Raw genomic sequence first — 112,286 nt, forward strand, 5'->3', positions numbered from 1 at the left:
TGGCTGTTTTACGGCATGTAATTCCTGCAATGGCTTCCGGAATACGATGAGCGCGCTCTGGTCCATTCAGGTGGCAGGCCGCAGCCGGACGCAGCATTGTCCGGGGCGGGGTTCCAGGCAGGCCTCGATTCCTGGCTCGCCCAAGCCGTCTGCAACGCCGCATCGACGGCATATCGGGGGCCGTGCCGGTGCGGTGGAGCGTTCAGCCTCGCTTCGGCTACGGCACCCGCACCACGCGGTTGGCCCGGCGCGCGGGAGTCCCGGTGGCGACAGCCGGCAGTGACGCGCTCGCCGTATGTGCATGGGAGGCCGGCGAACCCCGGTGCGAGAAGGATGCGATCAACGGCAGCTTCCTCACGGCGCCGGGCGGGAGTGCCCTGATCGCCATGCCGTTCGCTCACCAGGAACCGCTGGTCCTGCCGGCCCGCGCCGAATGCGACGTACGACTGGACCGCACGTGCGCGGCCTGGCGCCGCTGGGCGGACGACCGGCTCTACACCGGCAGGTGGCACCAGGCCGTGATGCGCAGCCTGCTGACCTTGAAACTACTGGTCTTCGCCCCGTCGGGAGCGATAGCGGCCGCGGTGACGACCTCACTGCCCGAACACATCGGCGGCGAGCGCAACTGGGACTACCGCTTCTCGTGGGTCCGCGACTCCGCCTTCACGCTGGCAGCCTTCCTCCAGCTCGGCTGCCCCGCGGAAGCACGTGCCTACTTCTGGTGGCTGATGCACGCCTCACAGCTCACCCACCCCCGCCTGCAGGTCCTCTACCAGCTGAACGGGGGCGCCCACGCCCCGGAACGGGTCCTCCCGTGGGAGGGCTACCGTGGCTCGTCGCCTGTCCGCATCGGCAACGCGGCGGCCGGCCAGGTCCAGCTCGACACCTACGGCGAGCTGATGCAGACCGCCTGGCTGTACGCACGGGCCGCCGGACGGCTGGACGCGGACGTCGCCCGGCGCCTCGCGGAACTCGCCGACGTGGTCTGCACCGTGTGGCAGCATCCCGACTCCGGCATCTGGGAGGTCGGCAGCGCCCCCCGCCACTTCACCCAGTCGAAGATGATGTGCTGGGTGGCGCTCGACCGTGCGGCACACCTCGCCGAGCGCCACTTGATTCCGGATCGGCACCTGGCCCGTTGGCGCTCCGCCCGCGAGGAGATCGCCACGTTCATCGAGACCCGGTGCGTGTCACCACGCCGCAACTGCTACGTGCGCTCCGCCGGCAGCGAGGACCTGGACGCCGCCGTCCTCCTCGGCCACCTCTACGGCTACGACGGCGACGTCCGGCGCATGGAAGCGACGATCACGGCCGTGGGGCTGGAACTGCGGCACGGGCCGTTCGTCGACCGCTACTCCGGCGAAGACGGCCTGAGCGGACCCGAGGGCGCGTTCCTCGCCTGCTCCTTCTGGCTCGCCGAATCCTTCGCCCGCACCGGACAGCGCGCCCTGGCAACCGAACTGATGGACGACCTGGTCCGTCTGGCCAACGACGTGGGCCTCTACAGCGAGGAGATCGACCCGGTCACCGGTGACTTCCTGGGAAACGTGCCCCAGGGGCTGAGCCACCTGGCGCTCATCAGCGCCGCCTGCGCCCTCAACGCAGCCGGCAAGGAGGCGGGCGGGTGAGCGCCTGGGGAACGGCCGCCGGCGCCTTCGCCGGCACGCTTGTGCTGACCACCGCATTGCGCGCCGCCGGCGAAATGCGCCTGACGCGGATGGACCTGCCCTTCCTCCTCGGCACGGTGGTGACCGTCGACCGTACACGCGCCAAGGTGGTCGGCTATCTGATGCACTTCGTCAACGGCGAGGTCTTCGCGTTCGTCTACTACGCCGTGTTCGTCGCGATCGGCACGGCCGGCTGGTGGCTCGGCGCCCTCTTCGGCCTTCTGCACGGCCTGTTCGCCGGCACTGCGCTGGTCGGCGTTCTGCTGCCGCTCGTCCACCCCCGGATGGGCAGCACGCTCACCAGCGCCCCCGAGGTGGCTCTTCTGGAACCACCCGGGTTCCTCATGCTCAACTACGGACCGAGTACTCCCGTCGTCACCGTCCTCGCCCCCATCGGGTACGGAGCCATCGTCGGAGGCTTCACCCAGCTCGGTGCCTGAGACGGTCGGGGATCCCGTCACCGTTGTTGGGGCGGATCGGCGTCGGCTGCCCGACCAGGGACAGCGATCCGTAAACGCAGCGCCGGAGGCCCGATCCTGTGTCACCGTTCGCAGCGGACTCAACTACGCACTCGATAGCGCAGGTGAAGCACCCGGTTGCCCTGAATCACCACGTCAGGATCCTCCAATAGGTGCTGCGCGTGGACCGACCCGAAGTAGCGCTTGCCGGACCCGAACACGACGGGTACGACGTCCATGCGCACCTCGTCGATCAGGCCTGCGGCAAGCACCTGGCCACCGACGTCGCCGGCGGCGACTTCGACCAGGCGGTCACCCGCAAGCTCCTGCGCCTTGGCCACGGCTGCCTCCACGCCGTCGACGAAGTGAAACGGCGCCTCGGGATCCCAGCCCTCGGGCATCGGCCGGTGCGACACGACGACCACGTGGTCGATCCCACCCGGAGGCTTCCCGCCCCAGCCGTCCGTCAGGTCGAAGACGTGGCGGCCGACGATCGTGACTCCGATCTGGTCCCAGTACGGCCGGGTGTAGTCGTAGGACGTCTGCGACACCTTCAGTTCGCCGTTCTCGTCCAACGGGACGTCACCGCTGGACAACCAGTCGAACAGTGGTCCGGGCTGGTCGTTGTCGTCCGCGACGAAGCCGTCCACCGACACCGAGCTGTACATGACCACCTTGCCCACGGGGCTCTCCTCTGCTTCGGGACGGCCCAAATTAGCGTGTCGTGAGCGGTCGGTCTTGTCCACGGGTCGCTGGGCCTTCTACGCCCGCCCGCCTCGCTCGTGGCGGTAACAGACCGCTCGAACAGGAGCAAGGCCGACCAGGATCCTGCGGAGTGGCTGCCGCTGTCCGCGGACGCGCTGTGCCGGTACGGGGCGGAGCGGGCGCCGTGGGTTTCGCCCGGTGGTAGCCGTCTCCCTGACGACCGTGGACGCGGTGGCGTACGTGATCACAGAGCGTTGTCGACGACCACACCCGCCTCGGCGGCCGGGGGCCGGATGAAGGTCCAGATGGGCGCGCGTGCCCGCAGGGGGCCGCCGGGCGCCCTCCGCGGGCGGGTCCACCCCCTCGGAGCGCCCGCGGTACGACCACCGCAGCCGGGCACCGCGTCCGGCGGTGGCGGCCACCGGACACGGCGGGGTGCCTCCCACTCACGAGGCGGTCGCCTACAGCCCCAGGGGTCGGGCCTCTGTGATGCTCGCCCAATCGTTCTCCGGATTCGCCCAGAACGAGATCTTCACGTAGCGCGCGTCCAGGGACCCCTGGCCGAAGAGAACGGTCTCGGGTGACAGGGTCGTCCCGGAGCTGCGGCCTTCCCAGGCCTTGGTGTACGAGACGCCATCCGGCGAGACGTGCACCGTGTAGTCGTTCCACCTGAGGTCCCCGCGGTGCCAGGCCGTGGTCGTGCCGCACAGCTGTCGGACCGCGCCGGTGTCGATGACGAGCGCTGCCCCGAAGCCCTGGCCGGACCAACGTGTCCCCAGGTCGCCGTCGACCGCGTGGGTCGGCGGGTTGGCGGGCTCGTGGGTGGAGGCGGAGGCGGCTACAGGGGTGACCGGCCGTGTGCAGGTCCGCTGCGGCGACACGTCCCGGTGGGCGGCTCGTTCGTCACCCAGACGCACGGCGTCGTAGTACATGACGCGCTCGGTGGTGTTGGAGGGGGCGCCGGTGTTCCAATCCCATTTGTAGATGCCGAACTTGAAATACGGCGAGCGCGGACCCCCACCGTGCGTCGCCCCTGTCCGGTGTAGGACCCGCTCACCATTCCTCCATACCTGGAGCAGGCCTGTGCTGTCCGTACGCCAGGTCACGTGAAAGACCCAGTCGACCCAGACTCCCGTGGTGTACGGGCCCAGGTCGATCATCTCGCCCCGGAAGTCGATCTTCCAGCGGCCCTCGTCGGTGAGCAGGGCCAGAGGAGGGGAACCGCCGGGGCAGCCCGAGTCGCACTGGTGCCACTGGCTGACGATCTCAGCGGAGGTGTCGGCCACCCAAGTCGACGGCAGGTTGATGCTGAAGCCGTACCAGCGCTCGGCGCCGGCGGGTTGATCGTCACGCTGGGACACTTCAGCGCGTTTGCTGCTGGAGACGACGGGATCGGATTTGCGGAGTTCGAATCGGGCGGCGTGGGAGCCGTCCCGAACGGGGGACGTCACGTTGGTCGCGCCGTACGCCGTCGCCCAGTGCTTGTTGAGGTTCGGGGGCGCCGCGGCGGGGAGGGTGCGGTCTGCGGACTGCTCCCAGTCGAGGGTGCGCAGTACACCGGCGGGGTCAGCCTGCGCCGTTTGCACGGGCGCAAACGCCACCCCAACGGCGGCCACGGCTGACACAAGAGCCGACAACCAGGCCCTGGCATGCGATCGGTTCATATGCGAGCTCCTCCGGAGACGCTTCGCGGATCGGTCCGACGCTCTCGGTGTTGGGCACGGACTCTTCCCCCTGCGGTGGGGCCGTGCAAGGGTCGACGGCCCGGCGCACGGTGGTGTTGGGAAGCGTCGAACGCGCCACCGCGGGACCGCCGGTGCCATTCCCCGAGGCCAGGTGCCCGAGCGGCCCGGCGCCATCAGCGCGCCGGTCAGGCGGGGCGTCCCCGCTTCTTCCCCGCGCTCCACACGCAGCACGACCTGGACCGGCCGAGCAGTCCGTCACCACGGCCACCGACACCGCCTGCCGGCGTGTGGGCGGCTGGGCGCAGGTCATGGCTGTGCCCCCTCGTCTTGGCACGGGAGGGGGCACAGGGCCTTCCGGATGGGAAGGGTTCGACGCTGGTGGGCGCCGGTGTTCCCCATTGACCGCTTCGCGGGGTAGTGACGCAAGCCGGTTGCGGGAACTGGCCCGTGAATGCTGCGAATGCTGGAGAATTCACGCCCGCGTGCGGTATCTGGCCCGGCGCTGCGGGCGTGCGCCCGGTGGAGGGCATTGTTCCGTGATCTCTTGATCGTGTCGCGTTGGCGCTCGTCTCCGCATCAAGCTGTCGTCCCGGCAACCCGTCGTGTGGCACGCGTGGCGGTCAACTGCCTTCCGGATGAACGCATTTGTCTACTTTGGAGACAGGTTCGATGCTGCTTCAGCATGTGCGCGCCGGCGCTGCCTCAGCGCCGGTCCTGGTGGTCGGGGCGGTGAGGCCCTCGCGCAGCCCGGCCGCTGCGCCCGCTTCGGCCGACCGCGCGTCAGCCCTCCCGGCTTCGGGCGGCCCCGCCTCGTTCCGCCTCGCCTCGGTTTCGGCTTCCGTCCGAGCCCGGCTGTGGTTGGGGGCGCCGATACACCCAGGGCCGGACGTGGAGGCGCGGCGATGACGCCGATGTCACCGACCGCGGGAACGGGGGGCGCGGAGCCTCCCAGTCGCCCCGGTCGCAAACTCGGGCCGATCGTGGACGGCACGGGCCCGCAGCATCGGGCATGGCTCGAGCCGATGCGTGCACGTCTGGATGCCAGCGGGATGACCGCCAGCCACCTTGCCGAACGCGCCGGGTTCTCGAAGTCGAAGGTCACCGAGCTGCTGCGCGGTGTCGGCCTCTACCCCCACTGGGAGATAACCTACGCGCTGGTCAGGGTACTGGGGATGCCGGTCACGCCGATGTGCCGCCTGTGGGCGGCCGCCGCTCGTGAGGCGCAGAAGAAGAGGGGCTGGATCCAGGGGAGCATAGCCAAGATCGTCGTTTCCACCGGGCCGTCCGCCCCGCCGCTGGAACACCACGCCTTCGCGAAGACCAATGGCGCACGCTACGAGAGCTACGCCAACGTCTTCCTCAGGGACTCAGGGGAAACCAGCCGCGTCGTCACCGAGACCTTCGACATCCTCTGGCTGTGCTGGCACGAGGCTCTGGCCAGCTCCCACGTCCAGCACTATGCCTGGCAGGTTCTCCGCCGCGGGGTCATGGCCCGCGCCCCTCACACCGACGGCTACCCCGATCTGGCCGGCGCGGCCTTCAGCACCGTCGCCCTCGACAACGCCACCGTACTTGCGGCCTTCACCCAGGCCGAACGGGCCCTGGCTCTCTTCCGCGCCGTGAGCCGGCTGCCCGAGGTCCAACTCGACGTCATCGTCCTGCGCCACCTGCGCGGCATGGACACCACCCCCGTCGCCGACCTCCTGGGCGTCACGCCCGCCTTCGTCATCTCCACCGAACGTCACGCCAGGCGCTCCCTGACCACCCGCCTCAACCTCCCCGCCCATCCGGAAGGCCCTCATGCATCCGATCGATGAGTTCCTGGCCGCCGCTCTGTTGCGCGACGACCTCGACATGCCACGCGACGTGGTCCCCCGCCACGCGGAGGACCACATGGTGCTCCCGATGGAATGGGGACCGCACGGTTCTGACGCCGATGAGTACACTGCCGCGCGGTACCTACTGACCTTGTGCGAGACCGTCGTCGCCCGCACCGCCGCGGAAGCGCTGCAGGACTTCCTCACCGACAAGATCCCCGGCCCGCCCGGCGCCCGGGTCCTGGGCTGCATCCTCCAACTCGCCGACGCCGCCGACAGCGCCCGCTTCTGGTGGCAGTACGCCGCCGGAGCCGGCGATGACGCCGCCTCCTACTGCCTCTACCTCCACCACCTCGCCCTCGGCGAAACCGACGCGGCCGCCTGGTGGCGCCACCAGACCCAGGTCGACACCGACCCCGCCCCCGAAACCACACCGCTGTCCAGCGACCGCGGCCGCATCAGGAACCTCGACTCCAGCACCACCACCGTCCTACGCGTCCTGGGCAAACTCCACCACGAGGCTGCGCACCCCCGAACCGAGCTCACCGACGCCATGATCGACTACGTTCCCGCAGCCGTCGCCGTAGGCCAGCTGGGGAACCCCGACATCGACATCCCCGTGCCCGCCGACGACTTCGCCGGCAACATCACCATCATCCTGGCCGTCACCTCCAGCCTCCTTGGTGCCCGTACCCCCGCCCAAGGCGAACCCTGCACCACACCCCGCCTCTCACGCCGCATACGCCCCACCAAGCCCACAGCCAACGCCTCCCGCCCCGAACGCCCCCCGGTCAAGTACCTCCAGCCCCGGTGACTTCGGAGGAAGGGCTGGCCCCGGGTGGCGGGGACCGGCGTCGCACACACGCATTGAGCGACTCCCATCCCCATGGACGCCGGCCGCGGCCGTGGACTGCCGGGCACGGCCGGCGTCGCCAAAGCCCCCCCTGGGGCCCGTCGTGTCCGGAGCAGCGACGGCTACCGGGCCCATGGCAGTTCACGGCTGCCCTCGGTGCCGGGTACGGAGGCGACTCCGTCGGAGGGCATCGAGACATGGGCTTGGACCTGCTCGTGCGCGTGGATCCGGCGGGTCCGGTCCGCCGGAAGGATCAGGGTCTGGCCGGCCGAAACCTGCTGGCCACGACCGTCGCACGTCACCTCGAGGACGCCCGCGGTGACCGTCCAGACCTGTTCGCGACTGATGGAGTGTTCGGGGCCGGTCGCACCGGCCTCCATCGTGACCGTCCAGGTGCTGAGTTCCGCGCTGCCACGACTGGGGGACGCCAGGCCGGTCATGGTGGCGTTCGGGGAGACGGTGACGTTCTCGGCCGAGGGAGTGATCACACGTGCGCCCAGATCCTGGTCCCGGTCCTCGGGGTGGTCGGGGGAGGCCCATTCGACGAGCTGGACGACGACGCCGTTGGGGTCGGTCATCTGGAACAGGCGCTCGCCCCAGGGCTCTTCGCGCAGCGGCATGGTGATGGGCGCGTCCGCCGCGCGTAGACGGGTCTCCTCGGCATGGAGATCGGTGACGGTGAACGCGAGGATGAGGCCGCCCGCCTCCCGGTCCCGCTGCTCAGCCGGGAGGACTTCGGTCCCCTTGCGGAGCAGGACGAGGTCGACGCCGGCATCCTTGCGGGTCAGCGAGCAGAAGCCGTCGTCAGCCATGGCCACCTCGTAGCCGAGGTGGGTGACGAAGAAGTCGCGGGAGGCGTGGACGTCGGAGACGGTCAGGGAAACGGTGGACGCGGACACATGCATGGCAGCTCCTCATAAGTTGTCTGGGGTGGTGGGTGAAGGCGGAGACGTCGGCACGATGCGGTGAAGCAGGGGTTCTGCGCGTGTCAGGGCCAGGTTCGTCCGGCCGGCACGCACCGCCGAAGGACGCCGCGTGACGCGCGCGTCCAGCTGGAGCGGATCAACCGTCGAGGCCACATCAAGGGCTCCGTCGGCCCACGAGGACTTCGCCTTCGCCGGTCCGTAGGTGCGTGTGGCCGTTGCGATCAGGCCGAGTTCAGGCTGAACCGGCGGTCAGGTCAGCACCCGGGTCGCGTCCTCTCAACGGCGTCCATCCGGCAGCGAAGGACAGGCACCCGCCGCGCAGAAGCGCGGCACGCGTGCGCCACGCCGGCCGGCTGACGGTACCGAAGCAAGGTTGTCCAGGGGTGCGTGCATGGCTTAACGATCCGGGGGTTCGGACATATGATCAAGGCAGACTTCCACGCGGTTCGATAACCCGTGGGTTATCGACGGGGGCGGGGGGCCGGTGGAGCTGCGGGACATCGAGATCTTCCTGACACTGGCGGAAGAGCTGCATTTCGGCCGGACAGCGCAGCGCCTGCACGTTTCCCAGGCTCGCGTCAGCCAGGCCATCAAAAAACAGGAACGGCGCATCGGCGCCGAGCTGTTCACCCGTACCAGCCGCACGGTGAGCCTGACCGAAGTCGGCCGCCAGTTCCGTGAGGACCTGCGACCGGTCTACGCGGGCCTCCACGACTCCCTCGAACGCGCTCAGCTTGCGGCCCGGGGCATCACCGCCCAGCTCCGCGTCAGCCTGATGCCCTTCAACGTCGCCGACCTGCACCCTTACTGGAAGGCGTTTCGAGCCCGGTATCCGCACTGGGGACTCCAGGTCCGTCAGGCGACCTACACCGATGTGTTCGGCCAGCTTCGCAGCGGTGTCATGGACGTCCTCGTCGCCTGGCTACCGGTGGAGGAACCGGACTTCACCGTCGGACCGGTCCTGTGCACGGACTCGCGGATCCTCGCCGTGGCCGCCGACCACAGGCTCGCGGAACGGGACACCGTACCGCTGGAGCTGTTCGCCGACTTCCCGCACGGCACAGTCCACGGCCTGCCGGACTACTGGGAGGACGGCTACCTGCCCTTCTACACCCCTCGGGGCCGCACGATCGAACGCATCGAGTCCGCAGTCTCGGACACCGGCGACGACCTGATCAATTACGTCGGCATGGGCGAGATCATCCATGCATGGCCTGGCCACGTCACCAGGCACTGGGGCATGCGCCACATCCGCTGGCTCCCTGTCCCGGACTTGCCTCCCATGCACTTCGTCCTGGTCTGGAGGACCGAAGCCGAGAACGACCTCATCCGCGCTCTCGCCGAGACGGTACGAGATCTCGGGGCGTACCGGTTCTGACGTGCGCGAAATCCGTGACCGTTTCACCGACCCGCGGAGGTAGGCCAGGTCGCGGGAGTCGGTGAAGTCGGCCACCCGCACGGGGATGCCGGGGGCGGCGGCGTCGTACCGGGGGAGGCTCGGCCAGGGGCAGCAGCCCGTCGCTGCCGGCGACGTCGAGCTCCATCACCGTCACACCCGGTGTCCAACATCTCGCCCTTCCAAGGTGGTTGACGCGTTCGACAGAGGGACACAGTCATACCGTGCCCGGAGCCGGCGGCCGCGTTGCAGGGCCGCGAAACAGATGACGGGGGAGGAGTGCGGGGGCTGCCAGCCCGTAGGCAGCGCAGCCCCAGTCTTCCGCCGGCCGGACCACGCCTTACCGGCCCGGCGGAAACCGGCGCTTTCCGTGTGCGGGCAGGTCCCGACGGCCGTGCTCAGCCGTTACCCGGTCCGTCCGATGACAGTCGGCGATCTGACCCGTCACGACGCTCACGCAGCATCTCCTGGGCTTCCTGGCTGGCCTCGGTCGGCTCGCGCTTTCCGGTACCCAGGGCCTCCCGCGCCGCGTCCTTGACCTTCTCCGCCATGTCCTGGAGCCGGCCTTTCTCGTCGGACGAAGCCGCGTTACGCTGCCGCTCCTCCTCGGGGGACACATCGTTCTCGCCGGTCACGCGCTCCAGCGGCGACCTGTCGTCCTTCTTCTCCTGTCGGTCGGGCATGACGGCGCTCCCTTCGTTCGTTCGTGCCTGGACATGGCACCTTTCCCTTCCCCACCGCTTCAACCGCTCCACGGCAGTCCCGTCCGGCACGTACTCCGAGGCGAGGAGCGATCATGACCCTTGCCGCGCTCGTGACCATGAGCCAGCGCCGGGCCCGGCGTACCTGAGGTCGTCGCCGGACGGGACACGCTCGTCGTCAGGCCGACAGGCGCTGGCAGCGGGATGGTGCTGACGCGCGGGCTGTAGCCCTGGCCGTGCCGCCCGCCCGGGCCCTGCCGCGCGGACACCCCTTACCGTCGTGATCAGGGACGTGTCTGGCCGAATCGGCGGATATCGTCCGTGCGGGTGAAGCGGAAGGTGAAAATCGGTTGTGGGGCGGGGGGCTCGGCCAGGCTGATGACTGCCCTGCACGTAGCGGTGTCGGGCGGTCCCGTCGGCGTCCTGCCTGTCGGGCCCCTTGTGAGCGAAGGCGGGTGGGGTCATGGCGATCGGTACGGTGCTGCTGGCACTGCGGGAGGACCCCCTCGGAGGTGGGGTGAGTGCCGAGCAGCTACGGAGGATCGGCAAGGAGCTGGAGAACCGGGGCTTGGAGCTGCGGCCTGTCGGTGACGCGCGTGACGCCCGGGCGATGCTGCAGACGGAAGCCGGCATCGCGGCCGCGGTGGTGGCTTGGGACCTCCCCTCCCGCGCCGCCCGCCGTGAACCGGCAGGAACGACGCCCGACGGGCTGGAAGTGCCGACGGGCGGGGCGGAGGTCCTGGACAGGATCCGGCACCGTTTCAAGGACCTGCCCGTCTTCCTGCTGATGACCGACAGCTCCGAGCACGACCTCGAACACCTGCCGCTGTGGGTGTCGGAGACGGTCGTCGGCTACATCTGGCCGCTGGAGGACACACCCGCCTTCATCGCCGGCCGCGTCACGGCCGCCGCCCGTACCTACCTGGCAGACGTCCTGCCCCCCTTCTTCCGCGCCCTGAAACGGTTCGAGGACGCTCACGAGTACTCCTGGCACACCCCCGCCCACGCCGGCGGAGTCGCGTTCCTGAAATCGCCGGCCGGCCGAGCGTTCTTCGACTACTACGGCGAGCGCCTCTTCCGCACCGACCTGTCGATCTCCGTCGGGGAGCTCGGCTCGCTCTACGAGCACAGCGGACCGATCGGCGAGGCCGAACGCAACGCCGCCCGTGTCTTCGGCGCCGAGCGCACCTACTTCGTCCTGCACGGCGACTCCACCTGCAACCGCATGGTCGGCCACTTCAGCGTCACGGCCGACGAGATCGCCCTGGTCGACCGCAACTGCCACAAGTCCGTCCTGCACGGGCTGGTCGTCTCCGGCGCCCGCCCCGTCTACCTCGTGCCGACCCGCAACGGATACGGCCTGGCCGGACCACTCCCGTCCGCCACGACCGCCCCGGCCGCGATCGCCGACCGCATCGCCGCCAACCCCCTCACCGCCGGCGCCGTCTCATCCGACGCCCAGTACGCGGTCATCACCAACTCCACGTACGACGGCCTGTGCTACGACACCGTGGCCACCGCCCGAACCCTTGCTCCCAGCACTCCCCGCCTCCACTTCGACGAGGCATGGTTCGCATACGCCCGCTTCCACCCCCTGTATCAGGGGCGCTACGGCATGGCCGTGACCGCGGACACGCTCCCGGCCGACGACCGTCCCACCGTCTTCGCCACCCACTCCACCCACAAACTCCTCGCCGCGCTGTCCCAGTGCGCCATGGTCCACGTCCGCCCCGCGCCGCGCGCCCCGGTGGAACACGACCGCTTCAACGAGGCGTTCATGATGCACGGCACCACCTCCGCCTTCTACCCGGGCATCGCCTCCCTGGACGTGGCCGCCGCGATGATGGACGGCCCACAGGGCCGGTGGCTGATCGACGAGGCCGTCACCGAGGCGATCCGCTTCCGGCAGGCAGTCGTCCGCACCGGCCGCCGCATCACCGCCGCCGCGGACCGCCCGGACTGGTTCTTCGGCGTCTGGCAGCCCGAACACGTCACCGACCCCGCGACCGGCACCCGCATCCCCCTCGCGGACGCACCCGCCACCCTCCTGGCCACCGACCCCGCCTGCTGGCAGCTCGAACCGGGCGCCGCCTGGCACGGCTTCGCCGGTCTCACCGAAGGCCACTGCCTCCTCGATCCCGTCAAGGTCACCCTCACCTGCCCCGGCGTCACCGCCACCGGCCGAACCCAGCCCTGGGGCATCCCCGCCCGCGTCCTGACCGAATACCTCGCCACCCGCGGCATCGTCGTCGAGAAGACCGACAGCTACACCACCCTCATCCTGTTCTCCATGGGCATCACCAAGGGCAAGTGGGGCACGCTCATGGACGCCCTGATGGACTTCAAGGCGCTCTACGACACCGATGCCCCCCTCGACGGGGTCCTGCCCGCCCTCGTGGCACGCCACCGGTCCCGCTATCGCGACACCACCCTGCGCGAACTGTGCACGCAGATGCACGAGCACCTCACCCGCGGCGCCTTCATCACCGCACTCGACGAGGCCTTCCACGACCTGCCCGTCCCTGTCCACCCACCCCGCCACTGCTACCAGCAGCTCATCCGGGGCGGCACCGAACGCGTCCGCCTGGCCGACGCCGCCGACCGGATCGCAGCCGCGATGGTCACCGTCACCCCGCCCGGGATCCCCGTCCTCATGCCCGGCGAATCCCTCGGCGCCCCCGACGGCCCCCTCCTGCGCTACCTCACGGCCCTCGAGGCCTTCGACCGCGCCTTCCCAGGCTTCGGCAGCGAAGCCCACGGCGTCACCACTGACCCCGAAACGGGCTACTACCTCATCGAATGCCTCCGCACCGTTTCCTGAAGGCCACTGACGCGGCCTCGGGGGCCGAGTGTCGCGGGGGAGAACGGTCGGGAACCGGCGGCCTACGCCGCCCCTACGTGTGCCGCGCACGGGACCAGGATCCACTCAGAGGGCCCCTGTGCCGCCGCCTGGTCGGACGACGCGGCTCGAGGTGAGGGCCCCGGAGCTGTTGGTCAGCCGGCTCCGGGGCCTGGGGCTCTGGCTGTCAGCGCTGGTCTTCGGCGGGACTCGCGCTCACCTGTCGACGGCGTCAGTCACGCGCTTCCAGTTGTCCAGGTCTGCGGTGCGGGCCTCCAGGGCGGTGCGCATTCCGGTGGCACTGGAGGTGCCGAGGGCCAGGCGGAGCGGGGGGTTGGGGCTGTCGACCGCGGTTCGGATGCCTTCGGCGATCCGGGCTGCGGAGGAGAACGCGGATGCGGGCAGTTCTCCGATGCCCTTCTGAACCGCGCGGACGGTCTGGTCGTAGTCGTCCAGGCCGACCGCGACATCGAGGTTGGACAGGAAGGGGGTGGCGGTCAGTCCGGGCTGGATGATCGTGACACTGATGCCGAGCGGTGCGACTTCGGCCACCAGCGCCTCCGACAGTCCCTCGACCGCGTACTTGGTCGCGGCCAGTAGTCCCACGCCGGGGTGGGCGGACTGCCCGTAGACCGAGGAGCCCTGGAGGATGTGTCCGGATCGCTGGGAGCGAAGTACTGGCAGCGTCGCGCGGAGCACGTTGAGCACTCCGAAGACGTTGGTGTCGAACACAGCGCGGACCTGCGTGTCGGAGGCTTCCTCGACGGCCCCGAAGAGTCCGTAGCCGGCGTTGTTCGCCACCACGTCGATGCGGCCGAACCGCGAGAGCGTGTGTTCCACCGCTTCCCGGACGGCCTGCTCGTCACGCACGTCTGCCCCGATGAGGAGCAGGCGGTCGCCGTGCGCTTCGGTCAGTTCCTGCAGGGAAACGGTGTTGCGGGCGATCGCCGAGACGACATCGCCGTTCTCCAGCGCCTGGCGGGTCAGTTCGCGGCCGATGCCGGAGGTCGCGCCGGTGATGAGCCATGTGCGGGGGCTGGTCTGCTGACTTGAAGTTCCGTTCATGTTGCGAACGTAGGCTGTTAGCTCGCAACGAGTCAAGCGTGGGGACGCTTTGGGTTGCCCGTTAGGCGGTTTAGGGCCTCGCTCTGCCGGTGTAAGATGGCGTGATGAGTAGTGCTTCAGCCGAATCTGCGAAGCCCGGCCCGCGCACCGTCGTGCCGGTGGTGGAGACCGTGCTCACGTTCGTGAACACGCGCGCGGACGGAGGCGGCCGACGAGAGGTGTTCCGGGACGGGCAGTCGTTCGCGGCATGGCTGGCGGAGCACGACGAGTTCGGCGGCCATACGGTGGCGACCGACGCCGATGCCGCGGCTGCACGCGAGCTGCGTGACGCCCTGGTCACCCTGCTGCTCGCGCACTCGGGCGACGAGGAGAGCCTCGGCGAGCCGCTCCAGCACGCCGAGCAACACTTGCGGCGCGCAGGTGCGCTCTACCCGCTGGCGACGATGGTCACCGCCGATGGCGTCGAACTGGCGTCGCCGCAGGCAGGGGTGCCGCGGGTGTTCGGGACCGTACTGGCCGCAGTGACGACCTTCGCGCAGACCGGCGACTGGGGGCGCGTCAAGGCGTGCCGCAACCCCCCGTGCCATTTCGGCTTCTTCGACCGGACTCGCAACGGGGCAGGGCTTTACTGCAGTACCGGCTGCGGCTCCCAGGTATCCATGCGCAATTACCGCCGGCGGCAGCGCCGGGAGGGTGAGGCCATGCCCGAGGCGTGAGGCCGCGGCTCCACGAGTGACCCCCTCTCGAACCCGCCGGGGTTACGGGCGACTTCGCGCGAACACGCCCTGCCGCGGCCGCGGCCCGGGAGACAGCGCCGCGACATGGATGGACTGGTCCGCGTACACGCCGATGACAGCATCCGGTTAGGCCCTTCAGGGGTTTCACCGAGACCGCTGAAACGGGGAGCCGACGTGGTCACGTGGCCCGGGCCACGGGCTATACGGGCGCTCCCTGGAGCGCCGACTGTGAGTGTTGCTGGGAGAGCCGGCGGGAACGGTCTTCACGACTCCTGATTCCGACGAAGGGACGAGACGTCGATGACCGCGAAGCGTGTAGTGGTGGCGGACGAGGACTTGACGGTCCGAGCCGCTCTCAGGCCGTTGCTGGAGCGGGGTGGCTACGTTGTTGTCGGTGAGGCTGAGGACTGCCGCGATGCCATGGCACTGGTCAGGGCCCACAGCCCCGACGTACTGATCATCGACCTGGCCCTTCCCGGGCTGGACGCCCTGGAATTGGTCAAACGTGTGTCGGGCAAGACGGACACCCGCACGGTCGTGCTCACCGGCCGGCCTGCGGAGAAATACGCGGCCCGGGCCAGGAGTGCGGGGGCCGCGGCGTACGTGACGAAAACCGGGGATCTGGCGAACCTGGGCGACGCCCTGCAGGCGGTAGCCACGGGCGGGACGTTCTTCCCCGAGGAATGACGACCCCTGCGATGGCCGTGCCGGGCCCGGGCCTCTCCGGCCGGGCCCGCCTGCGTGGATCTCGCAGCGCCCTGCCGCCGCGTTGTGCCAGGCAGGTTCCCTCGGCCGGTACATGAGCGCCCGTCCCGGGGTGTAGGCGTGTTTCCCTGGGTCGGCTGCCGTTGTTCGGGAAGTTCCTCTGCCCACCCATTCGGTGTAGGTGCTGTGCCGCAGGAGCCAGGGCGATCACTCCTTGCGCACGTGGTGGGAGGCGTTCATCGACTGGAGGGCATGGGACATGTCTACGGCAATGCGGAGTGGTTCGACCTCGGAAGGGCTTCGGCTCCCTCGGTCAGGAGGGTGGCGTCCCCCGGACGTCTTCGCCCGCTTCTCCGCGATCCACTCCTCAGGCTTCCGCGAGCTCCTGGAGTGCCAGGACGGAGCCGGGGGGAGGCCTTGGCGGCGGAAGCGCTCACTGGGCGGTCTCCTCCGTGGTCGTGTTCGCGGCGAGGTCGGTGTGCAGGGCAATCGGGCAGCGGGCCAGCGGGCGGCCCCAGACCGCGTACCGGATCCGGATCCACGGCTCGGTCTGGGCCGCGACCGCTCCTGCGGCCAATAGGCCGACGACGACCGTGGCCGTCAGCAGCTCGGAGCCGGGCGTACGGGCGGCGGCGGACCCGGCCCGCAGGTCGAGGCAGGGCGGGCCTGTGTCGCGTCAGCTGGCACGGATGTCCTCAGAGCCCTTGACCGAGTTCACAAACGCGTACGCGGCAATCAACATATTCCGGGATGTTCAACCCTATTGTGGCCTGGTGAACGGTCATCAGCGAGTGCGGGACGACGAGGGTAGTGCGACCCGGCTCCTGGCGCTGTCGGACGGTGTTTTCGCCATCGCGATGACGTTGCTGGCGCTGGACATCACGCTGCCCGCCGAGCTCGACCCGGCCGGTTTTGAAGAGGCGCTGGGAGAGGTGATGCCGAACCTGTGGGCGTACGCCCTCAGCTTCGTGGTCATCGCAGCGTTCTGGCGGGGCCACCACCAGGTCTTCCGGTACGTGCGGGAGGTGGACGGGACGGTCCTCAAGCTCGCGCTGCTGAACTTGGGGCTCATCGCCCTGATGCCGTTCCCCACCACGCTGCTGGCCGAGTACGGGGACCGGCCGCAGTCGGTGGCGGTCTACTCCGGCGCCGTCGCGGCCCTCGGGGCCGCACAGCTCGCGCTGGCGGTCGTCCTGTGGAAGCGCCCGTGGCTCAGCAGTACGGCGATGCCCGATCCTGTGGCGCGCAACGATGTGCTCGATCTGGCGTCGATGGTGCTGGTCTTCGCTGTAGCCGTGCCGCTCGCCTTCGTCTCCCCGACGGGCGCGCAGCTGTGGTGGGCGGTGCTGGTCCCGGTGAAAGTGGTGCTGGGCCAGCGGGGCAAGCGCCTGCGCGCGGCCACCCAACCGCCTCCCGCCCCGGGCGGCTGAGGCGTCTAGGGTCTGTTGCGAAAGTGGATCTTGTTCGTTCATGATCACGTCTTGTGGGACGTGGAGATCTGGCGAACGGCCAGTGGGTCCGGCTCGAGCCGCTGCTGCCGCAGGGCATCAAGCCGGGTCGGCCGCAGGTGGTGGATGCGCCGTCAGTTGATAGACGGCATACGGTGGCGGACCCGCACCGGCGCCCCCTGGCGTGACGTGCCGGAACGCCACGGGCCCTGGGACCGGGTCTGTGACCTGTTCCGGCGATGGCAGCGGGACGGCACGTGGGCGAGGATCTTCACCCGGCTCCAGGCCGAGGCGGACGCCAAGGGCCTGATCACCTGGGAGGTCGACGCCGACTCCACCGTCTGCCGGGCCCACCAGCACGCCGCCGGGGCGGCGAAAAGGGGCCATCGACCTGCCGACGGCGGAGCCGCTCTCGTCATCCTTCTCCTGCTCAACAACGACCAGCAGGTGCTGGGCTCCCGCCCGATGGCAGGGCTCAGTGCTCGGCAGCCTCCTCGGTCCAGATCCCAGTCGGGTGCTCGTCGACCGGAAGCCACAAGCTGGGCTGGGCGCGGCAGCCCGGACTTGCCTGCTCGTCCGACGGCCAGCGGTGCTCCCGGTCCGGCCAGACCAGCTGGATGAAGGGGACCGGAGTCCGACGGTAGAAGCCGACGGCCGTACCGAGCAGGGGGCGGTGCCAACTGACATCGACGGGTTGGAGCCGGACCTCGTAGCCCTCGATGACGCCTGGGAGCAGCGTGCCCGGCTCTGTCGCGGGCCCGTTGCGCAGTTCGGCGGCCGCGTCATTGACCCAATGCATCAGCCCCTGAAGCTCCAAACCGAACATGGCGACCTCGGGGATCCGATAGGAATGCCACAGGCCGACGGTGAAGGCCCAGGCCGGTATGTCCTCACCGCCAACACCCACTACGTGCCAGCCGTGCCTGCGGACGTCTGCCATCTGTCGGGCCCAGCGTTTCTTCCGCCGCCGGCGTGTTCGGAAGGTCGCCGCGGCTGCGGGATCGCACAGCACGCAAGGGCACGACGAGGACATGGTCAGGTCAGTCACCCGGGCATCCAAGCAGATCAGGACCGGCTGCCCGCCGTGCGGGGCGCCACGGGGCCACGGCGCTAAGGCAACTGCATTGGGCTGCCGCGCCCCCGTCGGCGGCCGCAGGCGCCCGGCTCGCGCACGCGCGCTGCCCCCAGCCCGCGCGAGCGCCTGATCCTGTCCGACGTCGTGATGTTGAACCGCCTGAAAGGGACGAGGCCTGTTGACACGATTCCCGGCCACCCGCACGGGAGGCACTTCCGGCACTGCTGCGCCTACGAGGGGAGCTTCTGCTCCTGCGGCGGCCGGTACACCGGGGACGACGCCGGCCCCCGCCTGGAGCTGCCCCCCTGCGCCCTTCAACCTCCTCGCACCCCACCGGGTACTGCGCGAGGATCCCCAGTAACGGCCGGGGCCGCTCCACACCGGCCGCTTGACTCGGATCGGGCGCGCTGCGCCGCAGCGGCCTGCGGGCCCCAACTCGTTGTCTTCTCAGGGGTTCGGGATCCGTCCTGGTGCCGTTGCCCGACCGCTTGGTCGCCCTCGGCGCGTCAACCCGACGGGCGGCATGAGCCCCTGCCGGTCCGGCCCGCGGGCCGGACGGCCCAAGAACGTCGCGCCCCGGGCCTGCAGTCGGGAGCGCATCGAACAGGTACGGCGGATGTCAGCCGTTCCTATTCGGTTCGTAGACGTCCTTGTCGGCCGGGACGTCCACGTGTACGGGCTGGTTGATGCCGGTGAAGGCGAGGTCGATCGTGTTGGCGCCGCTGGTGGTCACCCTGAGCAGAAACGGTTCACCCTTGGTGGCCACGAGGAAGACCCCTTCGGGCGTGTTGATCGTGACCGCCTCCTGACCGTCGATCTTGGTCAGTGAGCCCTTTTCCGCGCCCTGGATGCTGTAGAGCTCCTTGAGCAGGCCGTCGCGGTCGCACAGGCTGGTCAGTCCCTTCAGGGCAGGGTCCGAGGCGTCCGTGCGCATCCAGCGGCCCGACATCTCCTTGCGGGCCCGGCCCGCCTGGTCCTCGGGCATGTCCTTGGTCTGGGCGAGCATGTAGGCCTCGTCGCCGCGGAGGAAGGTGTGGTCCCGGGTGCGGACCACTTCGATGTTGCCGCCGCTCTGGGCCGACATGGTGCCCTTGCAGTCGCCGGTGCCGCTGATCGACAGGTTCACCTGCGTGGGTATGCCCTGGCTGGACGTTGTCCCGGCGACGGTGAAGGTGGACGCGCCGCGCAGCGCGGTCACGGAGTCGTTCAGCACGCGGGAGCCTGGCTGGCCGGGGAACGGTTCGGACGACAGGCATCCGGTGAGCCCGAGGGCCGCGGTACCGGTGAGGGCGACGGCGGCGAGCAGGCGGTGAGCGGTGTGCACGGAGACTCTCTTCAGTGGGGAGCGGGTCGGAAGGAGGGTACGGGCGTCAGGACGGCGCCGCGCGGTCGGGTCGGACTGCCGATGCGCCCGCACCGGCCGCCACACGACCGTGCCGAGCGCGTCACGCCCGGCCTGGCGGCCTCAACCCACCGCCGGGTGTTCGGGATCCGTCCCGGCGCCGGCCGTTTCGTGGGTACGCACGGCGGGGGAGCAGGCCGGATTGCAACCGGCGTCCCGCCTCTTGCCAAGAGGGCGCATCTACCTCTGCGCTACAGCCCCGCCTCGGTGTCGACGTAGGCGACAGGGTTCGGGGCAGGTGCCAGACCGAGAGGATCCGGTGAGGTGTAGCGGCCGGTTTCGGGGTCGTAGTGGCGGAAGTAGTTGTAGTGGAGGCCGGTCTCAGGGTCGTAGTAATGGCCGGGGTGCCCCACAGGGTGGCGCGCGAACGCCACGCTATCTCGCCACATTCGTCCATCCGTTCCATTGGAGTGCCGATGACGTCCGTGGCGATGGCGAAGAAGCGGCGGTCGATCTCCCCCTGGCCGCCGTCGGCCGCGAGGGAAGGCGCTCGGTCTGAGCCAGCGAGACGGCCCCGCGGTGATCCCAGGTGAGGGCGACCGTGGTCGGCTGATCCGGTCGGTGGCTGGTCTGCTCACACAGCATCAAGCCGTTCCAGGCGAAACGGACCTCCTCGACCACGCGGTGACCGTCAGCCGTCAGCCGCTGCTTGGCGATGCGGCGGCCGAGCGGGTCATAGCCGTACCTCCACCGCGTCCCAGGCGTATCGCCAGGTGTCCGGCTTCCGGGAGAGCCGAGTCTTCTGCCGCAGTGTGACTCGGCCGAGGGCGTCGTGCTCAAAGCGGACGTCGCCCGCACGGAAAACAGCGGTGCCGGTGTAGGTCCGTGATCCGGTGGCCTCGCTGCCGGGGTGGTCGGCCGGCCAGGACGCCCGTGACCCGGCCCGCTCCGGTCGAGGTCAAAACTGCGGGTGCGTGACTGCCGGTCCGCAACGGATATCAGGTGGCCGTCGGTGCGATATGCGTAGGTGCGGCTGCCGACAGTGCGCTCTGCGGCGGTGATGTGCTGCTCTGAAAGCCGTCCCGCTTTGTCCCAGACAGAGGTCATGGTGACCGTCCCGCCGAAGACGCGCTCAGGCCGTAGCAGCCTTCCTGGATAAGGTGAGGGCCGAGGTGCTTTGAAGCTACTTTGAGATCAAGTGGTCCCGGACAGGCTGACTTGCCTGGCTGGGAACGCGGTGAGCGGTACTCCATCACCTTGGCTGCCCTACAGCCCGGCTGGAGCAACGACGAGAAGGCAACTGACGTCGTCGACCACCCCTACTCGGTTTGGGGCTGCCGCCCAAAGGATGAACGGCGACTGGCGCGGCTCCGGCGATCTGCCTACCCCCGTGTTGCCGCATCGTTGCAGCCCAGGCCCTTGCTGCCCCCACCGCCTTGTTATGCTCCGCTCAAATTTCCGAAAGGGGCGTCGGGCACGTGTGTACGCCCTGCGCTCGTCCGAGGGTGGGGACCCGAATGAAACGATCACGGGTGTTCGGCGTCGCCGGGCTCGCTCTGATCCTGGCTGCCGTTTCACCGGGATTCGTCGCAGGCGCGGTCCGTGCGCCGGGAGGCGAAGCGGTGATCGCCTCAGCACCGAGCGTCAAGGCGCCCAAGCGGCAGCTTGCCGCTGCCGGTACCGGCCTCCAGATGCAGCCGGAAGTCAACGGGGCCCCATACTGGCGGAGCCTGCAGGACAACAAGGAGACCGGCAGCGACTACTGCCACGGGAGCCACTACGCCTGGACCCTGCGGCTGGGCGATATGGAAGCGTGCACACCCCGAGCCGGGTCGGGCTACGGGGACGGCCTGCGCATCCGCGACTTCGCCACCGGAACCGCCGAAGCTCTGCCCGCCCAGCCCAACCGAATCTGGCTCCCCGCCGTCTCAGCCACCCAGGCGCTGACGACCGAGAAGCGCGCAGACGGCACGCTCGCCCTGCACCTGCTGGGCCGCAGCAACGAATCGCGCAAGGACGTTCTCGTGGCGACGTCCGAGCGAATCGACGGACAGGTCTCCGTGAAGGAGGCCGATGCGCGGGGCGCGCTGCTCCGCTACCAAGGCCCCACGGGCATGCGTCTCGGCTTGGTCGACTACGCCTCCGCGACCATGCGCGCCCTCCCGCTGCCGGCCGAAGCCGACGCCCTGGGCGACGTCCCCGCCGGCCTGGGCCGGCAGTGGACGGCAGTGTTCGCGGGGAAGGACAAGATCAGCCTGGTGCCCCGGACGGGTACCGCCGCGCCCAGGACGATCCCCGCAGTCGGCTCCTACGGCTACCTGCACCAGACGGGCGACTGGGTCATCAATGCCCGGGGTGGTTTCTCAAGCGCGGAATTGGTGGCGTATCCGCTCACTGGCGGAACTGCCCGCACTGTCCTGCCCGCGCTCGCGGCTGACCCCGTGGCCGGCACCGACGGCAACCTGTACGCGATCGGCGGGCCGGACCGCTACCACTGGGGCATCCACCGCATCTCGCTGAACGCGCAAGGCATCCCGGTGGCGGAGGAACTCGAGCCCCTACCCTCACAGCCCGTCCAGCGCTACGGGCCCACGCTGACGCACGGCGAGCTGACAGTCCGCCAGATCGACGACTTCGAGCACAGCACCCACGCCTACCGGGCCTCGGTGTCGGGCCCCATGACGGTGTCCGCCACACCCGCGTGGAGCTGCAGCATCATGCACGACCTGATCTGTTCCCACCCCTCGTGGGACGTGGGGTGGGCAACCGGAGACGGGCGGCTCGTCTCAGCCACCCCGGGCATCCAGAGCCACTGCCTCGAAACGGCGTGCAATAGCGACTTCCTCGTCCAGGAGGCGCGCCCCGGCGGAGCCCGCCGCACGTTTCCCCTGACCACGCCCGCTACCGGACCGCTCAAAGTGGCGGAGGTCAAAGCAGTCTCCGGCCGCTATGCCGTGATCTGGGCTATCGCGACCGTGGACCGTCAAGCCCACGGATACGTCGTCGACATCAACGCCGGCAAGGTCCTCGACGTCAACGTGGATGCAACGGGAGTGTTCTCCCTCTGGGGCTCCCTCCTGTGGCGGCCCGACGGCGACACCGGAGCCGTCGCCGCCACGGACCTGCGCACGGGCCAGGTCGTCAAACGGGTGGACCTCCGGACAAACTGCCGTCCCGGGGAACTCCAGGTGGCCGGTGACTGGTTCTACACGTGGTGCTCGCGCAACGCCGCCACCTACACCTACTCGGCCTTCCACGCGCCTACAGGCAAGGCGTTCCCGCTGCCCTTCGCCGACACGGAGCGCAGCGAGGCGCAGCTCGGGGACGGCTACGTCGTAAACCGGACGCGCGATGGTCTGTACCTGTACAACCTGCGCTCCGGCGCGGTCGTGCGCGAGCACGCCGCCTACCTTTCCACCTATTGGAAGCAGTGGACCGTCGACAGGTTCGGCGGCGGCATCGCCTACATCGACGACAAGGACGCCAAGGACGAGATCCACCTCCTCGGAGTCACCGGCAAGGCCTCACCACTGACGGTCATCGACCAGTCGATCCCCGCCACCGTCACGGTCACGAGCACCACCAGCGGCAACACGCGCTGGTGGCTGTCCAAGCCGGTCGCCTCCTGGAAGCTGACGGTACGCAACACGGTCTCCGGGATCAGCTCGGTGGTACGCAGCGGGGGAGAGGCCCGCGGGCTGATCGACGTCGCCTGGAACGGTACGGACCAGAGCGGCAAGCGCCTCTACAGCGGCGTACACGAGTGGACCCTCACGGTCCAGCCGGCCGACGGCGGAGCGGCCCTGAAGTCGACCGGGACCCTGACGCTCGCGAGCGCCGGAAGCGCCGCACGGCCTGCCCTGCAACGTCCATGACCAAGGCCCAAAGCCGGACGCCGCGCCCCGACTCCCTCGCCTGAGGAGCCGGGGCGAGGAGCATCGGATGCATGCCGAGAAGCCGGCCTACCTGTGGCTCTTGGCAGGATCTCACCGGATAACCCACACCCATACGGGACAACCTCTAAACGGCTTGCCCAGGCACCGGCTCCATCGGGGGGTCTCAGCCCCTCCTCTTCTTGTCGATCAGGGCCGGGACGAAGACGAGGACAGGGCCTTCACGAGGTCGTCGCGAGACATGTGTGACCGGCCGGGGAGGTTCGCGGCTGCGGACTTCCTATAGATGTCGGCCTTCGACAAGCCGCTGAGGTCCTTCTTCGGAGTGGAGCGAAGCCTCTTCTTCGCCAGCGGCTGATTCGCTGCCGTTTTCGAGGGCGCGGCTGCCTTCCCGGATGCGGTGGCCTTGCCGCCGGTGGCTTTCGGGCTGCCGGCACGCTCGACACTGGCGCGCAGGGCTTCCATGAGGTCGACGACGCCGGTCGGCTCGGCGGCGGGTTCGGCCTTCTCCACGGTCTCGCCGGCCTTCTTCGCCGCGATCAGCGCGGCGACTTTCTCCTGGAACGTGTCGTGGAACTCGCGGGGGTCCCAGGTCATGCTCATGGCGCCGATGAGCTGCTCGGCCATCTTCAGTTCCTTGTCCGAAGCCTTCGCCTTGCCAGGGAGGGTGTCGATCTCCTTCTTCGGGTCCCGGATCTCGTCCGACCAGTGCAGGATGTGCAGGGTCAGGAGGCCGTTCTCGGCCTTGAGCGCGACGAGGTACTCGTGCTGGCGCATCACGAAGGTGGCGATGCCCGCCTTACCCGCCTTGGCCAGGGCCTGCTCCAACAGGCTGTAGACCTTCCCGAACTCCGCACCGCGCGGGCCGAGGTAGTAGGCCTTGTCGAAGAAGATCGGGTCCACCTCCGTCAGGTCGACGAACCCGACTATCTCCAGCGAGCGAGAGCGTCCGGGGGCGATCTCGTCCAGCTCCCTCGGTTCGACCAGCACGTACTCGTCGCCGGTGTCGTAGCCCTTGACGATGTCGTCGAGCTGGCCCGACACCGACATTTTCGAAACTGCAGAGTTCTCGTTCGACGCACTGGCGGAGCGCTTCCGGGAGCTGGCCTTTCTGAACCGGGCCTTGGACATCTCGCTCATCGACCGGCGCCAGCCGGGCGAGTCCCGGTCGGCCCGATTCCGGTTCCCGGGCGGTGCCCGGGACTTCGTCGCCTTCCTCGACACCGAGACAGCGGCGCCCGTCCTCACGGAGACCATCGCGTTCGAGCTTGAGGACCCGCGGATGGCGGGAACGGTGGAGGTGGCCTTGCGTTGGTGCGGCTCTCATGAGGAGCGGCTCCGTAGCTTCGCCAACAGCCGGCCCACTATCGGAGGCACGCACGAGCTGGGTTTCCGCGACGGGGTGGTGGCCGCGCAATGCGTACGCGCGTAAGTGGCTGCTGCTGACAGAAACGGACCCCGGGCTTGACGCCGATCGGGTCGGCGAGGGCCTGACAGCCGTGGTGTCGGTGAAGCTGGACCATCCCGAGTTCGGGGCTCCACCCACGGCGTGTTGGGCAACCCAACAGCACGGACCTGCGTGGGACAAGCAGTCCAGGAACACCTTGGGACGTGGCTGGAGGAGCACCCGGAACAGGCCTTGGCCCTCGTCGGTCGAATCCAGGGCACCCGCCAGCACTGAGCGAAGCAGACCACCAGCGCCGGTTCCTGGGAACGGTACGTGCAAGACGTGAACTACGCGTGGACGTGATCCCTGGACCACGCCCACGCCGAGGGGGTAGTCGGCCGTGACAGGCCCGCCCCGCTGACCGGCGATGATTGATGCGGGCTGGGCAGAGGCGTCCGGCGGGTTCTCGGGGGTGGGGCAGTGATCGAGGTCAGGCGGCAGGGCGCGTTCAGCGTCCACAGTGTCGGCATGGAGCGCCGGCCGTTCCCCTTGAGCTTCAGCGTCCGCGAGGCCGAGGGGCTGTGGCGGGTGAGGGCGGGTGCAGCCCAGGCGGGCGAGCTGGCCGACCTGCTCGTGTCCGTGGCGAACGACGCGGTGGCGGTGGTGTCGCTGGAGACCAACTCCTATCTGGATGAGGACTGGCATCCTGCGCGGCCCTCGCTGATCGCGGCTGAGCTTGGCGTGCCGTGCACGGTCCACTCCCTCGGATCCTGGGCGGCCGGCACGAACGGACTCGCGGAGGAGTTTTTGGTGATGGACCGCGACCTCCTGCCCCGTCTACTCGACGGCAGCTGGTCGCCGTACGAGCTGACTCTGATCGACGTGCCCGCCGACGTGACCGAGGAGCAGCTCGACGAGCTCGCCCTCGTGCTCGGCACGACCGGCATTGACAATTCGCTCCTGAGTCGCCTGGGAGACTCCCGGGTCTGGTTCTCGGGCCACGACGACTGCTACGTGTTGTTGGAGACCCGCGACCCCGCTCTGCCTGCCGCGGTCCTGGCGCGGCTGCTGGCCCTGCTGGCCGGCTCCGCCCTCGCCGAACTCGCCGAGGAGCCCTTCTCGCGCGTTCCCGAGCCCGGGCCCTGGCTCCCTGAGCAGCTGATCGCCACCGCACCCCACTGGAACGGAGCCCTGGGCAACGTCACCGAGGACCTGGTCACTATCAGGCTGGCCGCCCTGCCAGGCCCGTGGCGGCTGGGCGTCTCGTTCCCGGAGCAGGCCGACCTCACGGTGACGCTCGACGTACGTCACGGCACCTGGCGGATCTCGCCCGCGGAGTAACGCGAGGAGCCACCCCGGCGGGTGCCGGGTGTCAGCAGTGGCAGGTCACGCAGCCTACGGAGCGGCACCCGTAGGTTGAGCCGGGCCGGGGTCCGATCCATGTCTTCCTGACAGGCCACGGGGTGCCATCGGACTTGTCGCACTGCCCTGCGCGCCAACCAAATCGCTCAGCCGGGCCAACTGGAAAACCACACCCGGCACCCCTGGGCGGCCCAACCATATGAAGGGCTCGACCAACCCGTCCCAGGAACGTAAGGCCTCCTACGGCGCTGGTCCAGTTGGACTTAGACCGTGTCCTATGTGGTGAGGCGGACGAGTCGCTTGTAGCAGCAGATGGCAGCCGCGAGACCGAGAAAGGCCAGGTAGCCAGTCAGGGCAGCAATCGGCGGGTAGAGGTCCAGGCCAAGAGTTGATCGCGGGTGCGTCCAGGTGCCAGGTAGCCGAGCAGGGTCTCGAAATGGGCCGTCAGGTTCTTGTGCCACCGGAGCTTGCGGATCTGCTCGATGGTCAGGTCGCGCCATCCGTCGGCGAGGGCGGCAGCCTGTGCGGGCGTGATCGACAGTGCGTCAAGCGTGTCGGCCGCCAGCGCGGCGGGGCTCCAGTCGGGGTCCGTGTCGTCGGGGCCCAGCCTGTCGATCACCCACATCCGGAGCATGAAGTCCTGCTGGGTTACCCGCGTCAGGTGTCCCTCGCCGTCGGCGAGCATGAGCCGATTGGCGAGCAACGACAGCTTCGCCCACTGGCGGCGGGTTTCTTGTGGGTGGGCTGAGTCGTAGGCATGTCCCTGCGCCGCGATGCGTGCTGTCTCAAGCTGCTGACCTCGGGCATTCTGGATGAACGTCTGCAGCCGGTCGAGTGTCCACGTGCTCGGATCGCGCCCGCGGTCTTCTCGGTCCACGTCGCTATTCACGGTCTGTGCTCCTGGTCGTAGGCGTACCGAGGCTGATGGGGGCGGTCTGTGCCCGCCGGTTGATCTGACCGAGCTCGTCCTCGGCGCCGGCCAGGCTAACCCGCACGCCTTCGATCTCGCCGAGCCAGCCCTCGCGCTCTGCTTCCGCGATCCGGTCAAGGAGGTTGCCGCAGATCTCCACGAGCCGACCGCGCTGGGCGGGATCGGGGCGTAGGAGGGAGCAGCGGACGACCAGTTGACTGAACGAACCACGCTGATTGTGCAGTTCAGGGCACAGGTGAGGTTGTCGCCCCAGTACGGTCTGCGGTCGTGATGAACGATCGTGTGCCCGAACGGGATCTGTCGAGATTGGCCGTTCCTCGGTGGGGCCGGCTGGTGGAGACCGGCGACCGGTACGAACCCTACCGGCTCGTTGACGCCGACGGCGCGGCCGTGGTACCGGTCGCGGTGTTCTTCCAGGAGCTGCACGCAGCCGGGAAGGCGGCGGCGACCGTCCGCTCATGGAGGTGTCTAGGCTCCACACCACACACGGAGGTCTTCGTGTCCCACCGTAATGCCCGGCTGACCGTTCACGGCAGGCGGAGCCTGGTCGAACGTGTCCTGGCCGGACGGCCTGTCGCGCACGTGGCGGCGGAGATGAGCATCTCCCGGCCCACGGCCCACAAATGGGTCCGCCGCTGGAAGGTCGAAGGCGATGCGGGCCTGGCCGACCGCTCGAGCCGACCGGGCACGACCCCGCACCGGACGGCGACCGCGGTGGAAGAGCGGGTCTGCGACCTGCGGCGGACCCGTAAGCTCGGGCCTGCCCGGATCGGCCCGTTCGTGGGGCTGCCCTGTCTTGCAGCTCGGCAAGATCGCGGAACCCGTCGGCGATAGCGTCCGCAGCGTGGCTGCAAGGAGTCGGGCGTCCGGGTCGGATTCCTCCGTGGGCCTGCAGTCCTCGATGAGCTGCCAGAAGGCGTCTTCGTTCATGCCGGCGAGCATGCCGCAGCGGTCTGACAGTCCTGGCTCCGGGGCACCAATTCGCTGCGGCTGTGAGAAGGACGCGTTTGCGGAGCAGGGGAGCTTGGCTCGTCCGAATCGTTTGACCATCTTGATGTGATTTGCGCGGCCCTCGACGGGGCCGGAGTTCCAGCGCGTCCTCAGGCCCTGGAGCACGGCATCCCGGTCCTTCTCCAGACCGGTGGCGAAGGCATGCAATCGGGGCAGGTCCGCGGTGCGGACGGCGATAATCCAGTCTTTGAGGTGCTGACCGGAGCGGGTTGAAGGATCTCTGCCAAGCCGCGGACGTGCCCGTGGGCCCTGTCCTCCCGAAGCTGCCAAGAAGTGACAAGTAGCCTTCTGTAACAAAGCCGGGGTGGGCTTGTCCGGGTTTTCGATCTTTCCGGGCTCTTGAGGAGCCGCTCTGCGAAGTTGGTCCGGTCACGAAGACCGGCGGGAGTGCCGAGCGCGGCAGGAGTGGGAGCCGGAGGACTCGATCGAGGTCTGGACGCTGTTTGGAGGAGGACCAGGAGCGGCTTCGGATCAAAGTCGGTGGCGGCGAACCGGCTGGGTTTCGCGCTGTTGCTGAAGTTCTTCGGCTTCCGAAGAACTGCCGAGGAACATGGAACGGACCGGGGCGCCCCATACGTTGGACAGGGCGGGGCCACGCCGTGCGCACCCGACGAGCACCGAACGGGTGGGGGGACGCGTGCCGCAACAGAGCCGCTCCGCGCGCCTGGCCGCGTCCGCGCTGACCCTCGTCGTCACCGTCCTCGCGCTGTTCGTCCCGGTCGCCGGGGCGCAGGGCATGCCCATGCCCGCCGACAGGCCGCTCGCCCACCACACGGTGGCGGGGCACGCCGGACAAGGGGCAGGACCGGACGACGCCCCGGCGCTGTATGTCGCGGTCACGCACCGACCTGATGCCCACATCCCGGGCCCGCAGCCTGCGGGCCCCGCGCGTACGGCCGTCGACACGGCACCGCGCCGCGCCCTGGGCGGGCCCGACACGGGCCCCGCCACCGCACTCGCGCCGCCGCGCAGGCCGGCCGAGTCCGCCGCCCCGCGCGGCCCGCCCCACCGATGAGCACGCGGACCGTCATCGACGCCTGACCCTTCTGACCCGGCGCACACCGCGCGGGCCGGTCACGCGTCCCTCCGTCCTGCCCTCATCGTGGAGTACGCATGTCTCGCGCACCCTTGTCCCGCCCACCCTTGTGGAGGGCGATCGTGGCGCTGGCAGCCGTCGCGCTGTCCCTCTACATCGCCCTCACCCAATCCGTCCGCCTCGGCCTCGATCTGCGCGGCGGCACCCAGATCGTCCTGGAGACCCGGGACTCACCCACCGTCAAGGCCGACGCCGCATCCACCGACCGCGCTCTGGAGGTCCTCAGGCAGCGCGTCGACGCCCTCGGCGTCTCCGAACCAGGCATCGCCCGTTCCGGCGAGAAACGGATCATCGTCGAACTGCCCGGAGTGCAGGACCCACGCAAGGCCGCCGAGGTCATCGGCCGCACCGCACAGCTCACGGTCCACCCGGTGACGGGGGCAACGGCCGACAAGGGCTCCGCGAACCCCGAGGCCGACGGATCGCGCACTCTGCCCGACCCGGACCAGCCGGGCAACCACCTGAAGCTGGGCCCCACCGCCTTCACGGGCGAGGGGGTCAAGGACGCCGAGGCGGTCCTGGACCAGCAGTCGCTCAACGGCTGGACGGTCTCCCTCGACTTCGGCAAGGGCGCGGGCGACACCTGGGCGAAAATCACCTCGGACGCGGCCTGCGCGCCTCAGGGCGCTCCGGAACGCCGCGTCGTCATCACCCTCGACAACAAGATCATCTCGGCGCCCGGCGTCAACGCGAACGTGGTGTGCGGGACCGGTATCATCGGCGGCTCCACGCAGATCAGCGGCGACTTCGGCCGGGCCGAGGCGCGCGACCTGGCGGCGCTCGTGAAGGGCGGCGCGCTGCCGGTGCCCCTCGACGTCGTGGAGCAGCGCACGGTCGGCCCGACGCTCGGCGCCGACGCAATCGAGGCGAGCACCAAGGCCGCGCTCATCGGCATCGCCCTGACCGCACTGTTCATCACCGTCGTCTACCGGCTCCTTGGCGCGCTCGCCGCCTTGGCCCTCGCGCTGTACGGCCTCATCTCGTACGCCGCTCTGGTGGCGCTCGGCGCGACGCTTACACTGCCGGGGCTCGCCGGGTTCGTCCTGGCGATCGGCATGGCGGTGGACGCGAACGTCCTGGTCTTCGAACGGGCCAGGGAGGAGTACCTGGGCGTCCGTTCCAAGGACTTGGCGAAGCCGGTGAGGACCGGCTTCGCGAAGGCATGGAGCGCGGTGATCGACTCGAACGTGACGACGCTGCTCGTCGCGGGATTGCTGTTCTTCTTCGCCACGGGCCCGGCCAAGGGCTTCGGGGTCACCCTGTGCATCGGCGTCCTGGCATCCATGCTCACGGCGCTCGTGATCACCCGCGCGCTCGCGGACTTCGCCGTCGCCCGCAGCTTCGTACGCAAGCGCCCCGGTCTGACGGGCATCGCCTCGACGAGCCGAGTCCGCACATGGCTGTCCCGCCGCAACCCGAACCTGGTCCGCCACCGTCACCGCTGGCTCGGCGCGAGCGCACTCCTGGTGGCGGTGGCCGTCGCAGGAATCTTCATCCGCGGCCTGGACTTCGGCGTGGAATTCACCGGCGGCCGCCTCGTCGAGTACGGCACCAGCAGGTCCGTCGACGCGGACACGGCCCGGAACGCCGTGTCCGACGCGGGGTTCCCGCGCGCGGTGGTGCAGGAGTCCGGCGACGGCGACATCACCGTACGCACGGAGAAGCTCACCGACGACGAACAGCAGCGCGTCAAGGCGGCCTTGGAGAAGCCCGGCGGAACCGTCACGGTGGAGCGTGACGAACAGATCGGCCCGAGCCTCGGCAGCGAACTGCGCCACAAGGCGCTCTTGGCCCTGGGCATCGCGGTGGCCGCCCAACTGATCTACCTCAGCGTGCGGTTCCGCTGGACCCTGGCGGCAGCGGCAGTCTCTGCGATGGTCCACGACGTCCTCCTCGTGGTGGGCCTGTTCGCTTGGCTGGGCAGGCCGGTGGACAGCGTCTTCCTGGCGGCGCTGCTCACGGTGATCGGCTACTCCGTGAACGACACGGTGGTCGTCTTCGACCGCGTCCGCGAAGCACGCCGCCGAGACCCACGAGGCAACCTGGAGAAAACGGCCAACCACGCGGTGGTCCAAACACTCCCGCGCACGGTGAACACGGGCATGGGAGCCCTGTTCATCCTGACCGCACTGGCGGTACTGGGCGGCGACTCGCTGGCGGACTTCTCCGTGGCGCTGATCGCGGGCGTCCTGGTCGGCATCGCCTCGACCATCTTCACCGCGGTCCCGATCGCGATCGCCCTGGAACACCGCAACGCGACACCCCCACCGGCACGGGGCCGCCGCGCCGCGAAGGAAGTCCCTGACGGGTACTACCCGTTGGAGGCGCGGAGGAAGAAGGAGAGGGGGACGGGGGCGGTCGTCTGAGCCCGCGAGGACGGTCCTGAAGCCGAGGGCAGCCTCCATCACACGCCGACCGGGCCTCCACGGAGCTCCGACAACCGCGGCCACGCTCCGTGGAGGCCCGGTCGGTAGAGGGCCTGCTGAGCGCGCGCTCACCCCGTCCGAGCGCGCCGTTCCTGCACCCGCTGCGTCCTCATCTTCGCCGGCGACGACCTTGGGCTGTCGCCGAACGCCGCCGCGGGCCGGTCGGACAACCTGATGGAGACCGTGTCCGCCGCCATCGAGCGCGCGGGTCTGGCAGTGGGAACGGCTCCAGTCAGGGAGAGGTGACCGCGGCCTCCTCGGCGACGTCCTGCGCATCGGGTGCGGCACGAGGACGGGCACCATGGACGCGGCCGGCGCGAGGTTGAGGTGGGAGTTCATGTCCAGCTCGAACCGGCCGTAGGGGTTCACGTGGATCCAGAACAGCGGGGACAGGGCCCGCCGGTCCGCGTCGGTGAGCCGCTTCTGCCATTTCTCCTCGCGCAGGATGTTCTGGACGCACCTGTACACGGTGCTGTTCGGTGGTGTGCAGTCCTTCGACCCGACGGGGGACGTCGGTGCCAGTGACCCGATCCGTCCGCTCCTCGCGGCAATCGATCGCGCCTTGACGGCGTCCGTCTTCACTGGCGACGCAACGGCGATCGCTCTGTCGATCTGGGCGACCATGCACGGGCTCGTGACTCTGGAACTGGCCGGGGCGCTCGACGCCGCTACGGCCGAGGCCGCATTCCGCTCGTCGATTCACGCCACGCTGCGCGGATGGGCGACCGCGGAGGTGTTCCGCAGTCTTCACCAAGCCGAACTCGCTCAGCGACATGATCAGGGCCGGTATCCGGGCTCTCTCACTGACTAGGCCGAGCGGGCTTCTGCTGCCCAAGGCGATCCTCAAAGACCCCGACGACACCGCGATCGTCCAGGAGGCCGGAGACCATATGGGGCCCCACGGGAAAATGCGGAGGCTCTGTGGAGCGGGTGCAGCTCCCTCGCCCACGGAGACCTCTCCGGTGCCCTTGTCTTCCTCGCTCGGGAAGCCATCTCCCAGGACGAGAACGTCATGCTGGCCAGGATTACGGGCAAATTCGGCATGCTCAGGCACTGCACGGCGGTAGCTGTGGCGTTCCTCGGTCGAGGAAGCGCCCTGTACCGCAGCCGCGCCGGCGCGCCAGCGAGCCCGTAGGCGGACCGTGCAGCTCAGGGCCGGTCGACCAACGCCCGGATGCGGTCAAGACGCTCCATGGTTGCCTCCTCCCCGTACGCGGCCGGCAGGGCTCGCATGGCTGAAGGGCATCCCCATGGAGGAGGCCGTCCAGGATGCGGTGCTGGCTCTCGCCGGCGACGGCGCAGCGCCCCGTCTTGTTTTGGATGACGCACGGTTGACCACGGTGTTCGCGCTGTCGGCCGTGGCCCGCTGCGTGGGGACACTTCGGTGGTACGCACGCAAGGTTCGCCTTGTTGGGGCTGTGGGCGCGTGCGCGGACGGGGCAGGGGCCCGGAGGCGTCCTGGGGGTAGGCGACAGGCAGGGCAAGGCCGGCCGCCGTCACGGACCACTCCCCGTACTACGCTCAGCGGGTCTCGTACCGGTCCTGCGCGTCGAGCACGTCGTCGGCGTATCGCGCGGCCCACGCGCCCATCGCCCGCATCGGCGTGAGTAACGCCGTGCCGGCCTCGGTCAGGGCGTAGTCCACGCGCGGCGGGGCCTCGGCGTACGCGTGGCGTTCGACGAGGCCGTTGTACTCCAGCCGTCGCAGCGCCTCGTTCAGAACTTTCGGGCTGATCCCGCCGATCCGCGCCACCAGCGCGCGCGGCCGCATCGGGCCGGTCACCCCGAGCGTAAAGACCACGACGCTGTCCCAGCGGTTTGCCAGCACCTCGAAGGCGACGCGCGCCCGACAGTCCGCCGTGTACGCGAGGTCCGGCAGGTCCGCGGCCGGATCGGTCAGCTTCTCCATGCCGCCCATTCTGCCTCCGCCGATGGACACCGAACGGTGCGCGTCGGCGTCCGTAGCGTCATCCCACAGAACGGAACGAGCAGGACGAGACAGGACGAGAGGGAACACGACGATGCGCATAGGCGTACTGGGTACGGGGGACATGGCGGCGGCACTGGGCGGCGCGTGGGCGCGGGCCGGGCACGAGGTGTTCATCGGCGGGCGGGACGCGGCCGCTGCCGAGGCGCTCGCCGGGCGGATCGGGGCGGCCGGACACGGGACGCCCGCGCAGGCGGTGGGGTATGGGGAGGAGGTGGTACTGCTCGCCGTACCGGCCGGGGCGGCGCCGGCGCTGGCCCGGGAGCACGCCAGGGCACTGGCTGGGCGGACGGTCGTGGACTGCACGAACCCCCTGGCCCCTGGGCCCAGCGGGGTGATGCTGACGACCGGCGCCGGGGAGAGCGTGGCCAGCCTGATCGAGGAGGCGGCGCCAGGCGCACACGTGGTGAAGGCCTTCAACCTGGCCCACGCGAGCATCTGGGAGCACCCGGCGGCCGCCTTTGGCGCGACCCCGCCTGCGGTGCCGTTCTGCGCGGACGACCCGGGGGCTGCCAAGCATGTCACGGAGCTGATCAGCGCCATGGGGTGGAGCCCGATGCCGGCGGGCGGCCTGGACCGGGCGGCATACGTGGAGGCCACGGCCGCGTTCGTGATCGGCGTGTGGTGGGCGGGCGGCTCGCCCGCCGTGGCCTTCCCGGAGCCCCCGAGGGCCGCTGAGGGCCGCTGAGGGCCGCTGAGGGCCGGTGAGGGCCGGCAGGCTCCGCGGAGCCCTGGCCGGGGGCCGGTGAGGGCGGGACAGTCTGCGCGAGCGCGGTTCGCGCATGTTGATGTGTGAGGCCTCTACACATCAACGTCCCCGGCCAAGACCCTCTGACCCCCGCGACGGGCGGCACCAACGGCTGCGAACGACGCTGCCGGCCCCAGGCCAGCCCAGCCCGCTCTCAACCGGAGCAGGGGGCAGCTACATCGTCCCCCAACCGTCACGGAGCTGGGCACCATGTTCGTCACCGACCCGACCCGACTCGACCCGACTCGACATCACCGAAGCCGCAGCCGCAGCCGCCAAGGCCCGCCTCCACAGGAGACCTGGGGTCGACGCCACCACTGACCGGTGTCAAGGTGTCGGCGGCCGCCTGGAGGGGGACGGCCGCCGACACCGCATCCGGAGGGAGCCCGCCGAAGCCAATCGACCTTCATCCCCTGGGCCCGATCGCGCCGGCAACGGTTGGTCGGCTCCCTCAAAGCTGGCTCAGTGACCTGTGAAGGCGTGGGGTGGGGTGTGTGGGGTGCTCCGGGGGCTTGCAAGAGTGATGGGTAAGGCCTGAGAGACTGCGGGGTATGGATATCCAGCGCAGAAACAATGTCACGGTCACTGGCAATCCCCATGGCCCGACGGTCGTCCTGGCGCACGGGTTCGGCTGCGACCAGAACATGTGGCGCCTCACCGTCCCCGCCCTGGTAGAGGACTACCGGGTGGTTTTGTTCGACTACGTGGGCTCGGGCCGCTCCGATCTCTCCGCGTTCTCTGAGACCCGCTATGCATCCCTCGCCGGTTACGCCCAGGACGTGGTGGACGTATGTGACGCGCTCGACCTTCGAGGTGCGGTGTTCGTGGGGCATTCGGTCTCCGCGATGATCGGTGTGCTGGCCGCGGGGATGGCTCCGGAGCGGATCGGGGCGCTGGTGATGGTGGCGCCCTCTCCCCGGTACATCGACGACGGGGCATACCGGGGCGGCTTCTCCGCCGAGGACATCGAGGAGCTGCTCGATTCCCTGGAGTCGAACTACCTGGGCTGGTCCGCGGCGATGGCGCCGGTGATCATGGGGAACGCCGAGCGGCCCGAACTCGGTGAGGAGCTGACCAACAGCTTCTGCGCCACCGACCCGGCGATGGCACGCGTCTTCGCCCGCACCACCTTCCTGTCCGACTCGAGGGACGACCTCAAGAAGGTGAGCGTGCCGACGCTGGTGCTGGACTGCACCCAGGACGCCATCGCCCCGCGCGAGGTCGGCGCCTTCGTGCACCAGGCGATCCCCGGCTCGATACTGATCACCCTGGATGCGACCGGGCACTGCCCGCACATGTCCGCCCCCGAAGCCACCAACCAGGCGATCACCGGCTTCCTGGCCGGCCTGCGGTGATGTGCCGCACCGGTCAGCACCCCGACCCATACGACGCCGACGACGAGAAGACCTCGGATGCGGCCTTCGCCGCGCTGCTGGAGGACAGCGCGGAGGAGCTGTACGAGCGCGCACCGTGCGGCTATCTGTCCACGCTGATGGACGGCACCATCGCGAAAATCAACACGACACTGCTGGACTGGCTGGGTCTGGAACGGGAGGCGGTGGTGGGCCGAATGCGGTTCACCGATCTGTTGACCGTGGGCGGCAGGCTCTACCACGAGACGCACTTCGCGCCCCTGCTGCGCATGCAGGGCGAGATCGGCGGCATCGCCCTGGAGATCAGAAAGGCAGACGGCGTCCGGATACCGGTGCTGGTCTCCTCCGTGGTCAAGCAGGGGGCCACGGGTGAGCCGCTGCTGATCCGCACCACCCTCTTCGACGCCCGCGACCGCCGCGCCTACGAAGAAGAACTCCTGCGGGCCCGCAAAGCCGCCGAGGAAGCACACCGTCAGGCCGAAGCCGACCGGGCCCGTCTCCAGGACGCCCTCGCAGTGCTGCAGTCGTCGCTGCTGCCCGACACCCTGCCGCCCATACCCGGCATGGAGAGCGCCGCGCACTACCGCACCGCCTCGCCCGACCGGCTCGGAGGCGACTTCTACGACATTTTCCCCGTCGACGCGAAGCGTTTCGGCTTTTTCCTGGGCGACGTGTGCGGCAAGGGCCCCCAGGCCGCGGCAGTGACCTCACTAACCCGCTACACCCTGCGGGCCGCGGCCCTGCACGACCCCGACCCCGTCTCCGCCCTCACCACCCTGAACAAAGTCCTGCACGAGCGCTACAGCAGCGGCGACCCCCGCTACTGCACCGCCATCTTCGGCACCCTCGAACCCGACCCGGTGACCGGGAAGGTCACGGTCCACCTGGCCTCGGGCGGCCACCCGCCGGCCCTGGTCCTGCGCGCCGACGGCACAGCCGACTTCCTACCCACCCCCGGCGGCCTCCTCGTCGGCATCCTGCCCACCGCGCCCTTCACCCCTGCCACCGCCACCCTGGGGCGCGGCGACACCCTTCTGCTCTACACCGACGGCCTCACCGAAGCCCGCACCGGGCAAGGACGCACCGACCTGTACGGAGACGAAGCCCTGCGCGCCTTCGCCAGCACTCACGCCGGCCGGTCCCCGCATGCGGTCATGGAGGCACTGACCGGCCTGCTGGACGGCCTCGGCGACGGCCTCGACGACGACACCGCCCTCCTCGCACTCGGCGTCCCCGCCCCTTTGGAGCCGGTATGAGCCCACTGGATCTCACCGTCCGAGACACCCCGAAAGGCCCGGTCGTAGAAGTCATCGGGGAACTCGACTACGACACCTCCGCAGCCCTGCGCGACCTCCTCCAAACCCTCCCCCTGGAGCGGGGCCAGCGCCTCGTCCTGGAGCTGGCACGCATGGAGTTCTGCGACTCCAGCGGCATTTGCGCCCTGATCGCCGCCCGCAACCACGCCCAGTCGGCCGGAGTCGACATCGCACTCGCCGCGGTCCCGGCCAACACGCGGCGCGTCCTGGGCGTCGTCGGACTGGACCAGGTGTTCCCGCTCCATCCCGACACCGAGTCCGCAACCGGGGCCTGACAGTAAGGCAGGCGCCCTTGTGCGCGGCGGGCCGAGCCGGCTGCCGTCCGCGCGGGGTGCCGCCGCGCGGCCGTGGCCGTCGGCCTGCGCGTACCCGTCGCCTTCTGACCTGCGTGGGAGGGGCCGGTAGTCGGGGCGGCGCCCAGACCGGCGGGGGGCCGGGCGGGACGGTCCAGGTGTGGGGGCGGGAGGGGCGGTCGCCTCGCGGCTGAGGGCCCTGGAGGGCTTCAGTCGAACGATCTTCCCCACAGGCGCCCCCGAAGGCCAACTCCCGCCGGCCTTCGCCTCCCATGAGGCGTATTCCTCCCGCGCCATCCGCCAGCACCTTCGCCGTCGTGGCGTCCGCACCGTGATCCCACAACCCGCCGACCAGATCGCCACCCGCAAACGCCGAGGCCGACGGGGCGGCAGGCCACCAGGGTTCGACCGCGACGCCCACCTCTGTCACGGCATTCGAGTTTCACCGCACGAGAGGACTCGCTTCATGCCTGTCGCCGACACGCCGATGTACCTCACGCGAGGCGCCCACGTCGGATCTCGGTCTCCGACCTCGACGCCTCCATTGCGTTCTACTCGGCCCTGACCGGGCGGGAGCCCGTTGCCGAGGGAACCATGAGCAGCGGGCCGTTCGGCCGTTCACAGGGGCTGCCGGTCGCGAAGCTGCGGTACGCGTCGATCAACATCGACGGGCGCGGCATCGACCTGATCCAGTTCACGGACCCGGTGGGCGAGCGCACCGACGGCAAGGCGAACCGGCCCGGCTCCATGCGTCCATGCTTCAAGGTCGACGACTTCGACGCGGGCGCGTATCGAGTCGTGATCATTCGGTGGTCCTGGTGAGGTCTTTGATCCAGATCATCGAGGCGTGCAGGTGGAGACTGGCGACGTAGCTGTCGGGAGTCTTGTCGTATCGGGTGTCTCACCGTTCCAGTTCCGGCCTCCTGGTACGTCTCGCTCTGGGGCGGGTGAGGCACGTGGAGCCGACGTGAGCCGACCGGTGCACCGATGCCCGGGCGGGGATTCGTGGGACATGGCCCGGCACCCGGCTCAGGTTGCGGGGAGGATACGGCGCGTTTCGTAGGCCCACATCGCGATCTCGACCCGGTTGCGGGCGCCGAGTTTGGCCATCAGGCTGGCCAGATGCGTCTTCACCGTGCTGAGGCTGATGTGCAGTGCATCGGCGATCTCGGTGTTGGTCAGCCCGCGAGCGACGGCGAGGAGCACCTGCTCCTCGCGGGCGGTGACGGGGGAGACCGGCTGGGCCACGGGCCGGCCGGCGGGCAGGTCCGCGAATGCCTGGAGCAGACGGACGGTGACGCTGGGCGCGATGAGCGCCTCACCGTCGGACGCCGACCGTACGGCCTGCGCCAGAAGGTCCGGTCCCGTGTCCTTGAGGAGGAATCCGCGGGCGCCGGCACGCAGTGAGCCGTAGACGTACTCGTCGAGGTCGAACGTGGTGATGACGACCACGGCCAGCGGGTCGGCGACGCCCGGGCCGGCGACCAGCCGGGTGGCCTCGAGCCCGTCGAGTACGGGCATACGGATGTCGAACAGGCAGACGTCGGGGCGTAGTTCGCGGGCCAGACGTACCGCTTCCCGCCCGTCGGCGGCCTCGTCGACCACCTCGATGCCGGGCTGGGCGTTCAGCATGATCCGCAACCCGGTGCGGATGATCGTCTGGTCGTCAGCGACGAGGACGCGAATGGACACCGCTCTCGCTCCTCGCTCTCGGCAGTTCGGCTTCGACATGCCAGCCCCGGTCGGTTCCCGGGCCGGCTCGTAGTATGCCGCCGAGCAGGGTCGCGCGCTCGCGCAGTCCGGTAAGTCCGTATCCGTCGCGACCACGGCCGGTGCGCCGGCCGTTGTCGCGCACGCTCACCCGTACCGTGTGCCGTTCCGCGGCGACCCGAACGACGAGCTCGGTCGCGTCGACCGCATGGCGCAGCGCGTTGGTCACCGACTCCTGCACGATCCGGTAGACGGCCGCGTCCACGGCCGGGGGCAGCGCGTCCAGTTCGCCGTCGAGCCCCAGATCGACCCTGAGGCGACCACCCGGGGTGCGCACCAAGCGCTCCAGATCCGCGACTCCGGCAGGGGGCGCCAGCTCGGCGCCGACCCCGCGGGCGCGCAGCGCGGCGACCATGGCGCGCATTTCCTCCAGCGTGCGCGCCCCTTCCTCCTCGACCCCCTCCAGCGCCTCGACGGCGGCGGAAGGGTCGGTGCCCGCGAGCACCCGGCCCGCCTGGGCGATGATCACCATGGCCGACACGTGGTGGGCCACCGTGTCGTGCAGTTCCCGGGCGAGCTGCTCGCGCTCGCGGGAGCGCACCTGCTCCAACTGCCGCTCGCGAGCGGTCACCCGGAACCGCACGGCAGCCCCGACCACGCCGGGCAGCATCAGGAAGACGAGGCCCACGATCTTTTCGACGACCGGGGTCTCGTCCGTGACGACACACAGCGCGCCGGTCGCGAGGATCACCGCGCCGCCCAGCACGATCTCCCGTCCCGATCCCCACCGGGGCAGCGCGTACACCAGCACGAGCACGACCGCGCCGGTGTACAGGCCGACGGGCTCGCGCGGTGCGGCGACGAGCGAGGCCACCGGAAGCAGGATCACCGAGCCGAACGCCAGCGTCACCATCGCCAGCGGGCGGGTCCGGCGCCACAGGGGCAGCAGGCACAGCCATACGGCGAACACCACCGCCACCGGCCGCCACACGACGTCCTCGCGCAGGGTGGCCTCCAGCGCCACACCGGCAAGGCCCGCGGCGAGCAGCGCCCAGTCCCGCCGCACCCGGGTGGGCGCGTCGGGCGGCCGGGGTTCGGTCCACAGGGTTCGCAGGTCGTCTCGGAGCACGGTTCCCAGCCTAGGGACCGCGGCGTGCCGCGCATCGGCCGAAAGGACGGGTCGTCACTCCGCCCCAAGGCCGACGGATCCGCGGCCCGCGGGCCGATGCCGCGGAGCGCCATGGCGACGAGCCTCGGCATCGGCGGCCGTACAAGGACGGCCGACGAGGTGGTTGGAGGACCCGATGCTCTCGAAAGCCCTGTTGCGCCTGGGCGCAAGCGCCGCCCGCCATCCCTGGCGGGTGATCGCGGCATGGCTGATCGCCGCCACGCTCGCCGTCCTCGCCGCAGTCGCCTTCGGCGGGCGGACCGCTGACTCGATGACCGCTCCGGGACTGGACTCCCAGCGGGCCGCGGAACTGATCGAGCGGGCCGGCACCGGCCAGGAGGGGATGACCGCCCAAGTGGTCGTCACCCCCCTCGACGGCGCTGCGACGTTCTTCGACCACGACAGCGCGCGCACCGCTCTCACGCGGCTGCAGACCGAGGTGAAGCGGCTGCCGCACGTGCTCGGCACGAGCGACCCGGCGGGGGCACTCGACGCAGGCGGGGACACCGCCGTGCGCGGCGGCCTCGTCTCGGCCGACGGGCGGATCGCGGTCGTCCGGGTGCAGTACCCCGACCAGAGCCGGCTGTCGGCCGAAGACCTCGACGCCCTCGTCGATCTCGGCGACCGGCTGCGCGCCGAACAGCCCCTGCGCATCGAGATGGGCGGGAACCTCTTCTATGCCTTCTCCGACCCCGACGGCGGCGCGAGCGAGCTGATCGGCCTCCTCGCCGCGGCCGCGATCCTGTTCCTGGCGTTCGGTTCGCTCGTCGCCGCCGCGCTGCCGATCGGCATGGCGGTCTTCGGACTGACCGTCGGGGTCGCCACGATGACGGTACTGGCGGGGGTCACGGACGTCCCCACCTTCGCACCGGTCCTGGGCAGCATGGTCGGACTCGGAGTGGGCATCGACTATGCGCTGTTCGTGCTCGCCAGGCACCGGGAGTACCTCGCGCGCGGGCTCGATCCGCACGAGGCGGCCGGACGAGCGGTGGCCACGGCGGGGCGGCCGGTGGTCTTCGCCGGCGGAACCGTCGTCGTGTCGATCCTCGGCATGGCTGTCGCGAACGTGCCGTTCATGACGGTGGGCGGGCTTGCCGTCTCGATCGTCGTCCTGACCATGGTGCTCGCGTCGGTGACGCTGCTGCCGGCCTTCCTCGGCGCCGCCGGCCCACGCCTGGCCCGGGTCGGCCGGATCGGCCGGGCTCTGCAGACCAGGAAGCTGGGCCGACTCGCACGGCTGCGGGACCAGACGGCAGGTGCCGCCCACGCCGCCGGGTGGCGTCGCTGGATCGGGCACGTCAGCCGGCACCCGGTGCCGTACGCGGTCGGCGCGGCGGGGCTGCTGCTGACCGCGACGCTGCCCGTGCTCGGCCTGCGCGTCGGCCTGCCCGACGACGGCTCACTGCCCCACAGCCGTACCGAGCGCCGGGCCTACGACCTCGTCGCCGAGGGGTTCGGCCCGGGCACGAACGGTCCCCTCGTCATCGCCGCGGACCCCACCGGTGATCCGGGAGTGCTGGACCGACTCGTCGGGGCGGTCGCGGCGGATCCGGGCATCGCATCCGTCGCGCCGACGCACATCGATCGGGCCACCGGCATCGCGACCCTCGTGGTGTTCCCGACCACCAGCCCTCAGGACAAGGCCACGGCCGACACCATCGCCCGGCTGCGCACCGACGTGCTGCCCACGGCGATCGGGCACGGCCCGGCCAGGGCCCACGTCGGCGGCGCCGCCGCGAGCCTGTCCGATGTGGGCCAACGCACCAGCCAACGCCTGCCGGTGTTCGTCGCCGCCGTGCTGGCAATGTCGTTCCTGCTGCTGATGCTGGTCTTCCGCTCGATACTCGTACCGCTCAAGGCGGTACTGCTGAATCTGCTGAGCATCGGCGCGGCCTACGGCATCATGGTCGCGGTCTTCCAGTGGGGCTGGGGAGGCGCACTCATCGGGCTGGAAGCGACGGTTCCGATCGTGTCGTTCATCCCGATGTTCCTCTTCGCCATCCTGTTCGGCCTGTCGATGGACTACGAGGTGTTCCTCCTCTCCCGCATACGCGAGGAGTACCTGCGCACCGGCGACAACGGCACGGCGATCGTTGAGGGCGTCTCGCGCACCGCCCGGATCATCACCTCGGCCGCCCTCATCATGGTGGCGGTCTTCCTGTCCTTCGCCGTCGCCGAGGACCCCTCCACCAAAATGTTCGGGCTCGGCCTGGCCACCGCGATCTTCATCGACGCCACGGTCGTACGCATGGTGCTGGTACCGGCGACCATGACACTCCTCGGCCGGACCAACTGGTGGCTGCCGAAGTGGCTGGACCGGATGCTTCCCCGCGGCCCGGTCGGCACCGACGACCCCGACGCGGAATCCACGGGTGAGGCCCCGCGTCCACGGCTGGTTTGACCATTGACTCAACTCCTGCCCGCTCTCGTCCACCTGGCCGGGCTGCCCTGGAACGTGGACCCCATGGCCGGGTTGAAGCCTGGTGAGCGGCTCTCCCACCGCGGCGACATGCCCGCCAGCCCCGGCTGGAGCGACGAGCAGAAGGAGACGGTGCGCCGCCCTCGCGGCGGTGGCGGAGGCCGGCCACCCCCGCGACGCAGTCCTGGGGGTGGCCGCTGTCCTCGCCGTTCAGGCGGGGGAGGAGGAACTCGGCCCAGTGGTGGATGACGTGCGGCTCGTCGAGGAGCCTGAGGGTGAGCTGTTCCTCTTCCGGATGTACCCGGATCGCAGAGTCCGCCGATCTTGCAGCAGGCGATGACCGGCGCCCTCCGCTGCGCACGACGGCCCTGCACGGCGTGCAGACCACCTGTGCGGTAGCCCCCAACCGGATGCTCGCCGCGATGGCTGCCGCCTCGACCCGGAGGGCGCCAACACCGCGCTCGAAGCCCGAGACGTGCAGGCGTGGCTGCGGCCTCGCCCCGTCGCCGCTCTCCACCAGGTCGGCCCCGCGACCGCGGGCAAACTCCGCTCCTGCGGACTGCGCCGACGCCCCGGTGCCCACCCTCGTCCGTCGCTTCGAGGCTCCTTGGCCACAGCCCGCCGGAAGGCTTCCGCCGACGCGCCCTTCAACCCGTCCGGCTCACCCAAGCCCTTCAGCCCGTTGCCGACCGCCTCGAACGACGTCTTGAAGTCGGTCAGGTGAGAGACTTGCTCGCGGATCTTGGCGACGCTGCCGTACACCAGCTTCTTCGGATCCTCCGGCTGGCCCAGCTCTAGCTCGGCCACCTCAGCACCGAGCTGGTTCGCGACCGAACGGCTTTGGTCGCGGACCCGGCTGCCCGCCTCGTGCAGGCCTGCTCTGTCGGCTGCACCCGCTAGCTACCTTGTTGCCACCCCACTCGACGAGGTCACCGGCATCCTCGGCCCGGTCTTCGACCCAGTCCTCCGCCGAGTCCGGAACAAAGTCCCGCCAGCCCATCAGCCCTGCCCCCCCGCCGTCGGCATCATTCAGCAGGTCCTTCAGAGACCTGACGCGCCCCGTCGACGTCAACTCGCTGGCGTACGGACTGCCGAACAAGGCCGCGTTGGCCGCAATCTTGAACGAGCCCTCGATGCACTGGTCTTCCTCCCACACCGTTCCCGCCGCGACCACAGATTCTCCGCCAGCGTCGACGCATCCTGGATCAGAGCGCGTACACCCCACTCCCAGCACTCACAGAAATCGTCGAAATCAGTCGTCAGCTGGGCGTGACCGGTCTCCATGCCCGTCATCGACAGGTCACTGAACCCGGCACCCTGAGAGGCGCCGGCTGCATCCCCGGACTCACGCAGCTCGGCAATAGCCGCCCGCAGGCCGCTCTGAATTGCCGCGACCGCAGTGGGAGACACCTCAAGATCACCGTCGCCGGCCATCAGCCTCTCCTCACGGCCCACCCTGGTTCCCCGCTCACCGTTCACACCCGATGGATCGGTGGCGCCGCCCCACGGTCTGCCGGACCGCGCGCGTGCGCGAAGAGGACGGGCCGCTGCGCGGGGAACAGCCGGAGAATTCCCGTCGATCAGCAGCGGGAAGCCTAGACTCGGGCCGGTGCTCCGGTACGAGTCAGGGCAGGCAGCAGCGGGGAGGGTGCCTCTGCCGCCGGAGGATCTGCGGGCCGTCCTGGCTCCGGTTGACCTGGTGGAGGCGCGTCTGGACCGTGCGGCCCTCCGCCTCGTGGCGGCTGCCCCCCGCAGCAAGGTGCGGGGGCGGGGCGCGGCGCGGGCAGAATGACGCTGCGGCTGGAGACCCGGAGCGGGCCGGAGCGGGTCCGGGTCTCCTCGGCAGCGGCTGGCGGCTACAGCGCCGAGGAGGAGGCGCTCTCCCAGGGGCTGCTCGGCCGGTTCGCGGCGGGGACGGCAGACCTGCGGGCAATGGAGGCGTGGGGCCGCGAGCATGGCCTGGAAGGCACCCCAAGGCGCGCGTGCGCGAAGAGCTACTGCGGGCCTGGGCACAGGTCTGAGGCCCGGCAGACGGACTGATGACATAAACGTGCTGTTGAGCTGAGTGACTCCGCACTCATCGACATTGATCATGGCGCCCAGGTGCCCAGCGACTCCCGAAGTCGTCGACAAACGACTCCCGTTCTCGGGCTCTGGCACACTTCTGTGGAGTCGTAAGCCAATGCCTGCGCTTGGCTCCTGGACACGGGTCGGGGCGTGGCCCCGCCGCGGCTTCTGGTGGCCAGAAGCCGCGCCCCTTGCCTCCGAACGTACCTGCCGCCTGAAGGCCGGCGGTCAGCCGCTCATGCCGAGTGCGTTCTCGGGGCTGCAGTAGGAACAGGGCTCTACGCCCTTCGCGAGCATCCGGCGGGTTCCTCCTCACGGCCGAGGGGCTTGCCGCCGCTTTAGCATTTCCGCCTTCGCCCGAGCCGCCGAGAGGTTCAGAGTGCCCGCGGCAGGAGGCTCGGGCTTATCGGAAGAGGCGCAGACCGGGCCGGGACAAGCGCTGCGCCCGCTCCACAGGGCACAGCACAGACAGCTCGGCAGAACCGGGCGTCCGGCCATCGGGGGCCCACGCCCAGTCACAGCTACGCCGTAAGTGTTCTACTTGGCCTCTCCAGGCGTGGCCATCACGAAGCGCGGTCAGAGCTACCGGCAGGGCTCAGTCGTGAGCTCGCCGGTCAGCGGACTCCCCGGGCGCGCCAAGGCCTGTAGGCGTTCAGCGCAGCACCCTGCCACTTCCCCGGAATCACCCGATTGGACTAGTCGTGCATGCCACGGACACCCCGCGCAGTCATCCTGGGAAGGCCCAAATGGGCTAACCCCGAGAGGAGCAAGGCATGCGCGTTCGACGACTACTCGGCCTGGCGCTCGCAACCCTGGCCTTCGCAGGAATGAGCGCCACCGGGTCCTTCGCGGCCGAGGCGGCCACACCCCAGGTTTCCTCGGCGGACTGCAAGTACGGCGGCGGAAACCCGGTGAAACACAGCAGCGGCTACTGGTACTGCCAGGGCGGCACGTACTCCGGCCAGCGGATCTACGACAGCAGCGGTTACTGACCACACGCGAGCCCGGGTCGTCGGCCCACTGCCGGCGACCCGAGGCGGCGCTCGTGCTGTCGGCGGCCTGCTCCTCGGTCATGAGCCTGAGCCGCATCCGGATGGCGCCCGCAAACTCTTGTCCAGGAGACCCTTGTCCTGGGAGCAGACCCTTGTCCTGGACAGCCACTCGCTAGTCATCGTCCTTGACCCCGCGATCGGACCGCGGGATAACCGTGTTCTTCCATCACCATCACGATGCGGCGGTCGGACTGCGGGCCCTGGTGTTGTTCAAGTTGGTGACCAAAACTCGCCTTGGGGCCTACCGGGTACCAGGCTTCCGAGCCCCCTGGTCCGGGGGCTTGAAAACAGGTTTGCAGGCAAGCCCCGCCGCGGCGGGGCCTGCTGGACGGGGTTGGGGTCGGGGTCGGCCTTCTAGGTCATGCCGATCAGGTGTGCGATGCCCTGTCCGAGGGTTTTGAGGGGGCCGAGGTGGTCGGTGTGAGTTCTCACTGATGGTGAGGCGGTCTTGTGTCTCTGGCCTGGGGCGCTGCAGATGTACTGAGCGGTGTGGCAGATCAGGAGCAGGCGGCCGGGCCGGCGGGGGTAAAGAGGATCGCGCGGTGGCCGTCGAACTTCTGTTCCGTCGCAAAGCCGCTCGCCAGGACGCCGGAGCCGGGGACGTACTCGGCGGCCTTGTCGGGACTGTACTTCTACGACAACCGGGCGGCGGAGATCGCCCACGGCCTTCGCCCCCAGCGCACCGCAGGCCGACGAGTGTGACGTTCTTGAGGAGGGTTCTGCGAAGGTGCGGTTACCTGTACGAGAGGCGCGCCGCAGGTCAGCGGCGCCCTCGGCCGCGACACCGGCCTGTTCGTGTGGGTGCGGGGAATCAGGTCAGGAGCCGGCGAAGAGGAACAGGGTGCCGATGATCCCCGTCAGGACGACGACCACGACCCCCGCACGCCACCCCGACATCCACCGGAACAACCGGTCCGACCGCTCCGCCCGCGCCGTCTGGCGGGCGATGCGCGACTCCGCCAGCGGGTCCGGCGCCCAGTCGGCCGGGCGCCGCTCTCGCAGGAGGGACCGGAGCCCGGCGACTTCCAGGTCCAGGACCGGCAGCTCCCTGTCGTCCATGCACGACAGGAGGACGCGCCGGCCGTCGGATCGGTAGGCGTAGGCGACGGTCCTGGGTACGACCGGCTCGGGCCTGGTCACGGTGCGGATGTCGTGGATGCCGTCCCAGGGGAGCCGGCGCACGTAGCACCAGGTGCCCGCGGCGATGCCCTGCTGGTCGACGATGGTGAAGCTGCGCAACCTGAGGGAGACGGTGAGTACGCCAATGACCACAAGCAGGCCGGCGAGCAGCAGCTTTACCTCGCCGGACACGGGCGCGTTCCGGAGGCTCAGGCAGACAAGCCCCAGCCCGACGATGAACACGGCGACAACACGCCAGTTCCCTGGTCTCACCCGGTACTCGCGCGGCAGCATCAGTTCCCCCATGTCTCCCCCTCGGATCATGCTTAGTGCTGATGCCACCCTCTCCCGGCGCGGCGAGAAAACAAACAGCCTGGGCTTCGGGGACGCTTGCCTGGGCTCTGACTGATGGGCGTCGTGTGTTTTTCAGTGGGTGGCGTCAGTTGTCTGCACTGGGTGTGTGAGGCGTCTTTGCTGGTGGTTGGGGTGGGTGGGTTCGTGGGGGTGTCGTTTTCTTGGTGAAGGTTGCTGTCGTTTTCCAGTGAAGGTTGGCTGTCGTCCGTGTAGTGCGTGATAGCTTCGTTCACTTCCAATCGTTCTCGTGTACAGAGCCAACACAGTCACAAATGAGCGAGTAGCCCGAGGCCCGCTGGTTCACCGCCGAGGAGTTCACCGGACTGCGCCCCACGTTCGTCGGCGGCCGTCCCTTCTTCGACGATGTGCTGCCGACGCGGGAACATCAGGTTCCCGAGGGAGCCTGTTCAGAACTGACTCCCCACCGCGCCGGCCACTCCGCTCCGGCTGCTTCCCGCTCAGTGTTCGTGCGTCACCTGAGCCAGCAGCTCACGGATCTCCCGCAGGCTCATCCGCGTACCGGGGTCGCAGTCCCGCTCCTCGATCTGCGCGAAGTGCTGTTCGGCCGTGGCCAGGTCGCCGCGGCGCCGGGCCAGTCGGCCGGCGAGGCGGTGGCCGGCGAGGTGGCCCGGGTACTCGGCGAGGATGTCCGCGACGAGTGGCGCGGCCAGCGGCAAGCAGCGGGCATGAACGACGTGGGAGCGGTACGGTCGCAGCCCTCCCACCCCGCCCCTGCGGACGCCCCATTCGGAGCCTGGCATGGCCGACCGTCACCCCAACCGGGACTTACGCGCGCTGCGCGAGGTCGAGCTGCAGATGTCCCGCCCCGAACTGGCCAAGGCTCTCACGCGGCACGACGATCGGCCTGGACGGCGAAGAGCCCTTCGGCGAACAACTCACTCGTGCGGGTGCCCGTATTCACCGGAGAAACGGACCTGCTGACTTGCCGAGAGGCAGGAGGTCCGAACGAGGGAGGACGGCAGGTCCGGGACGGTTCAGCGGCACGGGTGGAGGGCTTGAGCTGCCTCGAGCACACCCCCATCAAGGGGTGCCGTCACCACCATCGATGGGTTTCGATCGCGTTCCAGCTGGGCCTTGAGGTCGCCATTCCTGGGCAGGGTGACGTGCTCCAGAAGGGGCAGCCCGACCGCGGCCATGTTCCCCACCACGGCTGTCATGAACTCGGGATCGGCGCTGGTTGCCTGGTCGTCGTTCCACGGGGTCTCGGCTGTGACCATGCCGAGGAGGGCAACGGGGTGGTAGAGGAATCGCAGGTGGCGATCGCGCAGGAGCGCGGCGCTCTGCTCGGGCGACAGGGGTACGCGCTCGGTCCGGGTATCGGGACTGTGCCGGGGCAGTTCCTCGTCGGTTGGGATCCCCTGGGTGTGGGTCAGGACGACGAAGTCGTCGACGAGGTGTTCTCGCGGGAAGTGCCCCGGCCCATCAGCACGACGATGTCGAAGTGGCGTCGCCCGGTTTCGAGTGCCACACGCAGGGGTGCGTTGTTGCCCGAGGGGTCGCCGGGCTCACGCTCGCTCCAGGGGGTGCGCTGCTCGACGAGTTGGCCTTGGCCCTTCGCCACATCGTGGGGGAGTAGGACGGTGCTGCGCGGGCCGGGGTGGGCCTGGGCCCTGGCTTCGGCGGTCTTGCGCTCCTTCGCACGCTTCGAATGCAGCCGGATGTCCCTTGGGTAGGGCTCGTATCCGTGGAGCATCAGCACGTGCAGACCCTGCCGGGCCCAGGCTGCGGCGAGCTGGTAGGGCAGGGTCGCCACCTCATGGCTTTCGGTCAGGAACTGGATGACGCGCCCGTACCGCGTTCCAGCCGTCCCGGACTGCCGGAGCTTCGTGTATTTCACCCCGGTCGCCTGCTGCGTCTTGCGGGCGCGGCGCTGGTGCACCTGCGTCACCTGCTTGTGAGGGGAGCAGGCTGACCGGTCAGGGCTGCGACCCGGGTGGGCTGGGCACGCCGCGGCCCGTCAGGAACCGTGCGGTTCCTGAGGGGCCGCGGTTGCTGCGGTCAGTGCTCCCAGGCGGCGGCGCCACGCAGGAGGTGGTGGTCCGACATGCCCGGAGTGCAGGCTGCGGAGTCACCGCGGACGGTGGTGAACCAGTAGTAGCTCAGGAAGATGTAATCGATCTTCCCGGGTTCGCTGACCTTGGGTGAACACCCCGGCTCGGCGGTTGCTTCACCGCTGCGGCAGCGATCCCCGCTCTGCGGACAGTCGACTCCGGTGAAGTAGTCCTTGTCGTTCTCGTCGACCTCCTGGAACACCCCGGTCCCACCACTGTGGGCGTAGAGGGGTGCCATGTCCACGTCCTTGGGGAGCTGATTGAAGTCACCCGCGAGGACCACCGGGTCGCCCCCGTTCGCAAAACCCCTGGTGATATCGGCAACCCTCTGAATCTGCGCCTTGGGGTTGTTGAGGATCGTCGGGGGGACCTTGGGGTCCGGGTCGGCGATCACTTTGTACGAGTAGTCGATGTGAGTGTTGCAGGCACGGACCGTGCGCCCGGTAACGGTCGTCCTGGCGCACAGAAGGATACGGTCCTCTCCCGGTGTCTCCTCCGGAAGGAAGTTGACGGACCGGGTGCCGTTGTTGATCGTACCTGGGGCGCCCTTGGCGAAGATGGCCAGACCGTAACGCTTGTCGGTGCCCCACTTCGCACACCCGCTCGTGGATGCCAGTGTCGCGCCCCAGACCGAGTCGTACTTGTTGCCGCTGGGGCGGTCCTCCAGCGAGTCGCGCAGCAGGGTCCACTGCCCGTAACACATCTCCTGCAGCATGACCAGATCAGCGTCCCAGCCGTCCATGGCGTTCACGATCTTGTTGCGCCACGCGTCCTTGGACCCCTCGTAGATGGCGCACGCAGCCCCGCAGACGTTGTAGCTGATGAACCTCGGCTTCGGCCAGTTCTGCGCATCGGGAGTGTCGGCCTGCGCGGGACCGGGCCCGGAAGCAAGAACCAGTCCTATGAGGAAGACCGCTGCGAAGAACGCTCTGAATGCCGCTCGCATCGGGGCACCCCTTTCATGATCATCGGATGCACATCGTGGCAGTCATGCAAGGCATCCGAACGGGCAGTGGCTGGACAAGCTGTCCCTGTCCGATACGACTGTCGTATCTCGACGGAGAAGTCGATTCACTCGGTCAGTCGCCGGTGGTCGATCCGTGTGGTGGTGATGGCGGTGTGAGCCCCCCGCTCGCGGAGCCATCGCGAAACGATGTCCGAGCCGGGACCCCGCCGGCCCGGTGGGGGGACGCGGCACGGGCCGGGACGTAGGCCCACAGCGCGACACCGATGAAGACCACCTGCTCGGGGATCCTGAACCACAGAGGTGTCGCCGTCTCTCCGTTGAGCGGGATCTGCTCGACGGCCGCGTGGATGTTGGCCGGGAGCATCAGGACGAACAGCGCGGCGAGGCCGAGCCCGGCCGTCGGCCGGGTGGTCTCCCGGATGAGTCCGGCGGCGCCGAGGAGTTCCAGGACGCCGGTCGCGTAGACCGCGAGGCGGGGGAACGGCACGAACGGCGGAACCATTGCGGCCAGGTCGTGGTGGCCGGGCATGGGGCCGAGGGCGGACGGGACGAAGTGCGCGCCCGCCGTGAACACCAGCATGACCGCGAGGCCGTGCAGGACGGACACCCGCCAGCTCCCGAACCGTCCGACGCCGAACGCGCCGAGCAGCCTGAACAGCACGGCGGGAACGGCGAAGAGCATGAGTGTGCCGAACATGGGAGGAAAATCCCTTCACTGGGTGGGTGGGTCTGCCGGTCGCGCTCGGCCCCCATGCACCTGCCCGGCATGGCGTACGCACAGAACAGAAGCGTTTCGCCATCCCCGGCTGACGCCGACCGGACTCGACTGGCACAGCACCGCGCCCGCGCGCCGGGCGGCGGCCGACCGGTCACCCGAGAAGGGTGATCCCGATCATGCGCGCCCCGGTCTCCGTGCGCGGGCGGTGCGTGCTGCCCGGCGCGAACACCACATAGCTCCCGGCCGCGAGGCGCCGACCGTGGTCGATGAACTCGCCGGACACCACGTAGTAGCGTTCCTCGGTCTCGTGCACGTCCTCTTCGGGCCATTGCGCACCCGGGGCGAAGTCGTACACCCACCCACGCGCCCACGCCGTGGCGGGCAAGCGCCTGCGGACGATGCCGGGAGCGACCTCGGTCGGGTCGATGCCATCGACGTGGACGATCTGTACGGTGTCGGGTTCTTGAGTCACGGAGATCATGCTCGCGGCCGATCCGCCTCCGCCCCAGAGTCAGGATTGACGCGGAGAGGTACTTTTCTGCCATGAGCCTTCACCGCGTGGTGTGCCTTCTCCTGCCGCCGCAGTCCACGTTCGAGCTGGCCAGCGCCGCCGAGGTCTTCGGCCTGAACCGGCCCGGCCTGCCCGCCCGTTACACGTTCGAGGTCTGCACCGAGCGGCCCGGCCCCCTGCCGACGCTGGCCGGCTACGACATGGCGGTCACGCACGGGTTGTCGGCCTTGCAGCGCGCGCAGACCGTTCTCATCCCCGGTTGGCAGCAGCGCGCGAGCGCTCCCTCGCCCGGCGTCGTGGACGCGATACGGCGGGCGCATCGCCGCGGCGCCCGTATCGTCGCGCTGTGCTCCGCGGCCTTCCTGCTCGCCGAGGCCGGACTGCTGGAGGGCCGCAGGGCGACCACCCACTGGCGCATGGCCGACGAACTCGCCGCCCGGCATCCCGGGATCCAGGTCGAGCCGGACGTGCTCTACATCGACCTCGGCGACGTGGCCACGAGCGCGGGCACAGCCGCGGGCATCGACCTGTGCCTGCACCTGATCCGCACGGACCAGGGCGCCGCCTACGCAACCCAGGTCGCCCGGCACATGGTCATGCCGCCCCATCGCGAGGGCGGGCAGCTGCAGTACGCCACGCTCCCCCTCACCGACCGCACGCCCGACTCCCTGGCCCCCGTTCTGGACTGGGTCGCCGAGCGGCTGCACGAGCCGTTGACCGTCGACGACCTCGCCTCGTTCGGGGCCGTCTCCACGCGCACGCTCGCCCGCAGGTTCGCCGAGCAGCTCGGCACGAGCCCGGGCAACTGGCTGCTGCGGCAGCGGGTCATGGCGGCCCGGGCGCTCCTGGAGGAGACGGATCTGGCCGTCGAGACGATCGCGGTCAGGACCGGCCTGTCCTCGGCCGCCAACCTTCGCCGGCGCTTCCACGCACTGGTGCACACCACGCCCGCGGCCTATCGCCGCTCCTTCCGGCACGAGACGGTGGGAACGCGCACGCGGGGCTCCGACGTGGCCCCCGCCTGACCGGGTGCGGTACGGCCCCTGGTCCAGCGTCGCGGCGTCGGCGCGAGGCGGCGTCGCACCCACCGGAGCGACTGCCTCGGCGCGACGGACTTGTCGCCACGAGGGCGGGTACGCATGCAGGGTTGGCTCGCCCTCACGCGAACATCGCGCGGGGGCTGGAGGGCGAGCAGGGATTGCGGGACCGGTTGAAGACGGACATAGTCCTCGAGGCAGACGCGCGTATACCGGCAGCCCCCAGGCCGACGGCCGTACTCGAGCCGGACCGGTGGGACGACTTCGGGTTCCGCACCCAGTACACCCCGTCGATCCTCAACACCGACGGCGCACGGCACGAAATCGGCAGCGTCAAGATCGCAGATCGCGGCATAGCGGAACGCGAGAGCGGTGCGATGCTCCTGCCACCGCGATTCACCGCACTCGACGACATCTTCTTTTCCCTCGGGCAGGACGACACCTACTACGAGCGGCTGCGCCAGCTCGGGGACTGCATCCGCGTCAGCGTACTGGCCGGGCTGCGGGACATCGCCTTCGACGAACGTGCCTATGACCTCGCCATGAGCCAGGCAGCCACCCGCACATCGCTGCTGCGTTTCATCCGGCTCGGCTCGGCTCGGCTCGGCACGGTGCAAGAGCAGTTCCGCCGCATCGTCCGTGGCGGGGACCGCGTCGCCGCCTTCCACGTCCTCTACCAGGCACCCGCCCCGGCACCCGGCGGAGAAGGCGGACTGACGCTGTCCTTCCGCGTCGAGCCGGAAACGCGCCCCTCCAGCAACATCCACGTCATCACCGGCCGCAACGGAGCCGGCAAGTCTGTCCTCCTCAACCGCGTGGCCCGGGCCGTTGCCGACCCGCACGCCGACCCGGAAGCTGTCGGCCGGGTCATCGAGGACAACCGCGACCAGAGCCGGTCCTTCGCCAACCTCGTGAGTGTCTCCTTCAGCGCCTTCGACGACCTGCCCTTCCTCCCCGAGGACGACGAGACCTTCCCCACCATCCACGTCGGGCTGCGCACACCCTCAGCCGGCCGCACCCCACGCACGAAGTCGCAGTGGCAGCTCAAGCGCGACTTCGCCGACAGCGTCGAAGCCTGCCTGACCGGCGAACAGGGACACCGCTGGCTCAGCGCCCTGCGCACCCTGATCTACGCCGGCAGCGGCCTGCTGGACGAGGACTGGCTGGGGGACTTCCAGGCCGCCGACAACGCCGGCCGCCGCCGCGCCAAGGCGCGCAAGCTGTTCGCCTCCCTCAGCTCCGGCCACAAGGTCGTCCGGCTGACGGTGACCCGGCTGGTGGAGCACGTCGGCGAGCGCACCCTGGTGATCCTCGACGAACCCGAGACCCATCTCCGCCCTCCCCTGCTGTCCGCCTTCATCCGCGTCCTGTCCGATCTGCTCACCGACCGCAACGGCCTCGCGATCGTCGCCACCCACTCCCCGGTGGTCCTGCAAGAAGTCCCCGCCCACTGCGTGTGGATTTTGCGCCGCTACGGCGACCGCGTGATAGCCGACCAGCCCGGCATCGAGACGTTCGGCGAGAACGTGGGCGTCCTGACGCGGGAAGTGTTCGGCCTGGAGGTCACCGCCACCGGCTTCCACCGCGACCCGGCCACCCTCGTCGACGACGGCCACTCCTACCAGAGCATCATGGAACGCTTCGGCGGCCGCCTCGGCGGTGAAGCCCGCATCATCGTCCGCTCCCTGGTCGCCGACCGCGACCTCGGCGACGAAGCCTGGGTCATCCCGGGGGACAACTCCTGATGGAGCCGCTGCCCAAGCCCGTCCTCGACGCCCGCACCGCGTACGCCACCTGCATTTCGAAAGCCCGCCCCGCGAAGACCAAGGCGCGCCTGCAGAAACTGGAGGACCAGGTCGCCACCGCAGCGGCTGACTACGAGAAGGCCGCAGCCGGCGCGGCGCTGCACACCCTGGACCACCTGAAGGGTCAGCCGGACGGCGACGACGAGAATGCCTCCGGCAATAAGGCCCTCACCGGCTGCTACACCTCCCGCATGGCCCGCAAAGGCAGCCCCGGCCGGGCTCTGTACGAGCGGCTTCTGGCGGCCGCCAAGGGCCTGTGCCCCCTGTGCGGGCACGGCTACGCCAACACCCAGTACATCGGACGTTGCCGCTGGTTCTGCTGTCGCACGACAGCTGGACCATCTCCTTTGAGGCGGGTCTTCCGCGCCCCGTCCCGTGGGTGCGCAGGCCGTGGGCCGGAGTTGGGTACTGCGGCAGACGCCGCAACAGGCCCCGCCCTGCGGTAGCCGGACAATGCCGCACTCGTGCTGGGCCAGGTGCGTCAACTCGATTTCATTGAGGCGGAGTTTGGCGAGCGGCTGCCGGGTGAGACCGAGGAGGGTGGGTGCGTAGCACGGTGGTCTTGTGGGCGTTGTGCTCGCCGATGACGGCAATGGTAGTGCCGGGGTCGGCTCGGAGGGCGCGCTGGTTGGAGCCGCCTCCTCGGCGTGTCACGTTTCTGGGCGGATTCTTTCTGCGCAGGGGAGACCTCCCGAGGGGCTGTACGTCCGTTCGGGTGGCGTCACTCCTTCGCCGACGGTAAGTGCCGCTGAAGGTGCGTCGGTCCGTGCTGTGCTGTGGCAACGGCCTCGAAGGTGGTCGTTCGCGGGCCCGCCCGCTGTTCGTGGCAGGCCCGCCCAACAGCGAAGGAGGACTGATGTCGCGTCAACGCAAGGACCGGCGAGGCCGGGGCATGGTCAGTCAACTGCTCTCCTGTGCAGTCTTGTTGACTGTGGCCGTGCTAAACGCCCCCGGGGCCAATGCCGCTGCGGTGCACTCCAAACCGAACCGCGACTGGGACGCCATCGCACGGTGTGAATCCGGCGGAAACTGGCGGGCGAACACTGGCAATGGCCATTACGGCGGATTGCAGTTTACGCAGTCGAGCTGGAACGCGGCAGGAGGTCGCAAGTACGCACCACGCGCGGACCTGGCCACAAAGGCGGAGCAGATTGCGACGGCGAGGAAACTCGCCAAGATCCAGGGCATGGGGGCTTGGACCTGCGCACGCCGCCGCTAGCCCATGCCCGGCAGTTAGGCCTTGTCAAGCGCCTGACTGGCGGCCCGCTCGTGAAAATCCTTGCCGACGTCGGCTATCAGGGCCTGGGCGCCCAGACAGCCGTACGTACCGCAGTGCCGGAGTGGAGGGGGGTTGCCGTCGGCCACGTGACAGGGGAGCGGCGCCTTAGGCGGTGTCTGACAAATGATCACGGACGGGTTTCGCGAAGCCAGAGGATCAGCGAGGCCAGGACGACTCCGGCGCGGTAGCGGTCGGCGAGCTTGTCGAACCTGGTCGCGATCGCGCGAAACTGCTTGAGGCGTGCGAAGCATCGTTCGACCACGTTGCGGTTGCGGTAGACCTCCTTGTTGAAGCCGGGCGGCCGGCCGCCGAGGCGCCCTCGGCGCCGGCGGTTGGCTGCTTGGCCGCGGCGCTCGGGGATCGTGACGGCGATGCCGCGGCGTCGCAGCAGGTGCCGGATCGCCCGGCTGGAGTAGGCCTTGGCGCCCAGGACTCGGGTCGGTGTCGTGCGCGGCCGGTGCCGACTCTCGGAACGCGGATCCCGTCGAGGACCTGACCGAATGCGGTGGCGTCGTTGACGTTGCCGGGCGTGAGCACGATGGACAGGGGCAGGCCCCGGCCGTCGACGGCGAGGTGGACCGTGGTGGTCAGCCCGCCTGTGAGCGGCCCGGATCTTCCAGTTCGTCCCCCTCTGCAGCCCCCTTTTACGTGCACCGGCGGCATGCTGGTGGGCCCGGTTGATCGTGGAGTCGACGGCGACGGTCCACTCCACCCGGCCCTCCGTGTCGTCGCGGACCTGCACATGCTCCAACAGCCTTGCCCATGTGCCGTCCGCCTCCCAGCGGGCAAACCGCTCATAGACGGTCTGCCACGGCCCGTACCGCTCGGGCAGGTCACGCCATGGAGCCCCGGTTCGCAACCGCCACAGCACACCATTGATCACCTGCCGGTGATCACGCCACGGTCGACCCCGCCTGTCTATCTGCGGCAACAAGGGCTCTATTCGCTCCCACGCCGCTTCCGTCAACTCGCCTCGACCTGCCACAAGATCAATTATCAGACAGGCCTTAGGTGGAGCCAGAGCAATTTCTTACGCGTGGAGCCACTTCTGGTCCGTGCGCTGGAGTCCAAAGAAGTGCTTACAAACAGGCGACGGCTCCGATTCCCCATGGAAGGGAATCGAGGCCGCCAGAGCCCCGCTCGTGATCACAAGCGGTCGTGGACCGTGCCGCGCGTGGCAGGAGCACACGCGGCGCGGTCGTCACTGGTGGTCATGGGGTGAGGTGGTGTTGCCAACGCAGGGCCGACTTGTCGCCGATCCACTGCGCTGACGTGCGTGTAGTGATCTGCTGACCACCGATCCAATACGTATGGCACCTGCGTTGATGTTGAGTCGTACGGCGGTGATGTCCGGGCTCCCCGCACCCTGCCACGCGGTGAGAGCCTGCTCGACGTCATCCCACAAGGCCACGGGCCCGCCCTGGCGGACCTGCCAGCCGTCGCCATCGGCGGTGAACTCGGCGAACGACTCCCGTTCCGGATCGAAGAGGTACAGGAGCTGCGCGCCTTCGCTGGTCGCTGCGCGAACGAGCTGCGCGCCCGGTGCCGCGAGCTGGGCAAGGAACGCGGGCATCCACTCATCCAGCATGAGCGGCGACACCTTCGTCTGCCGCTCGCTGTCGGCATAGGCCGTGCGCGCGGAGAGGTCGCCAGCCACCGGCACCGCGGCCTGCCACCGCGCCTGCATGAACGAGGCGCGCCCGCCCCGGGGTTCAGGAAGAGCTCCCGAGGGACCGCCTCGACGGCCGCCCGCCATGCTGGCGTCGTGAGGGCGCCAGCCTGTACGAGGTGGTCGGCAAGCGCTCGCCGCTCGGGCGCGGTGTCGGTCCTGAGGCTTCCCCTGCCGGTAGGGCCGCGAACGCGGCGGACATTTGCAAACCGGTGCGCGGCTCCAGCCACCCCCACTGGCCATTCGGGTTCAGCTCCAGCACCACAAGTCGCCCTTCTGGTCCTCGGCGAGGTCAAAACTGCCGGACCGCAACCCGTAGTGATCCAGATAGGTCAGGAGCGCCTCTTCTACCGCCGCGGGCAGGTCTACCACGCTGTACGACAGGGCTGAGTAGTCCTTGCGCCAGTCCAACAGGCCGGACGTGATCCGTACGGCGAACACCTGTCGGCCGACGATCAAGACGCGTAGGTCAGCCACCTTGTCCACGACCGCTTGGAACAGATGGGGCGCCACCCGCAGGCTCTCGTCGATCTCCGCAGGGGTGACCAGGTCGGCCCACCCCGTCACGGGGATGCCGTCCCGCTGGTAGGGCGTCCAGCGCAGCGTTTTGTAGATCACACGATCGTGTGTGGAGGTGAACTCAATCGCCTCGTGGGGGTCGTTCGTGACGATCGTTGGCGGAACCGTGAGGCCGAGCCGCTGGGCTAGGGCCAGCTGTGCGGGCTTGTAGTCGGCAGCCGCTACGCGGAGGGGGTGGTTTACCCAGAGCGGGCCGTCCATCGCGTACAGGCGCCACCGAGCCCATACCGGACCTGTGCTGCGGCGAACTGGGCGTCGTCCTGGCCCAGGCCCGGGAACGTAGGCCAGGTGGTGCGGCGCCAGTACACCGCGCGCACATGGGCGAGGTTGGCGGTTCTCGACGGGGTACGCACCTGCCCGGCCATGGAGGCTGGGCAGGTGCCGAACCGAGCCGAGACCGTCAGGCCCGCCCCGATGTCAGCCGGGTTCAATCGGACCACCGGCACATCGAGCCGGTTGAGTTCCGCGATCACCGTGTCGGCGGTGATGTCGTCCGCCTCGGTGGCCACAAGTACCGGCCTCTCCTCGGTCAAGGTCATCAGTCCTGGTTGCTGTCCTGGTCGTTGCCGGCCTGGCCGTCGGAACTGGTGGAGGTCGAGGTCTCAGTTCCGCTGCTGGTGCCGTGCTTGCCCCTCTCGACGACGTGGCCTGCGTGGTCGCGGAAGACTCCGAGCTGCGTGTCCGAGTCGATGGTGACCGACGCGTGAGGGCGGGGGATGGTGGTCGGGTAGGGCGCCAGCCGGCCGACCCCCACGGGCGAACGCCAGTCAGGGGTGCGGAGGAGTTCATGCTGCTCCTTCGTTCGGGTTGAGTCGTGGGCCGGCCTATGGGAAGCCGACTCCGAACGGGTTGGACCGCCCCAACCGATGGCCGTGCCTGGTCGGCGGCTGGGGCGGGTCTTGCCCCCCTCGCCGGGCATTTCGAATGAGCGTGTGGGAGATCAATTCGAGGTCAGGCCCGGCAAGGGGGAGTCGGGTTATGCCGCCGAGAACTCGCGCTGTGGCGCTGGCCAGGTAGCGGCGATAGCGGCTGTCACGAGCCGTGCGGAAAGGCTGACGAATGCGGTGCCGTCGCCCGTCGAGAACCGGAACCGGGCTCCGGAGCTGAGCGCCCCCATGGCGTACTCGTGGGCCACAGCGTCACGGCTCCAGAGCCGCAGTTCTTCCGGCGCGTCCCGAGTGCCGGCCTCCACGGGCCGGAGGGGAGCCCGGCCGCCGGGTGTATTCGGCACCCCACCAACTCGCCGGTTGGGGGTCCATGAGGTCGGCTACGTGTTCCGCCTGGTTCCGTAACCAGCGAACGGCCAGTCGGGGCGTTGTGGCGGCGCTGCCACGTAGGAGGCATGAATAGGTGCGCGCGTGGGTCGTGATCTCGCACCAGTGCATGGCTACGCAGTCACCTGCTCGGCACCTGCGAGCTCCCGAGTGGAGAGGAACTCGGCGAAGTCGTCGAAGCTACGACGGAAGTGGCGGTGGTCGGGGTCTCTCAGGTGGTCGCGCATCCAGTCGTCCACGGACAGGGCCGACGCCATCGGGCCGGATGCCGCGAGGCAGGCCGCGGCGTCTGAGTCGTCTTGAGAGTCCGTCGAGATGCATACCGCGCCGTACTCCGGGTCGGTCGCCGGGTCCTGCCGGGTCGTGTAGTTCTGAAATCGGAATGTCCTGGTCACGCCACGCCTCCTGGGCGGGGGCGGTGGTTGGCCCTTTCGACGTCTTTTCAGATACGCGCGTGAGTCGGGCAGTCACACCGACCGATGCCGATGCCGACTACGCCGGTACTGGTGTCTGCGCCATTGGCGCTTTCCCTGTCCGGTTCACCCGATCGAGTGTGCTCGGTCAGGTAGGGCGTGAACGGCGCCGGAGGGGCGGCAGGCGGCTCCTGATCCGGGGCGAGCCACCGGTGCCCCCTATCCGCTATGGCGGCGGCCCGCTGCGTTGAGCCGAGGTCGGTGGGGTTGGTCCGGTAAGTCTCGCCGTTCATGGTCGGGTGCCGTCCCTTTCGGTAGTCCGGTCGTTCCCTGTCTGCGGGTATCGATGCTGCGGCGCCCGGGAGGGCGTTACCACCGCGTTTGCGGGACGTTTGGGACGTTCCGTGGCTACGGTTCGTCCTGTCCCTACCGTCCCTGGGAGGCGAACTGTGAATCACGCTCTGCGCCGGGCCATGGCCAATGCCACGATGACCGAACAGCAGCTCGCGGAGGTCTGCGGGGTAGACGCGAAGACAGTTGGTCGCTGGATCACCGCGCCCATCCGCATCCCCCATGCCCGGCATCGCTGGGCGGCCTGCGAGGCATTACTGATGGTTTCAGAATGAGGTCGCGAGGCGGCGAAGGTATATGGGGCGCCGCTGGCTGAGCCGAGGCCCTATCGGGTCTTTCCCGTACAGTTCTGTCTCGCGGCCTGGCCCACGACGGCCATGCAGCCGTGCAGGCTTGCCCGGCCAGCCTAGGCACCGTGCATAGTGTGCTCATGGATCAATTCGTGGGTCAGGGCCGCCTCGAATGGTGGGCCAATCACTCGACTTGCCTTGAGATGTACGACATCGACATCACCGTCGCTGTCGACGCGGTCGGCCAGTGGCGGGCAACCGGTCGGCATGCCAACGCCCTTGACACGACCCAACGCGAGGGCTGGGACTTCCTCATGGAGATGGATCCCCACTTCTCCATTGCGTTTCCCGGTGAGGACCGCGGAGGGATCATGGTGCGAGTCGTCGAGGCACGGGATGGAACCCTCACGCTCACGGAGGCACCGGACTGGGACGGCTCCGTGAACGTCACCTTCGACCTCACCTGAGTGCACACCTGAGTGCAGCTCGCAAGGGCAGGAGACCGACATCGCTACCCTGCCACCGACTCCGGCGTGTCACCCCTTACTGATCTTTCAGAATGAAGTTCGGAGGCGGCGAAGACATATGAGGCTGCAGGCCAGTTCGAGCAGGCCCTGGTGGAGATCCGCGCGTCGTTCGTAGCGGATGGGGAGCCGCTTGAACTGGTGCAGCCAGGCGAAGGCGCGCTCGACCACCCAGCGCACCTTGCCCAGCCCGGAGCCGTGCGCGACGCCGCGTCGGGCAATCATCGGCTTGATGCGCGTTTCCACAGCAGACGGCGGTACTTGTCGAAGTCGTAGCCCCGATCGGCGTACAGGCGCCGGGGCTTGCGGCGGGGACGGCCTCGTAGACCTCGAATCGCTGGGACTGCGTCCAGCAGTGACAGGAGCTGGGTGACGTCGTGGCGGTTCCCGCCGGTGAGCGTGACGGCGACCGGGGTGCCGTGGCGGTCGACGATCAGATGGTGTTTGGAGCCGGGACGGGCACGGTCGACGGGCGAGGGGCCGACGTGATCCCCCCTTTGAGGGCCCGGACGTGAGAACCGTCCACGGCGCAGTCGTCCAGGCCGAGAAGGTCAGCGCGGCGTAGTTCGGTCAGTAGGGCGGCGTGCAGACGCGGCCAGACACCGGCCTCGGTCCACTCCGGCAGCCGGCGCCAGGCCGTCACGCCGGAGCAGCCCACGGTCTCGGCCGGGACATCGCGCCAGGCGACACCGGTCCGCAAGACGTACATGACGCCTGCGAGGGCGGCCCGGTCTGGAACACGCAGTCGACCCGGGTGGCGGTGGCGCCGGTCGGGAGCGGGCGGCAGAAGCGGTGCCACCCGCTCCCACAGGTCATCCGGAACAAGATCAGCACGCACCCCGGACACCCTGCCGACCAAGATCGCCGAGCACAAGACCCACAGCTCAACTCATTCTGAAACGATCAGTGAGCTTCTTCGAGTTGGCCACCGATCGGGTGATGGTCGTGAAGCGCGACGAACGAGGCCCCGAGCTGTTGATCGAGATGTCTGACGTCTCAATCACGTTGCTCGGGGGGCCTCGTTGGTCATCCATCCTGCCGCACTTGACCTGCCGCATGCGCTCGTGGAGTGGGTCGCCATGCTGGTTGTCACTCGTGAGGGCGACCGGCGCTGCAAGCTCCGTCCGTCCCAGCGGGCGATGGTGGCACTGGTGTACCTGCGAGAGCACACCACTCTGGCGAAGATCGCCGCCGGGTTCGGGATCAGCGAGTCCACCGCCCACGCCTACACCCGCGCGGTCGTCGACCTGCTCGCCGAACGAGCACCGGGTCTACTCAAGACGCTGCGCGAGCACGATCCCGACTTCATCCTGCTCGACGGAACCCTCGCCGAGTGCGACCGGGTCGGCGACGGCCGGGCCGACTACTCCCACAAACACCGGCGCCACGGAGTGAACGTGCAGGTCGTCACCGACCCGGGCGGCCGGCTGCTGTGGCTCTCGCCCGCCCTGCCGGGCCGCACACACGACCTGACCGCCGCCCGCACCCACCGGATCATCCGGAGCTGCGAGCGCCAGGGCGTTCCCATCCTGGCCGATCTCGCCTACCAAGGCGCAGGACCGTGGCTGACGACCGGCATCAAACGCAAGCCACTCCAGGAACTCACTCCCACCGAAAAGACCCTCAACCGGGCGCTGGCCGCAGCACGAGCGCCCGTTGAACGCGGTGTCGCGAGCCTGAAGTCCTGGCGGATCTTCCGCAGGTCCCGGTGCAGCTCCAACCGCATGACGTCAATCGTCAAGGCCATCCTCACGCTGGAGCGGCAGCGCTGAAGATCCTTAGTGAGCGCTTCGTCTGGCGATAACCGCCACATGAAGCGCTCACGCGGAACCGAAACCCCTGGGGTCAGTCCTGATCTTGGCTGTACTGGGCCGCGTACCAACTGGAGTCGATGGCGGGGTTGCGCAGCGCCCCCCAGAATCGGTCGTCAGGTATCGGTGGCAGGGGCTGATTGCCCAGGTCCGCATGCAGATCCGCACGCCAGTCGAGAGTGAAGTGACTCCGGGTCTCCGCGCTCTCGCACACGGACCTGTACGGGGACCCCCAGATCCCGAGGGCTATCTTCTCCGCGGCCCACCTGCGCGTGTGGTCTCGGCCGGTGTCGGCCTGTGCGAGCACCGCGCGGAGTCGCAAGGCGAGCGGGCCGGTCTGGTCAGGCTGCGGCAGGGCCACACCGCACTCCCACGCGTCCAGGGCTGTCTTGACCTCCGGGTAGTTGTTCAGACCCGTTTCGACCGCCAGTCTGCGCAGCTGCTTCCGCGCGGCGTCGACCACCTGCTCATATGGCAGGACTGCGATCAGCGCACCGAGTTCCTCATGCCCGTCCAGGTGGCTCACGTGGAGGAGGTCGGTGGGACTGTAGGACAGGTCCAGCTCTGGCAGCTGCTCATCTGGTGCGGGAAGGGGCTCGTCGGCACTGTACTGCGGCCTGGCAGGCGGACGCGCCTCCCAGAACAGCCGGCCGTTGAAGGTGACGACACCGGCGTCCTGGCCGCGCTCAAGCGTGCCGGCCAGTTCGGCCAGATACTCACCCAGCGAGTCGGCCTGCCCGAAACTGGTGCCGGTCTCGTCGAAGAACCGTCCGATCACACCGAAGGAGTCCCGCCCGGTACGGCAATCCATCAGAAGACCGTCCGACGTCACGTCGTAAGAACCGAACTTCACGTAATCGTGAAGCCAGTAGCCCTCGGTCTCCCCGTCGAGGCCCTGGTCGATGCCGCGCATGAACCCGGTGTCCCCGAGGATTCCGCTCACTCCGAGCAGTCGGTCGCCCGTGCTGAAGCGGAAAGCCTCAGGTCCCTCCAGCGCCCCGTTGTGCCGGAGGAGTGAAGCGACCAGGTCCGGAGGAAAGGTGACCCCCAGTTCCTGTTGCGCTGCTGCGATCTCCTCGCCCCCTGCAGGCGGCCGAAGCGTGGCAAACGTGCGGGGCGCGTGCTCGCGCAGCCACGCGTCGATGCGAGTCCATGAGTCCTGGACCAGGTCTGATGTCATAGGGCCGACCTTAGAACCAGCGGCTGACAACAGCTTGATCGTCGCTCACCGGCCTTGCCGCCGGGTTGGCGTTCAGGCCGGCAAGCTTCGAGCGGCCCCTTGTCCCGGCTCACCAAGCTGCTGGCACCGGACGCTGCAGCCGCCCACTCGACACTGAAGCGCTCAGTCGCAATCACCCGATCGGTGGCCAACTCGAAGAAGCTCACTCTGCTCGCCGGCGTACTCACCACAGCCGTAGGGTTTCCTGCCAGCATCGCCTTGTGGCGTCTGGCCGCCCGCAACCGCACGGCAACCATTCGCCTGGAAGCCGTAGGCGTCCGGGCGAGCGCAGAAGTCCTCGCGCTCATAAAGTCATCTGCAGCCCGTGGGCGTCTGCGTCGCCGCCCACCAGATCACCGACGCGCCTCAAGCCGGTCCCGTAGCCGCGGATGAGGCGACGGCGGTGCACTGGGCACCCGGGTGGTGCGCAGCGGATGCAGTGGACCCTGGAGACCGCGACCATGGGCTCGTGGATGAAGGAGAGGACATCGCGCGAGCAGGCCGGCGCACGGCACGCCTGGCAGACGGCGAACACAGGGCCGGGAGCGCTGCCACAGAGCGGTTGCAGGAAGCACGCGCGGTCGTCGCATCGCGTGCCTGGCACCTCATGGCGCCCGCCGAACTCGGTGCATGCCTGGACGTCGCCCCCGGCGTGTGGGAGCGGCTCGCCGTGCACTGGGACGACCTTGCGGTGGATCCGTACGCCGCCCAGACCGGTACACGCCGCCTGCGCCGCTACGGGCAGTTCCTGCTGTCCCGCTCCGGTGAGATCACGACGACGCCTCACGACGTCTTCGTCCAGCCGCACGCCAGCAACCCGCTCTATGTCGACGTCGAGCGCCGCTTCGAACCGCTCACGGAAGAGTTCCAGGCCGAGCCGGTGGTGACGGCGCTGATCCGCATGCTCGGCGAGATCGCGGCGGGCCTGGACGACGTGGAAGAGTGGACCGTCAAAGTTCACCCCTTCAGAGTGATCGCGCAGGCGGACAGCGCGGGCCAGCCCACCCCCGAAGGCCGGCACAAGGACGGAGTCACCCTGGTGACCTCGCTCCTGATCGGCCGGGAGAACGTCACCGGCGGCCAGAGCACGCTGTACGACGACGAGGGGAGACCTATCACGGCCGCCACGCTCACCGATCCCGGGACTCTGCTCCTGAACGACGACCGGGCGACCTGGCACGCGGTCTCCGCGATCCGCCCGCTGGACGCCAGCCGTCCCGGCCACCGGGATGTCCTGGTCACGACCCTCGCCGCCCGCTGACCTCAACCCTCAAAAGCCAGGCCACGGCCTGTCGCCAGCACGAGCTGGTCCACCGCTGCCGCGGGGCCGGCCAAGCCGGCACCCCAGGCCCGCTGCCGCAGCGCCCCGTCCCCCCGCGTCGCCAGGCGCTGAAACAGCGCGGTCACCTCATCCAGATCCCCGAACTCCTCCAGTACCGGCCGCACCAAACCCACAAGATCGTCGGCGATGTCCGCCACCGGCCTCACCCGGCCGGTCAACGCGTCAAAGCCATTCCCGCTCCACCCGTCCCGAGCTGCCCGCCAGCACGCGGCCCGCAGCACCTCCCCCGTCCAAGCCGACCCCGGATCACCACAGCGCGCACTGCCGGCCGCGGTGACCACCAAAGCGCGCAGGAGCACCGCGACCGCGACGGTGTCGTCAAGGTCCTGCAGCACGTCCATCGCACGGATTTCCAGGGTGGGCAATCTCGGGTTGGGCCGCAGATCCCAAAACGGCATAGCTGCATCCAGCATGGCCTCGGTATCCGCAATGACCACCGCGAGCCGCTCATGCTCCTCCAGCGACGCCGCGTACGGCGGCGGCCCCAGGCATGGGAAGCGGCTGCGAATCACAGTGCGCCAACTGGCGTACCCGGTCTCACCTCCCCGGTGGAACGGCGAGTTCGCACTCAACGCGATGAGCAGCGGCAGCCAGGGGCGCAGATGATTGCCCGTCAGCACGGCCAGCTCCCGGTCGGGAAGATGGACGTGGACGTGCAGCGCGCTGATGGCGAAGTCGTCCATCATGCTCCGGTACTGCAAACGCCCGGCCAGGTAGCGCGGATGATCAGCCACCTGCGCAGGCCCGGCCCCCTGCATGACCGCGGTGCCCGAAGCGCACAGCCGGGCCCCCTCCGCTCGGGCCGCAGCGACCAGAGCCCCACGCACCCGCCCAAGTTCCCGACGCAGCTCCCCGGCCGTCCGGCACGGCGGCGTCCGTCCCTCGACCTGGCACAGAGCGAACTCCTTCGTCACCAGATCGCCCACCTCGCCCGCTGCCCGCGCAGCGACCGCCGGTCCTGCAGGAACAACGAAGCGGGTGTGCGGATCGACAAGGAAGAATTCCTCCTCCACCCCGATCGTCGGTGCTCGCTCAACAGACAGGGCGGAGGAAGAAGAGGACACGTTCATGCTCCCAGCATTCCTCCCACCCGCCGCTGAAGCGTGCGGCACGCGCAAGGGTGACTGGTATCGAGCTTCGGCACACACCCTTACCCGCACCCGAAGAGCGACGCCGAGTGCGACGCGAATTGCCGGGCCGATGACGACTACCAGCGAAGAGACTCGTCCACCGCTCTCAGGGATGTGTGCCAGAACCCGAAGTCGTGAACAAAACGAGGCCGTCGACGTCCATGGCCGCAACGGCGTTCAGGTTCACCAGGAGATCGCGCTCGTCCATGGTCACGTGGTCCAGCGCGCGCTGGAGGACATCAGCCCCGTCGGGTCAGGACGTCGCGCCGCCGGTGCAGGGTGTAGGCGGTCCACGGGCGGCCCACACCTAGGTGCTGTCCGGCGGATCTTGGGGCTTTAGGATCGGAGCGTGATCAATCCCCAGGTCCGTAGCGAGACCGGCGCGATCGAGGCTCGCGCCAAGCATGGAGTGGTCTGGGGGCCCGAGCTGGCCGCTCTGGACCAGTCGGTGTTTCCGATGCTGGGGCACCTGCTGCCGTACGCGGACACTGTTTTCAACAGCCGCCAGGTGGTCACCCTGTTGGCGGAAGTACCGCGGCTGCCTCCGGGCGTGGTCACCGATGAGTTGGCGCGTGAGCTTCTGGACCTGGGCCAGACGGTTCTCGACGGACAGCACCTCTACCTGTGGTTCCTCGGGGACTGAGACAGCAGACCGGCTCAGGCCCGGAGCCAAAGCCGGATCGCGGCGGTGGTGACAGTCCGTGGAAAACGTAGGCGCGTTTGTCGTAACGAGTGGCGACGGCCCGGTGGTTCTTGAGGCGGTTAATTGTCCGTTCGACTTCGTTGCGGCGCTTGTAGATCTTTGAGTAGAAGCCGGTGGGCCGGCCGCCGTTGCTGCCGCGGCGTTTACGGTTGGCCCGCTGGTCCTTCGGCTCGGGGATCGTGTGCTTGAGTTGGCGTCTGCGCAGGTATCGGCGGTTCCGCCGCGAGCTGTATGCCTTGTCGCCACCGACGTGGTCCGGTCGGGTCGGTGGGTGACCGCCCTGCGGGCGGTGGACCTGGATCCGTTTCAGGACCTCGATCATCTGGGGTGCGTCGCCCCACTGCCCCGGTGTGACGAGGAAGGCAAGCGGGCGACAACCTCCCTCACCGGCGAGGTGGCTTCTGCAGGTCAGGTCGCCCCGGGACCGTCCGAGTCCCTCGTCGGGCCGGTGGTTTCGGGGCGTCGACCTCTTTTCGGAACGCGCAGTGCCTTCTTGCGGGCCCCGGCCGCATGCTGATGGGCTCGGCAGGAGGTGGAGTCGACGCTGACCATGCTCCAGTCGAGTCGTAGGCCACGAGCTCGGATGCGTGGAGCATGACACGGACGCCGGCCGGACCGGCGAACGCATCGCCCTCGGGCAGCTCCTCCAAGCCTGCTCCCGGGGCGTCTATCCCCACCTCGCCCCGCTCATCGCCCGCCCGGCCGAGCACCTCACCGGCGTCCCCGTCCCCACGCCGCTCGGCGAGCGACTACTGCGCCGAGTGGGCAGGCCGAGTTCTAGGCTCAATGCATGAAGATCACTGTGCGGTCAGCGGTTGAGGCGGACCTGCCAGCATTGCTGGCTCTCTACAGCGAGTTGAACCCGGACGATGCCCCATTGCCTCGGGCGTCCGCAGATGCCATCTGGGCAGCTATATCAGGGCAACAGGGACGGACGATCCTGGTGGCTGACGCTGGCGACACCGCGGCCGGAACGGCGGATTGCATCGTCATACCGAACCTCACGCGCGGCGGGCGGGCCATCCTGTTTGTGGAGAACGTCGTGGTGGCCAGCTCCTTCCAGCGGCGTGGTGTCGGCCGTCAACTGATGGAGTCCGCCGTCCAACTGGGTGAGTTGGCTGGCTGCTACAAGGTCCAGCTGCTGGCGGCGGATGACGAGTATGTCCACACCTTCTACGAAACGTGCGGTTTCAAGGCCATGGCAGAGGGTTTCCGCCGCTACGTCCCTCAGGAGCCTCCCCATTGAGGCGATGTCTTCCGAGGAGGTGACAGGGCATGTGCTGTCTTGGGAGCGGGCCTCCCGGCCCCTCGGCTGCGCTTCCGCTTCTTGGTCTGGTTGAGGACCCAGCGGCCGGGCTCCACTGTGTCCCGGCCGGCGCGGATCCGGAGCACGGGCCACCGGTTGGGCTTCTTGATCGCGCGTGGGCAGTCCCGGTTTCGCCGGGGCGGAGGCAGGCGGCTGCGTGCCTCCTGCCCGGCCTCGGTGAGGGAGCGAGTGCGCTTGGCGGTGTTGGCTCCGAGCTGGAAGGAGGCTGCGACGGATGATGCGGACGCACTTCAGGTAGGACATGCGGTCGGCGTCCACAACCGGGGGGCGAGCGCCGCTGCATGGGCGAACTGGCGGATCGCGTGGTGGACGGCAAGGTAGGCCCACAGTTCTTGCCGGACACCCTCCGGCGTGCGCGACCTAATCGGCCCACCGGGATCCAGGTGGTCCTTGATCTCGTCGAAGGCCAGCTCGATTTCCCAGCGTTCCCGGTAGAGCGCGACCAGCTCGGCGGCCGGGTACTGCTCGGGGTCCAGGAGTGTCGTGCCCAGGTAGGCGACCTTGCCGTCCTTCGTAAAGGTGATGACGCGGTAGATCGTGGGCTTGGGCAGGGTCCGGCCCTCCCGTGCGGCTGGGAGCCGGACCTCTAGAGGCCGTTTTTCCTCAGGTCGGACCATGCACGCCTCGGACCGGCCCGGCCGGCAGGCGGCGGACCCGGCACGCTCCGGGACGTCGCGGGGGCTCCCCCCTGCGGACGGTGCTGCTGGATATCGCGGACCCGGTCTTCTGCGGGGAGGCGATGGCCCGGGTGGAGGAGATGACGGCAGGTGGGGTTTGGGCGGTGGTGAACCGAGGTGGACGAAAGAAGGAGACCGGCCGCTGGTGGACGGCGCGGATCGGGGTACACGGGCCGGCATGGCACCGAAGACGCAACACCTCAGGTCCCTGCGGGCCGTACGCCAGCTGCGCCGAGTCCGCACCTTCTACACGGCAGGCGTCCTGCTGTGGGCGGCCGCCACGGTCTGGACGGGATGGACTCATCCCGGGAGCCGGCAGATGTGGGTCTCCGTACTCCTTTTGGCAGTCTTCACCGGCCTGCTCGGCGTGGCTTCCCTGTGGTTGCAGCGTCTCCAAGCCGCCGCAGGACACCTGCCGGCGCATCACGCCGCACCCCGACGAGCCATCGCCCCACGGCATGCAAACGCTTGAGCCCCGACGACAGGACGCTTTTGGGCCAGAAAAGCCGGCGTCGGCACCAGGGTTCCAGCACCACCCCGCTGTAGGTCCCTGCGGGTCGGTGACCATGGGCCACTGCGGTGACTCAGGAGTCCAGGCGGGTGGCCACCGACTGCTGCATATGCCGCTGGGTGCCTGGACCATGCCGTAGCGGTCCCGCAAAATGGCGGCGTCGGCCGCGTTGGGGGGTCTGGGCACTCGGAGCAGTCCGGCTTCTTCACCGGAGGCTGCGTGGACAGGAGGGGTACTAGGTCCGGGCCGGAGGGGGACTTGTCTGCCGGTTCCCCCGCGCTCCACCACAACGACATGTACTGCGGCGCACGTGTGTACTCCAGCACCGCCGTGCCGTGAACCGCCCGGGACTCGTAGCGGCGCGACAGCACTGGAGGTTTGCTGCAGAGCAGGGTGTCCCGAGTTCGCCCAGTGATCCGTCAGGGCAGCCCGGCCCCGGCGAAGGTAGGTGACCGAAGCCGTCGCGCCCAGAAGGTCGTAGCCGGCGGGTTGCGGGAAGTGCACGATGCGATCGGTGCTCAGGTCCCCACCCGGCTCCAGAACGGTCACTGTGCCCGACCGCCCGAAGACCTGGCCCTGGGCGGGGAGGACGTAGCGTTCCACCTCCGTTCCCCGCCTCCCCGCCGCCAGATCGTCGACGCGATCCGCTACGTCGTGGACACTGGCTGCAAATGGCGGGCTCTGCCTGCGGATTTCCCGCTCTGGCGCACGGTCTGGGGGTTCATGGCCCGCTGGGCCGCCGCCGGGATCATCGGTCAAATCCGGGACCAGCCGGCGGGGCGGATCGGCCGTGACATGGGCAAAGGCCCTCGGCCCCCGAGCAGTGGCCACCGTGGTCGATTCCCAGAAGTGAAAGCCGCTGAGACCATCTCCAAGGCCACCCGCGGCTACGACGCGGGCAAGAAGAACAACGGCCGAAAACGCCACCTGGTCGTCGACACCCGCGGCCTGCCCCTCATGGTCATGGTCAGCCCGGCCGACCTGCATGACGCCGCAGCGGCGAAGAAAGTTCTCTTCCGCCTGCGCCTGATGTACCCGGAGATCACGATCGTGTGGGCCGACTCCGCTTACGCCGGCAAGCTCGTGGACTGGGCAGAACAGCACCTCAACCTCACCACCGCCGGTCAACCGTCCCAAGGACGCCTGCGGCTTCGTCGTGCTGCCCCGCCGCTGGGTCGTCGAGAGGTCGCTCGCCTGGATGACGCACGCCCGCCGCCACGCAAGGGACTACGAACGACTCATCCAGCACTCCGAAGCCCTGATCACCTGGGCCGCCATCACCTCCATGACCAGGCGTCTCGCCCGGAAGAGCGCCACGCTGGCCCGACAAGGAGCAAGGGCAGGGACCAGCGACGCATGCCGCCACCGTGCCGCAGAAGCCCCGCAGGGCGCCTTAGACGGGCCCGCTGCGCCCCTCGGATGGATGATGCGGTGGCCGTCCTGCAGAGCCGCCTCTGGCTGGTGTGGCGGACCCTGGAAGAGGGGCCGACAAACCGCGAGGGAGGCCCTGTGACGCTCAGACCCGGTGGAGCCGATGCTGGCGCAGGCCGCGGAAGTGCCGGGCCCGGCGGCACTGCGGGCGGGGGCGGCGTACGAGCAGAAGCCGGACGGTCACCGGGCTGCTGTTCAGCGCGGCCGGCCCGGGGCTTGGTGCAGACCCGTCGCGGGGCGCTGGTCCGGGACTGATGGCCGGACCTGGTGGCGGCCGCCGAGGCGCAGTTGCCGCATGGCCTGGTCCTCGATGGCGAACTGGTCGTCTGGGACGCCGAGGCAGGCCGGTTGTCCTTCGAGGTGTTGCAGCGCCGGGCCGCCACCCGAGCCTGCGGCGCCGCCGGCCTCGCCGCCCGGTGGCCGGCCTACTTCGTCGCCTTCGACCTCTTGCAGCAGGACGGCCAGGAGCTTTTGACGTGCCCGTGGGCGAGCGGCGCGCCCTGCTGGAGAACCTGTTCATTGAGGACGCCCTGACGGCCCCGTGGACTCTCTGCCCGATGACGACGGACCTGGCCAACGCGGGGGAGTGGCTGGAGTCCTGGACGGGCGTGTCGGGCGTGGAGGGGATCCTGGTCAAGCCCCTGAACGGCCGCCATCTGCCCGGGTACCGAAGGTGGTGTGTCGACTGCACCAACGAGGATCGATTCGACATCGGCGGATGTGACTCAGTCCTGACCGGTCGAGGGCCAACCCGATGTCAGCCGACGCGGTCTTCGAGGAAGTGACGGATGTCGGAGGCAAGGGATGCCATCTGCCCGCCGGTTTCCAGCTGTGTGGTCACCGAGGCACTCCAGCCGCCTGCGGCGTTCCGCCAGGGGCGCAGCGTCCAGGTCAATCCGATGTGCCCACCTGACCGGAAGACTGCGGCCACGTCGAGGTCGCGGTCGTTGGTCTCCCAACACCGCTCGCCCTCCCAGCCAGTGAAGTCCGCAACCAGCTTCTCCAGGAACGGCGCACGATCGCTGGCGTCCCCGATCCACGCCACGGCCCCGTCGAGACGCGCGCTCAGTCCTGGCGCCTGTACCTCGACTGCGTAGTGCACGCAGTAGTCGTCGGAGCTGTAACGGTCACGGAAGCGGACCTCCACGGACGAGTTGTCCTGACAGCGGATGGCCACGCACGTCAGCTCATCGAAGTTGTCGCCTCGGGAGATCACGAAGAGAAGCCCAGGTCAGCGCAGGACCTGCCGTTCAATGTCCGGAACGGATCCCGGATCGCAGGACAGGACAACCACGAGATTGCTCAGGCAGCGAGAGCGAGCGCGGGAAGAAAGGCTGTGGGGTCGGGCCGTCGAATGCTTTCGTGGGCTGCCCGCTGCTGGTGGTCCGCTCGCACCACCGAAGGCCGGCTGTTCTTCGCCGGCGCCGACTCGGTTCCACCGGCACGAGGCGGACCGTGGCCAGCGCCAACAGCCGCCCGGCGCCCTTTTCGCGACGGGGTCGATGCCCTCGGGCCGTTTGGCGGAGCACCATCGTTGCTCTGCCCGCAGCAGGGTCCCGAAAAGCTGCGGTTGTCCGGCGGCGTCGCCCGACAGCGCCTCGTCCGCAGCCTCGACGATCAGTAGTACTGGTCCGCGGGCGGCCAGTGCAGATCGCCGGGACCCGGGGATGCCCGGGTCAGTCGGTCGGTCGTGCCGATGGCGCTGCGGGCCGCGAGGCGGACGTCACCGGCTGCCTGGTTCCTGAGTCCAGGGGCTCCGGTCCGCCCTTCTCGTTCTCCGGCCGGTTCGCCGGGACTCCGAGCCCTCGATCCACCGACGGGAACGGCTGCCTATTCCGCGGCGAGGGCCTTCAGGTAGGAGGCCGCGGCGTGGACCTCGCCGAACCTCGGGAAGATCCTGCCTACGGCGAAGGCGTGCTCGTCCGCCGCGAAGGCGGACATCGCGTCCTCGACGAACTCGATCTCGTAGCCGTGGTCGCTCGCCGCACGGGCGGTGGACTCCACGCCCATCGTCGTCACCAGCCCGGCCAGGACCAGCCTGCCCACGCTCAGGCCGCGCAACTGCTCGTGCAGGCCCGTCCCGTGGAAGGCGCCCACCGTGCGCTTGACGATTTTGATGTCGCCGGGGCGTGCGACGCCCTCGACGAAGCCGCTGCCGGGCGGCTGTTCGGCCACGTTCGGGCGCTCAACTCGCACCGCCACCACCGGGCGGCCGCCGGCTCGGAACGCCTCGGCCAGTCGCACGCACCGCGCGGCCACCTCCTCACCCGTGTGGGGGGCCAGTGGCAAGGCCACGATACGGGGCATCAGGTCGATCAGGACCAAGGCGGTGCCGGGGCCGGCACCCGGCTCGGGCTTCGAAGTCTCCATCACCAGGCGATCGTAGAGCCGGTACGGCCGGGAGCGCAGCCGTGCGGTGCGCGGGGCGTGACGGGCCCCGTGCACCGCACGACCGCTGCCGGCGACAGCGCTGCGACCGTCGTCCGGCGGTCGCAATCTCGGAGCGCCGCGCTCCACGCCTCGCCGCGCCGCTCGACCAGGCCCGGCTCCAAGCGCTGCACGTCACGTGGGCGGAGGCAGTGATCGCGGAGGACACCCAGAGCTACCCGGCACCGCTGACGGCGGAAGTTCCGGTCGACCCGATTCTGGCGTACGGATTCCCGGACGGTGGGCACCGTCGCCAGCGTGCCGGGCGCGGAAGCTCGTGTGAGGCGGGCGAGCGCCTCGGCCGGCGGCCGGCCCCGATCTTTACGCGGACACCACGCGACGCGGCGGTGGGCCGACCGCGCACCCGCGCGGCGCCGGACCGGAGCCCGTACGGCGGCTCCGGTCCGGGCAGCCCGCTGCCGGGCGGACCGGGATCTGGGCCTGCGCATCGCGACTGACGCGCTGAACAACCCCGGCCGAATGGCCAGTGGGCGCCCACAGCCGGGCGTGGGCGGCGGCAGTGCCGTTCGCGGGCACGTTTCGAAAGCCTTCGAAAGGCTGTCGGGCCGGCGGGCCGCCCCGCGAGACTCCTCGGTACCGGGCAGGCCGCGACCGGTTCGCGGCCGGAAGGCATCGGGCCCTGGTGACCCACGTATGTCAGGAGCACATCAGTGATGAGGAGAACGTTCTCCCGACGGCCGGGCCGGATCGGCCGGCGCCGGCTGACGACCACGGCGCTGGCGGGGACGGCCCTCCTCCTCGCCGTCACCGGCTACGTGAGCGCCGGGGCACCGGCAGGCGAGGGCGGAGCCCCGGCACCAGCGGGGACCGTCGTCGCCACCACCGCCGCTGGGCGGAGCCTGCTGCACGACGCGGAACAGGAGCTCCAGCGCCGGTGCATGACGGCGGCCGGGTTCCGGTACCGGGCCAAGCCCGAGAACCCACTGCCCGAGGCGCGCGACTTCCCGTACGTCGTCGACGACGCGCAGTGGGCCGGGCGGTAGGGCTACGGCAGCGTCCTCGAACCGCGGGTCGAGGCGCTCCGCCGCCAGGACCCGAACCGGGTGCACCTCGGCGGCCTGTCCCCGGAACGCCGCCACGCCGCCGTGACCGCCCTCAACGGCACCACCGACGGGCAGGGGCTGCGCGCCGAACTGCCCGGCGGCGCGGTCGTGGGACACAGCGGCAACGGCTGCCGGGTGACGGCCTGGCGCGCCCTGTACGGAGACGTCGCCGGCTGGTACGCGGCGAACACCCTCGTCGGCAACCTGGGCGGCATCAGGCGGCAGCGGGTCGCCGCCGAGCCCGAGTTCGCCGCAGCCGTACGGGCCTGGTCGGCGTGCATGCGCGAGCACGGCTTCCCGTACCGGACCCCGCGCGAGGCCAGGGACGCCTTCCTCGGCGGGAAGGGCGCTCCCGACAGGGCCCGTGAGGTGCGCGTGGCCGTCCGGGAGGCGCGGTGCGCACACGACAGCGGCCTGGCGGCCGTCGCCCAGCGCCTCGACCACCACCACGACCGGGAACTCCGTCGTGAGCACCGCACCGCCGTGGAGCGGGTGGAGCGGCTCCGGGCCGCCGCCCCGCCGCGGGCGCGTGAACCCCAAGATCTGAAACAGAACACGACTCACGAGGCGAGCCCCGACCTCAAAACCAGATCACTAGCCGGGCTCGGCTACGCCACCGGGCCACTGCCAGGGGTGGGCATTGGAGTACGTGGCGCGCAGCTGGACGGGCCGGTCGTCCTCGTCGGTGAAGGACACGGCTCCGAAGATGGTGGCCTTCGGCAGGGTCGCGGCGAACTCCTCGGGAGGGAGCCACTTCTTCCTCACGATCCGCTCCCCCCGACCGAGGCGGGCAAGCGGGTCATGCGCATCAGCGCCGGGTCGGACGCGAAGCCGAGCTGCTCGTACAACGGGGCGGACCCAGCGCTGGCGTACAGCTCGTAGAGGGTGACGCCGTCGCGCTCCAGGTGGTCGAGGAGCTTGGCGAGAGCGGCCTTGGCGTAGCCGTTGCGCCGGTGGGCGGGGTCGGTGGCGACCGCGTGGATCCGGACGGCCAGCCCCTTGGGGTACTTCGGGGCCGGAAGGACGGCGTGGACCAGGCCGGGGGCACAGGTGGCGAGCCCGCCGGTGGGGGAGTCGACGACGTACGCGCGGGCGTCACCGCCGTCCCGGAGGCGTAAGGCGAGCTGTTCGGTGCACGTGGTGAGCCAGGCTTCGTCGAGGGGTTCGCTGAGGATGTTCTCGGAGCGCAGGCGGGCGATCTCCGCGGCGTCGGGAGGGGTGGCAAGGCGGGGTTCGGGCACGGGGTTCCTTCCTCGAAGGCGGCGGGTGCCCCACGGGTCATGGGCGCCGGGTCGCGTGGAGTCGGCGCAGGGTGCGGTGGCCGCGTTCGGTCACCTCGGGGTCGTCGTGGCTGGTGCCGTAGGCGATGCCGGAGACGGCGTCGAAGGCGGCCTCGCAGTCCAGGCGCAGCTCTTCGGTGGGGGTGAGCGGTCTGCCGTAGCCGTCGAGGAACGCGGCGCGCAGGTCCGGACGGCCGGTCCAGGTGTCGCTCAGGCGCACCAGGTCCCGGGTTGCGGTGTTGTACTCGGACCGTTCGAAGTCGAACAGCTGCGGTTCTCCGTCTTCGGCGAGCAGGACGTTGCGGTACTGCAGGTCTCCGTGGGTGGGCACGAGCGAAGGCTGCGGAAGGTCCGCGTAGGCACGGGCCAGCGCGAGGACCAGGTCCTCGTCCCCGTCGGCCAGGTACGGTCGCGCCCCCTCCGAATGGCGCTTGATCTTGTCGGCGGCCGTTGCGGATTCGGCAGACCGCTCGGGTGCGCTGCGGTGGAGGGCGCTGGTGAGACGGCCCAGAGCGTGCTGGATGCGCGCCTCGTCGGCGGCGTCGAGGGTCATGCCGTGCAGCGGGCGCCCGGCCAGTGCGGTGACGACGACGGCCTGCGCCTCGGTGTCGGCTGCGACGAGGCGGGGAGCGCGCGGCCCGAGCGCCGGCACCCATGACCGGTACGCGGCCACTTCCCGGTCATGGAACTTCGGCCCGCGGTGCCGTTTCAGGTACCAGGTGCCGCCCCCGGGTCCGGTGAGGTGCCACACCCGGCTGCCCGTGCGGACCCAGGACACCTCGGTCGCCTCCACGATCCTGCCGATGGCCTGCTCGGCGAACACCCGCAGCCGGTACGGCAGCTCCACCCCGCCAGTCAGCGGTCCGGCCAGGAGGCGGGTGCGGTCGGGGCCGCCCTGGCCGTACTCGATGGCGTCGCCCGGCTGTTGGAAGTGCACGGCGGCGGGCAGGCCGGCGAGGTAGGCGTCCAGCCCGGCCCGGCAGTACGCCACCATCGGCCCGGGGAGGGCATCCAGCGGGTACCAATCCATGCCGTCGCAGCGGTCCGGCTCCATGATCCGGGGCCGACCCGACCACTGGCGTACTTCGAAGAAGACACCGAGACGGGAACGGGATCCCGTCGGTGGGCGGTGGTGGACGGTGACGGCCGCGGTCACGTCCTCCGTCGCGATGACGACGCCTGCTTCCTCGCGGGCCTCCCGAATGACGGCCTCGACCATGTCCTCGTCGGGGTCGAGGTGCCCGGACGGGAGATGCCACAGGCCCGACGCGTACACGGGTCCGGCGCGGCGGGACAGCAGCACCTCCGGGCCGCCTTCGCCGTTGCGGCGCAGGACGAGGTGGACGTCGACCGGCACCGTGTGCCGGGTCCTGCCGCTCACCGCGATGCCCCGGGGCGGCGGGCGAGTAGCACGGTGAACACGCCGCCCTCATGCAGGAGCCCGTCTTGAGCGTGTTGGAGGAGGAGGGCTTGGGCCTGCTCCTCGAATCCGGGGCGGTCGGCGAAGAGGTCGGGCCGGGCGAAGCTGGTGGACCTCAGGTAGCCGAGGACACTGGGGGGAGTCCAGGCGCGGGTGAAGGGGATGCGGTGCTCGATGATGTCGCTGAACGCGGAGTGGGCCAGGTCGTCTTCGTAGCGGCGGCCGGGCTCGCGGTGGGTGCCGGTGGTGCCTGCGCGGCGGTCCTCTCCGCGGTGGGACTGGATCAGGCCCTTTAGCGCGGCCGTCCACTCGGCCGGGTGGGTCCACAGGCTGCCGTCCCCCATGACCGCGGCGGCGGCCTGCGGGGCCGCCACCCGGCTGGCCATGGCCAGCACCGCGAGGCGGACCATCCAGTGGAAGGCCCGGCAGCAGGTGATCAGATCGGCCTGGTACGCGGGCTGGGCAGGGGCGAACTCTTCTGCTGGGATGGCGTGCACCGTGGCGGTGTGCCCGCCCAGGTGTGGTTGGAGCTCGTCGAGTGCGGTGCCGAGCATGCCCTGGTCCTGGTCTACGAGGTCCAGGTGGGCCGTGCGAGGCAGGGCGGGGAGCATGGACAGGGCTACCTGCCCGGTGCCGGCGCCGAGGTCCAGCAGCGTGGGCGCATGCACCCCGACCAGTTCCTGGACCAGAAGCTGGACGACCTCGTCGGGCAGCCTGGGGCGGTAACGGGCGTAGTGGACCAAGCCGAACAGGGTCACGTGTCTCCGATCGCGTGGTGCGGGCGTGAACGGTGTCTCAGAACTGTGGCGATCAGCTGTGGGGGCGGTCGCGGGTGTCGGGGACCTGGGGCAGCCAGGGCACGGCGTTCTCGCGGAAGCTCTGGTTGACCGGGACCAGTTCGGGCGGGTTGCCCAGCGCGGAGAGGGTGACCGCGATGCTGGTGGCCCCGTCGTCGAGGGCGCAGACCTGGCTGCCGCAGTTCGGGCAGAAGCCACGCTTGGAGTCCGGCCACGTGTAGTGCCACGACGGCTCGCCGCCGGACCATGCCAGGCCGTCGAGCGGGAAGGACACCCACGACATCATCGGTGCCCCCGACAGCCTCTGGCAGTCCCGGCAACTGCAGGTGTGGGGGTAGTCAGGCTCTCCGGCGACCGTGAACTGGATCTTGCCGCACTGGCAGGCGCCAGATCGGGGTGTGGTCACGGCGGGGGTGGGCGAGGTCATGGGGTGGTCTCCCTCGGTGACAGGCTGGGTTCGGGTGCTTGTGACGGGACGTTTGTCCATAGACCCGCCCGACCGCGGGCCCGGCACCCGGCCCAGAATCGGCTCGCCCTCGTGCTGGATCAGCACGCTCTCCCCGCCGTACAGCAGCCCGAGCAACTCCTCCCGGTCCGCAGGCACGCCCCAGTCGAGCAGGTCCCAGCGCGGCGGGGTCTCGTCCGGCTTGCTGCGCCGCACGTACGCCTGCGGCATCAGCACCTCCCGCCGCACAGCCAGGAAGGCCTCACGGACCGGGCCCGGCCGGAGGTGGCCGGCGGATTCCAGCCCGGCGACCATCTCCGCCCGCGCGGCCTCCGTTCTCTCGTCAGGGGCGGTTTCGGTTCCGGCGGGCGGCACGAGGGGATCGAGCACGTGCGACTCCTTACGTGTGGTCAGGGATGGCGGGCGGGGTGCGGGGCGGTCAGTCCCAGCCGAGTTCGGTGTAGGGACGTCCGGCCCGGATGCCTTCGATCGCGGCCCGGGTGTAGGGGACGATCGGCTCGGGGAGGGCATCGGCGGGCCACCAGCCCCAGGACACGCACCGGTCCGGCTCCCGGATCTCAGGCGTTCCGGTCCACTGCAGGGCGCGGAAGACGAACCCGATTCTGGGCGGGTCTCCGGGCTTGTCCACCATGTGCACCACGTGCGCGAGCTCGACGTCGGCCGGGTCGATGACCAGCCCGGCCTCTTCCTGCGCCTCGCGGACCAGGCAGGCCACGGCGGATTCTTGCTCGCAGTGCCCGGCGAGGAAATGGTGGGTGCCGCCGGCGTACGCGGAGTGGGGGTGCCGCAGGCCGAGCAGCACCTGATCGTCGCGTTCCAGGTAGAGGTGGACGCCGACGATGTGCGGGACGCTGGTGCTGCCCGCCTTCGGGCGATCCGGCCCGAGGGCCTCGCGCTGGGGCGCCGCCTTGGTGCGGCCGGAGTGCTCGGCGTGCCGGCGTACGAGGTCCAGGGTGGAGGGGGTCAGCCGCAGGCGCGCCATGGTGTCGGGGTGGAACCAGGCCAGCATCACGCCCTCGGTGAGCGGCAGGCGGGCGGGGTCGCCGTTCCACTGGGCGGTGAACACCTGCACCGGCACGGTCAGGCCGTCGGTGCCGGTGGCGAGCTCGACGGCGAACGGCTCCACGACGCCCGGCTCGAGCCCGGCTTCCTCCCGCAGTTCACGGCGGACGGTGTCTTCGAGTGAGGTGTCGCCCGGCTCGCGGCCGCCGCCGAGGAGGGACCAGGCTCCCGGTTCCCAGATGCCGGGTAGGTCATCGCGCAGGTGGAGCAGGTAGCGGCCGTGCCCATCGTGGATCAACGCCGAGGCGTTGACCGGCTCGATACGGCCGTCGAGCCCGGAGGCGCAGAGCTTCGACCGCAGCTGCGGCGCCGTGACCTCGTCGAAGGCGCGCCACTCGGCGGCCGAGACCTCCTCCGTCTGCACGGTGACCTCGACGTCCCTGTCCACCAGCTGGAAGACGAAGCGGAAGTCCCAGTGCTGGTGCGCGCCTTCGCCCTTGATCAGGTTGGCGTCGATATCGAAGACGTCGATGTCGATGGGCAGGCTCCCGTAGGCGGCGGTGGCGCACAGGGCGCCGGGCGGGATGCCGACCTCCTCGTGGACCTCGCGCAGCGCCGTCTCCAGCAGCGAGCGATCACCTGCCTCGACGTGCCCGCCTGGTGCCAGCATCAGCCCGAAGACGTTGTGGTGGACGAGCAGGACACGGCGGTCGTGGTCGACGACGACAGCGCTGCACGTGATGTGCCCCGGCGTGGTCGAGCGGCTCGTGGGCTCGGCGTCTTCGTCCAGCAGCCGCAACAGAGGTGACAGCAGCGGTGCTTCAGCCGGGCGCCGTTCCAGGTAGGCGGTGACGAGATCGCTGATGTGCGAGCGGGTGGGCGGCAAGAGGGCCTCACAGTTCGGAGAGAAGGCGGAGGGAAGGCGGCGGCGACGCTCACGGGTGCGGGTCCGCTCCGGCCACGTCCGCAGCCGTCACCAGCTGACGCCCGGCAGGAAGCTGGGTATTGAGGGCCCGCACCGGCTGCCCGTCCAGCAGCCCGTACAGGTCACGGTCACCGGAGAACACGAGCACCGCCCGGCCGGTGATGACGTCGAGCCTGGCCACGGTGGCGAGGACGTCATCCCCTTCGCAGCCGGGCTGCTCCAGCCACCGCACCCCGGCCGCGTCCAGGGCCTGCTTGACCGCGGGCAGGTGGACGACAGGGTTGTGGTCGGCGCCCGCCCGGCTTGCCTTGTAGCCAGGCACGTTCTCAGCACGGTCGGCGGCGCCGTCCTCGGCGTCGAAGACGACGAACACCTCCTGGCCCGGACAGTGCTCGCGGTGGGCCTGGCGCAGCAGGGCGACGAACCCGAACAGGCCGGTCAGGTCCTCCCCGCTGGGCCCGGTCACCCTCCGGGCAAACCCGAAGTGGGCCCGGTAGCGGAGATGATGGCCATCCACGAGCATCAGCGAAGCCCCAGGCTCGGCGGGCCCTGGAGGCGCCCCGGCCTGTCGGTCGGCATGCGACCGCGTCGCGTGGGATCCCGCCACAAGGCGGGCGTTCACCCCGACATCCTCGGCTGTGGCGGCGGCGGTCATGCGTGGTCCTCGGTGCGCAGGGCGTCGTGGTCGCCGGCGGACTGGGTGGGGATCGTGGCATCGAAGGCGGCGGCCTGGACGAGGTAGGCGTCGCGGAAGTCCCCGGTGCCCGTGGCCGGGTCCATCAGTTCCTCGAAGGTGCCTGACTCGGCGACCCGGCCGTCCTTGAGGACGTGGATGAGGTCCGCATGACGCACGGAATGGAGACGATGGGTGATGAGCACGATCGTCTGGCCGGTGGTCGCGGCCAGCGCCCTGATCTGGTCGAAGACCCGCTGCTCCGCGACGGCGTCGAGGGCGCTGGTGGGTTCGTCCACGATCAGGATCTCGGCCCGCCTGTACTTGGCACGCGCGATGCCGACTCGCTGCCACTGCCCGCCGGAGATCTGGTGGCCACCGCGGTAGCCGCGGGCCAGCAGCGTGCCGAGCCCGCGCGGCAGGTCGTCGAGGACCTGGTCGGCTCCGGAGAAGCCGGCGGCCTCCTCGACCGCTCGATCATCGATGGCCTGGCCGGGCTGGCCGATGCCGACGTTCACCCGGAACGTGAACGGCCAGTGGTAGAAGTCCTGCGACATCAACGCGACGCGGCCGAAGACCTGGTCGCGGTCGGCGGTGCGGGCGTCGATGTCGTCCCACCAGATCGTGCCGCTCCCTTCGTCCGGCAGGTACAGGCCGGCGAGCAGCCTGACCAGCGTGGACTTGCCAGAGCCGTTCTCACCCACCAGCGCAATGATCTTCCCTGTCGGGAACGACAAGCTCACCTCGCGCAGCGTCGGCTCCGGTTCGTCGCCGCTGCTTCCACTGCCGGGGTAGGTGAAGGAAACCTTCTCGAACCGGACTTCCCGCAGCTGCTCGGGCAACGCCCGCCCGCCCACAGGGATCGCCCGGGTCTTGGCCTCCCGACACAGCCGCTCGAAGTCGGCCACGAACAGGGACTCCTGGTGCAGCTCGGTGATCTGCAACACGAGCGTGTCCAGGCTGGCGGCGCCGGTGCGGATGGCGAGGACGGCCGTGCCCGCGACGGCGAGGTCCATAGCCCCGCCCCACAGCAGGGCGCCCAGGGCCCCGTACGTGAGGAGGGTGGCGATGCCGCCGGCGCCGTCGGCGACGAGTCCGATCCGCGCCGCCCGGCGGGCCAGCCGGGTCTGCTCGCGTTCGCTGGTCTCGGCCATCGTTCGGAAGTGGCCCAGCAGGAAGGGCCCGACTCCGTGGACGCGGACTTCCGCCGCCGCTTCCTTCTGGGTCAGCAGCTGGCCGAGCAGGTGCCCGGCCCGGGCGTGCTGCACGAAGGCGTGGAAGGAGATGTACTTCTGGCGGGAGATCATCAGCGAACTCCACGCGCTCGGCAGGGTCATCAGGACCAGCAGGGGCAGCAGCAACGGATGCAGGACGGTCAGCACGCCAGCCGCGGCGATCAACGACACGGCCGCGTTCAAGGTGTTCGTGCAGTAGCGGATCATGCGCCGGGCCGAGTCCGCCCCGTACCGGGCCGCATCCAGGAGCCGGTGGAACTCGTCGTCCTCGATCGCCGCGAGTTCCGTACGGTGCACAAGCCCCAGGTACTGCTCGGTCGCCACCCGCTGCACCTTCGGCTCCAGCGCTCCTGTGGCCGCCGTCGAGGCCGAGCGCAGCAGGGAGCCGAGGAATGCCGTGACGGCCACGACCGTGAGCGCGGGCACGGCCTGGGTAAGGCGTTGGTTGGTGCTGCCGCCCGCGAGGATGTGCCCGAGCACGCTGTTGACCGCGACCAGGCCGATCGCCTGGGCGATTCCGCGGCCGGCCTCGGAGGCCAGGACCAGGCGCAAGGCCCGGGGATCGGCCAGGTGGGCGAGCCGCAGTCCGGTACCGACCAGCCTGGGCAGCTGCCTCGCCATCGTCCAGAGCCCGAGCTTGAGCCAGGCGCCCTCGTGCCGGTCCCATCCGATGTCGTAGGCGAGCTCGCCGCCGAAGAGGAGCCGCTCGGAATCCGACACCCCCGCGGTGCTGGATCCGGCCGTCGAGTCCTTGCTCACGCAGCCCTCCCGGCATCCGGTCGTGAGTCGCGGCCACCGAAGGAACGGGCGTCAACACGGCGCCCGCACACCGGGCGCGGGTATGGGACGGGCCTGAGATGTTCGAATGCAACGGGGGCTTCGAGGTGGTTCGGCTGCGGCTTCACAGGATCCTCCGGATGGGCGCACGGCTGGTACTGGTGCTCTAAGAACGGCTCCCGATCGGGTGCGTCACGGCCGAATCGGGGGCGAATGGTGAACGAATGTTCTGGTCCGGCTGGGTGGGCTTGGCGTGTCTGTGCTGCGGCGTTGAAACTCGCTCGAACAGGCTGTGTCACTCGGGCGGGGGATTGTGGGCTTCGGTACGGTCGCCGGGCTCGTGCGTGTCCGTGGGGCCGGCAGGCTGGGCTCCGACACCGGAGACGGATCAGGAAGCCGACAGGCTGTCGTGGATCACGCGGTCGCTCCGCTGAAGTGCTGCGTCCAGGGTGCGACGGAGTTGAACTGGAATGGCGCCAGAGCCCAGGGCGCAGGCCTCGACGAGGTCACGGCAGGCGGCAAGTTGGGTCGGAGGGGCCAGTTTGGTGAACAGAGGGTCGGTCAGCGCTTCCCGTGCGGCGAAGCCGTCGCGAGCGTCGGTGATGTTGCGGTGCAGCGGCATGAAGGTGTTCATCTCGCTGCTGAGGGAAACTCATCGGCCGTCTCGGCGCTCGTAGACGATGGAGCGGGAGACCCTGCCCGTGGTCCGCTGGGTAACGACGAGCCGGCCGCCCGGCGCGAGTTGGTCGAGCATGAGGCGACGACGGCGGGCTGGGAGGCGCAGGAGATGGACGTGTTGTCGGTCTCGTGCTTCACGTGGACCGGCTGGTTCGCATAGGCCTCCTCGAGCGAGGTGTCGGGCACGAAAAGGTGCCGGGGCACGGTGCGCAGCGCGGCCTCGGCGGCTGGGTTGGTGGCGTGGCCCTCCTTGCGGATCTGGTCGACGAGGGCGTTGCGGAGCTGTTCCGCGGTGGCGTCGGGGGTGGTGAGCGTGTCGGTGTTCACCGATCCGACGCTATCGGCGGCCGGGTTGCTGGCGGGGGTGGTTGCGGGGGTGTCACTCGTTCCCATGACGGCCTTTCGGGCGAGGTTGGACAGGGCGCTTTGGTCCTCCAGGGGGAGACCGGCCCGGTGGAAGTGGAAGATCACGTGGTGGGCGAGGACTGCTCTCAGGCCTCGTCGTAACCGGCCTTCGTGGTTGAGGACGGCGAGTGCGGTCCCGGCCCGTGCGAAGGCGCGAACCCAGTCGGCGTGTCCGTGGAGCGGGCCGTCCTCCCGGCAAAGGCTGCGGGCGTCGACGGTCAGCAGGGAGTACATGGCCGCGTCCAGCTCGGAGGCGAGGACCGGCGGGGCCGGGCGTTCGGCGGCGACCTTGTCCCAGACGTCGCCCTGCTCGTACCAGTCGAGGCCGGCGGCGCGCATCATCGCACTGACAAGGAGGACGGCGGTCTCGCGGCGGCCGAGGTGTCCGGCATGGACGGGGTAGGCCAGCAGGTGGTGGCTGTCGGTGTGGAACAGCTCGTGGGCCGCGTCCATGGCCTCGGTCCCGCCGAAGGCCAGGGTCTCGGGTTCGTAGATAGTGGAATTCCACTGCAGGACCTGATCGGCTTGGACGAGTGCGCTGAGGGCTTCCCGCAGGGTGGGGGTCTCGTCGCCGGCGGTGCGCACGCGCAGCTTCCACGGCTGCTAGTTCATAAACCACGAGGTGGAAATCTCCCCGCGCTCCTCGGCCTTGGCCAGAGCGGGGCCGAGTAGGCCCCGTCACCCGCAGACAACGGATGCTTTGCCGGGTATCGGCCTCCCAAGCGAGCATCAGAATGAGGGATAATCACGCAGTCACGAACACTCGTCGCCGCCGCGGTATGGGCCTTCGCGTAGTCGGCATCATGGATGCGGAGCGGGCGGGCCTCGCAACCACGAGCATCTGGGGGTGTTGGGCCGGACGGAGGAGATCAGTTGTTACGTCTTCAATCGGTGAGCAAGCGCTACGGCCGTGGCGATTGGACGCTGAGAGACGTGGACGTGGAGGCGTCGGCCGGCGAGGTCGTGGCATTCGCCGGCGGGAACGGATCGGGAAAGTCGACGCTGCTGCGGATCGCGGTGGGCCTGTCCCGGCCGACCCGCGGCACAGTGGCCGCCCGGCCGCCCGTTGTCGGGTACGTCCCGGACCGGTTCTCCCCCAACGAACGCATGTCGGCCGCGGCGTACCTGACGCACATGGGCCGCGTCCGTGGGCTGACCACCTCGGCCGCCTCGGCTCGGGCCGGGCGGCTGCTGGACCGACTCGCGCTGGTGGGCGGCAAGCACGCCCCCCTGCGTAGCCTGTCGAAGGGCAACGCGCAGAAGGTCGCGCTGGCCCAGGCCCTCCTGGTGGAACCTGGGCTGCTCGTCCTGGACGAGCCGTGGTCCGGGCTGGACGCCGATGCCCACGGCGTGCTCGCCGAGATCATGACCGAGGTCGCGGCCGCCGGCGGTATCGTCGTGTTCACCGACCACCGCGAGTCGGTCACCCGGGCCCGCGCCACCCGGACCTACGCGGTCGGCAATGGTCGCGTGTCGTTGCGGGGACCGGAGTCGTGGGGCACCGGGCAGCGGCCCACCTCCGATGTCGTCCTGGCGGCGGGCAAGGAGGGCCGCGTACCGCAGGACCTCGCTTGGGAGGAACTGGACGGCGTACGGGCGGTAAGCCGGGACGTCACGGGCGTCAGGATGTGCGTGGAACGCGAGTCCACCGACGCTCTGCTGTTGACCGCGCTCCAGCACGGCTGGTCCGTCGAGTGCGTCACCGGGACGACTACCGACCACCACCGGATGCCGAGCGTCGCGACGAACGGGAACATCCGGTGATCGCGCTCATCCGCTACACCTTCGCCACCGTGCTGCACACGCAGCGCTACCTCGCTCCGCTGCTCCTGTTCATGGGTCTCATGGGCGTGCTGACCGTCAACGGCAGCGGCCCGCTGCCCCCCGCCTACGCCTCCTCCGCCGGCGCGCTGTTCGTCTGCTCGACCTGGCTGACCATCGCTGTGATGAGCCTGGACGACCCGCCGCAGCGGGCGATCGTCGTCACCACCGCGGGCGGCCGGTCGCTCACGGTCCTGCTCGCGGCCATCGGCACGGCCCTGCTGAGCTGTCTCGTCCTGATGGTCTTCGGACTGTTCTTCCCGTTGTGGATGGGCGACTATGTGGTCACCACAACCGACCTCCTGCTGGGCCTCGAGGCGCAGCTCACCTGTGCCCTCGTCGGCATCGCCATCGGCGTGCTGTGCTCGCGGCTGGTTTTCAAACGGCAGGGGTACGCGTTGGTCGCCGCTCTCGCGCTGGTGATGGGAGCCCTCTTCACCAAGGGTATGCCTCCGGTCAACCGCCTGTTCACTCTGATGTCCACGACCCCAGACGCGGCAAAACTGCTTGCCCCCGCCGGCGTGATGCTGGCGATCTCCACGGTGATCCTTGCCGTGTTCACCGCCACCACGCAGTTCGTCGCCGGGCGCAGGGAATAGTGGGAAGCCGCGCACTGGCTCGGACGGGCCGCCGACCACGAACACCCCGGCGTCCTCTTCCGGCTCGCCGTGGTGGCCGGCCGCAGCTTGGGCTCCGCAGCTTCAGCCCGTGCCGAGCTCGTTAGGCGGTCTCGGCTCCGGCCAGCGTGGCGGAGACCAACTCGCTGCGGCAGAGCGACGAGACCATGCTCCAGCTCGAGGACGCCGCCATCCACGACGCCTACGTCGCCAACTGCAACAAGACGTGGGCTGCCACCACGCACCAGCCCGCCAACGGCTGCGCACCCGCGACCTGCTGACCCCCGCAGTCGCCGGAGACGCGCAGGCACAGGCGTACCCCGACCAGCTGCTCCAGTGGCAGTCAGTCCCTGCCCGACCCCTTGCGTGGTGCATAGCGGTCGGCTGGTCCCGGGGGCTTGGGAGAGGCGACTGGAACGCGGAATCCTGCGCCCGAAGCCGTTCGGGCTGTTCCTCGGCGGCACTTAGTTGCTAAAGTGGCAAGTAGATGCCAGCACGGACAATGGGGTAGCTGGCGGCCAGGGGAGGGGTATGCGATGAGTGAACAAATCGATGCGGTCGCAGCATTGAAGGGGATCGCGCGGGTCGAGGCGACCGCACGGGGGCGAAGCCGCTGGTACGTCGGCTACCTATGGATGTTCGCCGGCTGGCAGCTGGTCCTGGTTCCCGCCGTGCTGCTGTGGCGCGGGCCGACGGGGACCGTGGTCGGTACGCTGGCGAACGCGCTCGTGGTTGTGGGACTGTCCTTGTTCGCCACGCGGCAGCCGGTGGTCCCGCACGGCTACGGCCGGCTGCACCTCACAGTGATCGGCGCATGGACGGGTGCCTACCTCTCGATACTCGCACTCGGCTTGACGCTCTTCGTGGGCAGCGTCGCCTTCGCGGCCATGGCCGCCCTCGCATGCGCGCTGCCCGCCGCCGCGGCGGCCTGGCGGGAAGCGCGCGCCGTATGAAGCCGGAACCCGAGACGGGCACGAAGCAGGGTCCTCACCCGCGACACGCACTGCAGCCCCTACTGGCTTCGGCGGTGCGTCTGTCGATCGTCGCAGCCCTCGCCGCTGTGGATAAGGCCGAGTTCGCCTACGTACGAGACCTCGTGGAAATCACTGACTCCGCCTTGTCGAAGCAGGTCTCGCGGCTCGAAGAAGCCGGCTGGGTGACGGTCGAGAAGGGCCAGGTCGGACGTCGGCCGCGGACCTGGCTACGGCTGACCGAGGACGGAGCAGCCGCCTACCGGCGCCACCTCACCGCGCTCACGGCAATCGCGGGCCCCCTGCAGTGATAGGCGGGGCGAACGGCTGGTCGCAGGCGTGACTAGCCTTTCACTCGGCCCTGACGTGTGTGGTAAACGATTGTGGGCGAGCCGTGCACAACATGCGTGCTGCGGGTGCGGGCCTTGGACTGCGCCCGAAACGGCCGCTGCCGACACCCCGAACCCGCAGATGTAGGCGGCGGCCGGCGGGGAAGGCGCCAGGACGGCGGGGCCGAGTTCGCCCGCCTTGGTCAGTGCGTACGTGGCCGGGTGAGCAGGCAGGCGAGACCCTGGGGTGGATCACAGATGTGCTGGGCTTTCTGCTGATGACAGCCGTGTCTACGGCCTTCATTGCTGCTCTCGAGGCTGATTCTGGGCCGTCGATTCTGAAAATGATCTCTTGGGTCGTGGGTCTGCTGTTCCTGCAGATCAGCATGTCCGTCAGGAAGAGAGGGATGTCCGGCCCTTACGCGATCATGGCCGCCGTCACCGCGATGAATGTGGTTGGGATGCCGGGGGCCGCTGACTGGCAAGCATCGTCGGACTGATCTAGCCGACGATGCCCGGTCCATTTGGGACCGAATCTAGGCCTTGCGCCGCCAGCAGGTGAAACGGCAGCTCACCGTGCAGGAGTCCCGCCACAAGTTCGCCCGGGACGGGCGCCACGGCAAACCCGGCACCATCCACCATGCGTACCGGGGCGGCATGGAGGATCAGCTCGGCGCGCTCTGCCGACCGATGGTCGGGACCCTTTGCCGTTCTCGGTGTTGCGTCAGTGGCTGGTGAGTTCGCCGGTGAGTTTGCCGTGGAGGTCGGCGCTGGGGTCGTTCAGGCCGATGATCTCCACGCTCTTGCCGCGCTGGGCGTACTTGGTCTCGATGGCATCGAGCGCGGCGACCGAGGAGGCGTCCCAGATGTGGGCGGCGGACAGGTCGATGACGACCTTGTCGGGGTCGGTGGCGTAGTTGAACTGGCCGACGAGGTCGTTGGAGGAGGCGAAGAACAGCTCGCCGGTCACGGAGTACACCACCGTGCTCCCGCCGGGGTCGGTCACGGCGGTGACGTTGGCCAGGTGGGCGACGCGCTTGGCGAAGATGACCATCGCGGTGATCGAGCCGACGACGACGCCGATGGCGAGGTTGCCGGTGGCGACCACGAAGATCACGGTGATGACCATGACGGCGATCTCACCGGCCGGCATCCGCTTCAACGTCTTGGGGGCGATGGAATGCCAGTCGAACGTCGCGAAGCACACCATCACCATGACGGCGACCAGGGCGGCCATGGGGATGTCGGAGACGACCGGGCCGAAGGCGATGCACAGCACCATCAGGAACGCCCCCGCGAGAAATGTGGACAGGCGGGTCCGGGCGCCGGACACCTTCACGTTGATCATCGTCTGGCCGATCATGGCGCAGCCGCCCATGCCGCCGAAGAATCCGGTGACGATGTTCGCGATGCCCTGACCGACCGATTCGCGGGTCTTGGAGGAGTGCGTGTCGGTGATCTCGTCAACCAGCTTGGCCGTCATCAGGGACTCCATCAGGCCGACCAGCGCCATGGCGAAGGCGTAGGGGGCGATGGTGGTCAGGGTGTCCAGGGTGAAGGGCACGTCCGGCAGGCCCGGGACCGGCAGCGAGGACGGCAGGGCGCCCTTGTCGCCGACGGTGGGCACGGCGATCGCGGCGGCGACGGTGATGACGGTCAGGATGACGATGGAGACCAGCGGTGCCGGGATCACGGTCGTGACCTTGGGGAAGAACACCATCAGCGCGAGGCCGCCGATGATCAGCGGATAGACGGCCCACGGGACGTCGGTCATCTCGGGGACTTGGGCCATGAAGACCAGGATGGCGAGGGCGTTGACGAATCCGACCATCACCGAGCGCGGCACGAACCGCATCAGCTTCGCCACACCCAGCGCGCCGAGCGCCACCTGGATGACGCCGGCCAGGATGACCGCGGCGACCAGGTAGCCGAACCCGTGCTCACGGTTCAGCGGCGCGATCACCAGCGCGACGGCACCGGTCGCCGCGGAGATCATCGCCCGTCGGCCCCCGACGATGGAGATGACCACGGCCATGGTGAACGAGGCGAACAGGCCGACCGCGGGGTCGACGCCGGCGATGATCGAGAACGAGATCGCCTCCGGGATCAGCGCGAGCGCGACGACCAGGCCGCCCAGGACCTCGGTGCGCCAGACCTTCGGGTTGTTCAGCCAGTCCGGACGCAGGCCGCGCAGTCGCGCGGCAGGGGACACAACGGAAGAAGACAAGGAAGCAGGTACCTGTCGTGCTCGGGCACACCCTGCTCAGGGCAGGCCAGGGGCGTGCGGCAGAACGCGGAAGGCCGGGCCGGCACCCCGCGGACGGCCCGCAACGGAGCGGGCCGGAAGTCGAAGAACGAGACGAAGCCGGGCTGCGCGACGCGCGGCAGGGCGGCTCACATCCAGAGGCGAAGCGTCACGGCGGGCAGGCGGCGGCGATCAGCGTCATGGGCTCGCGCACGCTCTCTCCTGCAAGAATCGGATCTTCGCCGGGGGCACCGTCGGCCCCGACACGGCAGTAGCGGGGCACCCTGGACGGCCCTCGCCACCAGCAACTCTACCCTAACGTTAGAGTAGAGATTGGTGGGGCTGCAGAGAACGCGGCCCGCCACGACGAGAAGGGTCAGGACCGCGGGCGTGGACGACAGGCACATGCAGATCGGCGAGGTGGCCGCGCGGACGGAACTGTCCCTGCGTACCATCCGGCACTACGAGGAGACCGGTCTGGTCGTCCCCTCGGCCCGATCTCAGGGCGGCTTCCGCCTCTACACCGAGACCGACGTCGCCCGCCTCATGGTCATCCGCCGCATGAAGCCGCTCGGCTTCACCCTCGACCAGATGCGCGACCTCCTGGATGCCACCGACCGCCTCGACCACGAGCCCGGCCTCGACCCCGACGAGCGCGAGGGCCTGCTGGGGCGGGTGCGGGAGTACGAGCAGGCCGCCGCCGAGCAGGTCGACAAACTCCGGCTCCAGCTGGCCCGCGCCGAGGACTTCGCCGAAACGCTCCGCACACGCCTGCACCAGCCCGCACCTACCCGGTCCTGACCCCGATGCCCCGCCGCCCCGCCCGCTGTCCGGCATCGCCTCTGCTGGTGATGGGCGCGATCCTCACGATCGCGGGGGCCGCCCTCTACGCGATGCTCGGCGAGCGCCCTGCGCTGTACTCGGCCGCAGCACTGGTGCTCGCCGCCGTCGCCTCCTGGTGGTGCGCCTCCCGCCAGGGCTGATCACATCCTGACACCGATGTGATCTTGCGGAGACGTGCGGGGCAGACAGCCGGCCCACCAGTGGATACGGTGTAAAGAACGCGTCAAGAACTGGCGCGCGGTGTGCCGGGAAGTCTGGTCGGCGTCCTGGGGGCAGTGTGCCCTCTCGTCGCTGACACACCCGGAGGCCCACTGCCATGGCCGGCACCCGCTCCCCCTTCCTCGGACTGCTCCCCCTGCCCGAACGGCAGACGATCACCCGCGCCCTGCGGACGGAGACCGTCGGCGGCCTGGTCCTCCTCGGCGCGGCCGTCCTTGCGCTGATCTGGGCCAACAGCCCGTGGAGCGCGGCATACGCCTCCGTGCGCGACTTCCACTTCGGGATACCGGCCCTCGGCCTGGACCTGTCCGTGGGTCACTGGACGGCGGACGGGCTGCTGGCCGTGTTCTTCCTCGTCGCCGGGATCGAGCTGAAACGCGAACTGGTCGTCGGTGAACTGCGCACCCCGGCCACCGCCGCGCTGCCCGTGATCGCCGCGCTGTGCGGAATGGCGGTACCCGCCGCCCTCTACCAGGCCACCACCGCGGCGGGCGGTGGCAGCAGCGCGGGTTGGGCAGTCCCGATGGCCACCGACATCGCCTTCGCGCTGGCCGTCCTGGCGGTGTTGTCCACGCACCTGCCGGCCGCGCTGCGCGCCTTCCTCCTGACCCTGGCCGTGGTCGACGACCTGGGCGCGATCCTGATCATCGCGGTGTTCTTCACCTCCGACCTGAACCTGTGGGCTCTCGCCGGAGCCGTGGCGGGCCTGGTCCTCTTCTACCTGCTCCAGCGGCTGCGGGTACGCGGCTGGTGGTGGTACGTCCCCCTCGGAGTGGCGATCTGGGCGCTGATGTACAACGGCGGCGTCCACGCCACCGTCGCCGGCGTCGCCATGGGCCTCATCCTGCGCACCACCCGCGACAAGGACGAAGAGGTCTCACCCGCTTCACGGGTCGCGCACCTGGTCCACCCGCTCTCCGCGGGCGTCGCGGTGCCGCTGTTCGCGCTGTTCGCCGCCGGGGTGAGCATCTCCGGCCCGGCCCTGAGCGCGGTGTTCACCAGCCCCGAACCCCTCGGCGTCGTGATCGGCCTGGTCGTCGGCAAGACGGTGGGCATCTTCGCCGGAACCTACCTGGCCGCCCGCTTCACCCGCGCCCAGCTCAACCCCGACCTCGCCTGGGCTGATGTCCTGGGCCTGTCGGTGCTGGCAGGGATCGGCTTCACCGTCGCCCTGCTGATCGGAGAACTCGCCTTCCCCGGCGGCCAAACTGCCGAGCACGTCAAGGCAGCCGTCCTCGCCGCCTCCCTGATCGCCGCGGTCCTCGCCGCGATCCTGCTGCGCAGGAGGAACACCGTCTACCGGCGCCTGTACGAGGCGGAGAACCTCGACGCCGACCACGACGGCATCCCCGACATCTACCAGCACGACACGGTCAAGCCCGCAGGCACCACTGCTCGTACGGACGGGAAGCACATCTGATGGCCGGCGGCGATGCCTCACTGCTGGCGCCATGATCGTCATCGCCGCCCTGGTCATCCGCACCGCCATTACCGAGCTCCGGCACCCGGGCAGCGCCCGGCGCCAGTGGGCGTGCGCCACGAACCCGCGGGCCGGCCGGTGCGACGGTCGCGTGAACCTCTTCGACACCACCCGCCGGCGCCGCCTGCGCCGACGCAATCTCTAGGCATGCCGTGACGCTGCAACAGCTGTACCTGGTGCTTCTGGTGGGCGGCGTCGTCCTCATGGCCAGCATCGCCGCCGCCCGGGCCGCGCACCGGCTCGGCCTGCCGAGCCTGCTGTTGTTCCTCTCCGTCGGCGTGATCGCGGGCGAGGACGTGATCGGTATCGACTTCGACGACGCGCAGCTCGCCCAGTCCCTGGGGACCGCCGGCCTCGCCGTCATCCTCGTCGAGGGCGGCCCGAGCACCCACTGGCCCGACGTCAGACGCCGACTGGCACCGGCCGGTGTACTCGCCACCGCCGGCGTCGCGGTGTCCGTGGCGGTAACCGGCGCCGGGGCCCACCATCTCCTGGGCATGGACTGGCATCTGGCCCTGCTGTTGGGCGCGATCGTCTCCTCCACGGACGCCGCCGCGGTCTTCGCCGTCCTGCGCGACCTGCCCCTGCCCCGCAAGACCACCGGGCTGCTGGAGGCGGAATCCGGGTTCAACGACGCCCCGACCACATCCTGGTCCTGGTCTTCTCCACCGCCGCGGCCGACCTTCCCGACCCCGCCGCGATTCTCGTCAACGTCCTCTACCAGCTGGTTGTCGGCGGGCTGCTGGGGCTGGTCATCGGCAGGATCGGGGTGGGCGCGCTGCGCCACACCGCGTTGCCGGCCACCGGCCTCTACCCGCTGGCCACGGTCGGATTCGGCATCATCGCCTTCGCCGCAGGCGGCTCCGTCAACGCCAGCGGCATCATCGCCGCCTACCTCGCCGGACTGGTGCTGGGCAACTCGCACCTGCCCCACCGCGCAGCGACCCGCTCCTTCGCCGAAGGCACCGGATGGCTCGCGCAAATCGGTCTGTTCGTCATGCTCGGACTGCTCGTCGACCCCAGCGAACTGCCCTCCGCCGTCCCGCCCGCCCTCGTGGTCGGCCTGGTCCTGCTGCTGATCGCCCGCCCTGTCCCGGTCGCCGCCTGCCTGCTGCCCTTCCGTACCCCGTGGCGGGAACAGGCCTTCATCTCTTGGGCCGGACTGCGCGGAGCCGTTCCGATCGTCCTCGCCACGTTCCCGATCGTCGCCGCCGTCGACGGCGCCCGTCACCTGCTCAACATCGTCTTCGTCCTGGTCGTCGTCTTCACCCTCGTCCAGGGCCCAACCCTTCCCGCCGCCGCGCGCCTCCTGCACCTCGCCAGGCCCGGAGCAGTGCGGGAGATCCAGGTAGAGAGCGCACCCTTGCATATCCTCGACGCCGACCTGCTGACCGTCACGATCCCGCCCGGCCCACGCCTCCGCGGCGTCGCCGTCTTCGAACTCCGGCTGCCACCACCAGCGGTGATCACCCTCCTCGTCCGCGGCGGAGCCACCCAGGTACCCGGTCCCGAGACAGTCCTCGCAGCTGGTGACGAACTGCTCCTCATCACCGCTCCGGAGACCCGGCAGGCCACGGAGCGGCGCCTGCGCGCTGTCGGCCGCCGTGGCAAGCTCGCCCGCTGGCTCGGCGAACACGGCAGGTCCGAGCCTGTCGGTGGCGGCACCGACTGACGAGGAGCCGTTCAAAGGTCGGGAGACGTGCGCGAATCTGACCAGGGGGGGACCGGCCATCAAGAGCGGCACGCAGGCGGTGAACGGCGATGCGGGCGCCCCTGCCATCGGGAGCATTTCCCATGCCCAGACGACCGGGCGCCGCTGCGCCGGAGCCAGGGGAAGACGACACGCCGTCATGATCGTCCGGCGGCCGACGGTCCCGAACCGGAGGGCCACCACGACCGTGGTCGCCTGCACAACGGTGAGCACGTGTACCTGCAGAGATCAGCGGACTGCGAGCGAGGGAGTACGCGTCCGGGGCACGGGGTTGTCCCGCAGGCGGCCTCGGTCACCGATTGCGGGGACTGCCCGCGAGGTTGTAGGCCAGGTATGCGGCGGTCGCCGGCTACAGGAGGATCAGCACGGTGAGAGTGATCGCGCTGGAGACCGGGTCGCGTTCGGTGTCCTGGCGCCAGCCCGGGTGACGCGCCAGGAGGCGGGGCAGGCGGTGGGCGAAGCCGACGGTGCCGCCGAGGTAGACAGCCAGGGCGGCGAGCAGCAGCACGGTTTCCCGGCTGGTGACCGCCGCCCAGGTGTCTGTACTCATGCGCGGCCGACCGGATCCTGAGCCTGGTCCTTGAGGTCCTTCGAGGATCCCGGCTGGGTGGACACCTCGGCCAAGGTGGCCGGCCGCGGCGCGGTGCGGCGGCTGCTGATCCAGGCGGCGACGGGTTCGGTGTATCGGGCGGTTAGCGGGCCGATCACTACGAGGATGAGCACGTACGCGGTGGCGAGCGGGCCCAGGGCGGGTTCGATCCCGGCGGTGACGGCGAGGCCGGCGATGACGATGGAGAATTCGCCGCGAGCGACCAGGGTTCCACCGGCCCTCCACCGGCCCTTGATCCCGACCCCGGCCCGCTTCGCGGCCCAGTGCCCAGTCGCGATCTTCGTACCGGCAGTGACCACCGCCAGTGCGAGGGCGGGCAGCAACACCGGCGGGATGCTCGCGGGGTCGGTGTGCAGGCCGAAGAAGACGAAGAACACGGCGGCGAACAGGTCCCGCAGCGGGCTGAGTAGGGTGTGCGTGCCCTCGGCCACCTCACCCGACAGGGCGATACCGACGAGGAACGCGCCGACGGCGGCCGACACCTGCAGCTGCTGGGCGATGCCCGCGACCAGCAGGGTCAGACCGAGTACGACGAGGAGGAGCTTCTCGGGGTCGTCACTGGAGACGAAGCGGGAGATGTGGCGTCCGAAGCGCACGGCGATGAACAGCACCGCTCCGGCGACGCCGAGGGCGATGGCGAGCGTCGCGCTGCCGGCGGCCAGGCTGACGCCGGCGAGGAGGGCGGTGATGATCGGCAGGTAGACCGCCATCGCGAGGTCTTCGAGGACCAGGATGGACAGGATGACGGGGGTCTCGCGGTTGCCGACCCGGCCGAGATCGCCCATGACCTTGGCGATGACCCCGGAGGAGGAGATCCAGGTGACCCCGGCCAGGACGACGGCGGCGACCGGGCCCCAGCCCATCAGCAGAGCTGCGACCGCACCTGGTACCGCGTTCAGGGCGAAGTCGACCAGTCCGGCCGGGTACTGGGTCTTGAGGTTGGACACCAGGTCGGTGGCCGTGTACTCGAGGCCCAGCATCAGCAGCAGCAGGATCACGCCGATCTCGGCGCCGATCGCCACGAACTCCTCACTGGCTCCCATGGGCAGCAGCCCGCCGGTGCCGAAGGCGAGGCCGGCCAGGAGGTAGAGGGGGATGGGGGAGAACTTCAGGCGGCCGGCGACCCGGCCGAGCAGGCCCAGGCCGAGGATGATCGCACCGAACTCGATGAGGAAGAGAGCGGAGTGCACGGGCGCTCACTCCCGCCCGAGTATGGAGGCGGCGGCGTCGACGCCCTCGCGGGTGCCGATCACGATGAGGGTGTCGCCGCCGGCGAGGCGGAAGTCGGGTGCGGGGGAGGGGCGGGCCTCCGCACGGCGCAGCACGGCCACGATGGAGACGCCGGTTTCGGTGCGCATGCGGGTCTCACCCAGCACCCGGCCGTTCCAGTACGAGTGCGCCGACAGTTCGATCCGCTCGGCCACCAGCCCCAGATCGGTGGTGTGAAGAACGTTGGGGCTGTGGTGGGCCGGCATCAGGGCGTCGATCAGCGAGGCCGTCTCGGCACCCGTCAGGTGCAGCGACTGGGCGCAGGCGTCGGGGTCGTCCGCCCGGTAGAGGTTCACCGTCCGTGTGCCGTCGCGGTGCGCGACGACGGACAGGTGACGGTGTTCGCGGGTGGTGAGGTCGTACTGGACCCCGATACCGGGCAGTGGTGTGGTGCTCATGCGTGGAGCAGGCACAGCTGTCCCCCCTCGTGTTCGTTCTCGTACGTGACGCCGGCGAACGCTCGTTCTCGAGCAGGAGCAAGCCGCTCGGCGGGCCCATCGTGCCACTTTCCGCGTGTCCGACATATGGGTGCCGGCACGGATGGACAACAGTTCGCACCGGCGTGAGGATGAGGCGGGGAAGTGGGCTTCATCGCAGTTCAGAGCATGGGCACGGATTGGCGGCAGGATTGTGGCGGATGCCGGGAGACCGACTGGAAAGGCGTGTGGTCGTGTCGTTGTACTGGCGGATCTTTCTCCTGAACGCCGGGGTACTGGCCCTCGCCGTGGCCTTGCTGCTCGGCCCGGTCACCGTCTCCACGCCGGTCCGGTTCGGTGAAGCGCTCATCCTGCTCGCCGGACTGGCCGCGATGCTGGTCATCAACGCGGTCCTCCTCAAGGTCGGTCTGGCCCCGCTCGCCCGGTTGAACCGGGCCATGGGCATCCGCCCGCCGCCGGTCCTTCGCGCGGCGCCGCCGCACAAGACATTCGCCCCGGGGGGGACATACCTATGCGTCACGACGACGAGCCGATCTTCAAGCGCAGCAAGTGGGGAACCAACCACTACTACTACAACCGCCAAACCCCGTCGGTCGCACCCTCAACGTCATCACCGTGCTCTTCGTCGCGACGATGATGATCCTCATGGCCCACCGGGCCGGACCGTTCGCGGCCCCTCCCGCCCCCGGACCGCGGAACCCCCTAGCGTATGAGCGCACCTGGCCGCCCTGCCGACGACGGCCACTGCGGGAGCCGGTGCCCCGTGATCGGGATACGGAACTGGCGGCGGCACGTGGGATCACTCCTCGTACATCTACCGCGCCGGACTCCACCGCGCTGCGATCTTCACCTGGCCAGCCAGGTAATCCGCAAGAGACGCTTCAGACCGTTTCCCGCCAGCCGCCGCCCGCAACGCCCCAGCCGGTGACCTCGGGCCTGACCGGAGGGAGTGCCCAGGGCTCAAGGGTTCCTTCGCAGAGTTCTGCCAGGAACTGGACCATTCCGCTCTCGTAGTGCCACCAGGGGCCGTTGCGGGAGCAGATGGTGACCGGCCATTGCCCGGGATCGTCCCCGAGCACACTCCAGAAGAACCGGTCGCCCTCCTTCGACTCTCCCCAGGACATCAGGCTCGTCGAGGCGAGCTCCGCGGGCCGCAGCTCGGCGGGGTAATCGGAGTCCCAGCCCTTGTTTTCCACGTCCGTCGCCTTTGCCCAGCCGCGTTCCTCTCCGGGCCAAGGGGTGAAGACGCCCAGGAAGTCGTTCAGCTCGAAGGCCGGATACCACTCGGCGAGCGCCTTGAAGTCGGACGGCAGAGCCGGGCAGAGCCGTTCCGAGGCCCTCCTCGACCACCCGCCAGTCGAATACGGCCCCTGCCGACGGAGTTCCACCAGCCCGGGCACAGCGCGTTGCAGCACGGCGATCGCCTCGGCGGGGCCGAGGATCCTGCGCACCGGCTTCTGGGTTCCTATGAGCTCTTCCACGGACGCAGCCTGCCAGACGGCTCAGACGATCTCGTCGGCCGGGTGATCCGCTGGTCTGAGCCAAGTGGCAGCGGTAAGACGCCCCCCTACCACCGGGCTCCACTTCGCCACCATCTTGACCTGCTCAGCGGGATGATCCGAAGGAGATGGCCTAGCCCCGAGATCCGTAACCGTCTGTCCCGCTGAGCATCCTCGCCCGCACTGACGCGCACACAATGTGCTCAGGCCACAGCTCACTGACTGACGCTGCCGGCCTCGCTTACGGGTGGGTTCGTCAGGTAGAGCGGCAGCCAAGGCCGGGAAGGGCCCTGCGCCTTCCACTCCTCGTAAGCAGTAGCGGACTTCTTGGCGGATGCGCTATCCGGCGTGGTGCGAGTCCGTCTGGGATCGATCGTGCGGGTGGGTGCAGGGACGGATCAGGACCTGCATGCCGTGCTCGTCGGCGTGCTCGATGACGGCTGCGACTTCCCCGGCCTCGACCATACGGACATCCGGGTCGGGGCCGCTGCCGAGATAGGTGATCTCATACAGTCGCCGGGCCCCATGGCCGCTGCTGGTCACGGTGTGCCTCCCGGCAAGTGAAGCGGTCAACGACCGTCTTGCGGCACCCGCTTGAGGAGGACTCGTATTACTGCCCGTGGGTCGGGCAAGTGAATTCCGACTTCATTCCAACCCTGCCACGCATCTTTGCGACGGTGTACGCCGCATAATCGCGCGTGAAGTGCCGAGATGGCGGACCCCTCGGTTGCCGCGCGTGCCAGCCCACGCGGACGGCCATTGTTCCAGGCGACCGCCCTGATCGATATGGGTGTTGACACCCATATCGAGGCCTCGTTCCCCGCCAACCGACACCTCGGTGACGCCAACTCCACCCAGCGCAGCCAAAGCGACCCGCACAACTTCTTCCATGAAAGCCATGGTGCTACTCTCACTAGCATCATGCTGCTGAGACTGGACACCACGGACAGCCGACCTCTCCACGAGCAGGTGGCGGGGGCGATCCGGCGCGCCATCGCCGAAGGGGAATGTGTGCCGGGAGAGCGGCTGCCGCCGGCCCGGGACCTGTCCCTGGCGCTGGGTGTGAACACCAACACCGTGCTCCGCGGCCTGCGATCTCTCCGGGACGAAGGGGTACTGGAGTTCCGCCGGGGCCGCGGGGTCACCGTGGCCCAGGGCGCGGAGCAGCGCTCCGGGCTGCTCGAGGGGGCGCGTGAGTTGGTGGCCGAGGCGGCGCGACTGGGTTACAGCAAGAGCGATCTCATTGAAATGATCAGGGGGCTCTCGTGACTGACCGTATGAAGCGAGCGGGCGGCGGAGGGTGGGGGGCGGCCGTCTGGATCGCGGGCGCCTTCGCTCTCCTGGCCGGTCTGCCCTGGGCCGCGAGCGGCCGACTGCCCGAGCGGGTGGCCACGCACTGGAGCGGCGAGGCCCCCGACGGGTCGATGCCTGTATGGGCGGCTTCGCTGTTCCCGGCCCTTATATGGGTCGTGCTGGCACTGGGCGCCGTGCTCATGGCGCGGCGTGCGAACTCGGCGCCGATCCCGTCGTGGGCTGGTGCGGCGCTCGCGTTCACGGGCGTCTCCATGGCGGGCACCCAGGCGTCGATCGTCCGCGCGAACCTGGACCGCACCGATTGGCGGGAGGCGGGTTCCACGGGCATGGGAATCGTCCTGACGTCCGTGGCCGCGCTGGCTGCCGGGGCGCTGGGCTGGATCGCCGGACGACGCGGCGAACTGCCTTCCCCTGCAGCCGAGGCCGGCGAAGGCACCTCCATGGAGATCCCCGCTGGCGAGCGCTTCGTCTGGCTCTCCCGCACCGCGAACCCCTGGCTGCACCTCATCGCGGCCATCACCGGTGTCGCGGCGCTCGCCGCCGCTCTCGCCGCGGCCTGCGGCCTGTTCACCGGCATGCAGTGGGCAGTTGCCACCCCGTTCCTGCTCGCCTCTGTCCTGACCTTGATGTTCTCCTCCGTGCAGGCGCGTGTGACGGACAAGGGCTTGGAGGTGGCCTTTGGCCCGCTCGGCTGGCCGGTGCGGCGCTGGACGCCGCAGGACATCGAGTCCTCCCGTGCTGAGTCACGGACTGCGGCCCAGGTCGGCGGATGGGGTTACCGGCTCAGCGGTTTGGGCACCACCGTGATGCTCCGGGCGGGCGAGTGCCTGGTCATCCACCCCCACAAGGGGGCCGAGTTCGCCGTAAGCGTCGATGACGCCGCGCGAGGGGCGGCACTCCTCAACACCCTTTCCACCAGGCGCCCTGAATGACACCGCCGGCCGCCAATTACATTCAAGCCACCGACCGTTCATATCCGGTCACCTGCTCTGGGGCTTTGCGGGGGCCGGCCGGACTGAGCATTTTCAGCGTTGACGTTCCAGGGTGAGGACGATAGCGGCGATGGCGGTCATGCGGTTGGGCTGCAGCGGGCTCTGCGGAAGATGCGCCAGGACTTCAGTCTTGCGATGCTGCGTTCGACCGGTGCTCGTGCTGCTGACAGGGCCCGGTTGATCGTCTGCTGGGTCGTGGTGAGGTCCCGGTTCGGGAGCCGTCTGATCGGTGTGGTCACCCAGGGGCCGGCGCCGATGTAGGCACGGTCGGCAAGGATGGGAACGCCCTGGCGTTCGCAGATCCGGATGATGCGATGGGTGCGGGCCGCGGTCAGATCATGCGTGCGGCCGGGCAGCGCGGGTGAGATCCACAGCAGCTTGCCCGCGGGATCGGCCACGACCTGCACGTTCACGCCGTGACGGCGGTGTTTCTGGGAGAAGTCGGCCCGGCTGTCGCCGACGCGGTCGCACTCGGCGAGTGTCCCGTCGAGCAGGACGTGATCAGGGTCGGCTTCTCGCAGGACACGCAGCAGTCCGGGCGCCCGGCCGGACAGATGCTGAACGACGGCTTTGACGTAGGCGTGGGCGGTGCCGATGGATATGCCGAAGCCGGCGGCGATCTGTCGAGCGTGTCGTGCCGGCGAAGGTAGACCAGGCCGACGAGGGCGCGCTGGTGGGGCGGGAGCTTGCAGCGTCGGTCACCCTCACGGGTGACGATGAGCATGGATACCCACTCGACCAGAGCGTGCGGCAGGTGGGGTGCGGCAGGATGGGGAACCAACAGGGCTCCTGCGCCGATGGGTTGAGGCTTCGAACACCTGGCTCAACGGCGCAGGAGCCTTGTGCGTTGCGATCCCCATCCTGACTCGGCCTGGGTCACTCGATCAGTGGCCACTCTGAAAGAGCTCAGTGTGTGAGGAGCAGCAGCGCCGTCTCGCCGGCCTCTCCGTGAAGCCGGCGCGGGCCGTACATGCCTCTACCGCGGCCGCGACGACCGGCGGGCCCTCCACCCGATGAGGCGCGGAGGTCTTTCAGAAGGGCGTCCAGGCCCTCGCGCAGTATCTCGAGCGGGAAGGCGACGGCTGCCCGCGCGTGCACGTCGAGAACGAGCCGGTCCGGCCCGGACAGGGACACCGTCCGCCTGAACAACCCGCTAATCATCGAGTGGCGCAGCGGCGGATCCGCAGTCCGGAGTCCAGATCCGGAGGCGCTCTATTCGCCATCGGACTCACCGGTTCACTCACCCCTCGCGCCGTTGACCGCCGCCACCCTGATACCGGGCCCGGCGAGGGCAGATAGCCTGCGTGGTGCGATTTCGTGGTCGGGACCGCCGCCCGTGGCCCGCCCCAGTGTGACGGGCGCCGGCCCGTCATGCGGCCCTTGGCGATGGACACCAGTCGGCTGTTTTTCGCCGAAGCCCGACACCATCTGCTCCAACGCCGTGGTGGCCGGATAGGTCCAGGAGCAACAAGCAGGCCGGAATTCCGCGTCTTCGCCCTCAGCCAGCCGCCGTGTCACCCCCTTCCCGCCACCCCACCCATGCTGACCTCACGCTGCACACCCCGACCCCTTCTCGGTCCCTCAACGCCCTCCCGCCCAATGGACGGCAAGCCTCCCGGCGTCACACCGGTCGTCCTCGGGTGCCGTACCAGTGTCGCGGGACAGCCACCGCATGTCAGCGCGCGGCGGGGAGCGGCCGCGCTACTCCGAGCCAGGTCTGAGAATCCTGGCCGCCCATCGCTCGAAGTCGCATGTGCGGGCCTGTCATCCGTGGGGTCCAAGTAGTGCTGACACCACCCCCGCACGGATTGAAGTGCGGTCAGGCTCCCCGACCTGCCCGTGCCCGGAAGTCGTCCATGAGCGAATCGATGCAGTCCCGCGCCCCACGTCCGCCGCCGGCGAGTGCCGCGGCCTGACCCGCCCACAGGCTGCTGAGATCCTCCCGCCCTTGGGCACCGGCTTCGCGGCGAACGGACTGCATCAGTGCGCTCTGCATGGGGTACGCGGGCACGGCCTCCTCGTACGGGGCCATGTCACGGACGAACCGGTTCACGATTCCTCGGGCGGTACGGCCCGTGAAGAGACGCGTGAGAACGGTGGTGCGGGCCTCGGGGGAGCCGAGTGCCCTTTTGTGGGCTTCGCTCGCCCCCGATTCGCGGGTGGCGAGGAAGGCGGTGCCGATCTGGACGGCATCGGCGCCCAGGGTGAGCGCCGCGGCCATCCCCCGGCCGTCGGCGATCCCGCCGGCGGCGATGACGGGAACGCCGACGGCGTCGGCCACCTGGGGCACGAGCGAGAACGTCCCCACGAGCGACTCCCGTACCGGCCGCAGGAAGGCGCCCCGGTGGCCGCCGGCATCGGCGCCGGAGGCCACGACGGCGTCGACGCCGGCGCGCTCCAGTTCGACGGCCTCGTCCACGGTGGTCGCCGTGCCGATCACTGCGATGCCCCGGCGGCGGGCCTCGTCCATAACCCTTCGGGGCGGAATCCCCATCACGAAGCTGATGACCGGGGGCTCGGCTTCGAGCAGCGCGTCCACCTGGGCATCGAAGTCCGGCCCCGGCGTGACGTCCTCGGCCGCAATCGCGGGCAGCCCGAGTTCGGCGCGGTACGGGTGCAGCCGCCGGATGTGCGGGGCCAGTTCGGCGGGGTCCGGCCATGGCCCGGCCTCGTCCTGCTGGGGGACCCAGAGGTTGACCGCGAACGGGCGGCTGGTCCGGGCCTTCAGCTCTCCGACGAGGTCCGTGATCTCCTGCGGTTCAAGGATGTGCGCCCCGTAGGAGCCCAGCCCTCCCCTCTCGGACACGGCCACGGCCAGCGCTACCGAGGACAGGCCCCCTCCGAACGGGCCCTGCACGATGGGAAGGGCGATGCCCAGCAGATCACCGAGGCGTCCGGCGTTCATGCCGTCACCGCCAGGGCTTCGACGGCCTGGCGGCCGTGCAGGAACTGCAGCGCGGTCCGGGCGACATGCTCGCCGAGGTGCCGCGCGGTCCGCAGATCGGCCTCCGTGGGCGCCTCCTCCGGGCCGAGGTCGGAGGGCGACTGCGCCATGGCTCCCACGAACGAACCCAGCCGGTTCAGGTCCTCGGGCCTGCCGCCGGAACTGTAGATCCAGCCGGGCATCAGGCCGAGCGGAACCCAGTTCATGCCGTGCTGGGCCGCAAGGACCGTCATGGACAGCAGCGCGTTGTCCTTGTTGCCGTTCACCCCCGCCGAGTTGGTGAACCCGGCGGCGAGCTTGCCCTGCCAGCCACGCGCGGCCCAGACGGGGGCACTGGCCTCCACAAAGCGCTGGAACACGGCCGAGGTGGCGCCCATGTATGTAGGGGAGCCGAAGATGATCGCCTCCGCCTCCGCCAGGGCCGCCCACAGGCCCTCGTCGAGCGTGGAGACGTCCCGCAGATCGGCCAGGACGCCGGGCACCGCCGCGGCGCCCTCCGCCACGGCCGCCGCCTGCCGGGCCGTGTGCCCGTATCCGCTGTGGTAGGCGATGACGACAGAGACTGGTACGGACATGTGGTCCTCCATGAAGCGGTGCATGCCCCGGAATCGGGGCGAACGGTCAACCGGACGCGGGTGGCGGGGCCGCCTCCGGAGAGCACAGTAGGCGACCGGTCAACTATTAGCCAGTCGGTGGACCTACGAATTAGTTGACCGACCGTATACTTGCGCCATGGGACGCACCAGCACCGCTCGCGAGCGGCTCCTCGACGCCACGGGCGAACTCATGCAGCACAGGGGGTACAGCAGCTTGGGAGTGGCGGAGATCTGCGCCGCGGCAGACGTCAGGAAGGGCAGCTTCTACCACTTCTTCACCTCGAAACAGGACCTCACCCTCCAGGCGGTCAACGCTTACTGGGAAGGCCAGCGCGGCGCCTGGACCGCCGCGCTGGACGGCCCGGACCCCGCGCTGGTCCGGCTCCGCCGGCTGCTGGAGGGCATGGCACAGGTCCAGCGGCACAGGAAGGAAACCTGCGGCACGGTCGACGGCTGCCTGCTCGGGAACCTCACTCTCGAACTCAGCACCCAGGAACCTGACGTTCGAGCCAGGCTGGAAGAGATCTTCGACGAGCAGACCGCGCTGATCGGCGACGTGCTCGGCCAGGCCGCGGACGAAGGCGACATCCCTCGCGAGCACTCCGAACAGTCGGTCGCACGCGCAGTGATCGCCCATCTGGAGGGGCTGGTCCTCTTCGCCAAACTCAAGAACGATCCCGCGATCCTCGACACGCTCTGGCCCCACACGCTGCTCCTCCTCGGCGCCGAAGAGCCGTAGACCCCCGGTACGGACACGGAGTGGCGGGCGGCGCGACACCCGCCCGCCTACCCGTATGGGCGGAGCAGACAGGCGGCTCGGCCGCTCCGCGAAGCGTCCGGAGAGTCATTACGAGGCCCGGTCACGGCAGATGATCTCGGCGCCTGTAAGCCGTTTCGCCGGCTTCCTACGACAGGACCTCGACGCCGTCACCGCCGGACTCACCCTGCACTGCAGCTCAGGCAGACCAGCGGCGCGCGGCACGGCCGCGGCGGGAGCCGGTACCAGGACGGTCACGCGGCCTCCTCCCGCGTGCAGCCCCGTGATGCTCCGCCCGGTGCCGAGGGAGTCCGAGCTCCACTCCTCGTTCCCGGTCGCCAAGTCGAAGGCGGTGACGCCGCCTGACGCGGCGAAGAGCTTCCCGTCGGCGACGGGGGCGTCGTCACCGATGACGTCGATCTGCCCCTGACGGCGGCCGTCCTCCCCGAAGGCGAGGTAGGCGTGTATGCCGTGCTCCTGTCCGCCCTCGGCCGGTCGACAGCCCAGGCAGCATCCGACGCCTGATCACCCGCCTCACCCCCCGCCGATCACCACCCGTCCGCTCTCCTCACTCTTTGCCAAAGGACCGTATGAAGGACTCCCTGCCCAAAGAATCCCCAGGGCAGAAGAACCTGTTCTGGTACTACCACCACGCCAACTGGGACCGCCTGAGCGATCTGCCCGCCCTTTTGCCAGAGATCTGGCTGCACTGGGATCCCAAGACCCTTCGCGAACGCGGCGAGCACGCCATGCAGAACCTGCGGATGGACTTCCTCATGCTGCTCCCGGGCACCCGGCGGGTGGTGCTGGAAGTCGACGGCATGCAGCACTTCACCCGGAACGGCGGAACCGAGCCCGACAGCGCGAAGTACGCCGCCACCATGGCCGGCGACCGCGACCTGAGACGACGGAGGCGGTCGCCGGCGCCGTCTCCGGCACCTACTTCCCGGTCAGTAGGTCGCGAACGGTTTGGTCGCGGAAGCTGAACAGGCCTTCGAGCATGTTTTTGGCGTCCTGCACTGTGCCGGGGAATTGCTCGCTCGGTTCGAAGTGGATGACGTCGCGCATTTCGGCTCCGTTGTCCACGGCGGCGAAGTGGTGCTGGTGGTGCCAGAACTTGAACATTCCGTAGTGATGGATGTCGACGAAGGATTTGTACGGGTCGACGACGGTGACCTCGGTCATCCCGTAGATCTCGCTACCGTCACCCATGCCGTCCAGGTGTTCGACGATCAGACCCGGATAGATGTGATCGGCTTCGGTCAACATCGTGAAGCTGGCGCCGGGCGGCACGGTCTTGGCGATGTTGCGTGGATCGGCGAAGAACTCCCACAGGCTCTCCAACGAGCACTCGAAGACGGCCTTGCGTTCAATGAAGGTGGCACGTGACATGTGAGTTCAGCTCACTTCGTGATGTGATTTTCGATGTGGTGTCCGACCTGCTGATCGGCTGCCCCAGCGAGTTGCGGTGGGCCCGCGTGCCCAACCAGGGCTCGCGACGCTCGGCGACGGCCCCTGCCGCTTGCCGGTGGGGATGCCCGGGTCAGGTGGGATGATCTCGACGGTTTCGCCTGCGGCGCGGCCTCGCAGCACGGTGTGTAGCGTGTCGTCGGTGGTGACCGGAGGCCGGCGGCCGGTTCCGTGGAGGGGTCGTCTCCGCCTCCTGGGATCAGTCGGCGGCGCGGCGCAGGAGTGCTTCGGAGGCGTCCAGGAAGCGGTCGTTGTAGTCCGTGCCGAGTCCGGCGCTGGGCAGGAGCACCTGGGCCTTGTTGTTGAACATCAGGGCGTTGCGGCCGTTGAGGTCGTCGGTGAACAGCAGGGGGACGATTCTGGCCGCGTAGGTCTCCGGGGAGGGTCCGGCCAGCCCGACGACGGCTTCGGCCAGACGGTGCAGGAGGCTGCCCTCCCCCAGGTAGTTGGAGCGGATGTCGGTCTTGATCAATCCCGGGTTCAGGCCGAAGTACGCCGGCCCGGGGAGTCTGCGGTGGCCCGCGAGTACGAGGATCTCGTTGCCGGCGACGGTGTTCATGTGCGCGGCCATCGGTTTGTAGCCGTGCTCGGAGTTCAGGTCCTCAAGCCGGCCGACGTTGCCGGCCCCCGGTGCTCCCATGATGAACACCCGAGGTTGGCGGGCGCTGACCGGGCGGGCGGCGCCCAACCTGGGGCTGAGGCCCTGCAGGACCGCGAGGCGGCTGAGGTAGCTGACGGCCAGGTCCCGCTCTATGCCTTCGGTGGTTTCCTCCCGGGTCTTGGCGGCCATGATCCCCAGTGAGAAGAAGGCGGTGTCATAGGTTTCCGCGGGAAGCTCCTTGCCCAGCCGGACTGCCTCGCGCATCGAGGACAGGTCCGCCTGGACGAAGGTGAGCCGGTCCGTGGTGTGGTCGCGGAAGGTCCGCCCGACCACGGTCACCTCGGCGCCGAGGGCCAAAGCCTGCTGGGCCACGGCCCGGCCCAGGCCGCCTGTCCCGCCGACGACGAGCACGCGCTTGGATGAGAGATCCAGCTGCTCGACGGAGGGGGTGTTAATCGTGGTCGTGCGGTCGACGGTGCCGTTCAGCCGCGCTTTGGGCTGCTTCGGTGCTGCCGGGCTGTAGGGGCCAGCGTTCATGGCGGGTGCCTTCGTTCGTTGTGCCGGTTGCGTGTGTCGGGTCAGGGCAGGGCGGGGTAGTCGGTGTAGCCGTGCTCGTCGCCGCCGTAGGTGGTGGCCCGGTCGGGGGTGTTGAAAGGGCCGCCGCGTTCGAGGCGTTCGGGCAGGTCGGGGTTGGCCAGGAACAGGGCGCCGTAGGCGATCAGGTCGGCGGTGCCGTCCTGGATCAGGTCCAGCTCCTGGGGGCCTGTGGGCTCGGTGCCGGTGAACGGGTTGAGGATGAAGGTGCCCGGCCACTGGCGGCGCAGCCGAAGCGTCAGCCCGCGGGCCCCGGCGGACTCCATCTGGTGCAGGTAGGCGAGGTTCAGTGGGGCCAGGGCGTCGACGACAGCGGCGTAGGTGAGCTCCATGTCGTCCTGGTCGGCTTCGGAGATGTCGTTGAAGGGGTTGCCGGGCGACATGCGGAAGCCCACCCGTTCCGGACCGATCGCCTCGGCGACGGCCTTCGCCGTCTCCACCGCGAACCGGATGCGGCGCTCCGGGGAGCCGCCCCATCCATCGGTTCGCGTGTTGGAGTTCGGGGCGAGGAACTGGTGGATCAGGTAGCCGTTGGCGCCGTGTAGTTCCACGCCGTCGAAACCGGCCTCGACCGCGTTGCGCGCCGCGGTGGCGTAATCGGCGATGGTCTGGGCGATCTCGGCCTCGGTCAGCGCGTGCGGGGTGACGAAGTCCTGCGGGCCCTCGTTCGTGTAGACCTGGCCGGCGGCTTTGACCGCAGAGGGGCCGACCGGGGTCAGGCCCATCAGGCTCGGGTGGCCCACCCGCCCGGTGTGCATCAGCTGCAGGAAGATCACCCCGTCGCGCTCGTGGACGGCGCCGGTGACCTTCTTCCACGCCTCGATCTGCGCGCCGGAGTGGATACCGGGGGTGTTCGGGTAGCCCTGACCGACCGCGGACGGCTGGGTGCCCTCGGTGACGATCAGGCCGGCACCGGCGCGCTGACCGTAGTAGGTGGCCATCAAATCAGTGGCTGACTGGCCGGGCCCGTAGGCACGGCTGCGGGTCATCGGCGCCATCACGATGCGGTTGGCCAGACGCGTGCCGGCCAGGTCATAGGAGGCAAAAGCCTTGTTCATGTCGTCGTTCCTCGTTCGTGCGGGCCCAGCAGGGCCGCTGACATTTTCACGTTACCTGCTCGAACAAGTAAAGCCGCCTGGACATTCCTGCCTCGTGCCACTCGACTCAAGAGGGAGGATTCCGCCCTAAACCGGCGTTCCGCCTAGGCCCGTTTGAAGCGATAGACTCGGAAATAGATGTTCGAGCAGTTACATGAAGGAGCGCAGCATCACATGATCGGCCCAGACTCCGAGGCTTCCCGGCCCGACGCTGCCGAGGCGGCTCGCATGCCGCTGCCGCCCTCTGTCCAGGCCGGGCCGATGGCGAACGCGATCATCCGGGTGGCCCGCCTGCACCGCATGCTCGCCGGGCAGCTCCTGCGCCGGGTCGGCCTCCACCCCGGCCAGGAACTGGTGATGATGCAGCTGTGGGACCTCGGACCGCAGCGTCAGATCGACCTGGTCCGGCTGCTCGGCTCCGACGCGGCCACCATGACCCGCACCGTCAAGCGGCTCGAACACGCCGGCTTCGTTCGCCGCCGCCCCAGCCCCACCGACAAGCGGGCGACGATCATCGAGCCCACCGAGGCCAGCCTCGCCCTGCGCCACCGGGTCGACGAGGTCTGGGCGGAGCTGGAGGAATGCACGGCTGGACAGCTGCCCAAGGAGCGGCAGGCCGAGGCTGTCCAGATTCTGGAGCAGATCGAGGCGAGCCTGGCCCTCGCCGCGACCCGGCATGCGCAACAGCAACCCGGCGGCCAGACAGCGCCACCCGAGGGCCAGGCCGGTTGCGTGTAGCCGGCGCCCAGGGGTGCGAAGCGGCGGCCGATGCCTCGACCTGCGTTCCGACAGCCTGGTCCTGTGTCCGTGTCGGCGGCGTTGTCGTACCGGGGCCGGCGTCACGCTGGCCGGGTCTACGGTCCCGCTGAGTCCGGAGACGGCCCGGCGGCCACATCGGCCGGCCGTCGGCCTCGGGTTTTCCGGCCGGTAGTGCGGCTCGCTGCGGCGTAGGGGAGCGGTCACGTCCTGGACGTGGTGTTCGTTGCTCCTCAGCTGGTGGGGGAGGCAGCGCCGCCACGTCGTTGACCGCTTTCCCGTGATCGGCTCGGTGTGGCGCGTGAACGTCTGGCGTCTGCTGGTTCCCGATGTCTCAGGTGGCGGGGTGGGTGAGGCGGTGGTCGATGTTCTGCCAGTGGTGGTCGAGGTGGTGGAGGGCTCGCTTGCGGTCGCCGATGGCGCAGGCGGTCAGGAAGGGGCTCCACTCGGCGTCCGCGACACCTGATGGGGACAGGTGGATGCGGTGGGCTCGTTGCCATACGGGTTTGAGGTGGTTGACGGCGTCATGGAGCGGCGGGTTGGCGCAGGTGTGGAGGATGGTGTCCCACAGGGCCAGTTCGCAGGCGAGGGCTTCGGCGCCATCGCCTGCGGACGCGGCGCGGGCGTGTGCTGCGGCGCAGTTGCGCACGGCTTGGACGCGGTTGTCGGTGAGGGGCCAGGGGGCGGTGAGGAGGGCGGTGCGGTAGAGGCCGTGCAGGACGGTCGCGGTGCGCCGGGCTGCGGCGGTGCTGGTGTGGGTCACGCGTGCACTGTCGGGGCCGCTGTATTCGATCAACCTCTGTGAGGCCAGAGTCAGCAGGGCTTCCCGCACGCGAACCTGGGGGACATCCAGCCGCCGGGCAGTGTCCCCTTCGCCGAGCAGTGTGCCCGGCGGCAGCCCACCGCTGGTGATCTCCGCGAGCAGGGTCTCGTGAACGCGTTCGCGCAGTGCGTGGGGATCGTCGGTGCCGTAGCGGGCGTCGAGCGGTGTGCGGGCATCTTGGGGCACGGTGTCCTCGTTCTTGGTGTCGGTCCGGTCGTTTCGGCAACAGCCGCGGTTCCTCGGGCGGCTGGCTGGGCAGGGCGGCCGACGCCACGCGCCAACCGGTGTTATGCGCTGCTCTTCTCCGTATGCATGGCGTCATCGCGGTGGGCGGCGAGGCGCTCACTGAGCGGGATGTGCGCGCTGACGCGGTAGCCGCCGGTGTCATCGGGCCCGGCGGTGAGGTGGCCGCCGAGCATGGTGGTGCGCTCGCGCATGCCCAGGAGTCCATGTCCGGATCCGGGGGAGGGCGGAGCGGGTGTGGTGGAGGCGGTGTTGGTGATGTCGAGTTCGAGGGCGTCGTCGGTGTGGGTGAGGCGCAGGTGGACGTGGGCGCCTGGGGCGTGGCGCAGGCAGTTGCTGAGGGCCTCTTGCGTGATGCGGTAGAGGGCCAGCTGCGCGCCGGGGTCGAGGGGCCGGACAGGGCGGCCCGTGATTTCGGTGGTTACGTTCAAGCCGGCCCCGCGGACGTTGGCCACCAGCGCGTCGAGGTCGTCGAGGGTGGGCTGAGGTCCGTGGGGGTTTTCGGTGTCGTCGGAGCGTAGGACTCCGAGCATGCGGCGCAGTTCGGTCAGGGCGTCCAGTGCGTTCTGCCGGATACCCGCCAGGTTCTCGGCCAGCGCGGTCGGATTTTCGGTGAGGTGGGGTGCGACCTGGGCCTGGATGGAGATCACCGACATGTGGTGGGCGACGACATCGTGCAGCTCGCGGGCGATGCGCCCGCGTTCTTCCAGCAGGGTGCGCTGTGCCCGTTCCACGGTGGCCAGCGCCGCCTGCTCGGCCAGCTGCGCATGGGCTGCGCGCCGGCCGCGCAGGGTGGTACCGAGAGCGACAGCGAGCGAGAACAGCACCAAGGTCAGGAAGGTGGTGCCCTGGTGCCGGCCGGCGGCCGCAGCGAGTTCGATCAGGAAGGGGAGGAGGACGGAGGCGGCGAGGGCCGCGCACGCGGCGGGGGCGCGGACACGCAGGGACAGCAGCAGCAGGACCGCGGCATGGGCGCACAAGCCTGGGATGGTCCAGGGCCAGGGTGTGTTTTCAAGGAGATGGGGAGTGCTGGCCGCGGCGGCGATGCCGGCCCCTGTCAGGGACAGCCACCAGGCGGGGGCGGGGTGGGCGAGAGCGAGCAGGAGCGCGCCGCCCTGGAGCAGTGCGAGGAGGATGCCGTAGCCCAGGCCGAGCTGGTTGCGGTGGCCGAGCTGATCGCTGGTGGCGATCACCACGACGGCGGCGGCCGCGGCAACGCATGCGTGGGGCAGACGGCGGAGCCGACGGGGCCGACGCAGGAGCGGCAGCGGGTCGGACCTGAGCGTCAGCAGATCCTGCAGCAAGGAGATCGCACCCATCCGGAGGGCGTTCACTTTTCGCAGCCGGTCTGCGGGTGGCTCGTCGTTCACGTTCACCTGTATCGGTTGAGGCCGGCCGTCACCGGGTACGGCGGTGGCAGGCCGGGAGTGGCGTCCATGGTCTGAGGTGTCGGGAGGGCGTCTCAACCGACGTTAGGGATAAGCGGCCGTGGTCGGCATCACCCTGCAGAGCTGCTCTGCCGCGTAGCTCTGAAGTATGACGAGAACCGGGCCGCCCCCGCGCGTGCGCCGGGGCAGCGCTTCAGTCCCCCGCGCGGATGCCGCCGGCGGGTACGGCGGCTGGCCTCACGGGTCGGGCGTTGCCGTGGGACCGGCGGTGGGGGGCAGGGCGCCGGGGTTGAGATGGGCGACCAGACGGTGGAGGAGGTGATGCACCGAGGCCTGCTCCTGGGGCTCCAGAACCGCCAGTGCCTCTTCATTGACCCGGCGGACCACATCTCGTGCCTGCTCCAGGAGGCGGGAGCCGTCGGGAGTGCTGTGCAGGCACAGGATGCGGCGGTTGGTGGGGTGGGGCGAGCGCGTGAGCAGTCCGCGGTCGGTGAGGCTGGCCACGGCAGAGCCCATGGACTGGGCGGTGATGCCGGCGTGACGGGCGGCGTCGGCGCTGGAGATCCCCGGCTGGCGCTCGGCCCGCTGGAGGGCGTTGTACTGCGCGAGGTTCAGCTCGAGAGCGCGCAGTTCTCTCTCCAGGCGGGTGGCCATGGCCTGGGCGAAGTGCCAGGCCAGATAGCCGGTGTGGATGGGCTGCTCGCTCACATGGGACCCCACTTGTAAGGCAGCTTATGTTTT

Annotated in this window: 103 protein-coding genes and 13 pseudogenes (1 of these 116 only partly in view); 57 read left to right on the forward strand and 59 right to left on the reverse strand. The window is 69.6% G+C overall.

Annotated features, from left to right (window positions below; genetic code table 11):
- The 3 genes from AB0F82_RS16645 to AB0F82_RS16655 form a co-directional block, all read left to right on the forward strand.
- Positions 1-21, forward strand: partial view of a J domain-containing protein gene (locus AB0F82_RS16645; protein ID WP_362627985.1) — the final stretch only. It extends 387 nt beyond the left edge of the window; the window shows 21 of its 408 coding nt (coding positions 388-408); the start codon falls outside the window, past its left edge; it ends in the stop codon at positions 19-21.
- Positions 22-263: 242 nt separating this feature from the next.
- The gene (locus AB0F82_RS16650; RefSeq protein ID WP_362627988.1) at positions 264-1,628 is read left to right on the forward strand and encodes a glycoside hydrolase family 15 protein; all 1,365 of its coding nucleotides are present in this window, start codon (positions 264-266) and stop codon (positions 1,626-1,628) included.
- Entirely contained in the window at positions 1,625-2,107 is a 483-nt protein-coding gene (locus AB0F82_RS16655; protein WP_362627991.1) for a hypothetical protein, read from the forward strand. Before AB0F82_RS16650 ends, AB0F82_RS16655 begins: the two co-directional genes overlap by 4 nt.
- Before the next feature lie 119 nt (positions 2,108-2,226).
- Here the strand turns inward: AB0F82_RS16655 and AB0F82_RS16660 are convergent, their stop codons facing one another.
- Positions 2,227-2,808 (reverse strand): dihydrofolate reductase family protein, encoded by a 582-nt coding sequence (locus tag AB0F82_RS16660; protein WP_362628340.1) that lies wholly within the window; start codon positions 2,806-2,808, stop codon positions 2,227-2,229.
- 93 nt (positions 2,809-2,901) lie between these two features.
- Between AB0F82_RS16660 and AB0F82_RS16665 the strand changes: the two are divergent.
- Positions 2,902-3,024, forward strand: a pseudogene (locus tag AB0F82_RS16665) (HNH endonuclease); the annotation flags it as partial.
- Between the two features lie 267 nt (positions 3,025-3,291).
- Here AB0F82_RS16665 and AB0F82_RS16670 read toward each other — a convergent pair.
- Positions 3,292-4,416 carry a heparin lyase I family protein gene (locus AB0F82_RS16670; protein WP_362627994.1) on the reverse strand — a complete coding sequence of 375 codons (1,125 nt, stop codon included), beginning with the start codon at positions 4,414-4,416 and terminating at the stop codon, positions 3,292-3,294.
- Between the two features lie 1,148 nt (positions 4,417-5,564).
- Here AB0F82_RS16670 and AB0F82_RS16675 point away from each other — a divergent pair.
- Both AB0F82_RS16675 and AB0F82_RS16680 read left to right on the forward strand, forming a co-directional pair.
- Positions 5,565-6,332 (forward strand): sigma-70 family RNA polymerase sigma factor, encoded by a 768-nt coding sequence (locus AB0F82_RS16675; RefSeq protein ID WP_362627997.1) that lies wholly within the window; start codon positions 5,565-5,567, stop codon positions 6,330-6,332.
- Entirely contained in the window at positions 6,316-7,146 is an 831-nt protein-coding gene (locus AB0F82_RS16680) for a hypothetical protein (protein WP_362628000.1), read from the forward strand. The genes AB0F82_RS16675 and AB0F82_RS16680 overlap by 17 nt, the downstream gene beginning before the upstream one ends.
- A gap of 161 nt (positions 7,147-7,307) precedes the next feature.
- Here AB0F82_RS16680 and AB0F82_RS16685 read toward each other — a convergent pair whose 3' ends face one another.
- The gene (locus AB0F82_RS16685; protein ID WP_362628002.1) at positions 7,308-8,090 is read right to left on the reverse strand and encodes a VOC family protein; all 783 of its coding nucleotides are present in this window, start codon (positions 8,088-8,090) and stop codon (positions 7,308-7,310) included.
- A gap of 505 nt (positions 8,091-8,595) precedes the next feature.
- On the opposite strand from AB0F82_RS16685, the gene AB0F82_RS16690 reads away from it, so the two are divergent.
- Positions 8,596-9,489 carry a LysR family transcriptional regulator gene (locus tag AB0F82_RS16690; protein WP_362628005.1) on the forward strand — a complete coding sequence of 298 codons (894 nt, stop codon included), beginning with the start codon at positions 8,596-8,598 and terminating at the stop codon, positions 9,487-9,489.
- A 416-nt stretch (positions 9,490-9,905) separates the two neighbouring features.
- Here AB0F82_RS16690 and AB0F82_RS16695 read toward each other — a convergent pair whose 3' ends face one another.
- Complete coding sequence (locus AB0F82_RS16695) at positions 9,906-10,190, reverse strand: hypothetical protein (RefSeq protein WP_362628008.1); 285 nt, start codon at positions 10,188-10,190, stop codon at positions 9,906-9,908.
- Between the two features lie 481 nt (positions 10,191-10,671).
- Here AB0F82_RS16695 and AB0F82_RS16700 point away from each other — a divergent pair, with 481 nt between their 5' ends.
- Positions 10,672-13,029: an Orn/Lys/Arg decarboxylase N-terminal domain-containing protein gene (locus AB0F82_RS16700; RefSeq protein WP_362628011.1), complete on the forward strand. Its 2,358-nt coding sequence runs from the start codon at positions 10,672-10,674 to the stop codon at positions 13,027-13,029.
- Between the two features lie 234 nt (positions 13,030-13,263).
- Here the strand turns inward: AB0F82_RS16700 and AB0F82_RS16705 are convergent, their stop codons facing one another.
- Complete coding sequence (locus AB0F82_RS16705; protein ID WP_362628015.1) at positions 13,264-14,112, reverse strand: SDR family NAD(P)-dependent oxidoreductase; 849 nt, start codon at positions 14,110-14,112, stop codon at positions 13,264-13,266.
- Positions 14,113-14,216: 104 nt separating this feature from the next.
- Here AB0F82_RS16705 and AB0F82_RS16710 point away from each other — a divergent pair, with 104 nt between their 5' ends.
- Complete coding sequence (locus tag AB0F82_RS16710; RefSeq protein ID WP_362628017.1) at positions 14,217-14,828, forward strand: CGNR zinc finger domain-containing protein; 612 nt, start codon at positions 14,217-14,219, stop codon at positions 14,826-14,828.
- A 321-nt stretch (positions 14,829-15,149) separates the two neighbouring features.
- Entirely contained in the window at positions 15,150-15,536 is a 387-nt protein-coding gene (locus AB0F82_RS16715; protein WP_362628020.1) for an ANTAR domain-containing response regulator, read from the forward strand.
- 451 nt (positions 15,537-15,987) lie between these two features.
- Here the strand turns inward: AB0F82_RS16715 and AB0F82_RS16720 are convergent, their stop codons facing one another.
- The gene (locus tag AB0F82_RS16720; RefSeq protein ID WP_362628023.1) at positions 15,988-16,131 is read right to left on the reverse strand and encodes a hypothetical protein; all 144 of its coding nucleotides are present in this window, start codon (positions 16,129-16,131) and stop codon (positions 15,988-15,990) included.
- A gap of 193 nt (positions 16,132-16,324) precedes the next feature.
- On the opposite strand from AB0F82_RS16720, the gene AB0F82_RS16725 reads away from it, so the two are divergent.
- Both AB0F82_RS16725 and AB0F82_RS38685 read left to right on the forward strand, forming a co-directional pair.
- Entirely contained in the window at positions 16,325-16,984 is a 660-nt protein-coding gene (locus AB0F82_RS16725; RefSeq protein WP_362628343.1) for a TMEM175 family protein, read from the forward strand.
- Positions 16,985-17,037: 53 nt separating this feature from the next.
- Positions 17,038-17,386: pseudogene (locus AB0F82_RS38685) on the forward strand (transposase); the annotation flags it as partial.
- A 91-nt stretch (positions 17,387-17,477) separates the two neighbouring features.
- Here the strand turns inward: AB0F82_RS38685 and AB0F82_RS16735 are convergent.
- From AB0F82_RS16735 to AB0F82_RS16745, 3 genes and pseudogenes are all read right to left on the reverse strand, one after another.
- A complete protein-coding gene (locus AB0F82_RS16735) occupies positions 17,478-18,050 on the reverse strand; it encodes a DUF4262 domain-containing protein (protein ID WP_362628026.1) in 573 nt (190 codons plus the stop codon).
- Between the two features lie 646 nt (positions 18,051-18,696).
- Positions 18,697-19,401 (reverse strand): hypothetical protein, encoded by a 705-nt coding sequence (locus AB0F82_RS16740; RefSeq protein ID WP_362628029.1) that lies wholly within the window; start codon positions 19,399-19,401, stop codon positions 18,697-18,699.
- A gap of 287 nt (positions 19,402-19,688) precedes the next feature.
- Positions 19,689-20,538 (reverse strand): annotated as a pseudogene (locus AB0F82_RS16745) (RHS repeat-associated core domain-containing protein); the annotation flags it as partial.
- Positions 20,539-21,041: 503 nt separating this feature from the next.
- On the opposite strand from AB0F82_RS16745, the gene AB0F82_RS16750 reads away from it, so the two are divergent.
- Positions 21,042-23,294: a hypothetical protein gene (locus tag AB0F82_RS16750; protein ID WP_362628032.1), complete on the forward strand. Its 2,253-nt coding sequence runs from the start codon at positions 21,042-21,044 to the stop codon at positions 23,292-23,294.
- Positions 23,295-23,501: 207 nt separating this feature from the next.
- On the opposite strand, the gene AB0F82_RS16755 is transcribed toward AB0F82_RS16750, so the two are convergent.
- A complete protein-coding gene (locus tag AB0F82_RS16755; protein WP_362628034.1) occupies positions 23,502-24,452 on the reverse strand; it encodes a Ku protein in 951 nt (316 codons plus the stop codon).
- Between AB0F82_RS16755 and AB0F82_RS16760 the strand changes: the two genes are divergently transcribed.
- Positions 24,334-24,744 (forward strand): hypothetical protein, encoded by a 411-nt coding sequence (locus tag AB0F82_RS16760; RefSeq protein WP_362628037.1) that lies wholly within the window; start codon positions 24,334-24,336, stop codon positions 24,742-24,744. The genes AB0F82_RS16755 and AB0F82_RS16760 overlap by 119 nt on opposite strands.
- A 483-nt stretch (positions 24,745-25,227) precedes the next feature.
- A complete protein-coding gene (locus AB0F82_RS16765) occupies positions 25,228-26,040 on the forward strand; it encodes a hypothetical protein (protein ID WP_362628040.1) in 813 nt (270 codons plus the stop codon).
- A 370-nt stretch (positions 26,041-26,410) separates the two neighbouring features.
- On the opposite strand, the gene AB0F82_RS16770 is transcribed toward AB0F82_RS16765, so the two are convergent.
- A complete protein-coding gene (locus tag AB0F82_RS16770; protein ID WP_362628041.1) occupies positions 26,411-26,950 on the reverse strand; it encodes a hypothetical protein in 540 nt (179 codons plus the stop codon).
- Between the two features lie 540 nt (positions 26,951-27,490).
- On the opposite strand from AB0F82_RS16770, the pseudogene AB0F82_RS16775 reads away from it, so the two are divergent.
- Positions 27,491-27,784 (forward strand): annotated as a pseudogene (locus AB0F82_RS16775) (helix-turn-helix domain-containing protein); the annotation flags it as partial.
- Between the two features lie 300 nt (positions 27,785-28,084).
- Here AB0F82_RS16775 and AB0F82_RS16780 read toward each other — a convergent pair.
- A pseudogene (locus tag AB0F82_RS16780) lies at positions 28,085-28,300 on the reverse strand (hypothetical protein); the annotation flags it as partial.
- 340 nt (positions 28,301-28,640) lie between these two features.
- Here AB0F82_RS16780 and AB0F82_RS16785 point away from each other — a divergent pair.
- The 3 genes from AB0F82_RS16785 (at position 28,641) to AB0F82_RS16795 (ending at position 32,336) form a co-directional block, all read left to right on the forward strand.
- The gene (locus AB0F82_RS16785) at positions 28,641-29,018 is read left to right on the forward strand and encodes a hypothetical protein (protein ID WP_362628044.1); all 378 of its coding nucleotides are present in this window, start codon (positions 28,641-28,643) and stop codon (positions 29,016-29,018) included.
- Positions 29,019-29,116: 98 nt separating this feature from the next.
- On the forward strand, positions 29,117-31,465 hold the full coding sequence (secD, locus tag AB0F82_RS16790) for a protein translocase subunit SecD (RefSeq protein ID WP_362628047.1): 2,349 nt from the start codon (positions 29,117-29,119) through the stop codon (positions 31,463-31,465).
- A gap of 505 nt (positions 31,466-31,970) precedes the next feature.
- A complete protein-coding gene (locus AB0F82_RS16795; protein WP_436842099.1) occupies positions 31,971-32,336 on the forward strand; it encodes a TetR-like C-terminal domain-containing protein in 366 nt (121 codons plus the stop codon).
- Between the two features lie 710 nt (positions 32,337-33,046).
- On the opposite strand, the gene AB0F82_RS16800 is transcribed toward AB0F82_RS16795, so the two are convergent.
- The gene (locus tag AB0F82_RS16800; RefSeq protein ID WP_362628050.1) at positions 33,047-33,433 is read right to left on the reverse strand and encodes a winged helix-turn-helix transcriptional regulator; all 387 of its coding nucleotides are present in this window, start codon (positions 33,431-33,433) and stop codon (positions 33,047-33,049) included.
- Between the two features lie 112 nt (positions 33,434-33,545).
- Between AB0F82_RS16800 and AB0F82_RS16805 the strand changes: the two genes are divergently transcribed.
- The 5 genes from AB0F82_RS16805 to AB0F82_RS16830 all read left to right on the forward strand — a co-directional run bounded on the left by AB0F82_RS16805 (position 33,546) and on the right by AB0F82_RS16830 (position 38,063).
- On the forward strand, positions 33,546-34,199 hold the full coding sequence (locus AB0F82_RS16805) for an NADPH-dependent F420 reductase (RefSeq protein ID WP_362628053.1): 654 nt from the start codon (positions 33,546-33,548) through the stop codon (positions 34,197-34,199).
- A 611-nt stretch (positions 34,200-34,810) separates the two neighbouring features.
- Positions 34,811-35,614, forward strand: coding sequence for an alpha/beta fold hydrolase (locus AB0F82_RS16810; protein WP_362628055.1), 804 nt, complete (start codon positions 34,811-34,813; stop codon positions 35,612-35,614).
- Positions 35,614-36,888 carry a PP2C family protein-serine/threonine phosphatase gene (locus AB0F82_RS16815; protein ID WP_362628058.1) on the forward strand — a complete coding sequence of 425 codons (1,275 nt, stop codon included), beginning with the start codon at positions 35,614-35,616 and terminating at the stop codon, positions 36,886-36,888. Before AB0F82_RS16810 ends, AB0F82_RS16815 begins: the two co-directional genes overlap by 1 nt.
- Complete coding sequence (locus tag AB0F82_RS16820; protein WP_362628060.1) at positions 36,885-37,223, forward strand: STAS domain-containing protein; 339 nt, start codon at positions 36,885-36,887, stop codon at positions 37,221-37,223. The genes AB0F82_RS16815 and AB0F82_RS16820 overlap by 4 nt, the downstream gene beginning before the upstream one ends.
- Positions 37,224-37,835: 612 nt before the next feature.
- A complete protein-coding gene (locus AB0F82_RS16830; protein ID WP_362628063.1) occupies positions 37,836-38,063 on the forward strand; it encodes a hypothetical protein in 228 nt (75 codons plus the stop codon).
- 207 nt (positions 38,064-38,270) lie between these two features.
- Here the strand turns inward: AB0F82_RS16830 and AB0F82_RS16835 are convergent, their stop codons facing one another.
- A complete protein-coding gene (locus AB0F82_RS16835; RefSeq protein ID WP_362628066.1) occupies positions 38,271-38,933 on the reverse strand; it encodes a response regulator transcription factor in 663 nt (220 codons plus the stop codon).
- Entirely contained in the window at positions 38,908-40,080 is a 1,173-nt protein-coding gene (locus AB0F82_RS16840) for a sensor histidine kinase (protein WP_362628069.1), read from the reverse strand. Before AB0F82_RS16840 ends, AB0F82_RS16835 begins: the two co-directional genes overlap by 26 nt.
- Positions 40,081-40,255: 175 nt before the next feature.
- Here AB0F82_RS16840 and AB0F82_RS16845 point away from each other — a divergent pair, with 175 nt between their 5' ends.
- Positions 40,256-42,520 (forward strand): MMPL family transporter, encoded by a 2,265-nt coding sequence (locus tag AB0F82_RS16845; RefSeq protein ID WP_362628072.1) that lies wholly within the window; start codon positions 40,256-40,258, stop codon positions 42,518-42,520.
- Between the two features lie 228 nt (positions 42,521-42,748).
- Here the strand turns inward: AB0F82_RS16845 and AB0F82_RS16850 are convergent, their stop codons facing one another.
- Positions 42,749-43,411 (reverse strand): putative T7SS-secreted protein, encoded by a 663-nt coding sequence (locus tag AB0F82_RS16850; RefSeq protein WP_362628346.1) that lies wholly within the window; start codon positions 43,409-43,411, stop codon positions 42,749-42,751.
- A 1,967-nt stretch (positions 43,412-45,378) separates the two neighbouring features.
- Here AB0F82_RS16850 and AB0F82_RS16855 point away from each other — a divergent pair.
- Positions 45,379-45,597, forward strand: a complete 219-nt coding sequence (locus tag AB0F82_RS16855; RefSeq protein WP_362628075.1) for a hypothetical protein — start codon at positions 45,379-45,381, stop codon at positions 45,595-45,597.
- A gap of 876 nt (positions 45,598-46,473) precedes the next feature.
- Here the strand turns inward: AB0F82_RS16855 and AB0F82_RS16860 are convergent.
- The 7 genes from AB0F82_RS16860 to AB0F82_RS16890 all read right to left on the reverse strand — a co-directional run bounded on the left by AB0F82_RS16860 (position 46,474) and on the right by AB0F82_RS16890 (position 51,359).
- Complete coding sequence (locus AB0F82_RS16860) at positions 46,474-46,968, reverse strand: hypothetical protein (RefSeq protein ID WP_362628078.1); 495 nt, start codon at positions 46,966-46,968, stop codon at positions 46,474-46,476.
- Positions 46,969-47,588: 620 nt separating this feature from the next.
- Entirely contained in the window at positions 47,589-47,807 is a 219-nt protein-coding gene (locus AB0F82_RS16865) for a hypothetical protein (RefSeq protein WP_362628081.1), read from the reverse strand.
- Positions 47,808-48,125: 318 nt separating this feature from the next.
- Positions 48,126-48,368 (reverse strand): hypothetical protein, encoded by a 243-nt coding sequence (locus AB0F82_RS16870; RefSeq protein WP_362628083.1) that lies wholly within the window; start codon positions 48,366-48,368, stop codon positions 48,126-48,128.
- Between the two features lie 152 nt (positions 48,369-48,520).
- Positions 48,521-49,030: a hypothetical protein gene (locus AB0F82_RS16875; RefSeq protein ID WP_362628086.1), complete on the reverse strand. Its 510-nt coding sequence runs from the start codon at positions 49,028-49,030 to the stop codon at positions 48,521-48,523.
- A gap of 119 nt (positions 49,031-49,149) precedes the next feature.
- Positions 49,150-50,148, reverse strand: a complete 999-nt coding sequence (locus AB0F82_RS16880; protein ID WP_362628089.1) for an endonuclease/exonuclease/phosphatase family protein — start codon at positions 50,146-50,148, stop codon at positions 49,150-49,152.
- Between the two features lie 133 nt (positions 50,149-50,281).
- The gene (locus AB0F82_RS16885; RefSeq protein WP_362628092.1) at positions 50,282-50,866 is read right to left on the reverse strand and encodes a DoxX family protein; all 585 of its coding nucleotides are present in this window, start codon (positions 50,864-50,866) and stop codon (positions 50,282-50,284) included.
- A 172-nt stretch (positions 50,867-51,038) separates the two neighbouring features.
- Positions 51,039-51,359 carry a cupin domain-containing protein gene (locus AB0F82_RS16890; RefSeq protein ID WP_362628094.1) on the reverse strand — a complete coding sequence of 107 codons (321 nt, stop codon included), beginning with the start codon at positions 51,357-51,359 and terminating at the stop codon, positions 51,039-51,041.
- A 71-nt stretch (positions 51,360-51,430) separates the two neighbouring features.
- Between AB0F82_RS16890 and AB0F82_RS16895 the strand changes: the two genes are divergently transcribed.
- The 4 genes from AB0F82_RS16895 to AB0F82_RS16910 all read left to right on the forward strand — a co-directional run bounded on the left by AB0F82_RS16895 (position 51,431) and on the right by AB0F82_RS16910 (position 55,459).
- Positions 51,431-52,423 (forward strand): helix-turn-helix domain-containing protein, encoded by a 993-nt coding sequence (locus AB0F82_RS16895; RefSeq protein WP_362628096.1) that lies wholly within the window; start codon positions 51,431-51,433, stop codon positions 52,421-52,423.
- 185 nt (positions 52,424-52,608) lie between these two features.
- On the forward strand, positions 52,609-54,180 hold the full coding sequence (locus tag AB0F82_RS16900) for an AAA family ATPase (RefSeq protein WP_362628099.1): 1,572 nt from the start codon (positions 52,609-52,611) through the stop codon (positions 54,178-54,180).
- Positions 54,180-54,686, forward strand: coding sequence for a hypothetical protein (locus tag AB0F82_RS16905; protein ID WP_362628102.1), 507 nt, complete (start codon positions 54,180-54,182; stop codon positions 54,684-54,686). Before AB0F82_RS16900 ends, AB0F82_RS16905 begins: the two co-directional genes overlap by 1 nt.
- Positions 54,687-55,096: 410 nt before the next feature.
- On the forward strand, positions 55,097-55,459 hold the full coding sequence (locus AB0F82_RS16910; RefSeq protein WP_362628105.1) for a transglycosylase family protein: 363 nt from the start codon (positions 55,097-55,099) through the stop codon (positions 55,457-55,459).
- 187 nt (positions 55,460-55,646) lie between these two features.
- Here AB0F82_RS16910 and AB0F82_RS16915 read toward each other — a convergent pair whose 3' ends face one another.
- The 5 genes and pseudogenes from AB0F82_RS16915 to AB0F82_RS16935 all read right to left on the reverse strand — a co-directional run bounded on the left by AB0F82_RS16915 (position 55,647) and on the right by AB0F82_RS16935 (position 59,436).
- Positions 55,647-56,504, reverse strand: a complete 858-nt coding sequence (locus AB0F82_RS16915) for an IS5 family transposase (RefSeq protein WP_362628108.1) — start codon at positions 56,502-56,504, stop codon at positions 55,647-55,649.
- Between the two features lie 216 nt (positions 56,505-56,720).
- A complete protein-coding gene (locus AB0F82_RS16920) occupies positions 56,721-57,206 on the reverse strand; it encodes a hypothetical protein (protein ID WP_436842100.1) in 486 nt (161 codons plus the stop codon).
- A gap of 25 nt (positions 57,207-57,231) precedes the next feature.
- A pseudogene (gene tgmB / locus AB0F82_RS16925) lies at positions 57,232-58,306 on the reverse strand (ATP-grasp ribosomal peptide maturase).
- Complete coding sequence (tgmA, locus tag AB0F82_RS16930) at positions 58,306-58,521, reverse strand: putative ATP-grasp-modified RiPP (RefSeq protein WP_362628111.1); 216 nt, start codon at positions 58,519-58,521, stop codon at positions 58,306-58,308. The pseudogene tgmB and the gene tgmA overlap by 1 nt, the downstream one beginning before the upstream one ends.
- A gap of 633 nt (positions 58,522-59,154) precedes the next feature.
- Entirely contained in the window at positions 59,155-59,436 is a 282-nt protein-coding gene (locus AB0F82_RS16935; protein WP_362628114.1) for a DUF7848 domain-containing protein, read from the reverse strand.
- A gap of 506 nt (positions 59,437-59,942) precedes the next feature.
- Here AB0F82_RS16935 and AB0F82_RS16940 point away from each other — a divergent pair.
- A complete protein-coding gene (locus AB0F82_RS16940) occupies positions 59,943-60,080 on the forward strand; it encodes a hypothetical protein (RefSeq protein ID WP_362628116.1) in 138 nt (45 codons plus the stop codon).
- Between the two features lie 155 nt (positions 60,081-60,235).
- On the forward strand, positions 60,236-60,562 hold the full coding sequence (locus tag AB0F82_RS16945) for a hypothetical protein (protein ID WP_362628119.1): 327 nt from the start codon (positions 60,236-60,238) through the stop codon (positions 60,560-60,562).
- Between the two features lie 87 nt (positions 60,563-60,649).
- Here the strand turns inward: AB0F82_RS16945 and AB0F82_RS16950 are convergent.
- Positions 60,650-61,457: pseudogene (locus AB0F82_RS16950) on the reverse strand (IS5 family transposase).
- Positions 61,458-61,641: 184 nt separating this feature from the next.
- Here AB0F82_RS16950 and AB0F82_RS16955 point away from each other — a divergent pair.
- On the forward strand, positions 61,642-62,391 hold the full coding sequence (locus AB0F82_RS16955) for a transposase family protein (protein WP_362628121.1): 750 nt from the start codon (positions 61,642-61,644) through the stop codon (positions 62,389-62,391).
- A 73-nt stretch (positions 62,392-62,464) separates the two neighbouring features.
- On the opposite strand, the gene AB0F82_RS16960 is transcribed toward AB0F82_RS16955, so the two are convergent.
- A complete protein-coding gene (locus tag AB0F82_RS16960) occupies positions 62,465-63,610 on the reverse strand; it encodes an SMI1/KNR4 family protein (RefSeq protein WP_361852316.1) in 1,146 nt (381 codons plus the stop codon).
- 601 nt (positions 63,611-64,211) lie between these two features.
- On the opposite strand from AB0F82_RS16960, the gene AB0F82_RS16965 reads away from it, so the two are divergent.
- Positions 64,212-64,910 carry a 2OG-Fe dioxygenase family protein gene (locus AB0F82_RS16965; RefSeq protein ID WP_362628124.1) on the forward strand — a complete coding sequence of 233 codons (699 nt, stop codon included), beginning with the start codon at positions 64,212-64,214 and terminating at the stop codon, positions 64,908-64,910.
- Between the two features lie 2 nt (positions 64,911-64,912).
- On the opposite strand, the gene AB0F82_RS16970 is transcribed toward AB0F82_RS16965, so the two are convergent.
- Positions 64,913-66,061, reverse strand: a complete 1,149-nt coding sequence (locus AB0F82_RS16970; protein ID WP_362628127.1) for a carboxylate-amine ligase — start codon at positions 66,059-66,061, stop codon at positions 64,913-64,915.
- A gap of 409 nt (positions 66,062-66,470) precedes the next feature.
- Between AB0F82_RS16970 and AB0F82_RS16975 the strand changes: the two genes are divergently transcribed.
- Positions 66,471-66,764 (forward strand): hypothetical protein, encoded by a 294-nt coding sequence (locus tag AB0F82_RS16975; RefSeq protein ID WP_362628129.1) that lies wholly within the window; start codon positions 66,471-66,473, stop codon positions 66,762-66,764.
- 14 nt (positions 66,765-66,778) lie between these two features.
- Here the strand turns inward: AB0F82_RS16975 and AB0F82_RS16980 are convergent.
- Positions 66,779-67,391: pseudogene (locus AB0F82_RS16980) on the reverse strand (IS5 family transposase); the annotation flags it as partial.
- 223 nt (positions 67,392-67,614) lie between these two features.
- Between AB0F82_RS16980 and AB0F82_RS16985 the strand changes: the two are divergent.
- A complete protein-coding gene (locus tag AB0F82_RS16985) occupies positions 67,615-68,070 on the forward strand; it encodes a GNAT family N-acetyltransferase (RefSeq protein ID WP_362628131.1) in 456 nt (151 codons plus the stop codon).
- Positions 68,071-68,381: 311 nt separating this feature from the next.
- Here the strand turns inward: AB0F82_RS16985 and AB0F82_RS16990 are convergent, their stop codons facing one another.
- Positions 68,382-68,768, reverse strand: a complete 387-nt coding sequence (locus AB0F82_RS16990) for a transposase (protein ID WP_362628134.1) — start codon at positions 68,766-68,768, stop codon at positions 68,382-68,384.
- Positions 68,769-69,993: 1,225 nt separating this feature from the next.
- Between AB0F82_RS16990 and AB0F82_RS16995 the strand changes: the two genes are divergently transcribed.
- Positions 69,994-71,025, forward strand: a complete 1,032-nt coding sequence (locus AB0F82_RS16995; RefSeq protein ID WP_362628350.1) for a transposase — start codon at positions 69,994-69,996, stop codon at positions 71,023-71,025.
- A 12-nt stretch (positions 71,026-71,037) separates the two neighbouring features.
- Positions 71,038-71,304: an ATP-dependent DNA ligase gene (locus tag AB0F82_RS17000; RefSeq protein WP_362628137.1), complete on the forward strand. Its 267-nt coding sequence runs from the start codon at positions 71,038-71,040 to the stop codon at positions 71,302-71,304.
- 223 nt (positions 71,305-71,527) lie between these two features.
- Here the strand turns inward: AB0F82_RS17000 and AB0F82_RS17005 are convergent, their stop codons facing one another.
- Both AB0F82_RS17005 and AB0F82_RS17010 read right to left on the reverse strand, forming a co-directional pair.
- Positions 71,528-71,986, reverse strand: coding sequence for a DUF6228 family protein (locus tag AB0F82_RS17005; RefSeq protein WP_362628140.1), 459 nt, complete (start codon positions 71,984-71,986; stop codon positions 71,528-71,530).
- 614 nt (positions 71,987-72,600) lie between these two features.
- Positions 72,601-73,140: an isochorismatase family protein gene (locus tag AB0F82_RS17010; protein ID WP_362628353.1), complete on the reverse strand. Its 540-nt coding sequence runs from the start codon at positions 73,138-73,140 to the stop codon at positions 72,601-72,603.
- Positions 73,141-73,871: 731 nt separating this feature from the next.
- Here AB0F82_RS17010 and AB0F82_RS17015 point away from each other — a divergent pair.
- Positions 73,872-74,201 (forward strand): hypothetical protein, encoded by a 330-nt coding sequence (locus AB0F82_RS17015; RefSeq protein ID WP_362628142.1) that lies wholly within the window; start codon positions 73,872-73,874, stop codon positions 74,199-74,201.
- A gap of 821 nt (positions 74,202-75,022) precedes the next feature.
- On the opposite strand, the gene AB0F82_RS17020 is transcribed toward AB0F82_RS17015, so the two are convergent.
- From AB0F82_RS17020 to AB0F82_RS17060, 9 genes and pseudogenes are all read right to left on the reverse strand, one after another.
- Positions 75,023-75,502, reverse strand: coding sequence for a GNAT family N-acetyltransferase (locus AB0F82_RS17020; RefSeq protein ID WP_362628145.1), 480 nt, complete (start codon positions 75,500-75,502; stop codon positions 75,023-75,025).
- A 37-nt stretch (positions 75,503-75,539) separates the two neighbouring features.
- Positions 75,540-76,922, reverse strand: a complete 1,383-nt coding sequence (locus AB0F82_RS17025; RefSeq protein ID WP_362628148.1) for a phosphotransferase — start codon at positions 76,920-76,922, stop codon at positions 75,540-75,542.
- Complete coding sequence (locus tag AB0F82_RS17030) at positions 76,919-77,719, reverse strand: class I SAM-dependent methyltransferase (protein WP_362628151.1); 801 nt, start codon at positions 77,717-77,719, stop codon at positions 76,919-76,921. Before AB0F82_RS17030 ends, AB0F82_RS17025 begins: the two co-directional genes overlap by 4 nt.
- Before the next feature lie 52 nt (positions 77,720-77,771).
- A complete protein-coding gene (locus AB0F82_RS17035; protein WP_362628154.1) occupies positions 77,772-78,593 on the reverse strand; it encodes a GFA family protein in 822 nt (273 codons plus the stop codon).
- A 49-nt stretch (positions 78,594-78,642) separates the two neighbouring features.
- Positions 78,643-80,112, reverse strand: a complete 1,470-nt coding sequence (locus tag AB0F82_RS17040; RefSeq protein WP_362628157.1) for an NUDIX domain-containing protein — start codon at positions 80,110-80,112, stop codon at positions 78,643-78,645.
- 49 nt (positions 80,113-80,161) lie between these two features.
- A complete protein-coding gene (locus AB0F82_RS17045; RefSeq protein ID WP_362628159.1) occupies positions 80,162-80,806 on the reverse strand; it encodes a hypothetical protein in 645 nt (214 codons plus the stop codon).
- Positions 80,803-82,680 (reverse strand): ABC transporter ATP-binding protein, encoded by a 1,878-nt coding sequence (locus tag AB0F82_RS17050; RefSeq protein ID WP_362628356.1) that lies wholly within the window; start codon positions 82,678-82,680, stop codon positions 80,803-80,805. Before AB0F82_RS17050 ends, AB0F82_RS17045 begins: the two co-directional genes overlap by 4 nt.
- 544 nt (positions 82,681-83,224) lie before the next feature.
- Entirely contained in the window at positions 83,225-83,470 is a 246-nt protein-coding gene (locus AB0F82_RS17055) for a hypothetical protein (protein WP_362628162.1), read from the reverse strand.
- Between the two features lie 21 nt (positions 83,471-83,491).
- Positions 83,492-84,588, reverse strand: a pseudogene (locus AB0F82_RS17060) (methyltransferase, FxLD system); the annotation flags it as partial.
- A 264-nt stretch (positions 84,589-84,852) separates the two neighbouring features.
- Between AB0F82_RS17060 and AB0F82_RS17065 the strand changes: the two are divergent.
- The 7 genes and pseudogenes from AB0F82_RS17065 to AB0F82_RS17095 all read left to right on the forward strand — a co-directional run.
- Positions 84,853-85,683 carry an ABC transporter ATP-binding protein gene (locus tag AB0F82_RS17065; protein WP_362628165.1) on the forward strand — a complete coding sequence of 277 codons (831 nt, stop codon included), beginning with the start codon at positions 84,853-84,855 and terminating at the stop codon, positions 85,681-85,683.
- Positions 85,680-86,339 (forward strand): hypothetical protein, encoded by a 660-nt coding sequence (locus tag AB0F82_RS17070; RefSeq protein ID WP_362628168.1) that lies wholly within the window; start codon positions 85,680-85,682, stop codon positions 86,337-86,339. Before AB0F82_RS17065 ends, AB0F82_RS17070 begins: the two co-directional genes overlap by 4 nt.
- A 146-nt stretch (positions 86,340-86,485) precedes the next feature.
- Positions 86,486-86,638, forward strand: a complete 153-nt coding sequence (locus AB0F82_RS17075; protein ID WP_362628171.1) for a hypothetical protein — start codon at positions 86,486-86,488, stop codon at positions 86,636-86,638.
- Between the two features lie 255 nt (positions 86,639-86,893).
- Positions 86,894-87,310 (forward strand): hypothetical protein, encoded by a 417-nt coding sequence (locus AB0F82_RS17080; protein ID WP_362628173.1) that lies wholly within the window; start codon positions 86,894-86,896, stop codon positions 87,308-87,310.
- Positions 87,311-87,384: 74 nt separating this feature from the next.
- Positions 87,385-87,639: a winged helix-turn-helix domain-containing protein gene (locus AB0F82_RS17085; RefSeq protein ID WP_362628176.1), complete on the forward strand. Its 255-nt coding sequence runs from the start codon at positions 87,385-87,387 to the stop codon at positions 87,637-87,639.
- Positions 87,640-87,917: 278 nt separating this feature from the next.
- Entirely contained in the window at positions 87,918-88,157 is a 240-nt protein-coding gene (locus AB0F82_RS17090) for a hypothetical protein (RefSeq protein WP_362628178.1), read from the forward strand.
- A 49-nt stretch (positions 88,158-88,206) separates the two neighbouring features.
- A pseudogene (locus AB0F82_RS17095) lies at positions 88,207-88,338 on the forward strand (Tn3 family transposase); the annotation flags it as partial.
- Positions 88,339-88,381: 43 nt separating this feature from the next.
- Here the strand turns inward: AB0F82_RS17095 and AB0F82_RS17100 are convergent.
- Positions 88,382-89,884 carry a SulP family inorganic anion transporter gene (locus AB0F82_RS17100; RefSeq protein ID WP_362628181.1) on the reverse strand — a complete coding sequence of 501 codons (1,503 nt, stop codon included), beginning with the start codon at positions 89,882-89,884 and terminating at the stop codon, positions 88,382-88,384.
- 408 nt (positions 89,885-90,292) lie between these two features.
- Between AB0F82_RS17100 and AB0F82_RS17105 the strand changes: the two genes are divergently transcribed.
- From AB0F82_RS17105 to AB0F82_RS17125, 5 genes and pseudogenes are all read left to right on the forward strand, one after another.
- Positions 90,293-90,703, forward strand: a complete 411-nt coding sequence (locus AB0F82_RS17105; protein ID WP_362628184.1) for a MerR family transcriptional regulator — start codon at positions 90,293-90,295, stop codon at positions 90,701-90,703.
- 50 nt (positions 90,704-90,753) lie between these two features.
- Complete coding sequence (locus AB0F82_RS17110) at positions 90,754-90,885, forward strand: hypothetical protein (RefSeq protein WP_362628187.1); 132 nt, start codon at positions 90,754-90,756, stop codon at positions 90,883-90,885.
- Between the two features lie 176 nt (positions 90,886-91,061).
- Entirely contained in the window at positions 91,062-92,384 is a 1,323-nt protein-coding gene (gene nhaA / locus AB0F82_RS17115) for a Na+/H+ antiporter NhaA (protein ID WP_362628189.1), read from the forward strand.
- A gap of 31 nt (positions 92,385-92,415) precedes the next feature.
- Positions 92,416-92,589 (forward strand): hypothetical protein, encoded by a 174-nt coding sequence (locus AB0F82_RS17120; protein ID WP_362628192.1) that lies wholly within the window; start codon positions 92,416-92,418, stop codon positions 92,587-92,589.
- Positions 92,590-92,596: 7 nt separating this feature from the next.
- Positions 92,597-94,116 (forward strand): annotated as a pseudogene (locus AB0F82_RS17125) (potassium/proton antiporter).
- Positions 94,117-94,504: 388 nt separating this feature from the next.
- On the opposite strand, the gene AB0F82_RS17130 reads toward AB0F82_RS17125, so the two are convergent.
- From AB0F82_RS17130 to AB0F82_RS17140, 3 genes are read right to left on the reverse strand one after another with little or no spacing between them, the layout of a single operon-like run.
- Positions 94,505-94,705, reverse strand: coding sequence for a hypothetical protein (locus AB0F82_RS17130; protein ID WP_362628195.1), 201 nt, complete (start codon positions 94,703-94,705; stop codon positions 94,505-94,507).
- Positions 94,702-95,955, reverse strand: a complete 1,254-nt coding sequence (locus AB0F82_RS17135) for a cation:proton antiporter (protein ID WP_362628197.1) — start codon at positions 95,953-95,955, stop codon at positions 94,702-94,704. The genes AB0F82_RS17130 and AB0F82_RS17135 overlap by 4 nt, the downstream gene beginning before the upstream one ends.
- 6 nt (positions 95,956-95,961) lie before the next feature.
- Positions 95,962-96,432, reverse strand: a complete 471-nt coding sequence (locus AB0F82_RS17140; RefSeq protein WP_033215624.1) for a cation:proton antiporter regulatory subunit — start codon at positions 96,430-96,432, stop codon at positions 95,962-95,964.
- 272 nt (positions 96,433-96,704) lie between these two features.
- On the opposite strand from AB0F82_RS17140, the pseudogene AB0F82_RS17145 reads away from it, so the two are divergent.
- Positions 96,705-96,911 (forward strand): annotated as a pseudogene (locus tag AB0F82_RS17145) (sensor histidine kinase); the annotation flags it as partial.
- A 441-nt stretch (positions 96,912-97,352) separates the two neighbouring features.
- On the opposite strand, the gene AB0F82_RS17150 reads toward AB0F82_RS17145, so the two are convergent.
- Both AB0F82_RS17150 and AB0F82_RS17155 read right to left on the reverse strand, forming a co-directional pair.
- The gene (locus tag AB0F82_RS17150) at positions 97,353-97,952 is read right to left on the reverse strand and encodes a hypothetical protein (protein ID WP_362628201.1); all 600 of its coding nucleotides are present in this window, start codon (positions 97,950-97,952) and stop codon (positions 97,353-97,355) included.
- A gap of 357 nt (positions 97,953-98,309) precedes the next feature.
- Entirely contained in the window at positions 98,310-98,513 is a 204-nt protein-coding gene (locus tag AB0F82_RS17155) for a hypothetical protein (RefSeq protein ID WP_362628204.1), read from the reverse strand.
- Between the two features lie 378 nt (positions 98,514-98,891).
- On the opposite strand from AB0F82_RS17155, the gene AB0F82_RS17160 reads away from it, so the two are divergent.
- Both AB0F82_RS17160 and AB0F82_RS17165 read left to right on the forward strand, forming a co-directional pair.
- On the forward strand, positions 98,892-99,239 hold the full coding sequence (locus AB0F82_RS17160; protein WP_362628361.1) for a GntR family transcriptional regulator: 348 nt from the start codon (positions 98,892-98,894) through the stop codon (positions 99,237-99,239).
- The gene (locus tag AB0F82_RS17165; protein WP_362628206.1) at positions 99,236-100,216 is read left to right on the forward strand and encodes a DUF1648 domain-containing protein; all 981 of its coding nucleotides are present in this window, start codon (positions 99,236-99,238) and stop codon (positions 100,214-100,216) included. Before AB0F82_RS17160 ends, AB0F82_RS17165 begins: the two co-directional genes overlap by 4 nt.
- A 93-nt stretch (positions 100,217-100,309) precedes the next feature.
- On the opposite strand, the pseudogene AB0F82_RS17170 reads toward AB0F82_RS17165, so the two are convergent.
- The 3 genes and pseudogenes from AB0F82_RS17170 to AB0F82_RS17180 all read right to left on the reverse strand — a co-directional run bounded on the left by AB0F82_RS17170 (position 100,310) and on the right by AB0F82_RS17180 (position 103,795).
- Positions 100,310-101,057 (reverse strand): annotated as a pseudogene (locus AB0F82_RS17170) (transposase).
- Positions 101,058-102,095: 1,038 nt separating this feature from the next.
- Positions 102,096-103,181, reverse strand: coding sequence for an NAD(P)H-dependent flavin oxidoreductase (locus AB0F82_RS17175; protein WP_362628208.1), 1,086 nt, complete (start codon positions 103,179-103,181; stop codon positions 102,096-102,098).
- On the reverse strand, positions 103,178-103,795 hold the full coding sequence (locus AB0F82_RS17180; protein ID WP_362628211.1) for a flavodoxin family protein: 618 nt from the start codon (positions 103,793-103,795) through the stop codon (positions 103,178-103,180). The genes AB0F82_RS17175 and AB0F82_RS17180 overlap by 4 nt, the downstream gene beginning before the upstream one ends.
- A 157-nt stretch (positions 103,796-103,952) precedes the next feature.
- On the opposite strand from AB0F82_RS17180, the gene AB0F82_RS17185 reads away from it, so the two are divergent.
- Both AB0F82_RS17185 and AB0F82_RS17190 read left to right on the forward strand, forming a co-directional pair.
- Complete coding sequence (locus tag AB0F82_RS17185) at positions 103,953-104,555, forward strand: TetR/AcrR family transcriptional regulator (RefSeq protein ID WP_362628214.1); 603 nt, start codon at positions 103,953-103,955, stop codon at positions 104,553-104,555.
- Between the two features lie 608 nt (positions 104,556-105,163).
- Positions 105,164-105,559 (forward strand): hypothetical protein, encoded by a 396-nt coding sequence (locus tag AB0F82_RS17190; protein ID WP_362628217.1) that lies wholly within the window; start codon positions 105,164-105,166, stop codon positions 105,557-105,559.
- On the opposite strand, the gene AB0F82_RS17195 is transcribed toward AB0F82_RS17190, so the two are convergent.
- The 3 genes from AB0F82_RS17195 to AB0F82_RS17205 all read right to left on the reverse strand — a co-directional run bounded on the left by AB0F82_RS17195 (position 105,513) and on the right by AB0F82_RS17205 (position 108,296).
- Positions 105,513-105,965, reverse strand: a complete 453-nt coding sequence (locus AB0F82_RS17195) for an SRPBCC family protein (RefSeq protein ID WP_362628220.1) — start codon at positions 105,963-105,965, stop codon at positions 105,513-105,515. The genes AB0F82_RS17190 and AB0F82_RS17195 overlap by 47 nt on opposite strands.
- Positions 105,966-106,242: 277 nt before the next feature.
- Complete coding sequence (locus tag AB0F82_RS17200; RefSeq protein ID WP_362628222.1) at positions 106,243-107,181, reverse strand: NAD-dependent epimerase/dehydratase family protein; 939 nt, start codon at positions 107,179-107,181, stop codon at positions 106,243-106,245.
- Positions 107,182-107,222: 41 nt separating this feature from the next.
- The gene (locus AB0F82_RS17205; RefSeq protein ID WP_362628225.1) at positions 107,223-108,296 is read right to left on the reverse strand and encodes an alkene reductase; all 1,074 of its coding nucleotides are present in this window, start codon (positions 108,294-108,296) and stop codon (positions 107,223-107,225) included.
- A 213-nt stretch (positions 108,297-108,509) separates the two neighbouring features.
- On the opposite strand from AB0F82_RS17205, the gene AB0F82_RS17210 reads away from it, so the two are divergent.
- Positions 108,510-109,073 (forward strand): MarR family winged helix-turn-helix transcriptional regulator, encoded by a 564-nt coding sequence (locus tag AB0F82_RS17210; RefSeq protein ID WP_362628228.1) that lies wholly within the window; start codon positions 108,510-108,512, stop codon positions 109,071-109,073.
- 352 nt (positions 109,074-109,425) lie between these two features.
- On the opposite strand, the gene AB0F82_RS17215 is transcribed toward AB0F82_RS17210, so the two are convergent.
- The 3 genes from AB0F82_RS17215 to AB0F82_RS17225 form a co-directional block, all read right to left on the reverse strand.
- Entirely contained in the window at positions 109,426-110,100 is a 675-nt protein-coding gene (locus tag AB0F82_RS17215) for a GntR family transcriptional regulator (protein WP_362628231.1), read from the reverse strand.
- 101 nt (positions 110,101-110,201) lie between these two features.
- Entirely contained in the window at positions 110,202-111,476 is a 1,275-nt protein-coding gene (locus tag AB0F82_RS17220; protein ID WP_362628233.1) for a sensor histidine kinase, read from the reverse strand.
- Positions 111,477-111,782: 306 nt separating this feature from the next.
- Positions 111,783-112,253 (reverse strand): MarR family winged helix-turn-helix transcriptional regulator, encoded by a 471-nt coding sequence (locus AB0F82_RS17225; protein WP_362628235.1) that lies wholly within the window; start codon positions 112,251-112,253, stop codon positions 111,783-111,785.
- Positions 112,254-112,286: the final 33 nt, after the last annotated feature.

This window comes from Streptomyces virginiae, from assembly GCF_040638905.1.
GTDB lineage: Bacteria > Actinomycetota > Actinomycetes > Streptomycetales > Streptomycetaceae > Streptomyces > Streptomyces virginiae_B.

What these genes read in the sequence shown, in the direction of transcription:
- AB0F82_RS16675 (WP_362627997.1), top strand. Translation starts at nt 5,565, where the DNA reads ATGACCGCCAGCCACCTTGCCGAACGCGCCGGGTTCTCGAAGTCGAAG.
- AB0F82_RS16680 (WP_362628000.1), top strand. Translation starts at nt 6,316, where the DNA reads ATGCATCCGATCGATGAGTTCCTGGCCGCCGCTCTGTTGCGCGACGAC.
- AB0F82_RS16685 (WP_362628002.1), bottom strand. Translation starts at nt 8,090, where the DNA reads ATGCATGTGTCCGCGTCCACCGTTTCCCTGACCGTCTCCGACGTCCAC.
- AB0F82_RS16695 (WP_362628008.1), bottom strand. Translation starts at nt 10,190, where the DNA reads ATGCCCGACCGACAGGAGAAGAAGGACGACAGGTCGCCGCTGGAGCGC.
- AB0F82_RS16700 (WP_362628011.1), top strand. Translation starts at nt 10,672, where the DNA reads ATGGCGATCGGTACGGTGCTGCTGGCACTGCGGGAGGACCCCCTCGGA.
- AB0F82_RS16705 (WP_362628015.1), bottom strand. Translation starts at nt 14,112, where the DNA reads ATGAACGGAACTTCAAGTCAGCAGACCAGCCCCCGCACATGGCTCATC.
- AB0F82_RS16710 (WP_362628017.1), top strand. Translation starts at nt 14,217, where the DNA reads ATGAGTAGTGCTTCAGCCGAATCTGCGAAGCCCGGCCCGCGCACCGTC.
- AB0F82_RS16715 (WP_362628020.1), top strand. Translation starts at nt 15,150, where the DNA reads ATGACCGCGAAGCGTGTAGTGGTGGCGGACGAGGACTTGACGGTCCGA.
- AB0F82_RS16760 (WP_362628037.1), top strand. Translation starts at nt 24,334, where the DNA reads ATGTCGTCGAGCTGGCCCGACACCGACATTTTCGAAACTGCAGAGTTC.
- AB0F82_RS16755 (WP_362628034.1), bottom strand. Translation starts at nt 24,452, where the DNA reads ATGAGCGAGATGTCCAAGGCCCGGTTCAGAAAGGCCAGCTCCCGGAAG.
- AB0F82_RS16765 (WP_362628040.1), top strand. Translation starts at nt 25,228, where the DNA reads ATGGAGCGCCGGCCGTTCCCCTTGAGCTTCAGCGTCCGCGAGGCCGAG.
- secD (WP_362628047.1), top strand. Translation starts at nt 29,117, where the DNA reads ATGTCTCGCGCACCCTTGTCCCGCCCACCCTTGTGGAGGGCGATCGTG.
- AB0F82_RS16795 (WP_436842099.1), top strand. Translation starts at nt 31,971, where the DNA reads ATGTTCTGGACGCACCTGTACACGGTGCTGTTCGGTGGTGTGCAGTCC.
- AB0F82_RS16800 (WP_362628050.1), bottom strand. Translation starts at nt 33,433, where the DNA reads ATGGAGAAGCTGACCGATCCGGCCGCGGACCTGCCGGACCTCGCGTAC.
- AB0F82_RS16805 (WP_362628053.1), top strand. Translation starts at nt 33,546, where the DNA reads ATGCGCATAGGCGTACTGGGTACGGGGGACATGGCGGCGGCACTGGGC.
- AB0F82_RS16810 (WP_362628055.1), top strand. Translation starts at nt 34,811, where the DNA reads ATGGATATCCAGCGCAGAAACAATGTCACGGTCACTGGCAATCCCCAT.
- AB0F82_RS16815 (WP_362628058.1), top strand. Translation starts at nt 35,614, where the DNA reads ATGTGCCGCACCGGTCAGCACCCCGACCCATACGACGCCGACGACGAG.
- AB0F82_RS16820 (WP_362628060.1), top strand. Translation starts at nt 36,885, where the DNA reads ATGAGCCCACTGGATCTCACCGTCCGAGACACCCCGAAAGGCCCGGTC.
- AB0F82_RS16830 (WP_362628063.1), top strand. Translation starts at nt 37,836, where the DNA reads ATGAGCAGCGGGCCGTTCGGCCGTTCACAGGGGCTGCCGGTCGCGAAG.
- AB0F82_RS16845 (WP_362628072.1), top strand. Translation starts at nt 40,256, where the DNA reads ATGCTCTCGAAAGCCCTGTTGCGCCTGGGCGCAAGCGCCGCCCGCCAT.
- AB0F82_RS16855 (WP_362628075.1), top strand. Translation starts at nt 45,379, where the DNA reads ATGCGCGTTCGACGACTACTCGGCCTGGCGCTCGCAACCCTGGCCTTC.
- AB0F82_RS16870 (WP_362628083.1), bottom strand. Translation starts at nt 48,368, where the DNA reads ATGGTCACAGCCGAGACCCCGTGGAACGACGACCAGGCAACCAGCGCC.
- AB0F82_RS16880 (WP_362628089.1), bottom strand. Translation starts at nt 50,148, where the DNA reads ATGCGAGCGGCATTCAGAGCGTTCTTCGCAGCGGTCTTCCTCATAGGA.
- AB0F82_RS16885 (WP_362628092.1), bottom strand. Translation starts at nt 50,866, where the DNA reads ATGTTCGGCACACTCATGCTCTTCGCCGTTCCCGCCGTGCTGTTCAGG.
- AB0F82_RS16895 (WP_362628096.1), top strand. Translation starts at nt 51,431, where the DNA reads ATGAGCCTTCACCGCGTGGTGTGCCTTCTCCTGCCGCCGCAGTCCACG.
- AB0F82_RS16905 (WP_362628102.1), top strand. Translation starts at nt 54,180, where the DNA reads ATGGAGCCGCTGCCCAAGCCCGTCCTCGACGCCCGCACCGCGTACGCC.
- AB0F82_RS16910 (WP_362628105.1), top strand. Translation starts at nt 55,097, where the DNA reads ATGTCGCGTCAACGCAAGGACCGGCGAGGCCGGGGCATGGTCAGTCAA.
- AB0F82_RS16920 (WP_436842100.1), bottom strand. Translation starts at nt 57,206, where the DNA reads ATGCAGGCGCGGTGGCAGGCCGCGGTGCCGGTGGCTGGCGACCTCTCC.
- AB0F82_RS16940 (WP_362628116.1), top strand. Translation starts at nt 59,943, where the DNA reads ATGACCGAACAGCAGCTCGCGGAGGTCTGCGGGGTAGACGCGAAGACA.
- AB0F82_RS16945 (WP_362628119.1), top strand. Translation starts at nt 60,236, where the DNA reads ATGGATCAATTCGTGGGTCAGGGCCGCCTCGAATGGTGGGCCAATCAC.
- AB0F82_RS16960 (WP_361852316.1), bottom strand. Translation starts at nt 63,610, where the DNA reads ATGACATCAGACCTGGTCCAGGACTCATGGACTCGCATCGACGCGTGG.
- AB0F82_RS16970 (WP_362628127.1), bottom strand. Translation starts at nt 66,061, where the DNA reads ATGAACGTGTCCTCTTCTTCCTCCGCCCTGTCTGTTGAGCGAGCACCG.
- AB0F82_RS16985 (WP_362628131.1), top strand. Translation starts at nt 67,615, where the DNA reads ATGAAGATCACTGTGCGGTCAGCGGTTGAGGCGGACCTGCCAGCATTG.
- AB0F82_RS16990 (WP_362628134.1), bottom strand. Translation starts at nt 68,768, where the DNA reads ATGGTCCGACCTGAGGAAAAACGGCCTCTAGAGGTCCGGCTCCCAGCC.
- AB0F82_RS17010 (WP_362628353.1), bottom strand. Translation starts at nt 73,140, where the DNA reads ATGGAGACTTCGAAGCCCGAGCCGGGTGCCGGCCCCGGCACCGCCTTG.
- AB0F82_RS17015 (WP_362628142.1), top strand. Translation starts at nt 73,872, where the DNA reads ATGAGGAGAACGTTCTCCCGACGGCCGGGCCGGATCGGCCGGCGCCGG.
- AB0F82_RS17045 (WP_362628159.1), bottom strand. Translation starts at nt 80,806, where the DNA reads ATGACCGCCGCCGCCACAGCCGAGGATGTCGGGGTGAACGCCCGCCTT.
- AB0F82_RS17050 (WP_362628356.1), bottom strand. Translation starts at nt 82,680, where the DNA reads ATGGCGAGGCAGCTGCCCAGGCTGGTCGGTACCGGACTGCGGCTCGCC.
- AB0F82_RS17055 (WP_362628162.1), bottom strand. Translation starts at nt 83,470, where the DNA reads ATGAACACCTTCATGCCGCTGCACCGCAACATCACCGACGCTCGCGAC.
- AB0F82_RS17080 (WP_362628173.1), top strand. Translation starts at nt 86,894, where the DNA reads ATGAGTGAACAAATCGATGCGGTCGCAGCATTGAAGGGGATCGCGCGG.
- AB0F82_RS17110 (WP_362628187.1), top strand. Translation starts at nt 90,754, where the DNA reads ATGGGCGCGATCCTCACGATCGCGGGGGCCGCCCTCTACGCGATGCTC.
- nhaA (WP_362628189.1), top strand. Translation starts at nt 91,062, where the DNA reads ATGGCCGGCACCCGCTCCCCCTTCCTCGGACTGCTCCCCCTGCCCGAA.
- AB0F82_RS17120 (WP_362628192.1), top strand. Translation starts at nt 92,416, where the DNA reads ATGATCGTCATCGCCGCCCTGGTCATCCGCACCGCCATTACCGAGCTC.
- AB0F82_RS17130 (WP_362628195.1), bottom strand. Translation starts at nt 94,705, where the DNA reads ATGAGTACAGACACCTGGGCGGCGGTCACCAGCCGGGAAACCGTGCTG.
- AB0F82_RS17140 (WP_033215624.1), bottom strand. Translation starts at nt 96,432, where the DNA reads ATGAGCACCACACCACTGCCCGGTATCGGGGTCCAGTACGACCTCACC.
- AB0F82_RS17160 (WP_362628361.1), top strand. Translation starts at nt 98,892, where the DNA reads ATGCTGCTGAGACTGGACACCACGGACAGCCGACCTCTCCACGAGCAG.
- AB0F82_RS17175 (WP_362628208.1), bottom strand. Translation starts at nt 103,181, where the DNA reads ATGAACGCCGGACGCCTCGGTGATCTGCTGGGCATCGCCCTTCCCATC.
- AB0F82_RS17180 (WP_362628211.1), bottom strand. Translation starts at nt 103,795, where the DNA reads ATGTCCGTACCAGTCTCTGTCGTCATCGCCTACCACAGCGGATACGGG.
- AB0F82_RS17185 (WP_362628214.1), top strand. Translation starts at nt 103,953, where the DNA reads ATGGGACGCACCAGCACCGCTCGCGAGCGGCTCCTCGACGCCACGGGC.
- AB0F82_RS17190 (WP_362628217.1), top strand. Translation starts at nt 105,164, where the DNA reads ATGAAGGACTCCCTGCCCAAAGAATCCCCAGGGCAGAAGAACCTGTTC.
- AB0F82_RS17195 (WP_362628220.1), bottom strand. Translation starts at nt 105,965, where the DNA reads ATGTCACGTGCCACCTTCATTGAACGCAAGGCCGTCTTCGAGTGCTCG.
- AB0F82_RS17200 (WP_362628222.1), bottom strand. Translation starts at nt 107,181, where the DNA reads ATGAACGCTGGCCCCTACAGCCCGGCAGCACCGAAGCAGCCCAAAGCG.
- AB0F82_RS17205 (WP_362628225.1), bottom strand. Translation starts at nt 108,296, where the DNA reads ATGAACAAGGCTTTTGCCTCCTATGACCTGGCCGGCACGCGTCTGGCC.
- AB0F82_RS17210 (WP_362628228.1), top strand. Translation starts at nt 108,510, where the DNA reads ATGATCGGCCCAGACTCCGAGGCTTCCCGGCCCGACGCTGCCGAGGCG.
- AB0F82_RS17220 (WP_362628233.1), bottom strand. Translation starts at nt 111,476, where the DNA reads ATGGGTGCGATCTCCTTGCTGCAGGATCTGCTGACGCTCAGGTCCGAC.